This window comes from Mycetohabitans rhizoxinica HKI 454, assembly GCF_000198775.1.
Classification (GTDB): Bacteria; Pseudomonadota; Gammaproteobacteria; order Burkholderiales; family Burkholderiaceae; genus Mycetohabitans; species Mycetohabitans rhizoxinica.
Map to the genome: position 1 here is coordinate 288023 of NC_014718.1, position 115343 is coordinate 403365.

The window sequence follows — 115343 nt, forward strand, 5'->3', positions numbered from 1 at the left end:
GCGCATGACTGATGTTAACGACAACCACCATGAGGTGCAGTTCGATGCGATGGGCCGCGTGGTGGCCAGCACATTCTATGGTACGGAGCAGGCGCGCGACGTGGGATTTGATCCCATCACGGTTTCCCCGGTACCCACCGGGCTGACCGTTGCACAGGCGATCGACCAAGCCGGGGTCTCGGCGCAGCGAGTGGCGAGCGTTCATGCGACGGATCTGTTTGCGTGGATGGGGCAGGTGTCCCGGGCAGACCTGCCGACAGAAGACGCGGACGAATGCTGGCAGCAACTGATCGCCGAGCGGCTTATTACGCCCCAGGGCCACATTCGTGCGAGCGCGCGTGACGGGCTGTGTAGCGGCGTGCTGAAGCGCCTTTCCGAACCTGTGCGCCAAGCGCTTGCTCGCGCTGCACGCAACCCGGTGAACGTCGTGACGCTGACCGCTGACCGCTATCCGAATGACACAGAGCAGCAAGTTCGGGTGGACATCGCGTATACGGATGGCTTTGGCCGCACGCTGCAAGGCTGCGCCAAGGTGCCCGGCGGCTTGGCGTGGCAGTGCACTGCTGACGGTGAGATCGTCGTCGGTGCCGATGGCAAGCCCGAGGAAGTGGATACTGGTTCAGCACCACGCTGGGCGGTGTCGGGGCGGATCGAATACGACAACAAGGGTCAGCCGGTGCGTCGCTACCAGCCCTACTTCATGAATGACTGGGCGTATGTTGCGGATCGCGCCATGCGCAGTTGCGGTTACGCGGATACCACCTACTACGATCCAATCGGACGGGCGATGCGCGTCGTAACCGCGAAAGGGTATGAGCGCAGGACGAGTATTTATCCGTGGTTTGTCGTCAATGAAGATGAAAATGACACGGCCGGCTAATCCTGTCAATGCACGGTGGTCAAACACGAAAGGTACGCGATGAACGAAACCGAGTGGGAAAACGTCTGTCGGGGCACGCCGGTCATACAAGTGATGGATAACCGCGGGTTAGGCGTCCGCACGCTTCACTACAATCGCGATAGCAGCACGTCACCGTTGGACGAGCGCGTGAGTGTGGCGCAGCACACGGAATGGGGGCATCTGCGCTCAACGACCGATGCACGCCTGTTTGATGCGCAGCAGCAGGATCCCAGGGTGGCACCGAATGTGCGTTGCGTCAGCTCATTGAGCGGTCGCGCGCTGCGTCGTGACAGTGTGGATGCGGGGTTGAGCGTGGCGCTGTTCGACGTGGAGGGCCGTATGGCCTGGAGCCAGGATGGTCGCGGCACCCAATGGCGGCAGGTCTGCGACACGCTGGGGCGTACTGTGGCCACCTACGTTCAGGCTTCAGATGAAGTTGAGCGGTGTCACGAGCGCATCGTTTATGGCGAACAAGTGCCCCAGGCGTCGGCGCATAATCTAAGAGGACAGGTGGCGCGCTATTACGATTCGGCGGGTCAGGTCCGCACGGCGGGATATACCCTAAGCGGGAAGTCGTTGCAGGATACCCGGCAGTTGCTAGCCAATCGAGATACGCCGGCCAATTGGGCGGGTGATGACGAAACGGCGTGGACGGCTCAACTGTCGGCCGACGCGTGGACCACCGCGCGGCAATACGATGCGCTGGGCGACACGGTCTCCCAAACGGATGCGAAAGGTAACCGGCAGCGCTTTCGTGTCGACGTGTCGGGTCGGCTACAGACGAGTTGGTTAAAACTGGCCGACGCCCGTGACGAGCAGATCATTGTGGGCGATATGCAGTACACTGCCGCCGGTCAGCGGCTCAGCCAGACGGCTGGCAATGGCGTGGTCACAACCTACGACTACGAAGCTCAAACCCAACGGCTGCTACGCACCGACACGCGCCGCGAGGATGGCACGTCGCTGCAAGCCCAGGAGTACACGTATGATCCGGTTGGCAACATCCTAGCCGTTGGCGACGCTACGCAGCCCACCCGCCATTTTCGCAATCAGCGCGTAGCGCCGCTGCACACGTACCGCTACGATGCGCTATACCAATTGCTGGAGGCCAGCGGACGAGAGAACGCCTCGGCTGGCCGCCAGGGGCCGGCTCTGCCGACACCGCAGCGCGATCCGATCAATTTGACCAACTACACCCGCAGCTATACATACGATCGGGGGGGCAACCTCACCGCGATCCGGCATCAAGGCCAGGGGGCCAACGCTTATCGCAACGACATCGTGATTGCGACCCAAAGCAACCACGGTGTCGCGCAGACCGAACAGGGCAATCTGCGCCCGGAAGACATCGACGGTGGCGGTTTTTTTGATCGTAATGGCAACGGCTTGCAGTTGCAGCCCGGCCAGCCTCTTGAGTGGAGCGAGCGCAACCAGTTGAGGCAGGTCACGATCGTCGATCGTGGCAATGACGATGACAATGACCGAGAAACATACGGCTACGATGGCAGCGGGATGCGGGTGTGGAAACAGCGTCGCACAAAGACCGGCAGCACATGGCGCACTGAAGAGGTAGTCTATCTGCCGGGCCTGGAGCTTCGCACGACGCGCGTGGACGACAATGTCGAAGAAGCGTTGGAAGTGGTCACCGCCGCAGACGGCGTGGCACGCGTGTTGCACTGGCGCGTGGGGCAGCCCACGCAGATACCCAACGACCAGTACCGCTGGAGCGTGAGTAATCTGATCGGCTCGGTGAACCTGGAGCTGGACAGTGACGCCCGCATTCTGACGCGCGAGGAATACTACCCGTACGGCGGCACCGCGGTGTGGGGCGGCAACGATTGTGAAGTGAAATATAAGTTTGTCCGGTATTCAGGTAAGGAGCGCGATGCGACGGGCTTGTATTACTACGGCCATCGCTATTACCAGCCGTGGTTGGGGCGATGGGCGAGTGCCGATCCAGCGGGGCCCGTCGATGGTCTCAATCTCTACATGATGGTCAAAAACAATCCCATCAACCATGAAGATCCGAATGGCTTAAAGGCATCGAACTGGCAGCTATTTAAAACCATGGCAAAAAAGCACGGCCCGAAGTTGGTGCCTTGGGTGACGCCGATCCTAGCGGCGGGTGCTGTGGCGTTAGGTGTGCCAGGGGTGGTCATCGGCGCGGTAGCGGCGACTGCGGGGCTCATTTACTCAGGCTACCAAGGTTATAAAGCTTTCCAGCGATTCAGACGCGGCGACGGTTCAGGTGACGCGACCCGGCGCAGCCAGGAAGCTGTTATTGCGACAGCGTCACCCAAACAATTAAGTTTCTTGGGCAAAGTTGGCAGGGCATTGCGCTGGGGCGGGGCTGCCGCCGCAGTGGCGGGAGGCATTGCGGCGGCAGTCGGCGCGGCGCCGCTTGTCGTCGCGGGCGTAGGTATTGCCGCGGCCCTTGGCGGTGCGGCATTTGCGGTAGGGGCGGCCTCGCGGCTTGCACGAAGACATGCAGCGCATCAGGCTCGTCAAATCCAACGAGAGGGGGGCGGTATCGTCAGTTACGGCGCCCGTTCTGCGGCCACTACGTTTGTGTCAGCCGAGATGCATGGCGCCTCGCATACTGGAGCTGCGGTGGCGATGGCCGGTACTGCGCCGATTTCAATGCTAGGGTGGGCGGAACAAAATGCTGAAGCGAGCGTAGCCGGTGCACACGCAGGCGGCGTGGCTGTGGGGGAATATGAAAGTATCTCACGGGCGGTCGGCGTTGAAACGGCGACGGATATACCGGCGCTCGTTGGCACGGCGCTGGGCGGTGGTGCAATGGGCTATTTACATGGCCAGCTTGAGGGAGCCACAGAAGTGGGTCAGGCGGCGGGAGCGATGGCCCGCCAAACGCGGGCTCGGCTTTGGCTGGGATTCGATGCTGTCAATGCGTACACTCGAAGCTTGGGAGAATCCATGTTCGACACCGGCGTGTCGTTGGTGCGAGATGTCGCCCATTACATGGGATTCACTGGAGGACGCTCATGGGCAGGACGGGCTGTTCAATTCGGGTCGCGCATGGCAGGCTGGTTGCTGGGGAACCGGATCAGGGCGGCTGCAGGATACACGATTGGCAGCGCCGTCTTGGGTGCGGTTGGCGTAGGGGCACTGCCAGCGAGCACCGGTGCGATAACATTCGCCGCTGCAGCGGGTGGGGCCGCTTACGGGGGGTACCACGCCCTTCCTGAGGGCGGGTTTATCTCGGGTATGCGGCGCATAGCCACTGGAGTAATCAATCGGGCGACGACCCATTGGTTGGCGTTTCCTAACCTTGGAACCAGTTCAACAGCCTAAAGTCGGCTTTTTGTTAGGGAAGCGGTGATTTATTGGGCTCGGTGTTCATCGAAGAGGTAGCCGAGGACGTTGGAGGAAGCTCATGGAACGGCTTCCAACGATGAGTGTATGGTCTCCTCGGCGATCCGCCGGTTTGGTCCGACAGGAACTGCGGGATCGCGGTGCAAATGGTAGCGCTGAAGTGCGTCTCGATCATTGCGTGGGACTTCGGCGCGTCATTCTGTAGCGCCTGCGCGTGGCCATAGTACTCCCGGCACTATCGATTGAATGCAGCGCTGCAGTAGATCGAGTTCACGGTACAACTCGTCGACGACGCAAATGCTGCCGTCGGTGAGCACGCAGGCCAGCGTCAGGAGTCGGGCGGACATCGATAGTCTGCTGATCACGGAACAGTGTGCTTGAGCCGGTCGAATCCTGGTTATCGGGCACCGGCTAGCGGTGCCGAGGCTGGTCACGCAGAGGCAGGTGCAGCTGCCCGCGCTATTGATCTCGTTGCACCGGCTGCACCTCGCGTCTTCGATTGGCGAGCCGCGCGGCCTCAAAGTAGCTGGGGTTCGACGGCCGTTTTAGATACCGTCCGGCACCGCGACATGCACGCAGCTCGCCATCGGCCCACACCAGTTCGCCGCGTGCAATCGTATGCGTTGCGACGCCGCGTACCGTGATGCCTTCGAACACGTTAAAGTCCACGTTCTGGTGATGCGTGCTGGATGAGATTGTCCGCGTCGCCAGCGGGTCCCAGACCACGAGATCCGCATCGGCGCCCACCGCGATCGCCCCCTTGCGCGGGTACAGGTTAAAGATCTGCGCAGCGTTGGTTGACGTCACGCGCACGAATTCATTCGGTGTCAGCCGTCCGGTGTTCACGCCCCGATCCCATAAAATCGCCATCCGGTCTTCAATGCCGCCGCAGCCGTTCGGGACCTTCGTGAAATCGTTGCGGCCTATCGCCTTTTGCGATGCACAGAATACACAGTGATCGGTCGCGGTCGTATGCAGGTATCCGCCCTGCAGTCCGCGCCATAAGGCTTCGCGGTGCTCGGCCGAGCGAAATGGCGGGCTCATCACGTGCGCAGCGGCGCGCGTAAAGTTTGGGTCACGGTAGACCGACTCGTCGATCACCAGGTGACCGGCGAGTACTTCGCCGAACACGCGCTGACCTTCGCTGCGTGCACGTGCGATTGAGTCCAGCGCATCCTTGGTCGACACGTGCACGATGTAGACGGGCACGCCAAGCACCTGCGCGATACGTATCGCACGGTTGGCCGCCTCGCCCTCGACCTCCGGCGGCCGTGACAGCGGATGGGCTTCGGGGCCGGTGAGGCCGCGCACCAGCAATTGGCGCTGCAACTGGAACACCAGCTCGCCGTTTTCCGCATGCACGGTCGGCAATGCGCCGAGTTCCAGTGACCGCGCGAAGCTGTTCACGAGGGTCTCGTCATCGGCCATGATTGCGTTCTTGTATGCCATGAAATGCTTGAAACTGGATACGCCGTGCTCGTGCACGAGTACACCCATGTCGCGATGCACGGATTCGTCCCACCACGTGACCGCAACGTGGAAACCATAGGTCGGCAGCCGCTTTTTCAGCCCAGCTGCGCCATTGGTGGAACGCGTCCATCAGCGATTGACGCGGACCGGGAATCACAAAGTCGATGATCGACGTCGTTCCGCCCGCGAACCCGGCCGCCGTCCCCGTGTAGAAGTCATCACTTGCCACGGTGCCCATGAACGGCAGTTCCATGTGCGTGTGTGGATCGATGCCGCCAGGCATCACGTATTGGCTGACCGCGTCGATGACTGTCGCGCCGGCAGGCGCGTGCAACTCGGCTCCAATCTGCACGATCGTGCCACCCTCGTTGCTGCCCGTGCACAGCACGTCAGCCCGCCAGGCCTGGTTCGCATCGATCAGCGTGCCGCCTCGAATCAGAATCGCCATCGCTTGTCTCCTTCAGTAAAAATGCCGCCGCGGCTAAGCACTTGCCACGCTGGCGCGCATACTTTTTCCGAACTGCATCATCGCGACATAGCATCCGCGGCGAAGAAGGTTGCGATAGCAGCGCTGTTCATGCGACTGGCGACTTGACCACGCGCGCCGGATTGTTTGGATGCGTGGTCCAGTTCGCATAACGGCCGGCATCGACGCGCTCCATTGTGATGCATTGATCGACTGGACACACATGCATGCACAAATTGCACCCCACGCAGTTGGCATCGATCACCTCGAAATGGCGCCGGCCGTCGCGGTACCCCGTGATCGCCTGATGTGCCGTGTCTTCGCACGCGATATGGCATAGCCCGCATTGGATGCACTTAGATTGGTCGATGCGTGCCTTGATGTCGTATTGCAGGTTCAGGTACTTCCAGTCGGTCACATTTGGCACGGCGCGCCCGCGCACCTCGTCCAGTGTCGCGAAACCTTTTTCATCCATCCAGTTCGACAAACCGTCGATCATGTCGGTGACGATACGGAATCCGTAGTGCATCGCTGCTGTGCAGACCTGCACGCTGCCGGCACCCAGCACGATGAACTCGGCCGCATCGCGCCAGTTCGAGATGCCACCCATGCCTGAAATTGGCAGCCCCGGCGTATTAGGATCGCGCGCGATCTCGGCCACCATGTTCAATGCAATTGGCTTGACCGCTGGTCCGCAGTAGCCGCCGTGCGTGCCCTTGCCGTCGACGGTGGGCATCGGCGCCATCTGCTCTAGGTCGACCGCGACGATCGAATTGATCGTGTTGATCAGCGATACGCCGTCGGCACCACCCGCGTAGGCAGCCCGGGAACCCAGCCGGATGTCGGTGATGTTCGGCGTGAGCTTGACCAGGCAGGGGAGCCGGCTCGCCTGCTTGACCCAGCGGGTGACCATCTCGACGTACTCGGGTACCTGGCCGACCGCGGCGCCCATGCCGCGCTCGCTCATCCCATGCGGACAGCCAAAGTTCAACTCGACGGCGTCGGCACCCGTATCCTCGACCTGCGGCAGAATCGATTTCCACGCCTGCTCATTGCACGGCACCATCATCGATACGATTAGCGCTCGGTCCGGCCAGTCGTGCTTGATTTGGGCGATCTCGCGCAGGTTCACGTCTAGAGGGCGGTCGGTGATCAACTCGATATTGTTTAGCCCGGCGATGCGCTGACCGTTGTATGTCGTGGCCCCGTAACGTGAGCTGACATTGATCACGTGCGGGTCCAGGCCCAGTGTTTTCCAGACCGCGCCGCCCCAGCCGGCCTCGAATGCACGGTTGACATTGTAGGCCTTGTCGGTGGGCGGCGCGGATGCCAGCCAGAATGGGTTCGGCGATGCGATGCCGGCTATCGTGCAGCGAAGGTCAGCCATGATCGGCGCTCCGGTTTCTGATATCGATGTGGGGTTGTCATGTCATACGCTCGGCAGGCCGTGCTGTGGGGTCATGCCGCCTTGACCGCGGTGCGTGTGAAGTGACGGTGGATCGCATGCGCAGCCAGCTTACCATCTTGGACCGCCTGTACAGTCAGGTCCAGTCCCGGGTGGTTGGTGCAGTCACCGCCGGCCCAGACACCGGGCATCGACGTTGCACCGTCGGCGTCAACGACGATCCGGCCGCCATCGACAGTCAGTAAGCGGGCCTCCAATCCGTCCGGTATGAGCGTCTGGCCGATCGCTTTCAGTACGACATCCGCATCGATGTTGAAAGTCTCGCCGGTGCCGACGAGCTTGCCGTCGGCGTCCAAGGTCGTGGCCTCGAATCGCACCGCGCTGACCTGTGGGCGGAGCCCTGGTTGTGGATGCGGTGCGCCGACGATGCACAGCGGCCTCGCCCATTCGCGCAGCACCACGCCTTGTTTGCGCGCGAATTCGCGCTCGGCCCAGGTTGCGCTCATCTGCTCGACGCTGCGCCGGTAGACCATCGTGACTTGCTGCGCGCCGAGCTTGAGGCTCTGCACGGCGGCGTCGATCGCTGTGTTGCCGCCGCCGATCACTACCACGCGCCGGCCGACGGGTACGGCGTCGAGCGTGACGCTTTGGCGCAGCCGAGCGATGAAGTCCACCGCGTCGAGTACGCCGTCGATCGTCTCACCGTCAACGTGTAGCGCATTGACGCCACTCAACCCGATGCCAATGAATACCGCATCGAATTGCGCGCACAACCGCGCGACGGTAATGTCGCGGCCGAGCCGCTGCCCGGCGCGCAGTTCGATACCCCCAATTGACAGCAGCCATCGCACTTCACGCTGCGCAAAGTCGTCAACTGTTTTGTATGCGGCAATGCCGTATTCGTTCAAGCCGCCCGGCTTGTCATGCGCGTCGAAGATCGTCACCCGGTGTCCGGCCTGGGCCAGCGTATGCGCGCAGGCTAACCCGGCCGGGCCCGAGCCGACCACCGCGACATGCCTTCCGGTGTCGGCGGCCCGCGTGAACAGCGGTTTGCCTGATGTTGCCTCGCGCGCCATCTGATGGTCGGTTGCATGCCGTTGCAGCGCGCCAATTGCAACCGGCTTGCCATCCTGCTTGTTGCGCACACAAGCGCCTTCACAAAGGATTTCGGTCGGGCAGACGCGCGCGCACATGCCGCCGAGCGGGTTGACCAACAGGATGTCACGCGCTGCGCCCTTCAGGTTGCCGTTGCCGATTTTGCGAATGAACCCCGGGATGTCGATGCCCGTCGGGCAAGCGCTCACGCATGGCGCGTCGTAGCAATAATGACAGCGGTTCGCCTCGACGACAGCCGCGTGGGCGCCCAGCGGTGGAGCGACATCGGCGAAGTTTGCCGCAAGCTGGTCCGCAGACAATCGGCCTGCTGTGATATCACCGGTTTGGGACGAAGACATCAAAGATTCCTTTGAGCAGAAAACACAATCCTGCCGGCCGCGATGTACGGCTAGCAGGAACCGAACCGATCACCCCATGACGGCAAACGGCTATTCCGGCTCGCACGCGCGTTCGAGCATCGCGTGCAGCAACACGTTGGCACCGGCCTCGATCCATTCAGGCTTCGCGTCCTCGACCTCGTTGTGACTGATGCCGTCGATACACGGGACAAAGATCATCGACGTGGGCGTGACCTGGGCGAGATAGCACGCGTCGTGGCCAGCGCCCGATACGATGTCGCGATGCGAGTAGCCAAAGCGCTCGGCCGCCGCGCGCACTGAACGAACGCATGTGGCGTCGAATGGCACCGGCGCGTAGTAGAAAATTTGCTCGACCTGTGCGTCCAGGCGGCCTGCGTCGGCGAGTTGTGCGATACCCTCGCGCAACTCGGCATCCATCCGGGCCAGTACGTCGTCGCTCGGGTGCCGGAAGTCGACCGTAAAGAGCACACGTCCCGGGATCACGTTGCGCGAATTTGGATGAACCTGCATCATGCCGACCGTCGCGCACGCGAGTGGCGCGTGCCGCAGCCCAATCTCGTTGACCAGTTGCACCACGCGCGAGGCGCCAAGCAACGCATCGCGGCGACGCGGCATTGGGGTTGGGCCGGCATGCGCTTCCTGCCCGGCCAGCACGATTTCGTACCAGCGCTGGCCTTGTGCGTCGGTGACCACGCCGATCGTCTTGTTCTCGCTCTCCAGGATCGGTCCCTGCTCGATGTGCAGTTCAAATGCCGCGTGAATTGGCCGCCCGCCGCATGGCTGCTCGCCCGCATAGCCGATGCGCGAGAGTTCATCGCCGATCGTTTTACCATCGACATCTTTGCGCGACAGTCCGTACTCGAGTGAAAACACACCGGCGAACACGCCGGAGGCTACCATCGCCGGCGCGAAGCGCGAGCCTTCCTCGTTGGTCCAGATTACCGTCTCGATGGGTCGTTCAGTGACGATCCCATGATCGTTCAGTGCGCGGATTACCTCGAGGCCGCCGAGGACACCGTAGATGCCATCAAAGCGCCCGCCAGTCGGCTGCGAATCGGCGTGCGAGCCGGTCACCACGGGCGGCAAAGTGTCGTCCCGGCCAGCACGGCGCATGAAGACGTTGCCCATCCGGTCGACGCTGACCGTGCAACCGGCCGCCTTCGCCCAGTCCACGATCAAATCGCGCGCTTGCTTGTCTAGGTCGGTGAGGGCAAGCCTACAGACGCCACCACGCGGCGTCGCGCCGATCCTGGCCATCTCGATCAAGCTGTCCCACAAGCGCTTGCCATTCACCTTGAGCGCGGTGCTGAGCACACCGTCCGTTATGGTGTTCATCCCCGTCCTCTATGCATGTGGCGCATCGCGAACGCGATGCGCGTGACTACGTTTAGAACGTGCATTTGTGTCGTGATTGCAGCCATGACGCCTGATCACAGTGCATCGTTTATGCGGCCGGACTGGCCTCGATACCGCTGAAACGCAATCCTGTTCAATTGGAAGGTTGTAGGCGATAAACGACGCAAATTCAATGTCGGATCGGAGTGAAAAGTATGCTATCGATGTTGCACCGCATGAACGAAAGCAGCAACGATCGCATGCGGCGGGCCGCGCCTTGGATGCTGCACGGCTACATTGACGCGATAGGGTAAGCGTGCGGGCAGGCGCCCGGGTTGCCTCGCAGACCGCGGTCGAGCTGGTCGAGCCGGCGCTAAGGCAGTGGGTCACCGACATCCGGCAGGACGAAGCACGCTGGTGCGCTATGCTCACTCACGCAATCATTTCGCTGGATGCCACGCCGACATCGCGCACTGGCGCGTTCTACGGCAAGGCCATGGCGATCAGGAACATCGGCGAACGGCTCGCGTTCTTGAATCGCGGCCAGCGCTGGGTCATGCGGCGGCTCTGCGCGCTGCTGCCAACGGTCCGCGACGCACGACTGCGCAGCGATCTGCAGGCGATGCTAGCTGCCCACCAGCGTAACGTCCTGCGCGTCGATGCGCGCGCCGGCACGGCCGCGGATGAGCCGGGCATGCCTGCACCGCAGCGGCCTGCCGCGCCGCAGTAGTGCTCCGGGCTGCCGGGCCTGCGCCACGAAGATGACGGTTGTCTGCATCCAACACGATGCAGGCATTCGAGCACTAGCGAGCCAAAGCCGGTATGGATATTGCGTCTGCCCCCCGTGCTTGACGCGTCGCGTCGAACCGTGGCGCCCGGATTGGCGTCTTAAAGCAAAAGGGTGGCGGGCACCGTGTGGATTGCGGGGGGCCGAGTTACCACCCGTGCTATTTCATTTCCCGGACGATGTAGTTTTTCCGCAGTCCGGGACCACTAAGGTAGGGAGATGAACAACGGTTTGAATTCACGAGATACCGGCGTCGAGCATGCCCGCACGTCGGTTGCCACCACGCTGCGCGAAGCGACCTGGCAGGGTAGTCGTCACGCGCGCGCGGCTCAGCCCGCCACGGTGCGGCTCACAGTACACGCATCGACAGGCGAGTTGCGGATCATTGCCGTGTGGGCGGCATTAGGCGCCTATGCGGGTCACGTCACGCAGAGCCGAATTCGCTGCAACCGCAAACTTGCCGTGGACGTCCTGGAACTGGACTTTCGCGACATACCGGATGCTGCCCTCATGGACATCGCAGCTCATCTATCCGCAGCACCGTGGGTACGAGACGCGCGCGTCCAAGGATGACACCAGCATACGAGAACCGGCTGGCCACCACGACACTCGCGGACCCGTTAATGGCAGGCCGGCCGCGGTGGCCCGATATACGCGATCCCAACCGCGGCAACCGTGAACTATTGGCCTATTGGCTCGCCCCGGACGCTGGCGCGACCGTGCTGCTCGAGCCGCTGGGCGCGACCCCGGAATTGTCGGCGCGCCTACATCCCTCGATGCCGGCGGCCAGCATGACCATTAACGTGGTGAATAGTAGGTGGACAACGTGTCGTTTCATCACGGGTTCTCCTTTGACGAATGTCGTAATGAACCTTGCAACGTGCGTACCCGGGCGCTCACTTATTGGCCCCCTTTTAAATCCGCCGTAACCATGCGCTGGCCGTCGGATGGCAAGGGGCCAGGCTTGCGATGTAGCCCGGGGCCCTCTATCGCCGCTTTCGTGACCGCGTTCCGTGCCGCGATGGCCATTGCCGCGGCGCCCGCGTTCGCGTGCCGGACATAGGCTTTATCGGTGGATATCTAGGAGTGGTTTCAGAATTTGGGGAAAAATCCTGCGCTACGCCGGCTCAGCCCTTGGCGCGTCACCTACGTGGTTGTCTATCGCGTCATAGCTTCCGCGATTGAAGTCGTAACGGTAGTGCACGCGCGGGTACCAAGAACATTCGTCACGAGGGCACTCCGCTATGAGTATGACGGCCAAAGATTACATCGCCAAGGCGGGACGCGTACTCGAAAAGACGCGTGTACTGTGCTGAATGCGGGCGGATTGGGAAAGGCATACAATCGAGTCTACTATGGGATATGTAATACGGCACATGCGGCGTTACTCGTGGCAGCGAGTATGTCAGAATGAAGTCGATTAAAGTCCGATGCTTTCAAGGAGGCAACCATGGCAGGCGTTGGTAGTGAAAAAGTTTTTGAGAATAGCAAAGTTATTGTCTGGAACTTTACTCTTGAGCCCGGTGCTTTCTCCCCGCTCCACACGCATGAACACGACTACATGTGGTACACGATCGAGGGCGCGGTTCTACAGATTTTTGATGAAGATGGAAAGGATCTTGGAACGCTCGACGTACCGACGGGCGCAGTCTACTCTTTAAAGCTTAATAACGGCTATCTTGAGGTGCTTTCAGAGATCGGAAACGGCATTCAAGTACCCGCAACCCATAAAACGCGCAACACTGGCACAACTCCGTACCGGGAGATTCTTGTGGAATATAAATAATAAAAAAATGCTCGGCGACGATCGGTTCGAGGCCCTGATCTACGCGACACACTGGTCGGCATGTTGGCACGATGACGCATCGCTGGCACGCGACGATGGCGCTGGGCCCGCCTCAGGTGTATGCTCCGCTGGTCTGATTTGATGTGCGTTGAAGCAGTATGAAGCTCGTGCAGCCCCATCTCCGATATGCATCTCTGGACACGTTGCTGCGCGACGTGCGCGCATGCCGTGTCTGCGATACGCAGTTGCCGGCCGGCGCGCGGCCGGTGGTCAGGGCCAGCCGCGATGCGCGTCTGTTGATCGTCGGCCAGGCGCCGGGAGCAAAAGTTCATGCGTCCGGGGTGCCATGGAGTGACGCCAGCGGCAAGCGGTTGCGGGACTGGCTCGACATGACCGAGGCCGAATTTTACGATACGTCTCGCGTCGCGATCATTCCGATGGGCTTCTGCTACCCGGGTCGGGGTGCAAGCGGGGACAATCCCCCGCGACCGGAATGCGCGCAATTGTGGCTTGAACAGCTGCTGTCCCATTTGCCACGGGTCGAGTTGACCCTGTTAGTTGGGCAATATGCGCAGCGCCATTTCCTCGGCGCACGGCGCAAGTCGTCGCTGACAGAGACGGTCCGCGCGTGGGCCGAGTACACCCCAACGTATGTGCCACTGCCGCACCCGTCGCCGCGCAACCAATTATGGTTCAAGCGCCACCCGTGGTTCGGCGACCAGGTGCTGCCAATGCTCAAGCAGCGCATCGCGGCGTTGTTCGGCACGCCGCCACGCTAACGGACGAGTCCCCGATATACGACAACCAGCGCGCATGCGGCTGTGCGGCACTTATCTTGCGCTCCATCGTGTTGCTGGCATGGCTCGCTCGAGCAGTACCGATGCGAGCCGCCGGCCGTGGCGACGAACCGACGGTGTTCCAAGATGCCGCACTGCGGCGTGCCACGGTGATAATCCACAAGCGATGAAATGCAGAAAAGCGCATTATAGGCGTTACATGGTAAGCGGCATCGTGCTCACCGCGGTGCAATGGGCACCGTGCGAGGCCGATGCGGATCAGTCCAGCAGACAATTGCGCCAGTGGACGCAAGCTTTTGCAGTCCGGTGTGCAAGGTCACTCATGCAGGCCGCGCCGGCTAGAGCCGCGACCTGGTACGGACCGCGCATCCACGCTGGCGATGTGCGCTGAGTAGAAAACCGGATCGGACGCAGACTTGAAGGAGCACCGTTATGCCACGTCCTTTCTACTTGCGCCGCGCGCCGCGTGGCTTCGGCGCCGAGGGCGACGGCCATGTCCGCCGCGGCGGCGCAACCTCGGCGCGTCCGCCCGGCGTATCGTACGCCCCCGTGCCCACGCCCGAAGCGTTCATGTTGCCACCGAAAGACTGGATACCGAACAACGATCGCTTGCCGGTGCTGCTCTACCGTGCAGGACTCAGTCCGTATGAGTACGATCTGGCGGCGTGTTTCGAGGCAACCTTTGCCCGCTATGGCTGGCCACCGCGATGGCGGGGCTGCATCTACGATTTCCCGCACTTTCACTCGACCGCACACGAGGCGCTGGGCATCGCGCAGGGCGTGGCCAGCGTCGAGTTGGGCGGCCCCGGCGCACGCAAGGTGCAACTGGAGCGTGGCGACGTGCTCGTGCTGCCAGCGGGCACAGGCCACCGCTGCTTGTCGGCCAGCGAAGACCTGGTGGTAGTGGGTGCTTATCCGACTGGGCAGCAGTGGGGCATCTGCCGAGAGCCATTGCCGGAGGACGCGGTGCAAGCCATGCGCTCGCTGGCGGTGCCGGATAGTGATCCATTGGGCGGTGCCCACGGCCCATTGACGCGTTTGTGGCGCGCGGGATGACACACCAACACAATAGGAGTGAGCGATGAGCATACGAATCGTGCAACTCGGCTCGCCGCGCGCCGATGACGAGGGCTTGCGCATTGGCACGGTGCGCAGGCCGCCACGCGGCGTGCCCAAGGCTGAATTCGCCCGACGCGACTACTATGACGTGTGGTTGCCGATTTTGTCGCCGGACGCAGACGGTGTGGCGCAGGCGAAATCGGCGCACGGTCAAGCCGAATGGAACGCGTTCGCCCGTAGCTTTCGTGCCGCCATGAACAGCGGTGACGCCAGCAAGGTACTGGACGTGCTCGCCGCGCTTTCCAAGTCGACAAATTTCTCGATCGGCTGCTATTGCGAAGACGAAAGCCGTTGTCACCGCAGCATTCTGCGCGAGCTGCTGAAGGCACGCGGCGCGCAGATCCGGTCGTGAAGCGACGGCCGGTCAGCGAATCCGCTCGCGGTCAAGCCCCCGGCACGTCGGACGAGGGCTACGTCGCAAGCGGGACACCTCACGTGCGAGATACGTCGCAAGGTCCATGGCCAAGCCTTCGCCAGCAGCCACGCCAAGCCCGCGGCAAGTGGATGCGTATCCGCACCGGGGATACCGTCGCCATCGGTCCCGGTAGGATCGCATTGCTCGAAGCCGTGCCCATGCACGGTTCGATCTCGGCCGCCGCGCGCAGCCTAGGCATGTCCTAGCGGTGCGCATGGCGGTTGCTCGACGAGTTGAATCAGTCACTGAAGTCCCCGGCGATCGTCTCGAAGCAGGGCGGGATAACGGGGTGGAGGCTGCACACTCACGGCGGTCAGCGAGCAGATCTCACGGTGGTCGGCGAGCAGATCGTGTGGTTTTATCGGGACCTGCAATTGTTTCGAAAAAACTAATTCAGTGCCGCAAAAATAGGGATTTACCCTAGAAAACTTAATCTCTAGACTGCAATTGTCGTCCCAAGCAATTTGGCGGGACACCTCAATAATAGTGCGGAGGTTCATAATGAAGTCCATGTTCTATGCGGCCGTGGCTGCTTCGGTTTTCGCTGTGCCGATTGCTTCCTTCGCTCAGGCGAACGCGCCGTTGACCCGTGCTCAAGTGCAGGCTGAGTTGGCCCAGCTCGAAAAGGCTGGCTATCAGCCAGGTCTTGCAAGTCCGTATTACCCGGCCGATATCCAGGCGGCAGAAGCGCGCCTGTCCGCACAGCAAACGTCGTCAGTCGGGGGCGTCGCGACCGGGGCCTCGCGTAGCGGCGCAGGCAATGCCGCCGTGTCACCGCGTGAACCGGCAAACGAGGTCAACTCGGTCTACTTCGGCCAGTAAGCGGCCGGGCGCAACCGGCCGACGGTTCGCGCGCGCTTAATAACACTGATTGCATTACCTCCACCGCCCGGCGACGGACGGCATGCCCAGGCGCCCCGCCTGGGCTTTTTTCCACCTGGCTTATCCCCGCGAAACGCAATCGGCTTTTCTGTGCGCCGTCAAGGCTGTTTCGGGTCACGACTGGTAGGCGCGGAACATCGTTGAGCAGTCTGCCAATGGCCGAGTGGGCGCCATAGCGCACGGCACATCACTTGGTTCGCGCCCAAGGTCCTGCCCAGCCCCGATTGCACGACGGTGCGCAGATGTCGTACCGTGAGGCCCGTGCCGCTTGGTTGACCGTCATGCCCGTACCGCCCTGTATTCCATTTCACTGTACATTGCGTGCGGCAACGCTGGAAGACTTCGACTTCGCCGAGGCACTCACGTGCACGAACATGGGTGTCTACTATCGCCGCCGCCATGGTCTGACATGGCACGCCGACCTGTTTCTGACCAGTTGGTGGCTGTTGGAAAACTACATTGTCGAACGGGACCGCTAACGCATCGGCGTGCTGCACATCAGCAACGAAGAGGATGCACTGCATATCCGCGACCTGCAACTGGCGTCTGAAGTCGGCGGTGCGGGCGGTGGCACGTTCCTGCTAGAAACCGTGCATGCGTGGGCTCGCCGGCGTTGCCTAAGGATATTGCGTCTGCATATGTTCGCCGACAACCCCGTCACAAGACTGGATGCGCGGCGCGGCTATCAGGACGTCGGGGGACAGCTTGCCGACTTCGGAATGATCAAGCAGATGGAGCGCGTTGCCTGACTGCGGCAGTCCAGCATCACCGCCGGATTGATTCCGCGCACCGCCGATCGATTAGGCATCCTTTAAAATCGTCGGCTACGGTGCCGGCGGCCAGGTTGAGCCGATCGGCCCGGCTACCTCGTCAGGTTCGAAGACTTGGGATTCGCACGCACCGGGCGCGCCGTCCTGCCGCGTGAAGAATGCACGGGGGCTCTCGCCAAACGCGCGACGAAACATCGCCGAGAAAGCACTCTGGCTCTGGTAGCCGAACTGACGAGCCACGCGCGCGAGGGGATACCCTTGGCTGAGCAGCGGGATCGCGCGAGCCAGTACCGCCTGCTGTCGCCATTGCGAAAAACTCACGCCCAGTTCCTGCCGGAACAACCGTGCAATGGTACGCACGCTGGCGCCCGCCCGCGCGGCTACCATCTCGAGCGTTTGCGCATGCGCGGGATCGACCAGCACGGCCTCGCACAGCCCCCGCGGGCGCTTCTCGGTCGGCAGCGGCACGCCAAGCGGCAGCGGCCGGGAGCGCATCATTTCGTCCAACAGCAACTCGCACAGCAGCGCTTCGCGCCGCCTGGGCAGCTCGCGTGCATCGAGCGCCGCAATCACCTCGCGCATCAAAGGCGAAACTTTGACAACCCGGCATCCGCTGAGCCCCACCGGACACGCGGATCCGTCAATATAGATCGTGCGCAGGAACGCGTCCTCAATGACGGCGACCTGGTGTGGCATGTGCGGCGGCACATACACGGCGCGCGACGGCGGCACAATCCAGGTGGTGTTCATACTGGTCATGCGCAACACGCCGCGCGACGAGTAGGTCAGTTGCGCCCACGGATGCGTATGGCCCGCAAAACCATGACTGGCTGGCATGGGCCGGGACCGAACCCGGATTGGATGACCGCGGGTCGGCGCGTGATGCGACGCAATGTCGGTCCTCAGGACCGGAATGTCGGCAGAGAGCATGGCGCTAACAACGGCACAAACAAAAATGAAATAATGGCGCAGTTTCGCAGCAATTTGGCCCGCTGATAAGCAATGTCATGATGGTCTCCGGGTGCCGCGTATGGCATACGCGGACACGCGCCGACACTAGCCGGCCGATTCATGCGTTGAGTGGCCGTTTTTTAGCTTCATCCGCCTGAATGAATTCACTGTCTTGGCACGCGCACTATGCTACGGGGCGAGCGGCCCGGCCGTGCGCCCGTGCTGGTGAAAATCCATGGCGTGCAAACGGCATCGGGCCGCTCTTATTCCAGGAGATACGATGACAACGTTCGCCGCCCCGGATCTGTGCGACGCCCATGAAGGCAGCTTGGCCACCGGTACGCTGCGGGTGCTGGCGCCAGTCTTCCGCGCCTTCGGGCGGGCGAGCACATTCGCTGGGCCTGTGTCGACGCATCCTCGCCTATGGCGCGGTGCGGGACACACGCGAGTTGAACGCATGCGAAATCGGCATTTGCGCGTTCGCGGTGCACCCACAGCGCAGCCCAAAACGGGCGTAGGCGAACGGGACGTTGCCGTCGTGCTCCCTGGCGTCACGACCCGGTCGGGCGAGTGGATCTATGGGGATGCGAATGGCATCCTCGTCTTCACCACGAAGCTAACTTGAGCGAGAGAGACCATTATGCTGAACGTCTTTGTCTACGGAACACTGCGCGCGAATGAGGCCAACGATATTGGCCGCGCCGCCCAACGAAGCGGCCTCCCGCAGCCGCGCTGGTTAGGCCGAGGCAGCGTGAAAGGCACGCTGTACGACCTCGGCGCGTACCCGGGCTTGGTGCCCGATACAGCGGCCGGTGAAGTCTACGGCGACGTGTTCGAAATCGACGAGACGCTGTTACCAGTGTTGGATAAGATCGAGGCGGTATTTCCGCACCATCCGCTCGAATTTCAGCGCAACATGATTCAGATTCAACTCAACGGCAGGCTGTTGCCGTGCCAGTTCTATCCTGTTGATGCAGCTTCGACGGTAGGGCGCACGCCCATCAAATGTGGCGATTGGGTCGCTCACCGCCAGATGCGTGATCACGGTGCTCAGCCGGGCGAGCCGGACATTGCGCTATCTAAGGTGGTCGAGAGCGCGGCGTAGCCGCAAGCTGTACTTGCCGGGCGGTATTGACCGCCCGGCCCATCATCTATTCGTTTTGAGCGACAAATGCGCCAGGTGGCGCACGCATGGACTGTGCACTGGGGGCACCAGGCTTCAGGGTCACGCCATCGAGGAATCCTCGTCCCGATTGAACCGGACCCGGGCCACTGCTCTCACTGGCTCATATACATGTCCAGCCCAAGTTGCTATACTTGTACAACTTATCGTACATCGGAAGTAACCCAATGCGTACAATTCATTTTTCGGATGCACGCAGTAACCTCAAAACCGTGATCGACCAGGTTGTCGACGATGCCGACGTGACGCTCGTCACGCGTCGCGATGCGCCCAATGCTGTCATCATGTCGCAGGATTATTACGACAGCCTGATGGAGACAGTACACCTGCTGCGCTCGCCGGCCAATGTCGGCCACCTCGAGCGCTCGATCGCGCAGCTGCGCAAGGGCAAAGCAACGGAGCGCAAGCTGGCCGAGGATGCTGAGTGAGCGATCGCCGCGTGCTTTTTACGCCCGACGCATGGGAGGACTACGTCTACTGGCAAGGACAGGACCGCAAGACTCTCAAACGCATCAACCAGCTCATTCGCGAAGCACAGCGTGCGCCGTTCGAGGGGATCGGTAAGCCGGAGCCACTGAAGGCAAACCTCTCCGGCTTCTGGTCCCGCCGCATCGACGACACGAACCGCCTCGTGTATGAGGCAGACGATTTCCAGATCAGCGTCATCTCCTGCCGCTACCACTACCAGGCGTGACGGCGCGTCGCCGGCGCAGCTTGTTCCTGTCGCACCGTTGTCCCCCTTCGTCCGCTATCTAATGACGCGCAGAATGGCTTACGAGCCTGTGTCCAAGCCTTCTTAAAAGGTCCAGCCCTCGGCTAAATACAAATGTCCGGTTTTTGGTTTGGTTGGACGGGGCAATCCGCAAGACCTTGCAGATCGGCTCGGCCCCGAAGGTGCCGCGATGCTGATCAATAAAGGCCTTCAGGACTTGAAACGGCGCTCGAGCTGCGCCTGGGCGAAAAACGCGCTCGCCAGCTTGAGAATCTCGTTGGTTCGACGCAGTTCTTTGACCTCGCGCTCCAGGGCCTTGATGCGTTCACGTTCGGCCGTGCTCACGCCATCGCGTTTCCCACGGGCGCGCTCGTCGCGTTTGACACAATCCAGCAGCGTCTGCGGCGTGCAGCCGATCATCGGTGCAATCGATTCGACTGCCGCCCACATCGACGGGTGTTTGCTACGTTGCTCGCGTACCAGGCGCACGGCGCGCTCTCGCACTTCCGGGGAAACTTGTTTGGCTTCTTGTTCATGGCTCAATTTTCTCAAGAGTTGGCGCCTCCACAAAACCCGGGGCGGTTCAGGATACCGACGCTACTTGTCCATTAGCGGTAGTACGGTCATGATGGGCGATATCAAAGTTTTAATTTTGCTAGCTCAGCTTTGCTGTGCTGATCACGACCGGTGACCTGGGGCACGACCTTAAGCCGTACTTCATCCATCTCGTGAGTGATCGTGTAGCTTCTGGTTGCAATTTTTGGCCTTATCGTTTCTTTTGTTCAAAACCTATCGTTTTAAGCAAATATAATAGGCGAGAGTGCATCATGGCGAGTGCTTTACAGTCTTTTAACCCGGTGCTAAGCGTTGCGTTTACCTGAAACTTTGTAGCGGCTCATGACAGTCGGGCACAGTGCTTGCGAAACGTGAAGCAGTTACCGTCGAGTTAATAGGTCAGTAAACGGGTGCGTTGCCGTAGCTGTATGGCTAAATAAAAGTGATGTTTGGCGGGAAAATGAAGCAGTACCCAATACTGAACCCAATGACGCCACGCTAGAAATTGTACGCGACGTGTTATGAAAGTCGTAGTGGTTACTAAGCAGTAACGAGAGATTATGAATGTGATGTTAATATTAATTTGTACATCTATTAAAAATAAGGCTGCTTAGTCGCCTGAACCGGAGCTGTGTTATGGATGCTAGCGTCATGCCCACTACGTATGCATTATCCGCTGCCCAAACGGAGATTTGGCTCGCGCAGCAGCTGCATCCAGACAGCCCCGTGTACAACATTGCACAGTACACGGTGATCGAAGGGGCGATTGATGCGACCGTCTTTGAAGCGGCATTGCGTCAAGTGATCGATGAAGCTGACACCCTGCGCTTGCAATTTATCGATAGCGATGATGGGCTGCGGCAGAGAATCGGTACACCCGCATGGTCGATGCCGGTGCTGGACCTCACGGCGCAAGCCGATCCTCAGGCAGCGGCCCAGGCGTGGATGCGGGCCGATTATCAGCAGCCGGTGAATCTGATGCAGGGACCGCTTTTTTGCTATGCGTTGTTGAAAGTGGCGCCCGCGCAATGGATGTGGTACCAGCGCTATCACCATATCATTATGGATGGGTTAGGCCAGTATCTAATCGCGCAACGTGTCGCGCACGTATACAGCGCAATGTGTGCGGGCGGGGAGCCAAAGCCGTGCGCGTTGGGTTCGGTTCTGAAGCTGTTGAACAGCGATGCACAGTACCAGACCTCTGCTCAACGAGAGCGAGACGAAGCGTATTGGCTTAAGCACTGTGCCAATTGGCCCGAGCCCACGACGCTGGCGAGCCGTGCCGCATCGGCCTTACAGCACCGACTACGCCAGACAGCGTATGTGGCGACACAAGCGCTAGGCGACGCTGCGTCGGATGTGAGCCAACTGGCGCAGCTTCTCACCGCTGCGTTGGCCGCGTATTTGCACCGGCTGACCGGTGCGCAGGACGTGGTGCTGGGCTTTCCCGTGACGGCCCGCCTGGGCACGGATCGGCATATTCCCGGTACACTGGCGCACGATATTCCGCTGCGCTTCACGGTGCAGCCGGAAATGAACCTGTCGTCATTACTACAGCAAGCTGCGCAGATCCAGCGCGGCTTCCGGTATCAGCGCTACCCGAGTGAAGCGCTGCGGCGTCGATTGGGACTGCCGCCAGGGCAAGCGCTATTCGGTGCCGCAGTCAACGTAATGCCGTTCGACTACGATTTATCGTTCGATGGGTATCCGTCTACGAACCATAACCTGCTCAATGGTCCGGTTGACGATCTGATGCTCGGCGTTTATTGGACACCCAATAACTCTCAATGTCGGATTGACTTTAATGCGAATCCCGCATGCTACACAGCAGAAGAGCTCGAGGCACATCAGCGCCGGTTTGTTCGGTTCGTGCAAGCGTTGGCTGCGGATGCAACGCGGCCGATTTGCGGGTTCGATTTGCTGGATGCGGAGGAACGGCATCGGCTGTTGGTCGAATGGAACGCGACGCAGCAGGACTATCCGGCCCACCAATGTATCCACCAACTGTTCGAAGCGCAAGTGGAGCGCACATCCGAGGCGACAGCGCTAGTCTATGAAGACCAAGCCCTCAGCTATGCGGAGTTGAATGCACAGGCGAACCGCTTGGCGCATGAACTGATCGGACTGGGCGTGAAGCCGGATGCGCGGGTGGCAATCTGTGTGGAGCGTTCCCCAGCGATGGTAGTGGGACTGCTGGCGATCCTGAAAGCCGGAGGGGGTTATGTGCCGCTGGACCCAGCGTATCCTGGTGAGCGGCTCGCGCATATTTTAGAGGATGCGGCGCCAGAGATTGTATTGGCCGATGCGTCAGGCCGGGCAGCCCTGGGTGAGGTGGCCTTGGCTGATCGTACGGTGCTCGATCCTAACACACTGCCGGAGCAAGCTGAGACGAATCCCTCGGTGCCCGCGCTCACGTCCCGGCATCTCGCGTATGTGATCTATACATCGGGCTCCACCGGTATGCCAAAGGGGGTAATGGTGCATCACCAAGGCGTGGTCCGGCTGGTCAGAAATACCGATTACGTACAGGTCGAGCCGGAAGCGTGCTTTGCATTTGCGTCGAACATGGCGTTCGATGCGACGACTTTCGAAATTTGGGCGCCTTTGTTGAATGGAGCACGCATCGAGGTTATCGACCGAGATATTCTGCTTTCTCCTTCCGCACTAGCCTGTAAACTCAAGCAGAGTAGGGTGACAATACTATTTCTGACAACGGCGCTTTTTAATCAGGTCGCTAGAGAACAGGTTGACGCTTTTAGTGATCTGCATTATCTGTTGTTTGGAGGAGAAGCAGCAGATTCACAATGTGTATTTCGCGTTCTACAGAAAGCAAAGCTGCAGCACTTACTGCATGTCTATGGACCAACGGAGACAGTCACCTATGCGAGTTGGTATGAGGTGCGCAGCGTCAACCTAGACAAAAGCATCCCAATTGGCCGGCCGCTTGCGAACACGCGGATCTATCTGCTTGATGCGCACGGTCAGCCAGTGCCATTAGGCGCGGTTGGTGAGTTGTACATTGGTGGAGCAGGCGTGGCACGGGGTTATCTGAACCGTCCTGAGCTCACGGCCGAGTGTTTCGTGTGTGATCCGTTCGTTAACGAACCGGAAGCACGGATGTACAAGACGGGAGACTTGGCACGGTATCTTCCGGACGGGAACATAGAGTTCCTGGGGCGCAACGACCATCAGGTTAAGATCCGGGGCTTTCGGATCGAGTTGGGCGAGATCGAAGTGTGCCTGGCACAGCATGCGCAGGTGCGTGAGGCGGTAGTGTTGGCGCTGGGCGAAGGCCAAGACAAGCGGCTGATGGCGTATGTGGTGGCCGAGGCGGATGACGCCTTAGCCAGTACGTTGCGTACCCATGTCGCGGCAGCGTTGCCCGAGTACATGGTGCCCAGTGCGTTCGTGCGGCTGGATGCGTTGCCGCTGACGCCGAACGGCAAGCTGGACCGGCGGGCCTTGCCAGCACCGGATGCCGAGGCCTTTGTGCATCGGGCGTACGAAGCGCCGCAGGGTGAGCTCGAGACGACGCTGGCCGAGATTTGGTTCGAGCTGCTGGACGTAGAGAAGATCAGTCGTCACGATAGTTTCTTCGCCTTGGGTGGACACTCGCTGCTTGCAGTGCGGACGATCGAGCGTCTGCGCCGTCGCGGTCTGGAGATCTCCGTGCGGGCGTTGTTTGACACACCAGTGCTCAGCACGCTGGCCCAGTCGCTGGGTCAGCATCGTGAAGTGGTGGTGCCGCCAAATCGCATTACACCCGAGATGACCACGCTGACACCAGATTTACTGCCGCTGATTGAGCTGACACAAAGCGATATCAATCGTATCGTTGAACAAGTGCCGGGTGAGGTGGCGAACATCCAAGACATTTATGCGCTGTCGCCGTTGCAGGACGGCATCTTGTTCCACCATCTGCTAGCCAGCGAAGGTGACCCGTATTTGCTGATCGTGCAGTTGGCTTTCGACACGCGCGAGCGGCTTGACCGATATCTCAATGCGATCCAGCAGGTGATCAACCGCCACGATATTCTGCGTACTGCATTTGTCTGGGAAGGGCTGTCCACGCCTGCACAGGTGGTCTGGCGACAGGCGCTGCTGTCGGTGACGGAACTCATGTTGGATGCGAAGGATGGGCCGATTGCTGAGCAATTGGCGCAGCATTTCGATCCGCGCCACACACGGCTGGATTTGACGCAGGCGCCGTTGCTGCGTTTTGCGATTGCACAAGACACTGACGGCCGCTGGCTGCTGGTCCAGTTGTTGCACCATCTGGTGATCGATCACTCGACGCTGGAGGGAATGCACGAAGAGGTGCGGGCGTTTATCGAAGGCAAGGGCGGGACGTTGCCAGCGGCGCAGCCGTTCCGTAACCTGGTGGCGCAAGCGCGGCTGGGCGTGAGTCAAGCTGAGCACGAGCGTTTCTTCACCGAGCAGCTCGCTGACATCGAGGAGCCGACGTTGCCGTTTGGTTTGTCGGAGGTACATCGCGATGGCAAACAGGTCAGTGAAGCGTATAGGAGGTTGCCCCAAGCGTTGAATGACCGGCTGCGTACGCACGCCAAGCGGCTGGACGTGAGTCTGGCGAGCTTGTGTCACTTGGCGTGGGCTCAGGTGCTGGCGCGCACGAGTGGTCAGCAAAAGGTGGTGTTTGGCACAGTGCTGTTTGGCCGGATGCAGGCTAGTGAGGGTGTCGATAGTGCGATGGGGTTGTTTATCAATACATTACCGTTGCGGGTGGACTTGGAGGCCAGCGTGGAGTCAGCCGTGCGCGCTACGCATGCGCGGCTGGCTGCGCTGCTTGAACACGAGCATGCGCCGCTGGCGCTGGTGCAGCGCTGCAGTGGAGTGCCGGAGGGCACACCGCTATTCAGTGCGCTGCTCAATTATCGGCATAATGAAATATCGCGGCGCGAGCATTACCTGCTACCAGGTATTGAGCTGCTGAGTTCTAATAGGCGCACCAATTACCCGTTGATGCTGGCAATTGATGACTACGGGCAGGCGCTGGAGCTGAATGTACAGGTTGTGGAATCACTGGATCCCCACCGAGTATGCGGGTATATGCAGCAGGCACTGGAGAGCTTGGCTGAGGCGCTCGAGATGGAGCCTAAGAGGCCTATGCAACAGCTGGAGGTGTTACCCAATGAAGAACGGACTTTGCTGCTCGAGACGTGGAACGCGACGCAACAAAACTATCCAGCACACCAATGTATCCATCAACTGTTTGAAGCGCAGGCTGAGCGCACTCCCGAAGCCGTGGCGGTCGTATTTGGCGCGCAGCAAATCACGTACGCTGACTTGAACCGCCGGTCCAATCAGCTTGCGCGGCATCTTCGCACGCTGGAGGTGGGTCCTGAAACCGTGGTGGGCTTGTGCGTTGAGCGCTCCATTGAGATGGTGGTGGGCTTGCTGGGTATTCTTAAGGCCGGGGGGGTGTATGTGCCGTTGGACCCCAGCTACCCCGCAGAGCGCACTGCCTATATCTTGGAGGAAGCACGCGTTCCGGTCTTAGTCGTGCAGTCGCACCTTGAAGCCGCATTGCCGCCGATTTGTGCTCGGCGCGTGCGTCTGGATACCGATTGGGCTCAGATTGCCTCTGAACCGGATACACCGGTGGCAAGCAACGTGACGCCTGACAATCTTGCCTATATCACCTATACGTCGGGCTCCACAGGGCAGCCTAAAGGGGTGATGACGCGACATAGTGGTGCGGTCAATTATTTGAGCTTCCTGATTCGGCACTACAGTCTCACCGAGGCAGATGTCGTCTTGAATGTGGCAAGCCTGGTCTTTGACGCGTCGGTGCGTGATTTGTTTGGTCCACTGGCTTCAGGTGCGCGCGTGGTGCTGATCCCCACGGCACACGCTAAAGAGCCGGGCCAGTATGTATCGGTTATGAACGAGCAGTGCGTCACGAAATTGCTTAGTATCACGCCGAGCTTTCTACGCAGTGTCTGCCTGGCTGCTGAGAATCAGCGCATGAGTCATACGCTGAGCCTGATTCTGACGAGCGGAGAAGTGCTGGAGGCCGGTTTATGTGCTCAAGTGCATCAAATGCTGGGCGCTCAGGTCAGGGTGGTGAATCAGTATGGTCCGACCGAGTGCACGATGACATCGACGTGGTTCGAGGTTGTGTTGCAGCAAACGGGTACGGTCCCGATAGGCCGGCCAATTGCAAACACGCGGATTTACCTACTCGACACACACGGTCAGCCAGTACCGCAGGGAGCCATAGGCGAGCTGTACATTGGTGGAGCAGGCATCGCACGAGGTTACCTAAACCGTCCCGAACTGACGGCTGAGCGCTTCGTGCACGATCCGTTCGTGGGTGAGCCGGAAGCGCGGATGTACAAGACAGGGGACTTGGCCCGCTACTTGCCGAATGGAAACCTGATGTTCCTGGGCCGCACCGACCATCAGGTCAAGATTCGCGGTTTTCGGATTGAGATGGGCGAGATCGAGGCGTGCTTGGCGAAACACGCTCAGGTACGCGAAGCAGTGGTGTTAGCGCTGGACGAAGGCCAGGACAAACGTCTGGTGGCATATGTGGTGGCCAAGCCCGATGACGCGTTAGCCAGCACCTTGCGTACGCATGTGGCAGCAGCGTTGCCCGAATATATGGTGCCGGCTGCGTTCGTGCGGCTCGATGCATTGCCATTGACGCCGAATGGCAAGTTGGACCGACGTGCACTGCCGGCGCTAAACGCGGGAGCGTTTGCGCACCAAGCGTACGAGGCACCACAGGGCGAGCTGGAGACAACGCTGGCTCAGATTTGGTCCGAGCTGCTCGGTGCCGAGCAAGTAGGCCGACACGACGACTTCTTCGCGTTGGGTGGGCATTCGCTGCTGGCGCTGCGTTTGATGAACCGGGTGGTTGCGTTGGGCGTCGAATTGCCGCTGGCGACGTTGTTTGCTGCCCCGACGCTGGCCGGCTTGGCCGCCGCACTCGATGCGCAGCGCGCGGACGGTGCCGTGCTGCCGGCGATCACGCCGGTCTCGCGTGATGACGCGTTGCCGCTGTCGTTTGCGCAGCAACGGCTGTGGTTCCTCGCGCAACTCGATGGCGTGAGCGACTCGTATCATATCCCGCTGGCGTTGCGCCTGCGCGGCGCCTTGAACCGGGTAGCCTGGCAGCAAGCACTGGATGCGCTGTGGGGGCGTCACGAAGCGCTGCGCTCGGTGTTCGTGAGCGTCAAGGGCCAGCCGCAGGTGCAGCTGTTGCCCGCCGAGGCAGGGATGCCGATGACCTGGTATGACCTGCGCGGCGTGGTTGACGCGGCTACCCAGCTCGCCCAACTCAGCGCCGAGGCGGCCCAAGCGCCGTTTGACCTGGCGCATGGACCATTGATGCGCGCCTGCGGCATTCAATTGGCCGATGATGAGCACGTGATGTTGCTTGTGCAGCACCATATTGTCTCGGATGGTTGGTCGATCGGGGTGCTGGCGCGCGAACTGAATGCGTTGTACCGCGCGGCCTGTGACGGAAAGGCGAATCCGTTGCCGGCGCTGACGATCCAATATCCGGATTATGCGGCGTGGCAGCGGCAGTGGCTCTCGAGCGAGCGACTCAAGGCGCAAAGCGAGTACTGGCGCATGGAACTGGCCGATGCACCGGTGCTGCTGGAGCTGCCGACCGACCGGCCGCGTCCGGCGCAGCAATCGTTCGAGGGAGCCTACGTGCCGATTCGGATCGATGCGCCCACCACGCAAGCGCTGAGGCGTTTGAGCCAAGCGCAAGGCGCCACGCTGTTTATGACGGTGCTCGCGGCGTGGAGCGCGGTGCTCTCGCGGCTGTCGGGGCAAGAGGATCTGGTCATTGGCACGCCGAGCGCGAATCGTCATCACCCCCAAATTGAGCCGTTGATCGGCTTCTTTGTGAACACGCTGGCGTTGCGGGTGGATGTGTCGGGCGAGCCGAGCGCTGCGCAGTTGCTTGAGCGGGTGCGGCGCACGGCCCTGGAAGCACAAGCGCATCAGGATGTGCCGTTTGAGCAAGTGGTGGAGACCGTGCAGCCGCCGCGTCGGCTAGAGCATACGCCGCTGTTCCAGGTGATGTTCGCATGGCAGAGCAACGAAGCTGGAGATTGCCAGCTACCAGGTTTAGAAATCACGCCAGCGGACTTGGCTTACGACCGTGGTCAAGTTTGATCTGGACCTGCACTTGCATGAAGCAGGCGGGCAGATCGTCGGCGCTCTGTGCTATGCGACGGCGCTGTTTGATCGTGGGACGATCGAGCGACACGTCGGGTATTTGCAGACGATGTTGCAGGCGATGGCGGCTGACGCATCGCAATCTGTGACGCGCGTCGAATTGCTAGCGCCGGCCGAGCGGACTTTGTTGCTGCAGACATGGAACGCGACGCAGCAGGATTATCCGGCGCATCAATGCATTCACCAGCTGTTCGAAGCACAGGCGGAGCGCACGCCGGAGGCGACGGCGCTGGTGTATGAGGACCAGACGCTGAGCTATGCGGAGTTAAACGCACAGGCGAATCGCTTAGCGCATCAGCTGCTCGGACTGGGCGTGAAGCCGGATGCCCGGGTAGGGATCTGCGTGCAGCGTAGTCCTGCGATGGTGGCGGGGTTGCTGGCGATTCTGAAGGCGGGCGGGGCGTATGTGCCGCTCGATCCAGCGTATCCGGGCGAGCGGCTCGCGCATATTGTGCAGGATGCGGCACCGCAGATGGTGTTGGCCGATGCAGCGGGCCGGGCGGCACTGGGTGACGCAGCTTTGGCCGATCGCCCGGTGCTCGATCCGAACAGGCTGCCTGAGCAGCCGGAGACGAATCCGTCGGTACCGGCGCTGACGCCCCGTCATCTGGCGTATGTGATCTATACGTCCGGTTCGACCGGTATGCCCAAGGGGGTAATGGTCGAGCACGACCAGGTGGTGCGGTTGTTCGATGCGACACAATCTTGGTATCACTTCGACGAGAACGATACTTGGTGTCTGTTTCACTCCTTTGCCTTTGACTTTTCCGTGTGGGAGCTCTGGGGAGCATTGCGCCATGGTGGCAAGCTCATCATGGTTCCCCATCATGTTGTCCGTTCACCGCAAGATTTCCACCGATTAGTCTGCGAGCAGGGCGTCACTGTCTTGAATCAAACCCCAAGTGCGTTCAAGATGTTTATTGCCAGTCAAGCGCAAAGCGTATTAAGAGATCAGCTGCGCTATGTGATTTTTGGTGGCGAAGCGCTGGAGCCATCCATCTTACAAGCTTGGTATGCCACACGCGCAGGACAGGGTCCGCAATTGGTAAACATGTACGGGATTACCGAAACAACTGTGCATGTGACTTACCGACCGCTTCAGCTTTAGGACAGTACTCAAGTGGGCAGTCCGATTGGTGTGCGGATTCCTGATCTGAAGATCTATTTGCTAGACGCATATAAGCAGCCGGTGCCGTTGGGCGCGACGGGTGAGCTGTATATCGGTGGCGCGGGCGTGGCGCGCGGCTACCTGAACCGCCCGGAGCTGACCGCTGAGCGTTTTGTGCGCGATCCGTTCGCCTCTGAGCGCGATGCCCGGATGTACAAGACCGGGGACCTGGCGCGGTATTTACCGGACGGTAATTTAGAATTTCTGGGGCGCAATGACCATCAGGTCAAGATCCGGGGCTTTCGGATCGAGCTGGGGGAGATCGAAGCGTGCTTGGCGCGGCATGCTCAGGTACGCGAGGCAGTGGCGCTGGCCGTGGGTGAAGGCCAAGATAAACGACTGGTGGCGTATGTGGTGGCTGAGCCTGACGAGGCATTAGCGGGGACGTTGCGCACGCATGTGGCGGCAGCGTTGCCCGAGTATATGGTGCCCAGCGCGTTTGTGCGGCTCGACGCATTTCCCTTGACGCCGAACGGCAAACTGGACCGGCGTGCGCTGCCGGTGCCGGATGCGCAGGCATTCGCGCAGCAAGCGTACGAGGCGCCGCAAGGCGAGCTCGAGAGCATGCTCGCGGCGGTTTGGTCCGAGCTGCTGGGCATCGAGCAGGTCGGTCGGCACGATAACTTCTTCGCGCTTGGCGGGCACTCGCTGCTGGCGGTGCGCTTAATGGACCGGGTGGCCGCGCTGGGCATCGCATTGCCGCTGACGACGTTGTTTGCCGCCCCGACGCTGGCAGACCTAGCGCAGCGTGTATCGGCACAAGACAGTGTGCAAGATGATTCCTTTGCGGTACTACTGCCAATTCAGTCTCATGGTGCCCGACCTGCGCTTTTCTGTGTTCACCCCGTGACCGGGCTAAGTTGGCACTATCGAGGTCTCGCCAACCATTTGGAAGCCGATCAACCGGTCTATGGCTTACAAGCCCGTGGACTCGATGATGTCACTTCGCCCGCACTCACGATCGAGGCGATGGCGATGGACTATGTCCAGCAAATCCGCTGCATTCAGCCTGAGGGGCCTTACTATCTGCTGGGTTGGTCATTTGGCGGAAAAGTGGTGCACAGCATGGCCACGCAGCTCGAACAACAAGGCGAGCGAGTTGCGTTGTTAGCGGTGCTCGAAGACTGGCCAGCCGTATGTGCTGCGGGACCAGCAAAGTAACGTGATTACCGTTCAGGATGGCAAGCGCATCGTTCTCGCGCAATTCACCGTGCCGCTCGAAGTCCGCCAATCACGTCGGAACCAGCCCATGCCACAATCAGCGTAGAGCATCGTTTCTGGCCGTGAATAAGCGTTGACGGTCGGTACGAGATCACTTAGGCTTGGGCATCGTCCACGCGCTGATCGACGCCGGCTATCGTGTGCTGCTCATGCGCACAAGCGAGATCGTGCAGAAGCTACAGGCCGCGCGGCAAAGCCTGCAATTGCCCTCAGCTCTGGCCCAGCTCGCGCGCTTCGATTTGATCATCCTGGACGATCTGTCGTATGCCCGAAAGGACCAAGCCGAGACAAGCGTGCTGTTCGAACTGATCGCCGAACGGTATGAGCGCCGCAGCCTTCTGATCACCGCCAACCAACCGTTCTCGGGCTGAAACGGCATGACCGTGGCCGCGATCGACCGGCTCGTGCATCACTCAACGATCTTCGAAATGAACGTCGAGAGCTACCGCCGCCGCACAGCCAGCGACAAACAAACCGGTCAACGCCGACAATTCTCCAGCGACAATCACAAAGAAGGAGCGACAATCATGGCTGAATAACCACCGACAATCATCCCGGTCGACCGGCCAAGATAATTGTCGGTAAACCGGCCATTCTGCTTGACGCTATCCACCCAAGCGTTGGAACAAGCGGCGATCCTGAGCGAGGTGCAACCGCAGATCGCTGTTGTGGACCGCGGCTACAAGGGCGTAGCGATCGACGGCGTGAAAGTCTATCACCCGGGTTTGCGTCGTGGCATCAGACGCGGCTTGCGGGCAATGATCCGGCGGCGCAGTGCAATCGAGCCGGTCATTGGCCATATGAAAGCAAACGGCAAGCTTGATCGCAACTGGCTTAAAGGGGCACTAGGCGATGCCATCCATGCAGTGCTGTGCGGCGCCGGCCACAACCTGCGGATGATTCTCAGGAAGCTGCGGCTTTTTTACGCTCTGATCCGGGTTGTTCTGCTCAATCGCCAGGCTTACATGGTGTCGGCGGCATGAACTTACCGCAGAGCAACGTTAATTGTTCAGGACGGACTCGATAGCTTGACGCCGCTTCAAACGACGCTGTTGTGCCGGGTACAGCCTGTTGAGTTTTCCGCGATGCATCCCCTGTACGGGCGCAACCTGAGCATCCACACCACGAAAGTCTTCAATTGCTCGAACAGGCGGGCAACACGGACGTACGACACAGAGAATCCTTGTCGGCAGGCCTGTTGCCCGAACGCACAAGCGATCCACGTTTTCCCAGCGCCGGTTGGCCCCGTCAGGATGAGGTTCTGCGCATTGCGGATCCAGTCGCAGCTGGCGAGTGCAGCAACGACGCTCTTGTCGATACCGCGGTTCTGCCGGTACTCGATGTCCTCGATGCAGGCTTGGGGATTCTTGAGTTTGGCAGACTTCAGCAGCCGTTCGAGCCGCCGTGTATCGCGCCAGGCGAGTTCGCGTTCGACGACCATGCCGAAGCGCTCTTCGAACGACAGGCTGGCGCTGGCGGTCAACGCCGCCTGTTCCTCGAACGCGCGAGCCATGCCGTCGAGCTTCAGGGATTTGAGCTGGGTTAAGGTTTGCTGCATCAACATCGCGACCTCCTTCGGTCAGTGGTAATAGTCGGGCCCGCGTACGTTCTCGTGATCGGGCGAATGCCATTCAGTGAGAGGAATCGGGAGCATCGGCTGTCGGTCCAGACCGGATTCGAGGATCGACAGCACGGATCGACGGGTCGGTGAACCGATCACGAGTGCCCGCTGGCAGGCGGCTTCCAGCCGGTCCTTGCCGTACTTGCGCGAGAGCGACAGCAGTCCGAGGCACGCGCGGTACCCCATCTCGGGTGCGGCCGGTTGGTCAGCAAGTGTTTGGCGATCGCCTCGGCACCGGGACCGATGCAGGCGCCCCAGTTCAGCAATCTCTTGGGCGTCCATTCCATGTGGGCGCGGTGCGCCGCCGGCATGTGCTCGGGCAACGTCGTATGCTTGTTCCGGAGTCTACTGCGGACGTGAGCGGCAACGCGTTTGCCGCGGTGCAAGATCTCGACACCGTGGCGGGTGACGCGGGCGTAGACCTCTTGACGCACGAGGCTGTGCGCAACGCTGTAATAGTGGTGATCGACTTCGACGCGGTAGTCGATGCTGACGCGGCACTTCACGAAGGTCGCGATCTCGTATCGATGGGTCGGCAACGGGCGCAGCGCCAGTCTGTCGAGCCGCTCGAACCATTCGCGGCGGTTGCCGTCGAGCTTCTTCAACGGCCGTTGGTTCAGATCGGCGATCAGCTGGCCGATCGCCTTGTTCAGTTCGGCCAGGCTGTAGAACCGGTGATTGCGAAGCCGTGCGAGGATCCAGCGCTCTACGATCTGTACGCCGACCTTGACTTTCGCCTTGTCCTGCGGCTTGCACGGCCGCGCCGGCAACATGGCGGTCGCGTAGTGGTTCACGAAGTCCTGCGTGGTGTTGCCCAGCACCGGTTCGTAGCGATCGGCTTTGGCGATCAGCGCCTTGGGGTTGTCGGGCACCAGCAGTTCGGGAACGCCGCCGTAGAATTCCATCGCGTCGATCAGGCTGCCGATCCAGTCGGACATCGTCTCGGAACGCGTCGCACATGCGTACGTGTAGTTCGACGCGCCGAGCACGGCCACGAAGACGTGCGCTTTGAACGCGACGCCGCCATCGCGACTGAGGACCAACACGGTTTGCCCAGCGAAGTCGGCGAACAGCTTCTCGCCGGCACGGTGCTGTTGGCGCATCGAGCGCTTCAGCACTGCGGCCCAGTCCTTGTATCGCTGGCAGAACTGCGTATAGCGGTAGGTGCGCTGGCCGGGGTGGGCCTCAACATATTCTTCCCAGAGCAGTTGCAACGTCACGCCCTTACGGCGCAGGTCACGGTGCATCGCCGCGTAGTCCGGTTCAACCCTTCGGCTCGAGAGCGCCGTCTGCGCAGGCAGCTCCAACCTGATCTCGAGCTCGTCGTCGGCGAGTGCTTCGACGGCAGCCCAGTCGAGGCCCGCCGCGCTGGCGCGTGCGGCGTATGCCGAGATGGCGCCGACGCTGATGCCGATCGCCCGGCTGATCTGGCGGTGCGACAGGCCGCACGCCCACTTCAGCCGCAGTACTTCCTTCAGTTTGCGCATACTCATCCGATGTGCCGGCATCAACCTGTCCCCTAAAAAGAGACAAGGCTAACGCCCGTCGTTGATCACATGCGCAACACCACCGCCGAGCCGGAGCGGCCATCTCGTTTCGTTCGCGTGATCAGCTGTTTCGGTTCGCTCCGGGAACGTGATCACCCGTTTCGGCAAGATGATCGCTCGTTTCGGGAACCGGTGATCAGCGATCACCATCGATCGGAACCACTGATCACGTTCGCCTAAATACGCAATCTGTTCGCAGGCTCGGACCCAGGAGGCCACAGCGCGGCGGTGATCTATAGCTTGATCGGAACGGCGCGCCTGAACGGTGTCGAGCCATTTGCCTACCTGCGCGCGGTGTTCGAGCGCGTCGCCGATCATCCCATCAACCGCATCGACGAGTTACTTCCATGGCGCGTGGTGCCCACGGAGCACGTCGAGCAGCAAGCCGCATGAGAGCGACTCCAATGGCCCCAGCCCGCAAAAGCGCCTTGCGTTCCATCACCTCGCCAGCCCCCGACTATGTGCTGCGTGTCGAGCTGCAGCACATCAAACCGGCGATCTGGCGGCAAATCGTGGTGCCCGGTTCAATTAGGCTATGAAAGCTTCACGTCATATTGCTACTAGCGATGGGATGGGAAGGCGGCCATGCGCATGAATTCGTGTTCCGCAATACCAACTACGGCGAACCGGACCCCGACTACCCGAGCGATCCGCCGATGCTGGATGAAGCCAGGGTCACGCTGGTCAAAGCGTTGGGCGCGCTGAAGTCATTCACCTACATTTACGACTACGGCGACAACTGGCAGCATCGCATCAAGGTCGAAAAGGTGTTGCCCGCCAATGCGCAACTTCGCTCGCCTTTGTGCCTAGACGGACGCAACGCATGCCCGCCGAAGGACGTCGGCGGAGCCCCCGGATACATCGACTTTCTCGATGCAATCATCGATCCTTCGCACGAGGAACATGACCACTTCCTCAAGTGGTGCGGCGGCAGCTTCGATCCCGATGCGTTTGATCTCGACTTCGCAAATCAACGGCTCTTCGAAGTCAAATTCTGAACGTCTATGCGGCCTTGGGACGACACTTACATTGGATCTGCGGCAAACGACTGAAAGCCCTCATTCCAACGCTGACCGATGCGATGGCACGGCATGGTCACCTGACGCTATCAAAGCAGGTTTGCCAACGGCTGAGTCAGATCAGCGCCGCCACCATTGACCGTAAGCGCGCAATAAACCACGTGGCTTGCGCGACGCGACCGGTTGTGCGTCAGTCTGTTTGGTGGCCGTGCCGCACGCCCGCTGAGGACCGCGGCGCTGGCTTTTCCGAGGAAAGCCGACAATTCCGGGCTCGCGGGACGGCTTTTGCACTCGTGGAGGCAAACATCCTTGTAACAGTAGCCCAAGGCGCGCTCGTTACGAGGCATGACCACGCACGATCCGCTCAAGGCATGGAGTGCAGTCGCCGCCCATGTACATACGCGTATTTACATAGAGCGGCAAATAGTCTATAGTACATCCACAGTACACACATCAGGAACTGCTATGCATACCACCCGCGTTTTCAAGAATGGCAACTCGCAAGCCGTTCGCATTCCCGCCGACCTTGCTTACGACCGGAGCGATGTCGAAATCGAAATTGAGCGCGTAGGCGATGAGATCCGTATCCGTCCGATGCGTCGTCCGCTGACTGGCGTGCTCAAGAAGTTCGCGAAATTCGGGCCGGATTTCATGGCTGAAGGCCGCGGCGAGCAGGAGCAGGCGGAGCGCGAGGGATTGTGATGCCGCGCTTTATGCTCGACACAAACATGTGCATCTACCTGATGAAGAATCAGCCTGAAGAAGTCGCGAAGCGATTTGCGCAGTGCTACGTCGGGGATGTGGTTATGTCCGCAGTCACTTACGCTGAACTTGAATACGGCGTCGTAGTGTCTGCGAACCGAACTCGCGAGCGCCGCAATCTCGCCGCCCTAATCGAAGATATTCCTGTGGCCCCGTTCGACACTGCCGCAGCAACGGCCTACGGGCCTGTGCGCAAAGCGACGAGCGAGCGCAAGAAGGATGCTCTTGACAAGCTGATCGCCGCGCACGCGATTGCCCTGGACGTTATTCTCGTGACCAACAACGAGCGCGATTTTGCCAGCTATCCCGGTATCAGGCTCGAAAACTGGCTCAACAAGTAGAAAACTCTAACATGTTTATTAATCTCGAAGTTTGGAACGAAGAGCCTCGCCACGACCAGGGGAGTGAACAAGGTACGCGTAAATTCCTGTCATAAGCCTTGAAGTTATGAAATTCGCTCAACCTAAATGCCAGAGCACCGTCGCAATGCCAGTGCTGCCTCATCAAGGGCCTGGATCAAGGCAGGTGTGGGCGTCCATTGACTGCCTTGTACGGTAAAGCGGGCCGCGGCATCGACAACCTTAGCAGTGCCCTCCCTGTTGTTGCGGCCCAGTTTGGAGGCCAGGAAAACTTCAAACAGCGAGCTAACGCGCTGCTTGATTTGATCGACATTGAGACGGCCCTGCGCATCAAAAGTGACAATCACAAAATCCCGATTGATCAAGTGCATGGGCTTGCGATCCATCAAGGTGCGCGAGGCGCACGCGCTGATCTGCAAACTCCGGCAGGCGATGACTATCCGGAGCACCGAGCATGTTCCAGTAGCGCGTCATTCCTATCTTCAGGATGCCCTCGTCCGGCGTGATCAGAAATGTTCGAATCGTGTATCCCATTGCAATAACTTTGTTGTTGCTTCGGCACAATCGTGATCTCGTTCGTCACCGGGCCGCCTCATTTGCGCCAATTTGCGATCGACGCGTTCATATTTTAGGCCTTTCGCGCCTCAAACGCCTGATCGAACCGCCGGACTCGCTGCACTTCATCGCTGTGCAGATAGATCGACGTCGTCGGGATCGACGAATGGCGCAGATTGTCGTGCACCATGATCAGCTCGGCGCCCCGGGCCAGCGCATGTGACGCGTGAGTGTGCCGCATCCAGTGCGGGCTCGCGCGGCGCAGCTTCTCCGCCGTCGCGGGCCGCTGGGCGGGTCGCAGGGGCAGCCAATGATTAACACGAGCTCGCGGCTCATCATAGACGAGTAGCCTGCCTACCCGAAGTGCTTCCCGGTGCCCCTTGTCCCGGATGGTCGGACCATACGCCTAAAACTGCGCGGCGGGAACACGCGGGACACCGGTTCATATCATGCCAGTTACCAACACCATCGAGAGCATGCACATGTAACTGCGCAAGATTGTGAAGAACCGCGGCCACTTCCCGAGCGACGAAGCCGCCAGCAAACTGTTGTATCTGGCCTTGCGCAACATCGAAAAGGAAAGATGCCGCCTATCACTTGGCGGCAGGCGCTTAATCAGTTCGCCATTCTGTTCGGCGACCGGTTCACGAACACCATAAGCTGAGATCTTTTAACCGACCTCGGCACACAAGATTCCTGATACATCTGCCGAAACGAAAGAACATCATCGCACACATTCCGCGGTACAGCTCACGCGTGTTCGAGCAGGCGGCTTCGAGTGCGCGATCCAAGAACTGCTGAGCTAAAGCGCTGACGGTTACGCGTGCGCGTGATCCACGGTTCCACCGACAGGCGCATGCCGACCGCCTTCAGCACGGCCAGCAAGGTTTTCAAGGTGGGATTGTCTTTTAGCGAAAGCGCGCGATAAAGCGCCTCGCGCGTGATTCCTGCCTCGGCCGCAACCCATGCTAATCCGCCATAGGCGTGTGCAACCGTGCGCAGCGCTAGTAGAGCGCCGGCACGGTCTTTCGGATTATCGAGTGATTCCATCGCCGCTTTCAAGTATTCAATGGCCAGATCACGATCGGCGCGCAGCTCCGCGATTTCCTGCTCGTAATGTGACACGGTTGCCTTTGCCTTCGTCACGCTTGCCTCCGCTTCCAGTCAATCCAGTATTCCTTCGCACGCCGGATATCTGCCGTTTGCGAACGCTTATCGCCGCCGCACAGCAGGATCACGAGCGCATTGCCATGCCGCCCACAATAGACCCGGTAACCGGGACCGACGTGTACACGCAATTCCAGCACTCCTTCTCCAACCGGCTCACAGTCTCCGAAGTTGCTGCTTGAACTTGGCGCAGTCGAAGCCGCACGCGCGCCTGTGCAACGCGGTCGCGTAGCCCGTTAAGCCATTCTGTCAGGGGCTCGCGTCCGTTTTCTTGTCGGTATCGCAGCAGTTCAGTCATTCTTTATTGAAAATTAAAAGTTATTGGTAGTCACAGTTTAAGTGTGCGCCTGTCATCGGAACCGTGTTTTATTCTCACGGTGATGTCAGTCGCCGTCATTGTGCGGGTACCGGTTCGGGGGAGCTTGGCGTAGGAGATCACGTTATCGCGTCACTCGGTTGGCTGGGCAATGGGCTGTAGGGCAGGCGCGCTAGACTGCTGTCCATTTAAAGAGTGGGGGCGGTCGTGACCTCATTGAGGCATGGCTGCACGCTGGGTTCGCACGGCAAGCAGAGCGGGCCGGCCATTAGCGCTGTGGCTCCCGAGTGAGAGGTTCGACCGGCTCCTGGTCGCCCCAGTTCATCCGATGGCCGTGCACCGTCTGGCGGTGCCGCGTGTCCTCTTCCTCGTGCAAGTACAGGCTCGTGGTAGTCAGCGACATGTGCCCGAGGTTGTCGCGCACTGTGCGCAGATCGAGGCCGGCGTCAGCCTGATGCGAGCCGGCTGTATGCCGCAGCCAATGCGCCGAGGCGCGCACCAGTTCGTCGGCGCGATCGGCAAATTCTGGCCCGCGTGCGCGTAGCCACGACGCGGCGTCTCGGAAGATACGCTTGATCGCGTCATGCAGGGCGGAGCGCGACAGGCCGCGGCGCCCGCCTCGGAAGGGCACGACCAGCGGCGTGTCCTCGACCCGGCGGGGCAGCGGGGACAAGCCACACGCCTGCCGGTAGCGGGTCAGCTCGACGATCAGTTCCGGCGACGCGGGCACGCGCCGCGCGCGTTGCCCCTTACCCACGGTGTCAAGCCACCACTGGTCGTGTCCGTCCGAGCCCAGGCGCCGCGAGAAGTCGCCCATGGTGCCGTGGGCGACCTCGGAGAGGCGCAGGCCTTGCAGATAGAAGAGTGTGGTCAGCCAGCGGCAACGGGCATAGTACGCGCGCTGCGCCGTTGTTTCCTGGGGCAGCTGCTCGACAAAGTGTTTGACCTCATCCCATAGTGAGATCGACAGATAGCGCGTGACGCGGAGCGCCGAGCGCTTGGCGCGCTAGCGCAGTAGCGCCATCGGGTTGCTGCGCAGATAGCCAGCATCCACCAACCACGTGAACAGGCCGTTCAGGATGACCCGCGCTTGCCGCTGGCTGGCCGCGGACAGCGGCCCATTAAAGGGCCGCCAGCGCGCATCGCCGCGGGGATATTTGCCCCCGGTGGCCGACACCCAGCGGCTCGCGGGCTGCGGGTCGGCCAGGAACGCGTTGAACTGCTGTAGATCCTCGTGCGTGAGCAACGACAGCGGCTTGCCCCGTTGCACGACGGCCCACAGCAAGAGCCGCTCAGCCTCCTTGCGGTGGGTGTCGAACGTGGTTTTTGTGTCGGCGTAATTGGACAGCCAGGCGCGCACGGCGTCCAGGTCGTTACGCGCGGCGAGTTGCGCGGTCTCTCGCGCGCCGCGATTGGTGCCGTCGCGCCCGTCTAAATGCTCGGGCAACACGAGCGCCTCGACTGGTTGCACGGCGGTGAACGGGGTGAGGGACACGGTGGGGGGCGCTCCAAGGGCGGGGTCAACGAAACACGACGCTTCTAAAGCGTTACACGACATTACAGCCGTAATGTCGTGTAACGTGTCTTTAGTGTTAGAAATACAACGTATTACGTAGCATTATTGAAGGAAATGTTCCCCGGAAACTGCGATGAGTGATGTCCTGTCCCCCGATGCGGCGCTGACCACCGAGATCGCGCGCTTAAAAGCCACGCATTCAAACACGCGCGAGTTGTATCGCGAAGTGTGCGCGCTGTTGTTCTTTCGCTTTGGCATCACGCCCACCGCGAACCGCCTGTACCAGTTGGTGCGCAAGGGCAGCATGGGCACGCCCACGGCGGTGCTCAGCGAGTTCTGGCATGAGCTGCGTGAGAAAAGTCGTGTCAAGCTTGACCATCCGGATTTGCCCTCCGAGCTGCGCGACGCCGCCGGCACGCTCGTCGCGACGCTGTGGGAGCGAGCCGCGGCCACTGCGCACGCGGCGCTGGAAGACGTGCGTGCCGAAATGCGCCTCGAGCGCGACGCGGCCGCCGCCGAAGTAGCCGCCGCCCGCGAGGCTGCGGCGCACGCCGAACGCACTCTCGAAGAACCCCGCGCTGAGCGGCAAGCGCTGCAGGCGCAACTGGGGGACTCACGCCAGCACATTGGCACGCTGGAAGGCAGCTTGGCCGCGCTGCAGCGCGCGAGTGCTGAAGCTGAAAAAGCGCGGCGCGCGCGGCAGCGCATACCCACCCAGTCCGCATTGGGCCGCACCTCTGGCCCAATTAGGCGGCCACGCCCGCCGACGCGTGCGCTCAAAAAGAGTAGGTGACCCAGTCACCTACATGCGGCAACGCCTGAGCGAGGGATGGATCCTATAGTGTAGGAGCCAATGACTAAATTAACAACGCGTCACCAGACCTCAATGCGTAGCGCTATTTTAGGGGAAATGGTGGCGTGCTCATCGAGCACATCACTTACAAGGCCACCTCAGCGGCAAGTGCTTCCCACGGCGCCGTCAAGCGGCCGTCTTCCCGCACGACCAGACCGGCAACTTCTAGCGCTGCCACATCAGCATGCACGCGCTTGTAGTCACGCGATAAAGCGCATGCCAAAGCCTTGACGCTATCGGCGCCTTCTCGGTGCAAATAGCGTAGTAACTCCAGCCGTTTTGGCGTCAGCGCCGCCACCATTTCCTGCCACGAGAGAAAGGTGACGTGACTTTCCTTGAAATGCTCGCCTTTGGCCGCGCGCTCAAAGGCATTCACGAACCGCTGCCCCATATCACGTGCGCCACTCACATGGACTGTCAGTTTGCTCATTTTCCGCTCCTTTCGCGTTCAACATCCCCCAAAAAGTCCCTCACCATCTGTTCCGCCGTCGAAAAAACGTAGGGCACTTCATGGTCACGATAGTGGCGATGGTCGCCCTTGCCGCGTTCATTATCGTAGCCAATGATTCTTGCGCTGCCCTGACCATAGAACAGGCTGTATTTCAAACCATGGGGTCTTTCCGCATCGCATTCGGGCAATCGCCAGATCCGCATTTCAAGAATGGCTCCGTCCGGATAAACCATTCGATCCTCAAATAACAGCGTCGCCTTCTTTTTCATATGGCGTATTTTGCCATACGCCAGCTTATGGCGTCAACTGCCATAGTTAGAGGCACAAAGTGCTTGCCAATCGTGTTGCGTGTTTCTCGCGTCGGTCGGCAGTTCGCTAAACGCCGACGTGCGTCCGGATGGCGTAATGCTGGCCCCGGCCCGCCGCAAATATTCGCTGGACGACCTTATTGCCCAATGCGACATGAAGACTTTTTTTCCGGAGGACATGGCGGCATGGAGTGAGGTCAAACCGGTGGGGCGTGAGGCTTGGTGAGGCGGGTCAAGTTCGCGCGGGGCGATATCGTGCGCGTGAGCCTAAACTCGACTGCCGGGCGAGAGCAGCAAGGTGATTTTCGCCCAGCGCTCGTTCTATCTGCGGCGGCGTTCAACGCCTTGGGCGTGGCGCTCGTTGCCCCGATCACCCAGGGCGACGCCTCTGCTCGCTTTGCTAGGTTCGCCGTACCGCTTTCCGGTTCTGGAACCGAGACGCAAGGTGTAGCGCTCGTCAACATGGCGCGTATGCTCGACCTGGAGGCGCGCGGCGCGCGTAAGCTCGAACGTGCGCCGGTTGAAGTGGTTGAGGACGCGCTGGCTCGGTTTCAGACGATTATTGAATGAGGACAACGCAATGAGCAACAAGTTCTGGAACTTGATGTACGCGCTGAACAACACGAAGCGGTGGGTCGGCGACGCGAACAATCCGCAAGCGCGCTAGTTTGCGATGCAAGGCGCTTTCGTCAACATGAGTGGATGCTCGCGCAGCGCAAACTTTGCCCCCCGAGCTGCGCGACGCCGCCGGCACGCTCCTCGCGACGCTGTGGGAGCGGGCCGCGGCCACTGCGCACACGGCACTGGAAGAGGTGCGTGCCGAAATGCGCCTCGAGCGCGACGCGGCCGCCGCCGAAGTAGCCGCCGCCCGCGAGGCTGCGGCGCACGCCGAACGCACTCTCGAAGAACCCCGCGCTGAGCGGCAAGCGCTGCAGGCGCAACTGGGGACTCACGCCAGCACATTGGCACGCTGGAAGGCAGCTTGGCCGCGCTGCAGCGCGCGAGTGCTGAAGCTGAAAAAGCGCGGCGCGCGCGGCAGCGCATACCCACCCAGTCCACATTAGGCCGGACCTCTGGCCCAATTAGGCGGCCACGCCCGCCGACGCGTGCGCTTAAAAAGACTTCGTGACGCAGTTATCGACATTCGCTTTTTATACAAAGGCTCATGTGGCCGCAGGCCGGTTAGCAAGCATAGGCACTGCGCGCACCAAAAGTGAGGCCGCTTGGCGTATGATTTTTCCGCATTAAGAAGCTACCCCAATCAAAAATATAGTGTGTCTTGCTGGCCATCGCTTGATGAGATACAATGTATCTCAAATGATAGGAGGTCGCAATGGCTACAACGACAATGGTTCACATTCGTATTGACGAGACCGTCAAAGCGCAGGCTGCGCAAACGTTAGCCTCGATGGGGCTGACTGTCTCCGATGCCATTCGAGTCTTCCTGACGCGCATCGTGGCAGACAAAGCGCTGCCCTTTGCGATCCAAGCGCCCAATGCGGCCAGCCGTGCCGCCATGGCTGAAGCCCGCGAAATCATCGAGAGCCGCCACGTTCGCTTCGCAACTTCCGACGCCTTGATGAATGACCTTGAAAAGAACACCCGCAAGTAAGCGGGCCACTCTGCCGCGCGCGTCAGATTACACCAAAGCATTTCTCAAGGACTGGCAACGCCTGTCTTACTCGGGCCGGTACGATATGAACCGGTTGAAAGAGGCCATGACGTTGCTTATTGCCAATGATGGCCCGCTTGCTGCTGAGTGGTTGGATCACTCGCTTGCGGGCGAGTGGGACAGTCACCGGGAGTGTCACATTGGGGGCGATTTTCTGCTTATTTATAAGCTCGCTGATATCGGCAAGCATAGCTTAGTGATCTTCGTCCGAGCGGGCACGCATTCCGAACTTTTTTCTTAACAGGACAAAAGGGCCTTCACTGCGTGCTCGACGTCCCACATCAGGCCAGCCCTTGTCTCACGCAAAGTCATACTGACTTACCTTGGATGAAACCGGTTGTTTGCAAAAACGCGGCGGGGAGCAGCGCCGTCTTACAACCTGCCCAACGTTCGTTTGTCGGCCGTCGAGTTAATAGAGCATGTAATCGCTCTGGCAAGTGTCTCGAACTCGAGATGACTGATCGTGCACCGTGAATCAGTAAGGTACGTAAATAGACGTCACCGCGTTTGCTGATGCCGCCCAGCCGGACTTTGCCACCCGAGCTGTTCTGTCGCGGCACGAGGCCAAGGTAGGCCGCAAATTCCCGACCGGAGCGGAAAGTTTTCGCTTGACCGATAACCGACACCGCTGCAGTTGCCGTCAACGGGCCAACGCCCGGAATTTCCGAGATACGACGGCATGCTGGGTCACCGCGTCGCCATTCGAGGATGCGCTGCTCGATGCGTTGAATTTGATCGTCGAGCAGATGAAGCCGAGACAATTGATCCCGAAGACTATCGATCAGCATTGCCGGAAACTGATCGGCCAGCGTCGCGATCGCCGCTTGAGCGGCCTGGATCGATGGGCGTCGCCCTTGTGGCAAAACGACGCCGAATTCATAGAGTAATCCTCGCAATTGATTGACTTGCATGACGCGGATCCGGACCAGTTGCTGGCGCATTCGATGTAGCGCCAACATCGCCTGTTGGTGCGCCGATTTGACGGCAACAAAGCGCATGCCTGGGCGCTGGGAAGCCTCCCAGATGGCGGCCGCGTCTGCCGCGTCGTTCTTATTCGACTTGACGAACGGGCGCACGAACTGGGCAGCAATGAGCCTGACTTCGTGCCCAAGCCTGCTCAGTTGCCGAGCCCAGTGGTGGGCGCTACCGCACGCCTCCATGACGATCCGGGCCGCTGGCCGGTTGGCGAAGAACGGTAACATCTGGGCACGCTTGAGCGCCTTGCTGTGAATCGTGCCGTCCGTATCGACAAAGTGGATCTGAAAAACGCGCTTAGCCAGGTCGATGGCGATCGTCGTGGGCTCCATTGAATCTCTCCTTCACGAAAGAACGGAAAAGACACTGTCGCATATTTGCACCGAAACCAAGCACCCAGCTCAGTCGCTGGAACAGCTGCTGAGGCGGGAGGCGACCATTCCATCTACTTGGTTTCTACACGCTATTAATGCGATAATATAGATTATGTAAATTAATCTATTCGTCAAAAATTACACGCGCAACGTATAGAGCGCTCGCCCGCAACCTGCCGCGTCGGCTCCGCTGCCACCACAGCTGCCCCGCTCCGCGTGGGCAAACCCGCTGGTTAAGCAGCCCACCACCTACCGGGTCTGCCAACCGAGTTGATCGCGCGCATTGGTGACTATGTTCCCGTTCAAGACATGATGTCGTTTTCCACCGTCGATCGACGCACCTATCATGCAATGCAAACTAGGCGCCTGGTCCATCGCTATTGGCGGCGGGCAAACAGGCCACGAGTCGTGAATCAGTCAACCAGCTGCTCAATGAAATGGGCGGCACGCTCGCCAATCCAGCGCAGCATGCCGAACCCTTGGAAGTTCTCGGCGCCAGCTCAGGCACGAATCCAGAGCTCAAAAGTATGTCCGATTAACTGCGGAATCAGCGCGGGATGAATTGCTAGCAGCATCGGCAGCAACAACGCGACGACCAACGCCACGCGCTCAAAGGCACGCGCGCACAGCCCAAGCAATCAGCAAGCCAGCCAAGAGAAAACGCCAGTATCGCCAGCAGATATGTGCTCGCTTTACACGTTGGTGTCGAGACTGATGTCCCCCGTACTTTCCTCGCTAAGGCCGTCAACGGCGCCTGCCACGCGCACACAGGAGGCCGCTTGCAAAGCCCAGTACCGCCACGGTCGCCAACGCCTTGAAAGGTTTGTTCATGACAGTGGCACGCAGACCTTTTACCATGCCTTCGTAAGCCATTTGTATCGACGCCGTGGCTTGATGAAACTGGTCAGACAACTGATCGGCTTGGTTTGCAGCCTGATCGACAGCCTCGTGCGCCTTATCCGTGACCTTTTTCAATTCGCCTTCGCCCGACGCGTGACCAACGGTTTCTTGAGCCTTATCTGTGACTTTTTTGATACCGCTTTGGACCAAATTGTTCAACATGTTATCTCTCCATCAGTACTGGCTTTATGTAATAGCCCGGAGCGATTGGTTTGCTCTGGCAACCGGCCATACGCATAACATATATATGCGCAATGGACCGTGGCGCCGGTGCTGCCGCAATTTGTGTGCCTACCTACCTTAGCAACGGGCATCTACAAAAACCTCTTCATAAAAAACCTAGGAAAGAAGCACGCATTTTTCAAGATGGTTTGGTGCCGCATAGCGTCGAAAATTACGGATTAAACACACAAGGATGAAATACATGTTGCTACGTCAAGTAATTCTTTCCCTGGTTGGCAGCGCCCTTAGCAGTGGACCTTATGCAGCTTGACCTTGCTGGGCTGCAAACCAGTTTGCTTCATATTCTATGAGACTGACGTAGTTCAGCGTCGGACACAAACGGTGTGCATTGTAAAAGCACAGCCAGTCCATGACTTCATCCATTGCTGCACGCTGCGTGGTCAACTGCCCTGCATGCAGGCGTGCAACTTTCAGCGAGCCCATAGGTTTTCGGTAGGCGCATTACCCCAACAATTGCCGCGTCGGTTCATTGACGAGCGTGTGTTATAGACCCTAAGCGTGTTTTGAAACAGGCTGCTACCGTACTGGCTGCCGCAGTCGCTGTGCACGATCATACCTTGGGATAGCGCCGAAACCATGCCATGCACAGCACATCCGTGACTACCTCCGTCTTCATGTGTGGCTGCATAGACCACCTCACTACCTGCCGCTACTTGCCCACGCACCCCGCGTGCAAGCAGTTCTTTGCACATGTGCGGCCAGCCATATTTGCTCTTGATTTGTGCATGGATGGCTCTGACGTATGCCAACGAGGCATCGCTGCTCATGCGGGTTTTATTCGGCCTGTCGCCGCTGTTCCGCTGCCGGCGCTAGTGATAATTCTGACGTGTACTGTGCTCGCTTCATCGCTGTACTCAGCTTCCCGCTTTTAGCTAACCTACTGTGCGGCTTCGCTTCATATTGCGCCGTTTTCTTATAAACTGCCGAGCTTACCGATGGACTTTGGTCTGAATGCCGCTTTGAACGACTACCAAGCCTACATGTGTGCATTGGAGTCGTGTCCGCAGCCTGCTGCGTCGGCTCCCCCGCCGACATTGAAACCAGCAAGCGGTGCGCTGGCGAACCCGTTGGCTAGCCGGCCCACGACATATCATGACCTGCCGCCCGAACTGATTCAGCAGATCGGTGACTACGTGCCTGTTCAAGACGTGGGAAATTTTTCAGCAGTCGATCGTCGTACGTATCATGCGATGCACAGTCGGCGCGTAGTCTACCGCTACTGGCAACGAGCCAACCAAGCCGTCAGTCTCGCGTCAGTCAACCAGCTGCTTAAGGAGATGGACGGCACGCTCGCCGATCCGGCGCAGCACGTCGAGCCGATTGAGGCGTTGCGCCGGCGTTTGGAAGCGTTGCCGTATCGCGAGCGCGGCGAAGCCTTCAAGCGCATGTACGCGGCGGCGCAGCGCAATTCGACTTCGCTTACGCGATGGCGCAGCGGCGTGCGCCCGAGGAGGGGAATGTCTGGACGGAACTCGCTGACAGTTTGGAGTTATTGTTGTTTGGCTCAGCTGAGTTTGTCGAGCGTTATCAGGCGCTCGTGGCTCGGCTTGGGTCCTTAAGGGTGTCCGAGCAAGCGGAGCTGATCCCGGTATTGTGTAGGCAAATGATTCGCTTTCGTGGAAGCGACAGCCGCCGCCCTGGGCTGTATGCGGTGTTACGCGAACACGCGTTGCAGCTGCCGCCCTCTCATCAAGGCACATCGGTTGGCATGTTAGCCAGTGCTATATGGGTTTTGCCGCACGCGGAGCGGCTTGCACAGTACACGCAGCTGCGTGATGTGGCGCTGTCGCTGCCTGACAAACAGTTGGGCGTTGCGCTAAGCTATCTTCCAGAAGGGTTGACAGAGTTACCGCGCGAGCACCACGCACACGAACTCCAGTTACTGGTACCGGCATTACTGCGCGTACTGCCAGCGCAGCGTGCGCAGGTCGCACTCGGCCTACTCATGTATACTCACAGACTAGACGATGCACTGGTACAGTGGGTCTGGCAGCAGGGGTTGAGTCTACTGAATGGCGCGGGCGAAGTCGCTTTATGCGATGTGCTTAGCAGGCTTCGAGCGCAGGGTGCGATAAGTAACTTAGACGATCGTCAATGGAATATAGCGAGGGTTGAGATCACCCGCTTTATGGAAGCCAACCAGTTTTCCGAGCCAGCCCGGGCGCGAATCCAGGACAGTGTGCCTTGGCTCAGAAGCCGGTCACATTAACCTGCGGCTGAACCCGCATGCTTCGTTTATCCGGGGAATCCTCCGCGAGTCGGACAGGGCGATGTCAGTTGACCATCTACCTTCAAGTGGTGAACCGCCACCTCAAATAGGATTCACTATCGACCGCCGGATACCCTTCTCTTCCATTAATGCAGGCGCCAGCACCTCATCCGTAATCCCCCGGCGAAGGCATCTCTGGAGGTAAATCGCCGTCAATCAAGCCGGGGCAGGCGCTAAGCAATGTGGTAGAAGGGTTGCGATGTCGTCGGCTCGGTGGATGGGCAATCGTTTGAGCACGTTTTTCAGATCGCGCCAGTCACCGAGGAACTGGCGAGCATGTTCGCCCGCGCGGCTATCGGCGAACTCATAGACCACGGCGCGCACGTGGGCGAACTGCGTTGTGGAATATGCCTATACGTATGCGCGCTGCCATTCAGCATGCGGATCTGATCTTGGTCGTGCAGGATGGGAAGATCGTAGAGACTGGCACGCATCGTAGTTTGCTGGCGCAACAGGGGGTTTATGCCGATCTTTGGTATAAACAAGCCCATTTGTCGGCACCCCCATCTGACTCTGTCAATTTGGCAGAAACCGCCGATCCGTAGAGATGATACTTAGCTAAACGTAGACGACTACGGCGAGGTACTGGGCTGGCGTGCGTTCCTGTAGACGCTTACGATCAAACTGACTGTCTCGCGGCCCACTTCTGCCAGGCCTTTTTGAGGCGCTCGGCAGTGATCAGCTCCACGCCGAGCACCTCGCTGACCGCCAGTGTGGTCTGCCCGGCTTCAAACAGCGCCGCGATGTAACTATTGCGCAGCGTCTGAGGACTGGTGCGCGCTTGCCGCCTATCGGCCACGCCGCAGGCGCGCACGATGGCCTCGGTTGCGCGCAGCGCGGTGACCGCGTGCATCGGGCGCCCGTCCCGCCCGCCAGGAAAGACCCATGCACTATCAACACCGCTGGTGTGCCGTTCGACTAACCAGCGCGCCAACGCCGACAGGGCAAAGGGTTCGGGCCGGGGCTGATGCGAGAAACGCGAGCCTGGCGAGGTGATGTGCATAAGCCGGTCCGACCCAATATTAATGCATTTAACGGTCAATCTAAGCGTTTGCGATACCTTCAACCCCGCCCCCAGGAACGTCGCCACCAACGCACGGTCCCGTAAGCTGCACCAGCGCTCATAATGCGTGGCCGTCACCGGAGACAACAGCATGTCGATGATGTTTTGCCTTTCCTGTGACAATAAGAAATCGGTGTCCTGGTTGCCCTTGACGCGCTTCCAGGTGGCTCGGCTGTCTCGTAACGCGCCCACAGCGGGATTGACGCTCCCGCTTTGTTGCGTACACGCATCGATATCGATGAACACGCGCTCAATCAGTTTGCGATAGCGCGCACGTTGGTCTCGATTCTCGCGGCTCAAGCTGGCCAGAAAGGCACTGATCGTGTCGGGCGTTGCTGCACTTAAGGACAGGCGACGCGCCTGAAGGTAGCGTACGAACGCACGCCATTGGGCCAGATAGACTTGAGCGGATGAGGACCGCAAGGTGCGAGAGGCGCCACGCCCGGCTTGGCGAGCCAGCCAGGCTTCAAATGATTGAATGGGCGCGCGATCCCAATCGGTGCGCTGCTGGGCGGCAAATAGATCAGCCTTGGTCATGATAGACAGGGAGAGTGGGTGTCGATAGGTGGATGACTGTTAAATGCATAATCAGTATGCCGCGACCCGACATCCCGAGCAACGGGTACCCATCCATGGCCGCCGAGGCGATCCATCTTAGTCTGCGTTTAAAGTAGCGTCATCTTGGCACAGAAGGCCGTCGGCGTGACGATGCCCAATCGTGATGCAACATCGGTGGCGAACTGGCTAACAGGGAACCGCGCACTCCGAATCGTGTCGCGCGATCGCGCTGGTGTTTACGCCGAAGGCATCACACTTAACGCGCCGCAAGCAATACAAGTGGCCGACCAATGGCCTCTATTGACGAGTCTTGGCAATGCCATTGAGCGTGCGCTGAGCCGCTGCCAGCGGCATATCCGCGAAGTTACATGCTCACACGCTATGGGGCGGTCATGCGCCATCATCAAAGTGGGATGGCAATACGCACGATTGCGCGCCTTACAGCATTGGAGCGGCATTAAATCAACGCCGGTGGATTCCCCGAGCGGGCGCAACGGCCACCAGCAGCCAGCAAGTTGGATCCCTATTGAGCGTATCTTGTCCAGTGCTGTCGTGAAGGCTGCCAAAGCATCCGTGTTGTAAGGTAAGCCGTGCAGCTTGCCTTGAGTGGTCGTCAGTGTCGTTCGATTATCACACTTGCGTCGAGTCGAGGCTTCGTTGCCCGATTGCTTGCGGGCTTCGCTGATGGGCCTTCAGCCGCAGGTTAATGTGACCGGCTTCTGAACCAAGGCACACTGTCCTGGAATCGCGCCCGGGCTGGCTCGGAGAACTGGTTGGCTTCCATAAAGCGGGTGATCTCAACCCTCGCTATATTCCATTGACGATCGTCTAAGTTGCTTATCGCACCCTGCGCTCGAAGCCTGCTAAGCACATCGCATAAGGCGGCCTCGCTCGCGCCATTCAGTAGACTCAACCCCTGCTGCCAGACCCACTGTACCAGTGCATCGTCTAGTCTGTGAGTATACATGAGTAGGCCGAGTGCGACCTGCGCACGCTGCGCTGGCAGTACGCGCAGTAATGCCGGTACCAGTAACTGGAGTTCGTGTGCGTGGTGCTCGCGCGGTAACTCTGTCAACCCTTCTGGAAGATAGCTTAGCGCAACGCCCAACTGTTTGTCAGGCAGCGACAGCGCCACATCACGCAGCTGCGTGTACTGTGCAAGCCGCTCCGCGTGCGGCAAAACCCATATAGCACTGGCTAACATGCCAACCGATGTGCCTTGATGAGAGGGCGGCAGCTGCAACGCGTGTTCGCGTAACACCGCATACAGCCCAGGGCGGCGGCTGTCGCTTCCACGAAAGCGAATCATTTGCCTACACAATACCGGGATCAGCTCCGCTTGCTCGGACACCCTTAAGGACCCAAGCCGAGCCACGAGCGCCTGATAACGCTCGACAAACTCAGCTGAGCCAAACAACAATAACTCCAAACTGTCAGCGAGTTCCGTCCAGACATTCCCCTCCTCGGGCGCACGCCGCTGCGCCATCGCGTAAGCGAAGTCGAATTGCGCTGCGCCGCCGCGTACATGCGCTTGAAGGCTTCGCCGCGCTCGCGATACGGCAACGCTTCCAAACGCCGGCGCAACGCCTCAATCGGCTCGACGTGCTGCGCCGGATCGGCGAGCGTGCCGTCCATCTCCTTAAGCAGCTGGTTGACTGACGCGAGACTGACGGCTTGGTTGGCTCGTTGCCAGTAGCGGTAGACTACGCGCCGACTGTGCATCGCATGATACGTACGACGATCGACTGCTGAAAAATTTCCCACGTCTTGAACAGGCACGTAGTCACCGATCTGCTGAATCAGTTCGGGCGGCAGGTCATGATATGTCGTGGGCCGGCTAGCCAACGGGTTCGCCAGCGCACCGCTTGCTGGTTTCAATGTCGGCGGGGGTGCCGACGCAGCAGCTTGCGGGCACGACTCCAATGCACACATGTAGGCTTGGTAGTCGTTCAAAGCGGCATGCAAATCAAAGTCCATCGGTAAGCTCGGCAGTCGATAAAAAAACGGCGCAATACGAAGTGAGGCCGCACAGCAGGCTAGCTGAAAACATGAAGCTAAGCACAGCGATGGACTATGAACGCCATGTTCTTGGCGATAGTGCCATGCCAATATGCGAAAGTTGTTACATCTTCTGTTGGCAGCTCACACTTTTGAAAAAAAATGAAGACCCTGACGGGCTGGCGCGAAGCGCTGGAAGTGCTGACTCGGCGGGAGCAATTGCAACGCAAGGCGTGTTGCTATCTGGGGCTGAGTCGTCGGGTGGCAACCTATACGCTTAAGCAACCGCGGAAGGATCGGAGCGCGGCAAGCGACTGATTGCGGCCGCTCAGGAAATGCCGCGTTTGGGCTACCGGCGGATGTCGGCCTGGCTGGCTCTGGGCGAGTCGCGCGTGCGGCGAATGTGGCAAGCGTTGCAGCTCAACATTGCGCAGAGGTGTCCTCGCCGTCGTCGTTGTGGCAACGACATCGGCCTGCCCGGTGCGACACAACCCAATTCGGACCAGATCAGCGCCGCTACCATTGACCGGCTGCTGCGTGACGTACGCGAACAGGCTTTATGATACCGCCTTCATGAACGAGACCGTATTCGACTTCTGCAAAACAGCGGGTATCGAGCTGACATGCCCACGTGCGCTTCGCTTACCACGCCAACAAAGACGTTGCTCCAACGTAGCACGAATCCACTTCCAAATAACTTATACGAAGCTAGACTTCAGCGAATGGGGTGACGCATTCCCTGACAACCGCATCCCCGATGCCGCCACCCTCGACCGCCTACTCCACGGCGCCTATCGCATCGTCATTCTTGAAAACCTTCGAAATCGCGTAACGAGGCCATTCCGAGTGGCCTCGTTACGCCGATCCGTGACACCATAAAATGTTCGGTGCCTCGAACAACGTCCGGATGGTGATTGCAACGCCGAAGCTAGCATGAATACGGCTAATGAGTCGGATAACCAGCAGTGAATGCCCTCCTACATCAAAGAAGTTGTCACAAATCTGCACCGTTATAAGGGCCACGATAGCGAGGCGATTGTCGAGCAGGCGCGCGCCCACAGCATGCAAGCCCAGATTCCGCCGCGCAAGTGCCGCAAGATGCCGCGGAACTACGATAAGCATTTGTACCGCCACAGGCATCTGGTTGAAAATGCCTTTCTTCATCTCAAGCCATGGCGTGGCATTGCCACCCGCTACGCCAAGCGCCTGGACTCATTTGTCGCTGCCGCACAGATTCGGTGCCCTACCCTATAGCTAAAAAATCTCGTAACGACACTATCTAGATTAAATTTTAGTTCAATCGTTTTTCTTGCAAGAACGTGCCATTTTAGCGTTTTTTGTTTAATTTTTGTCGTTTTAATTAAAGAGAAACTGCTTGGACTGCTCGTAATTCATGTCTATAGTTACCCCATTAACAAACTGTGCACGTGAGAGCGGGGCTTCATCCTCGTGCGCGGCGCAGGCCAGCGAAAAATGGGGTAATTCTTCGGCAGCAGCGACTGCCGTTCCATAAAGGCGATGTTTGGAGTGAACACCGTGACAAAGTACCCTAATGTAGCTCGAACCACCTTGCCTCCTCATGCGAGGCGTCCGCTTTTTTTCTATCCTTCTTGCCTTCGTTTTTTTGGACTGTAACGCAAGGTTGCCTTAAGCGCGTCGCGCACCCAGGCAATGATTTCCATGAGCGTGGACATTGGTAAATTGTCCGCACCTGAGTCGACTATTATATTATCGGACCTTGCTAAGTTAAGGCGGCTTAACAAGGGAGCGAAAAATCTTTACGGTTTCAAATGGATCGGCAAATAACAAAACAGCAGATTTTAAAAGACCGTAATGAAGAAAGCTGCAGCTTCATTCCAAAAGGCCTTGCTCAGATTTACAAGTCGTTGCCATCTAAAATTCAACAATTACTGGACAAAAGGCGCGAAATAAAACCGATATTCTGATGCAAGAATATATTTTTTACCACATCATTAATTGTTAGTGAAATTGTATGCGATCAACAGGAATCCAAGCCCTAGCTGTTCATTTGCCAGATGGAGTACGCACAAATGCCTGGTGGGACGGAGAAACCTCGTCACCGCAAAAGGCCAAATCATCAACAATGGCATTGACGTCAAGTGGTTCGTCCAAGCGTCGAAGAATCAACCCATACGATGCGGCCATGGAACATTATTTAGAGGATCCCTTTTTCGGCAGCGTCGAGCGCCGAGTCGTGACGAATGGTGAGGGAAGCGTAGAGCTCGGAGTTAAAGCGGCACAGCAAGTATTGGATGCGGCAGATGTGTCCTCTGATAAGGTGGATTGCTTGATCGCAGTGTCGATGTTCCCAGATCGGGTCGGGTCCGGCGACGCAGGGTATCTGGCGCAGGCACTGAACACGGGTGGCGGAGCGTTCAACGTAGAAGCGACCTGTGGCGGATCCATGTCAGCATTGTTGACAGCATGCGCCTGGGTGCAGGCGGGGCTGAAAGAACGCATCCTAGTCGTCACGACGTCCAGGTTATCGCGTGCGATTGAAGCTGACGATGTCACACTGAAGTTGTGCGGGGATGCCTCAGCGGCGTTCTTGGTCGGTCCAGTCAAAAGCGGGTTTGGTTTATTAGGGGCAGAATCTTTGCACACCGGCAAGACCTGTGGAACTTGGCTGCTTGATGCGATCGAGGATTCCTCACCCACCACATCCAGTGGGCAAAGGATTCGTTTGCGCGTGGACCCTTCGATTTCTCACGTATTACGTACCACGGCTGAGCCGTATCTCTTGGATACAACTGAAGGCGCGCTGGCAAAGGCCGGGCTGGGGATAAAGGATATTGATGTAGTCGTGCTGAACACGCCGACAGCTTGGCATGCAGAGTTTTCCGCCAATGCGTTGGGCATCGAACTCGACCGGGTCGTCAACACTTTCCCGCAGGTCGCCAATATCGGGCCGGTGCTAATGCCGTTCAATGCCTATACTGCGACAGCTTGTGGCCGCATCAAAGCCGGGGACAGGGTACTGCTGTATGGGTTCGGCGGCCAAGCCGAGGCTTCAGCAGCCGTATTCCGCTGGCCACACGTCGTGCTAGCCGCCCCTCCAAAAGACGCCTCGGTTGTCAATCCGGCAAGCCCACAGTGAACGTTCATCATCCATTAAAGGAGAAACCCATGTCGGATGCCTTGACCAAAATTCGTGCTTTTGTGATCGACACTATCCTGAAAGGAAACGACTCAGATATTTCCGACGATCTAAATCTAAAAGAGTCGGGGCTCCTTTCATCCTTGGCCACCATGCGCCTGGTTTCGTTTGTGGAGGACGAATTCGACATCCTCGTCGGGGTCAGCGACCCGAGGACGCGTTTCACCACGATTCGTGAGATTGCGTGCTATGTGGATGAAAAATCATCGGAAATCGAAAAATGACGACCGACATTGTGCCGCGGGAACGACAGTCCGAGCCATCGGCAGACTTGGCGAAATACTTAGACGACACGACAGCGCGACAGCGCGACAGCCGAGTGCTCGTGCGCTCGTCGATTCCGACGGATCCGCGTTGAGCTATGCAGAACTTTCCGCAGCAGCCGATAGGATCGCCGTTTTCCTTTATCACAAGGGGGTCGTTGCAGGGGATCGTGTCGGGCTTTTCATGCACAAAAGCGCGCAGACGCTCGCGGCCATCTTCGGCATACTCCGGCTAGGCGCGGCCTATGTGCCCACAGATGTAAGCAGTTCAGGCACGCGTGCCGCCACCCTATTTGACGATTGCGATGTTCGGGTCATCTTCACCGACCCCGAGTCAGCACGACATTTAACACAACACGCACCCCAGCTTAAACCACGCGTAGTGGTGATGCAGCCACATCACGAGGAAAAGAACGACCCACGTGAGGACTGGCAGACGCTGGACATGCTGCACGGCGAGAAGCACGACTACCCACGCAGCCCGCCGGATGCGAACCGGCTCGCCTACATCCTTTACACCTCTGGTTCCTCCGAGGCACCGAAAGGGGTCGCAATCAGCCAGCGCAACGCGGTGAGCTTCGTCGAATGGGCTTCTGCTGCCTTCAATGTGACAGCATAAGACCAGGTATCCAGCCACGCCCCCTTGCACTTCGACCTGTCGATCTTCGACATCTATGTCTCCATTAAGAACGGCGCATGCATTCACCTGATCGACGCCGACCTTGCTGCAAGCCCCACGTCATCTCGCCACATTTCTATCCGCCCGGGCGATCACGGTTTGGTATTCGGCACCGGCCATTCTAGGTATGCTGGCCGAGCAGCACAAGGCGCGCAGCCCTGCCCCGAACCGGCTACGGCTCGTGCTCTTCGCCGGCGAAGTCTTCCCCATCGCGAAGTTGCGCAGGTTGCTGCAGCTGTGGCCCCAACCAGCCTACTACAATCTGTACGGCCCCACCGAGACCAACGTGTGCACCGCTTACCGTGTACCCACACCCATACCGGCAGAGCGCGTCGAACCGTTGCCGATCGGTCATCCCTGCGACCACTGCGACACGATCGTCGTGGATGAGCATCAGCAACCGGTACCTGACGGTGAACCCGGCCTGTTATGCGTCGCAGGACCGTCTGTCGCGACCGGCTATTGGAATGCTCCCGAGAAAACGGCTCAGCGATTTTTCCAACGCAACGGTCAACGCTGGTACAATACCGGGGACATCGTTCGCGCCTCGCCCAAAGGCTACCTCTTCCTGGGGCGGCTTGATCGTATGATTAAGCGTCATGGATACCGAATTGAGTTGGATGAAATTGAATCATGCTTGGCAGCCCACCCTGAACTGACCGCCTGTGCGGTGGTCAGCTCCGGTTCCGACGGGAACACCACCATCACGGCATTTGTCGTGGCCCGCGATGCCCCACTCTGCCCAACAGATTTGAGTCGATTCTGCTACAACCGACTCGCACGGTACATGGTGCCCGACCAATTCCGCTACCTTCCTGATCTGCCCCGCACTTCGACGGGCAAGACCCACTATCAACTTTTGGAGCGTCAGTGCGATGCCAAACAAGCTTGATGAACGACGAATCGCGCTGCGCGAGCAGGCTGCACGTTTTGCCCGCGACCAGCTCAGCACAGACATCGCAGCCTCCGACCGTCTCAGCGTTTTCCATCGGGACGGCTGGCACCGATGCGCAGAATTTGGCCTGTTCAGTATGGCCATACCCGAGGATCGTGGGGGCGCGGGCGCGACCCTGTCTGAGCTGCTCGCGGTCATGGAAGGCCTGGGGTACGGCAGCGAAGACTTAGGACTGCTGTTCTCGCTCAACGCTCACCTGTGGACCGTTGCCCTGCCACTGGCCATCCACGGCACACCGACCCAGCGTTCGCGCTTTCTGCCAGGCTTGATGGATGGCTCGTTGATCGGTGCCAATGCCTCGACGGAAGACGAAGCAGGCTCGGACGTGTTCTCCATGCGCACCCAAGCTATACGAGACGGCGACGGCTATGTCCTTAACGGTTCGAAAACCTACATCACCAACGCCCCCATCGCGGATCTGTGCGTCGTCTACGCCACCATTGACCCCACGCTCGGTCCACTTGGCGTCACCGCGTTCCTGGTCGAGACGACAAACCCGGGCCTGGACCTGAGCCCGCCTTTGGAAAAGATGGGACTGCGCACCGCCCAGATGGGCCGAATCACGCTCAAGGACTGCCGTGTCCCGGCCGATGCGATACTGGGAAGGGAAGGACGAGGCGTCAAGGTCTTTGAAAGTGCCATGGAATACGAACGGGGATGCATTCTTGCCACCACGTTGGGCGCCATGCGCCGCCACCTTGAAGCCTGCATTACCCATGCGCGTACCCGCCGCCAGTTCGGCCAACCCATTGGAAAGCATCAGGCCGTCTCCCATCGCCTCGCCGACATGAAAGTCAACCTCGATGCCGCGTGCGAACTCGTCTACCGGGTAGGGCGGCTCAAGGACGCGGGCAAGGATGCCACACTGGAAGCGGCCTGTGCGAAGCTGTTCGTCTCCGAAGCGTACACGAAGTTTTCGATAGATGCACTGCGAATTTACGGCGCACAAGGCTACTTAGCTCAAACCCCTACTGAAAGAGGACTGCGCGACGCCATCGCATCCCTCCTCTATTCGGGAACCTCTGATATTCAGCGCAACATCATCGCCACCGAACTGGGATTATGAGCTGACCTAGCGATGCGCCAGCGCAGTGGCGCGATCGAATCAAGCACGTGTCGCTGTGTATGCTAAGCGGCCGCGCGGCACGTAGTGCGCGGGTAAGGCAGGCGAACGGCGGATGCCGGCGTTTTTTTACTGTCGAATGAGGCGTGGTGCAACAAGCAATCCATAGGCAGCGATGCACAGCAGCGTGCGGGCATCGAGAGCAGACGATGGTAAAATAAGCGGCTCCCCTCATTCACGTTCGGCATGAAACGCTCCTCGACGATGACGCCGCACGATGCGCTCTTCAAGCAGTTCCTCACACATCCGGAAACCGCACGGGACTTTTTGAGCCTACATTTGCCCACGCAGTGGTTGGCGCAGTGCGACCTGGACACGTTGCGTCTGGAATCGGGCAGCTTTGTGGAAGAGGATCTACGCGCCTACTATTCGGACGTGCTGTGGTCGCTGCAGACCCGGCAGGGCGATGGCTATGTCTATGCGCTGATCGAGCATCAAAGTCGGCCGGAGCGTCATATGGCGTCGGCTAATGCGTTACGCGATAGCCGCCATGCAGCGCCATTTAGAGGCCGGACATGACCAGTTACCGCTGGTCATTCCGATGCTGTTTTATCACGGACAGGTCAGTCCGTATCCGTACTCGATGCGGTGGCTGGATAGCTTCGAGGTGCCTGAGTTGGCGTCGCAGCTGTATGCGGGAGGCTTTCCATTGGTGGATGTCACGGTGATTCCGGATGATGAAATCATCACGCATCGACGCATGGCGATGCTGGAATTGCTGCAAAAGCATATCCGGCAACGCGATTTGGCGACCCTGGTAGAGCAACTGGCAAGCCTGTTGCTCGCAGGGTACACTACGCATGAGCAATTGGTGTCGCTGATGCATTATATGCTGCAGTGGGGCGACACGACGGATCCGGAGCGATTTATCCGAGAATTGGCGATCCGTTCCCCGCAACACGAGGAGGTTTTGATGACGATTGCACAAAAGCTCGAGCAAAAAGGCGAGCAAAAAGGTCTGGAGCGCGGCCGGATGCTGGGACGTGAAGAAGGCCACAAGGAAGCCGCACTGAAGATCGCACGCACGTTGCTAGAAAACGGTTTGGAGCACGAGACGGTAAAACGTATGACGGGCTTGCCCGAAGCCGACATGAAGCAAATCTGCCACTAATCATCAGGGCAATTTAGGGCTGGGACCCCTACTTCACGTGCAGACCACGCCAAGCGCGTGCTGCGCCCGGCATGCCGTGGCATGCACCATTGCAGCGCTTGCCCAGAGGCAGCGCGTGAAGGCGACCGCACACGGGTGAACGACTAAACTGAGCATAGCCCCCACGCGGAAATGAGAACGACGCGCGCGGCTGCCATAATTTGCAGCGTCTCCAAGCGTTTTTGTCGCGTGCTATTTAGCTACGCGTACCTCGCTCAGGCCGTCTCGTGTCACGTTCACTGTTCCAACACTCAAATTATGTCCCTCGCCCCGTTTACCTCCGTGCAACCGGTCAAGGCGTTTGCGTTGCTCCAGCATCTGGACGGGCGCAACGGCACCCATCGCGGCACGCGCGAGAGCGCAAGCGACTCATGCTCTGGGCCGTCGTGCAACTGGGTAAACCGCTGTCGTCGCTCACGCCCGAGGATCTACAGCGGTTCAACGCGCTCCTGGCCGACCCGCAGCCCGCGAGCCGCTGGGTGCCGGCCACCGGGAGCAAGTACTCTAGCGGCGATGCCCGCACTCTTTAACGGGCCGTTGTCCGCGGCCAGCCAGCGGCAAGCACGGGTCATTCTGAACGGCCTGTTCACCTGGCTGGTGGACGCCGGCTACCTGCGCGGCAACCCGATGGCGCTGCTGTGTCAACGCGGCCGACGGCCAGCGGCTCGCATCACGCGCGACCTATCACTCTCGCTGTGGGACAAAGTCAAACGCTTCGTCGAGCAACTGCCCCAGCAGAAAGCGGCGCAGCAAGCATACTATGCGCACTGCCGCTAGCTGACAACGCTTCTCTACTTGCAAGGCCTGGCATCTCCGAGGTCGCCAGCACAACAATGGACGACTTCTCGCGACGTCTGAGCGCGCAGGGGCACAATCAATGGTGGCTCGAGATCGTCGGCAAGGGAAAACGCGCGCGGATCGTGCCGGCATCGCCAGAGTTGATCGCTGAGCTGGCTCGCTATCGTCAAACGTGAGGTCTGCCCCCGCTGCCCGGCCGGACCGGAACAACGCTGCCCCGCCCTCTGTCGCCGCGCCCTGTCCTCCTTGACAACGCACGGGTCCACTGGAACAGCGGCCACGCGATTCAAGCGTTGAGCGGTTTGCAGCGGCTTGATGCTTGAAAAGGGCAGCGCGGCGCTCACAGCAAAACTGTCAACTATGACTGAAGACCAGTAAGTCTACCTATAGTCGACATACCATCGAGGTGAGCTTTTACGGGAGGCACTCGCATAGTTCCGTAGCTGGAACGTGCGTAAAATTCAATTTTACCATGGCTCATTTTTGTGCACGTACCACATATGTTGCCGATAAGCACATTGAGTCGCATCCTGAAAAGCGCAGCGCATACGCGCGGCCGTGGCGCATCCGATATGGTGCCTCGTAGCACCCTCAGCGTGTCAACTCTCGGCTTTCCGACCACGCCTGCGAGCGGCCGCAAGGGTGGCGGTCACCATCACAATAGCCTCGTCCAGCAGATGTTCCAGTGCCTTCTGCTGCGTGAGCGATAACCTTGCCAACTTCCTGTGCATGCGCATAGCGCGGTCCAGCGCACCGGTGCCTCCTTCTGCCACCAAATCCACGAGTCGCCAGTCGAGCAACTGCGCGAGCTGCGCCACAGCCGGTCAAGGCCGGGTGAGGCTACCCCAAAAAACTGGGCCATTCAAAAGTAGAAAAAATCCGGCATGATGCAACCTTAACAAGCAGAAGGTCATGTCGTGAAGAAGAGCAGATACACTGAAGAACAGATTACATTTGCGTTGAAACAGGCAGAGCTGGGCACGCCGGCAGCTGAGGTGTGCCGCAAGATGGGCATCAGCGATGCGACGTTCTATAACTGGCGCCAGAAGTATGGGGGCCTGGGCCCGTCGGAGCTGCGTCGCCTGAAGCAGCTCGAAGAGGAGAACACGAAGCTCAAGCGGCTGGTGGCGGAGCTGTCGCTGGACAAATCCATGTTGCAGGATGTGCTATCAAAAAAGCTTTGAAGCCTTCCCGGCTGCGTGAACTCACGACGGATTTGATGCAACGCTTTGGCGTGAGCCAGCGCCAGGCCTGCAGGGTACTGAAGTTGTCGCGTTCGGTGTACAGCTATCAGTCAATCGCACGAGATTCGAACGCGATCGCCCTGCGCATCAAGCAGATCACGCAAACACGCGTGCACTACGGCTATCGCCGGGTGCATGTGATGCTGCGTCGGGAAGGCTGGCGCGACAATCATAAAAGAGTTTACCGGCTCTATCGTGAGCAGGGGCTGTCATTGCGGCATAAGAGGCCGCGGCGAAACAAGGCGGCGCGGCTGCGGCAGCCCAAGCAGCTCGTGACCGCGATCAACGAGATTTGGAGTATGGACTTTGTTGCTGACGCACTGTTTGATGGTCGGCGTTTGCGCACGCTGACAATTGTGGACAATTATACGCGCGAATGCTTGGCCATCGAGGTAGGCGCCACGCTACGTGGTGAGGACGTTGTGGCGGCGCTAGATCGCATTGCTGTGAGCCGGCCGTTACCGCGCTTCATCAAGGCAGACAATGGCAGCGAATTCATCTCCAAGGTGCTCGACAAGTGGGCGTATGAGAGGGGCGTTGAGATTGACTTCTCTCGTCCTGGCAAGCCAACCGATAACGCCAAGAACGAGTCGTTTAACGGGCGCTTGCGTGAGGAATGCCTAAACGAGCATTGGTTCTTGTCGCTCGAGGATGCCAAGCGCAAAATCGAGGCCTGGCGCCAGTACTATAATGAGGCGCGTCCCCACTCTGCACTGCAGTGGATGACGCCTGCCGAGTTCGCCTGCCAGTGCAGGCCCCGGGCCGATTCGGCCCACCCCGAAGAGCCGGAAATTTCCACTTTAGAACGGCACTGATTTGGGGGTAGCCTCAGAGCCGGAAATTTCCACTTTAGAACGGCACTGATTTGGGGGTAGCCTCAAAAACGAACTTTACTAAACTCCGGCCGGCACTGTTTGCCGGGGGCAGGTCAGGGCTGGCCATTTCATTATGTCCGCTTTTGGCTAAGTTCAAATGTCCGCTTTTCGGTTCATCGTAAGCTAACCGGCGGCTGGAAACCCAGTGCCGGAGGCTTTGATGGCAACGACAGAGCGGATAACCATGACGATGCGTGAGCTAGACTAATTTAGGGTTATTCAGGATGTGGTGGACGGCAAACTCAAGCCGTGGCGCGCGGCGCAACGACTCGAGTTAGCGAGCCGACAAATCCGTCGTCTGGTCGAACGACTACGCGAACACGGACCGCAAGGTACAGGTCGTACATTCTAGTACTCGCATCACCAGCCGATTTCGACTACATTGGCCAATAACATAAAACTGTCGGCTAGATCGCGAATTTGCACCGGTGTCATGCCTACTCTAGGCAACCGCGGTAGAACCCGGACCATCTCATCTAAGATGTCGTACGCCAGTGCCACCTCCAACCCGCCTTCGCCAAGCCGCAACGACGCGCCCAGGCACGCTGCTCGGGTAAGCCAAGCCCGCCGCCGGACCCCGCTTACTTCCCCTTCTGGCAGGACCTGCGCGAGCGCACGCGAATAAGAATCGACCATCCGGACTTGCCCGAGGCGCTGACGACCGAACGCGAGGCCCATGCGGCGACTGGCGCCCGCACGCAGGAAACCTGCCGGCATCTGGAGGAAGGGGGCCATCACCTCGCGCAGGTCAAGGCCGAACTGCCAGTTGGTAACGCCAGCCCCAGAATTATAGTAACTTTAAAGCCAACCCGGCAAGACTGGGTAAATGTCATGATGAGGAATCAGGATCGGATTGTGCCGCTGCCAGTCTTGCATATTGACGCCCTAACCGGACTCCATTAAGCAGCCAAAATATGGATAATGGTACCATCGCAAAAGAAATTGCGCTGATAGATAAGCCCAGCATCCCCATGCCGGCATAGGTCCAAGCGCCCAATTGGTCGCCTGAGCGATAAGCTACTGTATCGATAAAACTCTTGATTTTATATCTTATTTTTTCGTCTATGGCTGCAAATAGCGTTTCCTGAACGGGTTTGGTAATTGAAAAATTGACAATTCGAGAAATTACTCTAAATGCAATGAGGATTTCGACTGTCTGCTTCCATGCAAGCATGCTAAAACCTATGGCGCTTGTTACTGGGGCCATCGCAAGAGCAATTGGAACCCCAAGAGAACGAATTACGCGACTAGTTAAAAATAATTGGATTACGATTGTGACAGCGTTGACAGCGAGATCGATTAATGAAAATAGTCTAATGCGTTCTTTATTATCAATATCTAGGCCTTGTATCAGTATAGCTTGATGAAAATACAATGCTGTTGACGTTAGCGACAAGAGAACAACATAGACGCACAGGCTCGCGACGTGGGAAGCTCGTAGAGCTGGAGTAATATGAAATAATTTTGCAAGGCCGTTTAAATTTATATTACCTTTTTGTTGGACTCCGCTCGTCATGCTGCCGGCGTGCGTCCTTTTACCCTGATAAGCTATCCTCCTATGCTTCTTATCTAGTTCCGTTGACGTTGATGTAAGCTGCAACGTACTGCGAGCCGCTAATTCGAGCAAAATTGCTGCAATTGCCAGTGTCCACCCTAGACCAAGCAGACCTGACAGGGCAGTACTCATACCTGAACCTGCCAGCGCACCCAAATTCGCGCCGGCTGACACTATCCCAAAAAGTCGCTCGCCTTGCTCTTTGCTGAACTTGTCGATGGTCATCATCCAATACATGGTCATCGAAAAAACGCTATAGGCAGAAACCCAAACAAAAAACACATCTCCTATCCAAAACGCTTGTTCTGGCGCATTGGATCGCATTAATATCGCAAACATTATAAGGATCGCGATGCAAACTCGATAACTGATCGAAACTGCACGTCGCAAAGAAATTCGGTTTAATAATTTTGAAAATAAAAATGAAATAAGCAACATACACAACAATGTTGCACTGAATAACCACGTCAGTTTTTGCACGCCGCTCACGGCACCCATCGTGTCACGGATAGGCCGGATTAGATAATATGCTAACGATAACCAGAAAAGACCTAGCGCACTCCAAAGCAACGGTCGGCCTTCACCGGGACGCAGCTTGAACTGCATGCCCCATTGCTTACGGCTGGCGTTTATCATGCTCATTAATTTAAAATAATTACGTCGCACTGCTGTCCTTGTCAACTCTGCGCTAACTTAACGCCTTGTAGCTGCGGCACAGCATTCATCATGGCGGCTAGTTCGCCATTTGCATCGCGTAGCAGCCGTTTCTATAAACAATTTGGCGTGCGGCGATATGGGCAGTTTGAACAGCATAGCTGACACTATTCGTGCGTAATCAAAACCTTTATTATTTCTGCGCGATGGCGGCGTCTCGGCGGCCAGTGCCGTCGCTTCGCCCTGCGGCGACAAGCCATGCGCTTTATTGCCGTCAAATCGGCGGACTAACAGGCGATGTTGGCGCTACATCAAATGCGTCAGCAACTGGTCCGGATGCGCGTCATGCAAGTCAATCAATTGAGAGGATTGCTCTATGAATTTGGCGTCGTTTTGCCACAAGGGCGACGCCTATCAATCCAGGCCGCTCAAGCGGCGATCGCAATGCTGGCCGATCAGTTTCCGGCAATGCTAATCGATAGCCTTCGGGAATTTCGAGGCGACACGGACGTATATCGAGCGCTACGGTAAGCCGAGTGCGTTCTACAGCGACAAAGCAAGCGTCTTCCGCAACGTTACGCTGGGTAAAACAGGCAGTCGTGACGCCGTTTGGCCGCGCGATGTACGAGCCTAACATCGATACGTTCTGCGCGAACAGCAGTTCGGCCAAGAGGCGTGTCGAGCGCGCGCATTTGACCTTGAAGGACCGGTTGGCCAGAAAAGCGCTGATCGTGTCGGATGTCGCTACGTTCAAAGGGAGGCGACGTGCAGCATGCTCGAGCACGCGCTGGAACTATATTTTAGGCGTATTCTGCGCCACGTGCTTGAAGCCCAGCATTTCCACGGCCTTTCTGGAAATTCGATAAATCAAGATGTAGGTAGACTCATTTCCCGAATGGGTTGAACACCGGTACGTCAAAGCGTTCAAAGTCGCGAACGTTTCTCGTGGCGACGATAAGCTTGTGCATCAGCGCGCTAGCCGCGATCATGGCGTCTTCATAGACTGTGTTCGACTGACGATGCATCAGCTTCGACCAGAGCCGGAAGGTCGCAGCATCCATGGGCAAGACATTGTAGGTCGCGCTGACTTGATCAGCCCACGCTTCTATCGTCGATGCCTTGTCGGCGTCTTGCTCGCGCGTGATTTCGATGCCTGCTTGGATTTCACCGAGTGTCACGGCGGACAGATAAAGCTCGTGGTCGGGAACGCTTTCGAGCCATGACACGACTGCCCCATGCGGGCGAAGCTTGCGAAGCTCAGAAACAATATTCGTATCTAAAAGAAACACGGTGGTTTTATAGAGCAAGAGCGGTGCGACGCTGCGCCCGTCCACGTTGTGGCAAATCAAGGTCACCACGACTGAAATTGGACAGCAGCAAGGCTTTCAGCGAGGGGCGTGCGGCGGCGTTGAGCCGTTTCCACTCCGTGATAGGCACCAGCACGGCTGTTTCTGCGCCGCGACGGGTCACCAGCTGTGGCCCCTCACTGACACAGGCGTCAAGTAGCTCGCTGAAACGGGCTTTCGCGTCTTGTACAGGCCAAGCATGCATGGCGGATCCATAATGACTAGACATATAACTAGTTTATATGTGTCATCACCGCAATGCAAGGGTTCATCAATTGACGCTGATTCACAACCGCACTTCTTCCCGGTCGATGTTGTACACGCTGATCGTGTCGGGCGCCGCCGCGCTCAAGGGCAGGCGACACGCCTAAAGGTAGTCCATTCTGAACAATTAACTTTGCTCTGCGGTAAGTTCATGCTGCCGACACCATGTAAGCCTGGCGATTGAGCAGAACAACCCGGATCAGAGTGTAAAAAAGCCGCAGCTTCCTGAGAATCATCCGCAGGTTGTGGCCGGCGCCGCACAGCACTGCATGGATGGCATCGCCTAGTGCCCCTTTAAGCCAGTTGCGATCGAGCTTGCCGTCTGCTTTCATATGGCCAATGACCGGCTCGATTGCACTGCGCCGCCGGATCATTGCCCGCAAGCCGCGTGTGATGCCACGACGCAAGCCCGGGTGATAGACTTTCACGCCGTCGATCGCTACGCCCTTGTAGCCGCGGTCCACAATAGCAATCTGCGGTTGCACCTCGCTCAGGATCGCCGCTTGTTCCAACGCTTGGGCCAGCGTGTGCCCATCGTAGGGATTGCCTGGCATCGAACGAGCGCCGACTACCCAACCCTCCTTGTGCGTGGTCGTGATCGACACCTTCACGTCAAATTCGTACGGCTTGCGTGGTTTGCCGTCGGGTAAGCACGCGCCGTTGCCGGCGCGCGCTCCCCTAAGAACCGTGCATGCGAGTTTCCCAGCACACGGCTCAAGCCGTCCTGCAGCCCGTGATCGGACCGGGCGATTCACAACGTTGTCAGCAGCCATTTGCGCGGCGTTGGAAGTAAGGCATCCATGCTGGGTCGAACGGGTTGGCATCGCTGCGAACCTTTGTGTGGCGTGTAATGGTGACTCCGGTCAACCGAAATAGCGTTGGCCGGAAGGCCAGATCCAGTGGCTGCACATGACATGCAAAGATCCAGTCCCTTAGGCCGCGACGTTCGAAGTAACGCCTTTTGATCCAAAGAGCGTTCTTGCGTGGATGTCGGCGTTTGGCCCACCTCCACAGCTTCGTCCACACGAGATGATCGATCCGGGCAAAGGTCGCCGCCGCCACGACATGCCTGTGATACATCGCCCAACCCCGAAGAATCGGGTTCAGTTGCATGATCACCTGCGACTGGGTGGCAGCCTTATTCTTTCCCAGCACTTCGCTAACCTTGTTCAACAGCGCTTGCACGCTTTTGCGTGCAGGCTTGATCAGCAGCTTGTCCCCGTATTTGCGCACGTTTTGCCCGAGCAAGTCGAACCCTCGTGCAATATGCGTGACCAGCGTTTTCTCAGAAGCGAGTTGCAAGCCCCGAGCCGAGAGAAATGCTTCGATGGCAGGCTTGACCTGCTTTTCGAGCAACTCCCGGCTCGCGCCGGTCGCGATGAAGTCGTCCGCATAGCGCACGACGTGTGCCTTGGCTGGTTGACGAGCGGTCTTGCTCGGCCCAAGGACTGAGCGCACCGCCTCTTCCAACCCGTCCAGTGCCATGTTAGCCAGCACCGGCGACGCGATTGCGCCTTGCGGCGTTCCTGCATCAGTGGGGAACAGCACACCTTTGTCCACGAATCCTGCTTGCAGCCACTTGCGCAGAACAGCCTTATTCATCGGGATATTCGCCAGCAGCCAGTCGTGACTGAAGTTGTCGAAACATCCACGGATGTCGCCCTCCAGCACCCACTGGGCAGAGTTGCGCTTGGCGAGTGCTTTAAAACATTGCTCCACGGCGTCAGCCGTCGAGCGTTTCGGCCGGAAGCCGTAGGAGTTTGGATCAGCTGTCGTTTCTGCGATGGGCAGCAATGCCGTGAGCCACAGTGCCTGCATCGCCCGATCGCGCATGGTCGGAATGCCGAGTGCGCGTTCCTTTCCATTACTCTTCGGGATATACACGCGCCGTAGCGGTAACGCTTGGTAGCCCCTGTGCGTCAGTGACTGTGCCGCTTTCAACTTGGACATCGGCGTCGCCCAGATCCTGCCGTCGACACCTGCCGTTCTCTTGCCTGCGTTCTGCGTCACTCGTTTCACGGCGAGAAGCTTGCCGTGAAACGAGTGGGTCAGCAGATGTTGCAAGGCCTGAACCTTGTTCCATCTACCGTCCCGTGTTGCCTTGGCAATACGCACTTGCAGCCGCGTGACCTTGGCGGTTACGTTGTCCCAGTTAATCTGGTTCCACGCTTGCCCATAGGCTGGAGGCGCACCAGTGCCCGCCACGGCTTTCACCGTCTGCGCTGGCTCCGTCATCTGCCTTCCTCCTTATCGCGGATTCTCAAGTTCTCTTGCCATGGACGACCTTGCGGAAGTGGGCTCGCTTTCACGCCGGGTGATATTGCAACCCGTATCCACTCGGTTACCGAGCGGCCTTCGCTTTTTCCGCGTTCCTCTACCCGCTGTGCCATCAGCCTTCCTTGCGGTTGGCCTGCCTTCGCCGGCGGCACGTCGGGCTTACCGTGTTCCACAAACATCACAACGAGTGGAGTAGGTCCTGCCTGTACACCGGTGGTCTTCCTGTCCGTGTGCTCCGTAGCAAAAGGAGGAGCAGCCGACCACTTACCGTTTTGGTTCAAGCCTGTCAGCATCTTTGGCTTGTCGTGCCTAACGATGCCTGCGGCAGTTCACATCTGTTGACCATGCCACTCAGCCTGGGATCCCATCCGCATTGATGCTCGCAGATGACGTCTCTTCCTCGCGGAAGGCGACGCGGCCAGAAGGCCCGACACGTTGTCCCCGTGGCTTCACACGTCGCTGTTGCCGGCAACGCATGCACAGGTAGGCTACGGCCGACGGAACGGCCGGTCTCGTCACCAACCTTGTGGGCGGGCGAGACAATGATGTTTGCGACTTCACGTCGCACTTTGGCCAAACACTCGACTTGCGGCGCATGCAGCGCATACAGCTTGTTTTTGTCCTTCTGCTTCTGCGTGAGAATCCGCTTCGTGCAGCTGATCAGCTCGTCCAACGCTGAGCGACTTTGCTGAGCAACACCATTGAGTTGCCGCTCCAGATCGCGCATCACGCGCCCCACTCGAGAACGCAAACTGCGCAGCGCTTTGTTCATCCGCTTGTACTGCTTCGCATGCGCATAGCGGCCTACCTGACTTGCCAGGCGCGGGGCCTCGCGATTGGTGTTCTGCCGCAGCTTCAGCCCGTGCCGGGCCGCAGCTTTCACCAGATGTTCTCGGCAACGCTCGAGCAGGCGCGAATCGGTGGGATGGGCAATCGCCTTTTCCATCAATGTCGTATCGACAATGACCCGCTTCAGGCTCGAGGTCTTGATGACGTTGGCTCGCTTAGCCGCTTCGATTGTCTCGGCCAACAGTTCTTCAACGCCGGCTTCGCCTAGCCGCTTGCGCCAGCGCGTCAGGCTCGACGCATCGATCGGCGGCTTGGTCTGCAAGTACGTCTCACCCGTAAAAACTTGATTGCGGTAGGAATACCCGTTACCCGATACCCCCCGCTTAGATCCGAACGTGCCCAATTCTGGCATTCGGCTCCCACCTCGGGTGATTGACGGCAAATCGGCGATCTGGCCAGGCATGAAGAATCTGCGGTTGAGGTAACCACGCGTCTGCCAGACGCTCAATACGCTGCCACGTCATCGTGTCCTTCTGACTGCGCCGCCGGAGCGTGCGCCGCCAGATGTTCATCATGCCGTGCCTGAACGCACGCAACGCCCGGATATTGGTCGGAACGGCATGGTATGCAAAGTAGCCCCGAACGATCTGCGCCAGCCAGCGCCCTTGTGAGGCGATCGGCTCATGCATTCGCAGGCGCATTTGCTCCTTGACCTGCTTAAGCTTGGCGCGCAGCCGGTCCTTACGGCTCTTGCGCTTGAGCTGGAAGCTGCCGTTGCGTGACGTCCCACTGATATGAGTGAAACCCAGATAAGCAAACGTCTGCGGCTTGCCCATGCCCTTACGCCTTCGCCGCTCGGCGGCATACCGACCAAATTCCAGCACACGGGTCTTCTCCGGATGCAGCGTGAGGTCGAACTCCTCCATGCGTTGCCGCAGCTCCTTCATCAGCCGCAGCGCATCTGCTTCGTGCTGGCAGCCCACCACCGTATCGTCCGCATATCGCGACACCACCACCGTGCCACGGGCTCGCTGACGCCGCCACCGTTCTATCCACAAATCAAAGACATAGTGCAGATAGATATTGGCAAGTAATGGGCAGATCACCGAACCCTGGGGCGTACCGGCCTGTACCGACATCAACCGGCCATTGTCCAGCACCCCAGCATCGAGCCATTTGCCGATCAGGCGAATGACTCTCGGGTCCGCCACCCGGTGCTTCACGAAACGGATCAACCATTGCCTGTTGACGGTGTCGAAAAAGCTTCGAATGTCGGCATCCAGAATCCAGTTCACCGGTCGCCACTGAATCGCTGCAGCCAATGCATCGAGTGCATCATGCTGGTTACGACCCGGACGAAATCCATACGAGAAGCCGAGGAAGTCTTCCTCGTAAATGGCGTTTAGAACCTCAACCATTACGCTCTGCACAAGCTTGTCTTCCAGCGCGGCGACACCCAAGGGCCTGAGACCAGCGTCTGCCTTGGGTATATAACGTCGCAGCACTGGCAGGGCACGGTAGCTCCCTGTATGAACCCGCCTGTGCAGGTCCCGGAGATTGCTCCCCAGTCCCACTTCATAGCTTTGCCACGTCACACCATCGACTCCCGGTGTCGCCTTACGTTTGAGCGCATACAATGCAGCGCTCAGCCGCTCGACGGTGACGTGGTGCAGCAACGTCGTGAAACGCATCTTCTTATGCTGTCTCGCCAACTGCCGTACGCGATCCAGTCCCTGTGACACGCTTGCCCGGTTCTGTGCCCGGCACGTGTGATTCTGGTTCGCGTTCCCCTCGGTCCCCGCCCTTGGCTCCACCCACTGCGCAGCCGGTTTCCCGACCTTGTTCGCAGGTTTCTTCGCTACTACGGCGGAGTCTGACTTCTCACGTCCGTGCATCATCGGCTTCGGCTCCTCGCCTTCCCGACGCGGGCCTGGCCAATACCGCTACAAAGCCAGGTCAGACGTGAGATCTCCCGCCTCCCGTGCAAGGCGCTTGCGTGTATGCCAGTTCTACGACCACGCCGGATCGGCAGGCACTCGCGATGTCGCGCCCGCTCATATTGCCTTCCACGTACTGGAGCGCGTCGGCATCCGGGATATCAGCCATTTCGTGGCTCCATGGCTGGCCTGCACGCTCCCCTGCCGACGCTTCGCTGACCTCCTCACGGATGCCCGCGCACGGCTCGGGGGCGATGTGGCTCGCTATGCCTTCATCGTAGTGGACTCTCACCACCTACACCTTGCCGGTCTCCCGGCGCACCCAATACGGGTTCTCGAGCCATTGCCAGCGCACATCCTCGTCCGACAGGTCGAAGGCGTGCTGCAAATACAGCAACCCCGCGATCAAACGCGGCGACGTTGCCGGCCGGCCGCGCTGCGACACGAAGCTCGCGCTCATCGCTGTGTTCAATCGGTCCCAGTCAATTAGATCAGCCAGACGAACCAACGGATGCTTCAAGTTGATCTGCTCGCGCAGCGGTTGGCGAAACAAATCTCCCTCTGGCACCGGCGTCTTCGGACCCATCCGAACCTCGTCGAAATTTGCAAGAATCTCGCATTAATATGTCTGCCTCTTGCAAATCCCACAACACCATTCTGGCCTCAGAGCCTTACTGCACCAGCGTCTGCGGTTTATTCAGGGCCGACTTCTATGAGTAGAAAGTTGTCAAGAATTTGTGCAAAGAAACAATCCATAAGCAGATACCTCAAATTTCAGCCAAGCAATATCAACGCTCGTTCGGGTGGGGTCGAGCCGATTATGCGCACGTGAGACATTCACCTCTCACCCACTTCTATCCGCCGGATTTGGCCGGCCTCATCCTGTATGCGCGCTAAGTCGGACATCCTGGTCCGATGGATATGCCCCATCTAATGATCGGTTACGTTCAGCAACCCGTCGGTCCTACGGGCATATCTCAGTTCAGCCCCTCCAATAGACGTTGACCCTACAGCTATGAGCCATGCCTACTCATGCCCCTTTCAACTGAGCGCTTTGTGGAATCACGCCGTCTTTTAGGTAGCGCCATAATGCAATCACTAGCCGCCTGGCAAACGCGACAATCGCAATGCGCCGCGCACGGCGATTGGCTTCGGTGCCCTGCGTGCGCTTGTTGAACCACTGCGCCAGCGCACTGCTAGGCTGATATCGCAACCAGCACCAGGCCATCTCGATGAGTTGGGTTCGCGCTCGCCTATTTCCCTGCTTGCTGATCCCCTGATCAATCCGGCTCTGTCCGCTATCGTAGGGCTGCGGGACCAGGCCTACGCAGGCGCCCAGTTGCCGCCGGTTATCAAACTCGCGCCAGAACAACTCAAGCACCAGGCGCGATGCCCCGATATGGCCTACACCTTTGAGGTGCCTAAGATAAGCGATGCGTTTGCGTACAGGTGCCGGTAGGCGTTCTTGCAGTGTGCGCTCAAGTGCCGCGAGTTGTTCTTCGGCAAGCGCCAGGCGGGCCGTCTCGCGTAACAGTCGTTCATGCAGCTCGCTGGGCAGCGGCGTGCCATCATGACAAACCAGTTTGCCGCTAGCTAGCCGCTTGGCAAACGTCCTATGATCGAAACCGTCCCAGCAACCCATCGTGATCAACAACTTACGCATACGCTCGCGGTGCTGCAGCACCTCTTTGTGCAACTGGCCTCGATCACGAATCAACTGGCGCGACGCTTCATCTTGCAGCGAGGGCACTCGCACTACGCGCATGCGGTCGCGTTCGCCATGCAGCCATGCTCGCAAATTCGTGACCAGCTTGATCGCATCAAGCCGATCCGTCTTGGCGCGACGCCTGTGCCGCTCCACCGGAATACTGGCCGCATCGATCACGTAACACTCCATGCCACGCAAGCGCAGTGCTCTATAGATCCAAAATCCATCCTGTCCAGCCTCATAACTGACCACCACACGCACCTCTTGGGGCAGCGACCATTTCTGCTTGTATCGCTCAATCACCTCCAATAGGGCTTGCACTCGCATGGCCGCTTGCGCTCCCCTTACCGTGTGCACCGCTTGACTCTGTCTGCGTCCGTCGTGCAGCGCAATTTTCCATTGGGCCCCCGCCAGTTCGAGTGACGTCGCCAGTATTATGTTCTCGGTATCGACTCCGGCTAAGTGATCTGTACGCGTGATAACCTCCGTTGCGTTCGCCTTGTTTCACTTAATCTTACAACTTAAGCTTTGCCTGTTCTCACGCTACATAGGATCTACTTGGCCATGCTGTCTTCTCCTCTACAACACGGCGACCTATCTTCTTGCCAACACAACCTTATATGCCTCGCTCCATTAAGATTGAGGCATTGACCGGTTGATACGCCTCTTTTTCAGCGCGCTTGCGTCACCTCCTACGATGTCGCGCAGCCTGTCCACCGGCTTATGCTACCCGCCAAAAAGCTCACGCTTACGACATATCGTTGCGCGTCTTTACCTACTTTTCGCTAGCCTGCTGTACAGCTTCGCTACGCGTGGTACCTTTTTTATTTATCGCTGAGCTTACCGATGGACTTTGATTKGAATGCCGCTTTAAACTATCCTGCCAGCTACGTCTGTGCAGGGCAGACTGGTCAACGACCTGCCGCGTCAACGCCGCCACGGCCGCGCTGCGACGACGCATTGACTTGCTCCTCGTCCACTCGACCGACAACGTATGATGACTTGCCGCCCGAGCTGATTGCCCGGATCGGTGACTATGTCCCCATTCAAGACGTGACATCGTTCGCCACAGTCGATCGCCGCACGTATCATGCGATGCAGGCCCGGCGCCTCGTCCACCGCTATTGGCAGCGGGCAAACCAGGCCGTCAGCTTGGCGTCAGTCAACCAGCTGCTGGACGAAATGGGCGGTGCGTTGAGCAATCCAGCGCAGCATATCGAACCCATTGATGCGCTGAGTCAGCGTCTGCGAGCGTTGCCGGAAGCCGAGCGAGTCGAGGCATTCAAGTGCGTGTTTGCAGCTGCAGAGCGTATCCCGCAGGACGGCGTGCGAATACAAAAAGCGCTGTTACGCACCTTTCTTGATTTTCCTCTGAGCCGGCGCGTTGAGTTATTCGACTTCGCTTACGCGATGGCGCAGCGGCGCGCGCCCGGACAAGACAACATCTGGGCGGAACTGGCTGACAGTTTGCAGTGCTTGTCACTGCGCTCATCTTTTGCCGAGCAGCGTTATCAGGCGCTCCTGGCCCGGCTTGCGTCGTTGAGGGTATCCGAACAAGCGGAGCTCATCCCGGCATTGTCCAGTTTGCTCCTTTACTTTAATAAGACAGACCCACGCGTGCCTGAGCGGTATGCGCTCTTACGCGGACACGCGTTACAACTGCCGCCCTCTCATCAAGGTGCATCGGTCGGCATGTTAGCGAGGGTCGTAGAGATTTTGCCGAAAGCGGAGCAGTTCGCACAGTACACGCAGATGCGTGATTGGGCGCTGTCGCTGCCTGACGAGCAGTGGGGGATTGCTTTGCGGTATTTGCCTGAAGGGCTTGAAGCGCTGTCGCGCGAACAACGCGCGCAGGAGCTGACGTTGCTTGAGGGTCATTTAGCGCGCGTGCCTATGTCACAGCGTGTTCCGGCGGCGTTTGGGCTGCTCAAATGCCTCCCTTTTTTAAACGATGTACAAGCAAAGCGAACCTGGCGGCAAAGTCTGAACCTACTGAATGGTGCGAGCGAAACCGCTTTATGGGATTTGCTGAGCCAACTTCGGGCCGATTGGGTGTTATCTGAGTTAAGCAACTTCGGATGGGAAATGGCAGTGGGTGAGATCACTCGCTTTATGGCGGCCACCCAGTTCTCCGAGCCGGCGCAGGCGCGATTCCAGGCCAATGTCAACTGGCTTAGAAGTGAGCCAGATAATATTTAGTGTGACTGAACCCAGTATGCTTCGTTAATCCCAACGCCGAAACAGATACCGTCGTGCCATCGGAGAGGTCGGGTAACGCAGCGGGGTTCGTCATTGACGTCATGCAGCCTGACACACCGCGAGGTGCTTGCCCACAAGGGGGGACGCGGTAATACACTGCAATGTCTTGCCAGAGATGTTCACAGACAGCATGCCGTACTCTTGTTTCAACTGGTGAAGCGTCGTCATCTTGAGGGCTTCAGCGGCGCGTTGCCCCAGTCAGTGAAGCACGAGATCCAGACCAGGATCATGCTGCACACCAGCATCTAGGCCGTCTACCATAAAGCCCAGCAGGATCTACCAGCGGACAGGCAAGCCCACTGGCAGGTGAGGCAGGTGAGTCGGGTGTACGCTCTCAAACAGGCCGGCCGCTTAATCATCGCCACCGCCGAAGACGGTCGGCATGCAGGGCATGCCGACCTTTCACGCCTTGACCAGCGCCCTTGCCTACACCCTCTCGAACACATCCGTACCACTCTGCCCTTCCCCAGAAAACACGCCATCGGCGGCATGTAACGACCTCGTAAAGTTGATCGATAAATCAAGGGGCATTTAATCAAGCGTGGGCTGAGCGGAAATGATATTGGCGACAGGTCGAGTTTCGCCGGGTTGTCCACTGCCGGCAAGTTTTTTTACAACACCATTCTCATCTTGAACACCGAGAAAAGTGGAACCACCGCCATCCAAATTAAACGAGGAAACACCAATCCCTTTATCGGCGTCTTTATATCTTCCCGTTGGATCAGCACCCATCTCCGTGATCTCTTGCCATCCTCCCTCTTCTGGCTGCCTCCCCTTTATTGGCACACCCAAATCCCGTTTGCCGTCTGTTGTTGTCAGCGTATGCATTACCAAGTCACCTGGCTTGTCGGACAATCGGTGCGTTCCGTCGGTTGGGTCAACGGACAATTCGGGGCGCACGCTCACCGCGGCCCGCTCGTTACGTTCATTGGCATGCGTTAGCGCGCCGGCAAATTTGTTTAATGGATTATCCTCCCCTTCTGCGTTGCGATATTGAAGCCGGCCATCGTTGTTTTCCAACCTCGCCCTCTGTCCATTCAATGCGAGCACTGGACCACTCGTGATGCCGACTTTACCGTCCTGCAGCAATTGACCATAGTCATTCTGCCAAGGTGGAGCGACGTCGACATGGTCGGATCGAGTTGCGGTCGGGCCCACCGGCCTGCCATAGTCACTCTTGGTTGCTTTTCCTTCACTACCACCTTGCATAATCTTGAGGCCGGACTTGTGCACAAAATACCCGCCATTGATGATGGCGGACCGCTTCGGCGCTTGCGCTGCAAGCGCCTGGGGCGGCTGCGGCGGTTCCCCTTCCTTCGTCCCGATCACCTTGCCAGACTTCGTCCCACCTTTCACGATAAGCATATTGTAGGTCGCAATACCATCGCCTACGCTATCGCTCTGTTTTTCTGATTGCGTTTTTGGAGGCGGAGTAAGCATATCTCGGATCTTCGCAAGCGGTGTCCCTGGCGGTCGCACGCCGCCAGGGCCGCCTTTGATCGTAACCTGAACGATTCCCGCACCGTGGCTTTGCACCTTGACGCTCTTCTCCCGCACCAAATATCCTTGGGCACGAGCGGCGAAACGGGAAAGTGCTTTGGCGGCGTTGGGATTGTTTTCAAGCTTATTTCGTATCGCATCGAATTCGTCTGTCTTGGATAAAGAGCGGGTCGGCTTAGGAGACGCGCGCTCAGACGATGACGGTGCACGGGTCGGCGAGGTCTGCGTATTCGTGTTCTGCGCTTCAAATTCGGTCTGGTTAGACGTGATAGTCAGTCTCAATTTAAAATCTCCTGCCTGGTTTCGTGGCAAATTTGTCTGAAATCTGCTACTCAAGATAAAACCGTTTGCGATGAGCAACAGAAAGCCCGCACGTCATCTCGTTGCTATGTTGTCTCTTCCGAAGGAAAATGACGTGCTTCGGTTACGTTATAGGCGTGCTGTTGTGTCTGTAATAGCGCCAAACGAAGTCCAGACGTCAAAAGCGAAGCGCCTCTTAGCGGGTGAGCATTGGCTGAATAGAGGGACATATGACGGCTGACACCATGTCATGACGCGTCCAGCATCCCGGCGATGCGCGGGCCGTTGGCACCATCCGGCAACGCCGTGCCCTAACGCATGTAGAGCGGAATTGATGCTTGCGGGTCTCGACCTAGCTAGGTGGCACAGGTGGCACTTCCCATTGTGCAGGATCGGTCAAATGGGCGGTGTGTGTTGGTATGACCAGCGTCCCGTTAGGCCCGATGCAGTCCATCAGCGCTTAGATGACGGCCACGACTGCGCCTGCGACCCACCCAAGCGCGCTGAGGGACGAGTGCACGAGGATTGTGCTACCTGACGTCACGCGACCTTCCGCGAGTTGCCGGGCGAGACTCGATCGGATTCGCGGTGCAGAGTTTTTTTAGGATGAAATTATGTTCACCAAGCCTGTCAGCAGGGCTTCTGCATGCACTCTCTGCTCATGCCAAAGTCCAATGAGCAAATGCCAATTGCACATGGCAGTGGCTGTTACGCGAAGCTGCTCGCACAGTGGGCAAAGATCGAGATCCTTGTATTTCTTCACTCAATAATCGCCTGAAGCCGTGCCAAAGCGTCCTCTACCACTTCGACTGGTACGCTTTCAACCTTGCGCGCGCCGCGCGCCTATCACGCACCAGGGGCACGGGCACGGGGTCTGCTACGCAATGGCGCGTCGTCCAACTGCGGACGTCGTTGCCGCGATGGAGGAACCCGCATGTTAGGCTTGTCCGCGCTGGACTTGGCGCGTTTTCAGTTCGCTTTTACGATTGCTTTCCATATTCTTTTTCCCGCTATCACGATTGGCTTGGCGAGCTATCTGGCCGTGCTCGAGGGATGCTGGCTACGCACACGCAACGTCGTCTACCGCGACCTGTATCAATTTTGGATCAAGATTTTTGCCGTCAACTTCGGCATGGGTGTGGTATCGGGCATCGTCATGGCCTATCAGTTCGGCACCAACTGGGCGGGGTTTTCGCGCTTTGCCGGCGGCGTGACCGGCCCGCTGCTTGCCTACGAGGTACTGACTGCGTTCTTCCTCGAGGCGGGATTCCTTGGTGTCATGCTGTTCGGATGGAACAAGGTTGGACCGGGACTGCATTTCCTGTCAACCATCATGGTCGCCGTCGGGACGCTGATTTCAACGACATGGATTTTGGCCTCGAACAGCTGGATGCATACTCCGCAAGGCTATCAGATCATCGATGGGCGCGTCGTGCCAGTCCATTGGTTGCAGGTCATCTTCAATCCGTCGTTCCCGTACCGCCTCGTGCACATGAGTCTGGCCGCATTTTTGGCCACCGCGTTGTTCGTGGCCGCATCGGCCGCCTGGCACTTGCTGCGCGGGCACGACAATGCGGCGATCCGCAAGATGCTATCGATGGCAATGGGCATGATACTTGTCGTCGCGCCAATCCAGGCTGTGGTGGGCGACGCACACGGGCTCAACACGCTGGAACATCAGCCAGCCAAGCTGGCTGCCATCGAGGGCCACTGGGAGAACCGTGAAAACGAAGCCGTGCCGCTAATCGTCTTTGGCTGGCCCGACATGCAACGCGAGCAAACCCGTTATGCGCTCGAGATTCCGTACTTGGGCAGCCTGATCCTGACGCATAGCTGGAACAAGCAATTCCAGGGCTTGAAGGCGTTCCCCCCAGACGAGCGGCCGAATTCGACCGTGGTGTTCTGGACCTTTCGCGCAATGGTCGGTCTCGGACTATTGATGATTGCGCTGGGCGCATGGAGCCTGTTCTTGCGCCGCCGCGCACGCCTATACCACTGCCGGGCATTCCTGCACTGCACGTTGGTGATGGGGCCGGCCGGACTGGCCGCCGTACTCGCAGGCTGGCTGACCACGGAAATCGGCCGGCAGCCTTGGGTCGTGTATGGCCTACTACGAACCACCGACGCGGTGACGCCGCATTCGGCGCCGGAAATACTGCTGTCTGTGGTGCTGTTCGTTGTGTCATATTTTTTCGTCTTCGGGGCAGGGTTGGCCTATATCCTGCGGCTGATCCGTCAGGGGCCCCGGCCGCAACCCGATGCCACGCCGCCCATGGGTGGCCCAGGACAACCGCACACCCCGGCGCGACCACTGTCCGCCGCGCATGAGGATGAGCATCGAACGGCCAAGACGGACGACGCCGGGAGATAACGACGATGGGTTTTGACATTTCACTGGTCTGGGCCGTGATCATCTTTGCCGGCGTGATGATGTATGTCGTGACTGACGGCTTCGACCTAGGTATCGGCCTGCTCTTTCCCTTCGTCTCGAACCGTACGGAGCGTGACTTGATGATGAACAGCGTCGCGCCAGTCTGGGATGGCAATGAAACCTGGTTAGTACTCGGCGGCGCCGGGCTGCTGGCCGCGTTTCCACGAGCCTATGCGATTTTGCTGAGCGCATTGTATCTGCCGCTGATCTTCATGCTGCTCGGCCTGATCTTTCGCGGCGTGGCGTTCGAATTCCGTTTCAAGGCCAACGATCGCGAGCGCCCCATCTGGGACATCGCATTCATGGCCGGCTCGTTGCTCGCGTCGTTCTTCCAGGGCGTAGCGCTGGGCGCGTATATCGACGGCGTGAAGGTCAATGGCGATGCATTCGCTGGCGGCGCCCTCGATTGGGTTAAGCCATTTGCGCTCTTTTGCGGGCTCGGCGTGGTCGTGATCTATGCGTTGCTGGGCGCGACATGGCTGATTATGAAAACCGAACATACGTTGCAACACACGATGATCGGCGTGGCGCGGCGGCTCACATGGCTCGTGCTCGCCGCGATCGCGATCGTCAGCATCTGGACGCCGATTGCCCATCCGCACATCGCACAGCGCTGGTTTACGCTGCCCAACCTGCTTTGGTTCTGCCCTGTCCCGTTGCTGGTGCTGCTTTGCGTTTATGCTCTCCAACGCTCGCTGAGCCACGCGCCGCACGCCGGTCCGTTCCTGTGCGCGCTGGCGCTGATGTTCCTGGGCTACACCGGGCTGGCAATCAGCATCTGGCCGAATATCGTGCCACCATCGCTGTCGATCTGGGACGCAGCCGGCCCGTTGCAGAGTCAGGGCTTTACCCTGCTCGGCACGCTGTTCATCATCCCGTTCATCCTCGGCTACACAATGTGGTCATACTATGTGTTCCGGGGCAAGGTACGCCCTGGCGAGCACTACCATTAATGCAAAAACCCCCTCGAAACCGCGTGCCGACCTGGGCCACGCGACTAGCTTGGCTGATCGCGCTGTGGACGGCTAGCGTCGCCGCGCTGGCCGTTGTCGCTGGTGTGTTGCGCCTCGCGATGCACGCAGCCGGGTTGTCCGCCTGAATTGGCCAGCAGCCGCGCCGCTCGCAGCGCAGATCGCGGCGCTCGCTGAACGCAGCCATGCGCTCGACGCCATCATGAGCACGCTGCTATTTGAACGGCCTGCTTTTCGACATCCTACTCATTGAGTGCCTGCTTCTCGGCATCCTGCCAGCCCGCGCGGGTCGCGGATAGCACCGTCCACTATGCAAAGTTCACGGGCCGTGTTCGATGCCGCGATGCTGCGCTAGCCGCCGCGCTGGTTGGCGTGGTCCATTGGCGCGGCGGCCAGCGACGTGCGCAGGCCGCGTGAAGCGGCCGGCGCGTTAGGCGCGCTCCGCGAGCAAATCGGCCATATCGTCAGCGTGCTCTTCTTCGACCGCCAGGATTTCCTCGAAGATGCGGCGCGTGGTCGGGTCCTTGTCGCCAATGTACTTGACGATCTCTCGGTAGGTATCGATCGCGATGCGCTCCGCAACCAGGTTCTCTCGAATCATCTCGGTCAGCGTCTCGCCTTCCACATACTCGGAGTGCGAGCGGCTGGCCAGCCCGGCCGGCGCAAAATCGGGCGCCCCGCCCAACTGCACGATGCGCTGCGCCAGCTGATCCGCATGCTGCTGCTCCTCGGCCGCATGCTGCGCGAACTCGTCGGCCACCGCTTCCGAGTTGATCCCCTTTGCCATGAAATAGTGCCGCTTGTAGCGCAGCGTGCAGACTAACTCCGTGGCCAGCGCGTCATTGAGCAGCTTTAGAATCGTGTCGCGATCCGCGCTGTAGGTCGACGTCACGGGGCCCTCGTCCATATGCTGGCGAGCGCGCTCGCGGATTGTTTCTAAGTCGAGTCTAAAGGTGTCTGTCATTGCAACCTCCATGAGTGACCGTCATGTCCTCGTCACGTCGATCAGCCAACTGACGACAAACATGACAGCGAAAACGTAAAATAAAATTTCGCGCAGTTTGCGCGCCGCGCGTGGCCAAGCCAGTTAATTTCGATGCACGGACCATCACGGTCGCGACAAGAAGAAAGAACACCCTGCATCGTGCAGCAACGCGGCCTCTTTATCCACGCGCACGACACGCCCGGCATTTGCGTGGGACGGCTAGGTAACCTTCTTTGCGACAAAAATGCCGAACAGCAGGAACACCACGCACAGCACGAGGAAGACGAAGAACAGGAACTTCGCAATCGCTGCCGCGCCCGTGGCAATGCCGCTGAATCCAAGCAATCCCGCGATAATGGCGACAATCGCAAAGAATAACGCCCACCTCAACATGATTGCGACCTCCATAGCAAGTGCCAAAATTCGGCAACGAGTGCAATTATAGCAATAGGCATGCCAGAATTGGCGCCCGCTGCCCCGGCAACGCTCCGTCCGACAACACGTCGCCCCCTAAAACCAAGGGTTTAGCGCCGTTTACCGAAAGGGGGCACGACGTACCGGTATAGGGTGCGCAGACAAGCGAGGCCGCCACTTTCTTTCATACAATGAGTAAGCCTTACCCCAATTTACTAAAACCGCTGGAGTTGGGTGAGTTACCTGCTCAATTCATTTCTGTGTCCACGCACTAACCGCCGCACCGATCGCTGGGGTGGATCCATCAAGAATCGCATTCGCCTGGCTGTCGAAGTCGTGCGCCGGATGCGCGAGACGCTTGACACACGTTTCAGACAGCGGTGTCAACGTCACGGACGGCGGTTGCCAACGCCCCTGAACCGGTGTATCTTGACCCTGCTACGCGGGGGTCCTGCTTGCGCACCGTCGTCAAGCGGGTGAGAAACACCCTTTGAACCTGATCTGGGTAATGCCAGCGCAGGGAAGCGTCCGGGGTCGATCAATGATGTCGCCGCATCCGCCCCGCTCCGCCGCTTCTCCGGTCTCCCGTGTTCCGTTGCCCTTGCCCACAGGAGACATTCAATGGTTGCCAATCCAAAGTTTCTGTCCGAGTCCGCGCGCGTGGACGATGCCGCGATCGCGCCGCTGCCGAATTCCCGCAAGATCTATGTGACCGGCTCCCGGTCTGACCTACGGGTTCCGATGCGCGAAATCAGCCAGGCCGACACGCCGACCGGCTTCGGTGGTGAGAAAAACCCGCCCATCACGGTCTATGACACATCCGGCCCATATACCGACCCCGACGTCAGGATCGATATTCGCGCCGGCCTGCCCGCGCTACGCGAGGCCTGGATCGAGGAACGCGGCGACACCGAGCGGCTGGAAGGGCTCTCGAGCCAGTACGGCCAGGCCCGCGCGGCCGACGCGGACACCGCGCACCTCCGCTTCCCAGGCCTGCATCGCGCGCCGCGGCGAGCCAAGGCGGGCGCCAACGTGACCCAGATGCACTACGCGCGCCGCGGCATCATCACGCCGGAAATGGAGTTCATTGCGATCCGCGAAAACCAGCGTCGCCACGAGTATTTGGAAAGTCTGCGCGCTAGCGGACCACAAGGCGCCAAGCTGGCCGAGCTGATCGGTCGGCAGCACCGTGGCAACGCATTCGGCGCGGCGGCATTCAGTGGCACCCAGGCTCGCGAAATCACCCCCGAATTCGTGCGCGACGAAGTCGCACGCGGTCGCGCGATCATTCCGGCCAACATCAATCATCCCGAATCCGAGCCGATGATCATCGGCCGCAACTTCCTGGTGAAGGTCAATGCAAACATCGGCAACTCCGCTGTCACGTCATCGATCGGCGAGGAAGTCGACAAGATGACGTGGGCGATCCGCTGGGGCGGCGATACCGTGATGGACTTGTCCACCGGCAAGAACATCCACGAGACGCGCGAGTGGATCATCCGCAACAGCCCGGTGCCGATTGGTACCGTGCCGATCTACCAGGCGCTGGAGAAAGTTCACGGCAAGGCGGAGGAACTGACCTGGGAAATCTTCCGCGACACGCTGATCGAGCAGGCTGAACAAGGCGTTGATTACTTCACGATTCATGCCGGCGTGCTGCTGCGCTATGTACCGATGACTGCGAGCCGCATGACGGGGATTGTCTCGCGCGGCGGCTCGATCATGGCCAAGTGGTGTCTTGCCCATCACCGAGAAAGCTTCCTGTACGAGCATTTCGAAGACATCTGCGAGATCATGAAGGCGTACGACGTGAGCTTCTCGCTGGGCGACGGGTTACGGCCAGGCTCGATCTACGATGCAAACGACGAGGCGCAGCTCGCCGAACTCAAGACGCTGGGCGAGTTGACGCAGATTGCATGGAAGCACGATGTGCAGACAATGATTGAAGGTCCGGGACACGTGCCGATGCAGTTGATCAAGGAAAACATGGACTTGCAGCTGGAGTGGTGCAACGAGGCGCCGTTCTATACGCTCGGGCCGCTGACTACCGACATCGCACCGGGATACGACCATATTACCTCGGGCATCGGCGCGGCGATGATCGGCTGGTTTGGTACCGCGATGCTGTGCTACGTGACGCCAAAGGAGCACTTGGGGTTGCCGAACAAAGACGACGTCAAAGAAGGCATCATCACGTACAAGCTTGCCGCGCACGCCGCCGACCTTGCGAAGGGGCATCCCGGCGCGCAGATACGTGACAACGCGTTGTCGAAGGCCCGCTTCGAGTTCCGTTGGGAGGATCAGTTCAACCTCGGACTCGACCCGGACAAGGCGCGCGAATTTCACGACGAGACACTACCGAAGGATTCCGCAAAGGTTGCCCACTTCTGCTCGATGTGCGGCCCGCATTTCTGTTCGATGAAGATCACGCAGGACGTGCGTGAGTTTGCCGAGAAGCAAGGTGTCGGCGAAGTGGAGGCGCTGCGCAAGGGCATGGAAGTCAAGGCGATCGAGTTCAAGCAGTCGGGCGCCGAGATCTACCAAAAGCAGTAAAGTAACATCTGCTTACAAAAGCGACGAATCGCCTACAAAGCCGCAACGTCTTAAAACGTATTGATCGCGTACTATCGAATTAGGTCGGCAATCAACACAACGAGGAGTCACGATCATGAATTCGGTCAAGCGTATCGGCGCTGCGGCGCTCAGCGCCGCGCTGCTGACGAGCCTGGCGGCGTGCGACGGGATGACCACGCGCCAGCGCAACACTGCGATCGGCGCGGGCGTGGGCGGCGTCGCTGGCGCGGCAGTCGGCGGCAACGCGCTGTCGACGCTGGGCGGCGCAGCTGTCGGCGGCATCATCGGCAATCAGGTCGGCAAGTAACGCTTCGTCGCGCGACAGGGCCACGGCTCGCGTGAGCCTCGGCAGAACGGCCCAGCCGGCGGCACTTCTACCAACGCGCCGCCGGCTGTCCCTTGGTCGCTCATCCGGACGCACGCGGACTCCGTCACGCCCGTCACGCTTACGAGGCGGCGTGCCTACCCGACGTCGCGCCGGGGTGCGCAGCACCCCTTGCTATCTGCTGCACGCCCACCATCGGATGGCTTGCTCTGCTCATTGCGGCCCCGTGGACCGAGCATTCGATCGCACCATGACCGCGCGGGCTAGCCGCGCTCTTCTCCACGCTATGGGCTGCGCAGATCCATTGCCTCGCCCCAAGCTAAACCACTCAGCCATAAGCAAAGTGCCGCCATAACGATTTGCCGCCGTAACGATTGGAGCGCTATTCCCAGCGCGGCCGCCAGGGCTTAGAGTGATAGGCCTTCTTGTTAATTCTGCCTATGACAGCCCGCAACCTTCTTTATCTCCTTGTGCTTGCCGCGCTGTGGGGCGCCTCTTTTCTGTTCATTCGGATCGGGGTGGCCGAATTCGGCGTCACACCACTGATGGCACTACGCGTCTCGATCGGCGCGGTGTTCCTAGCCACGTTGCTGGTGGCACAAAAGGGTTTAGCCGGCGCGTGGCATAGCGCGCGCCGCCAATGGTGGCCATTGTTCGTCGTTGGCGTATTGAATTCAGCCGTGCCATTTTGCCTGTTTGCCTACGCCGAACTCACGCTGTCGGCCGGATTAACTTCGGTGATTAACGCAACAACGCCATTGTGGGGTGCCCTGGTCGCATTCGTTTGGCTCGGTGACCGGCTCAGCAGCATGCGCACCGCCGGGCTCGCGCTCGGCTTTGCGGGCGTGGTATTGCTGGTTTGGGATCAGATTACGGCACCGGTAGGCGCGAGCGGCACGCCGGTACCGGCGACAACCACGGCGCTCGCCGCAGGCGCGGCGCTCGGTGCCACGGCACTCTACGGCGTGGCGGCGAACTACACCAAACAGTACCTGTCCGGCGTGGATCCATTAACCGTGGCGTGCGGCAGCATGGTCGGCGCGTCCATCGCCCTGCTGCCGCTGGCCGCGTGGTGCTGGCCCACCGCCCAGGTCTCGACGCATGCGTGGCTCGCAGTGCTGGCGCTCGGCGTCGCGTGCACGGGTATCGCGTACAGGCTCTACTTCCATTTGCTGGCCACGGCCGGCCCGGCTCGCGCGATGACGGTAACGTTCGTGGTACCGGTGTTCGGTATTCTATGGGGTGCGCTGTTCCTCGCGGAATCCGTGTCGATGCGGATGATCGAGGGATGCGGGGTCGTGCTGATTGGCACCGCGCTCGCCGCCGGCTTCATCAAGCGGTTACGCGCGCAGGCATCGTAGCGCCTGGCGCAAGCTCGCCAATCCGCGGCAAGACCCTATTGCGGCTGCGCGCGGCCCGCTGCTGAACGGGGGCACCGTTTTGAAGGGCACGTTTCGGGGCGCGCCGTTTGAGACTTGCATGCGTTATCCGGCAATCACGCCACTAGCCTCGAGCCTGCGGATTCGCTCGGATACAGCCGGCTAGCTCAGATGAACGCACCGTCCGACCTCGGCATGCAAAATGGGGGCCTCCTACTGCAGCAGTTCGAGAATCCAGAAAATCCTACTGATCGAACTAGGCATTCATAATGCTGCGACCCAAAGAAATGCTGACCGTCCATCAAGCAACCAGCATTACGCGCAAGCGAAGCGAAACCTGCGTCCATGATGCGATACCGGCTGGGGCTGGTACGGACAGACACTAAACTATGCACAAACTCGCCATTCCTGACCAAGAAATCACCATGACGGCAGTGCGAGCGCAAGGCGCAGGTGGGCAAAACGTCAATAAGGTATCCAGTGCAATCCACCTACGGTTCTCGATTCGGTCTTCATCGCTGCCCGAGGTGGTCAAGATGCGCTTGCTCGCGCTGAACGACAACCGCATTACGCGCGACGGGGTCATCGTGATCAAGGCGCAGTCCTATCGGACACAGGAGTTGAACCGTGCCGAGGCACTCGCACGCCTGCACGAGCTAATCGAACGCGCCAATACTCCCCGCCGGCCCCGCCGGGCGACCCAGCCGACGCTGGCGTCTCGGAGGCGCAGGCTCGACACGAAAACGCGCCGTGGCGAAGTCAAGGCCGGCAGACGGCCGGTGACCGACTAAGCGCGACGGCGCGACAAGCCCGCGACTTTATCGTGATGAGGCTGTTTCGCGCCGTGCACGCGCCTCAGCGTATCGTAACCGTGCCGACAGTCCGGTATCGCGGCGGGTCGGCGTGCCGATGGCCTGTGCCAACACCGCACGCGTGCCGATAATCGTGATTTGAGCCCGCGCGCGGGTCACAGCCGTGTAAATCAACTCTCGCGACAACGCCCGGCTAAACGTAGGCGGCAACACCAGCGCAGCCCGTTCGAATTCCGAACCCTGTGATTTGTGGACCGTGAGCGCGAATGCCGTCTCGTGCGACGGCAGCATCGCGGGCGACACGCTCCGGCGCTGCCCGGCACCCTGTTCGAAGACCACCCGCAGCGTGCCGTCGCCGGCCGGCAGCGCGATGCCGATGTCGCCATTGAACAGGCCGAGTGCATAGTCGTTGCGCGTGACGATGACCGGACGGCCAGCGAACCACCGGGCGGCCGGTGCAAGCGGCAAGCGGGCAACCCGACGCAGTTCAGCGCTGATCCACTCGTTCAACGCATCGACGCCATGCGGGCCAGCGCGAACCGCGCACAGCACACGGAATGCGTTGAGCGCATCGAACAGCGCAGCGGCCTGTGACTCACACCGCTGCAGCATCCCGGCCAGCAGATTTGCATAGCGTGCGAAACCCCGCGCGATATAGTCGCGTGCCGCGTGTCCGATTGCCGGCCCGCCGTCATCGATGAAGTGTGCGGGCGCGCGATCGTCTGCTGCATCGAGCACGCCGAGCGCGTCCGCAGGCGAGCCGTCGCGAATTGCACTGGACAGCTGCCCGATCGGGGAATCGAGGCCGAACCGATAGTTGGTCTGCAACCACACGACGCAATTGGCGAGCGCAGCAGGCTGTGCACCGTCTGCCGCACGTGCCGTGTCGTTCGGCGCTGGCTCGACGATATCTGCCCCAACCGCCGGATTGTCGTCGGCGAACAGATCGCGCTGTGCAGACGCTGAGGGCGGGGCCGGCGCGGCAGGCGGTGCGGATGCGGTAAGCCGCGTCGGAGTAGCAGCCTGCCCCAAGGTAGCAGGCTGCAATTGGGGCAGGCCACCGCGAACATGCGCGGCGAGCGCGTTGCGCAATGTATCGACCGTGCAGCCAAGCGCCTGCGCGATACGCTCGGCGCGCTGCCCGACATAGCATGGATGTGCACTCAGTTCGGCGAACACTGCCCCCGCGTCGACCGCGGCCAATTGGTCCTTGTCACCCAGCAGGATCAACCGGGCACGCGGTGCAACGGCGTCCACCAACCGGCTTGCCAGCGCGACGTCGATCATCGAAGCCTCGTCAACGACGATGACATCGTACGGCAAAGAATTGCGCCGATGATGGCGAAAACCCCTGTCCGATGTGCTGCCCAGCAATCGATGCAGCGTATACGACGCGGTCGGCAGCTTGGCGGCGATATCGTGAGCCAATCGGTCGGCGCGGGACGCCAATGCCTCCAGCATGCGCTGTGCTGCCTTGCCAGTGGGCGCCGCCAGCGCGATGCGCAGATCCGGCTTGGCATCGAGCAAACAGGCTAGCACGCCGACGACCGTGGTCGTCTTACCCGTGCCCGGCCCACCGCTAACAATCGTCAGTTGCCCGGACAAGGCGACAGCCGCCGCGACACGCTGCCAGTCGAGGTCGCTGCCGCTCGCCTCGCCAAAATAGCGGGTCAGTACGTTACGCCACCGCTGCGCGTCATCAAACGACGCATCGTCAAATTCCGCCCGCGCGCGCGCACTCAGTGCATTAGCAAGCCCACGCTCGAATTCGTAATAGCGTGCGAGATACAGTCGGTCATCGAGGTCGATTACCAGCGGCAAACGGGGCGCCGGCTCGTCGTCATCGATGCGCGTGGCAACACCGCTTGCAAGCAGCGACGCGCGGACTGTGTCGGACGGCTGCCCGAGTTGCCGCGCAAGCGCTGCCAGCTCGATGCAGACATGTCCATTTGCAGTCGCCGCGCTGACCATCGCGGCAGCAGCAGCAGCGACGCGTGCATCGCCGGCGGCTGCCCCCAAGCTTTGCGCGAGCGCGCCGATCCGGCGCGAGAACCCCTGGGCCAGCATGATGTCAGTCATCACTGCCTTCTACCGAAGTCGGGCATGGTCCGCGCCCAGTGAAATCAAGCATGGCCACCCCCCGTTGAAAACAGGGCGTCGAACGCATCGACGGCGGCACGCGTCGGCCTGAATCGTTCGATGCCGGCGCCAGGCCAATCCGGCCGTACACCTCGCAAGAATAGGTACAGGCTTGCACCAAAATGGGTGTCATAGTCGTAATCCGGCAGGCGCGCCCGCAGATATCGGTGCAACGCAATCGTATAGATCAGTGCCTGCAACCGATATGCATGGGCATCCATCGCGGCCGATAGCTCGGCCGCGCGATACGCGTGCGGCGAGTTGCCGAGATAGTTCGATTTCCAGTCGATAATCCAGAATCGGCCGCGGAACTCGATCACGGCATCGATGAACCCCTTCAGATAACCATGCAATACGCCATCGTCGAGGGCCATGCCGGCGATGCCGTGCTCCTCCAGCATTGTCGCAAACCGGCGCATATCGAGCGACGCAACCGGGAAGACAAATTCGAGCTCGGTCAACCGACGCGATGGATCCAACTCGCCGAGCATGAAGTCCGCTTCGAGCGGAGTATGCGCAAGATCCCGCAACAGGCGCGTCATCATCGCACTGAGCTGCTCCGTGCTCAGCTCGCGCGAACTCACCGGCTGCTCGGTCAGAGCCCGCACGATGGCAGTCGGCCAGCTCGAAGGATCGCGCAGATCAGCAAGCTCCATCAGCCGATGCAAACAGTCGCCCGCGGCCGGCCCCCGGGGGAAACGCAGAATGTCGTCGTCACGCAGCCCGGGCGACGCATTAGTTGGCATCGGTTCTAGGTCTGCTTTAATCGCCTGCGTATCGGCCTGAGCGACATCGTCGTCGTGATCAGGTCGCGCGTGCAACACATCGTCGATATCCGGTAACGGCCGTTGTCGCGTCGAGGCGAGCGAGCTGAAACTCGCGATCCGCCAGGCATCGAAGAGACGGCGCGCCGGCACGCGTGCATGCACGTCCACGTGCGATGCATCGGGTGGAGGCAACGGATCACGTCGGGCCACGGTCGGCAGTGGCACGACGACGACGCCCTCGTCGTCGCCCGGCAACGCGCGCCAGCACGCCGCCAACGCGGCAGTCTCAGGTGGTCCATCCAACCATGCGTCGAAATGTGTCGATCCGCCGGCAACGAGCCAGTTCAGCACACTTTGACGCGCCTCCTTCGTCGATGCATGGGCGCCGCTCGTGTAGATCCCCGCCACAAGATAGCACCGATACACTGCACGCGTGAGCGCGACATAGATCAGGCGCGCACGCTCGGCCGCCTGTTCGCGCCTCACGCCTCGATCGATGCGCTGCGCCTCGTCACCATCGCAGCCGAAGTGCAGCACGGCAAGTCCATCCTCACGATGGTACTCGCGCGCCACCGGCAATGCAGCGCACGAGGGCCCGGCACGCAATGCACCGTTGGTCAGGAACGGGCAGAACACCACGGGGTACTCGAGTCCCTTGGACTTGTGGATCGTCACAATTTGGACCAGATCTCGGTCTGATTCGAGCCGTAATTGTGTCTCGTCGCCGACGTCGGGATCCGCACGCTGCGCGCTCAGCCAGCATAGCGTTGGCGCGATACCGGGATGTTCGCTGTCGCGAGCCTGGATCAGTTCGGCCAGGTGATTCACGTCGGTCAGCCGGCGTTCACCGTCGTCTGCACTCGCCAGGCGCTGCGCAATGCGCAGTTCGCGCATCACGATGCGCCACATCGGCGCAAAGCCGCGCTCGTGCCAAAGCAACCGATAGCCCGCAAACCGCTCCACCCACGATGCTGAGTCCAGCTCCGATGGCACCGGCTCGCATCGGCCAGCGGCGGCAGCGGCTGGCTCACCTTGCTCGATGGCCCATAATGCCGCCGCGTCCAAACCGATCCAGTCTGTGGCCAATGCCGCTCGCAAGCGTCGCAGGTCACCCGGCGTGTCGATCGCCAACAAGAGACGCTCGAATTGTTCCGCGTCGATTGATGCGAACACCGAGGCTTGGGCAAGTTCCACGCTGCCAATGCCCCATCCGCGCAATACCCGTTTCATCAACATACCCTGCCGATGCGCCTGCACGAGCACGGCGATATTCGCCGGAGCGAGCGGCTCGGTGCCGATCGTCGCATCGCCCGCCCGCGCGTCGCGCATGAGCCGTGCGATCTCTGCCGCACACGCCTCAGCGGCTGCGCGCTCGGCATCCCGCTTGCTCAGCGGCGCGTGGTCCGGCAGCCACCATACTCTCAAGGCCGCCCCACTGCCATCGCTTGCGCCGAGCGGATCGTGCCGGTCGACAAATGCCGGTCGCGACCTCATGGCGGCGCGCACCGGGTGGTAGTCGAGCCCGTCGAGCACAAAAGCGCGCGGGTTGGCACCGAACAACCGATTGCACGCAGCGATCAGCGCGGGATCGGACCGTTGATTGACGGCCAACGTGTAGCGGGCGCTGGCATGGGCACGCGCGTCCAAGTATGTATGCAAATCGGCGGCACGAAAACTGTAGATCGCCTGCTTCGGGTCGCCAACGAGGAACAAGGGACCCTTCGGTGCAAAAATTTGGTTAAAGATTGCGAACTGCAGCGGGTCCGTGTCCTGGAACTCATCGATCAGCGCTGCGGGATAGCGTTCACGCAACGCATCGGCGAGCCAAGGGTGCACATGCAGCGCATGATGCAAATTGGCCAGCAGGTCATCAAACGACATGATTCGCGCGGTACGCTTGCGTTCGGCAACGCTCGACGGCCCGACACGCAGCCACTCGCGCACCAACGCAAACCAACGACGCAAATGCATCGCTTGCTCTTCACGGAGCGCGGCAACCAACGCGTCCGCGCAGTCGAAGAACGGGTGCGTCGGCGGCTGGCATTGGACCTTGGTGGCAGCAGTCAGCGACGACGAAGTCAACTTCAACGCGTCCTTCGGAACCGGCGCATAGCGATCGCCGCGCACAAAAAATCGCTCCCACGCCGCCAGCGCGGCTTGCACTTGAGATGGCTTGTGCGTGCGCTGGTGCAACTGGGTGGCACAGTCGGCGAGCCGCTGCGCAATCTGCTCTCGCTCGTCGCGCCATAGGTTTTTGGCGCGACCAAAATGATCGATCGCCGTGTCGACCGTCTCATCACACGCTGGGTCGGTCCATACAAGTTCGGCCAATGGCTTTTTCAGACGTTGCGCGAGCAACGCCTGTAGCACAGTGGGCCCGGCGCCGTGCGCAACGAGCCAGTGCGCGAATCCCGGCGTGCGTGCCGCTTCCGGTTCGACGCGCTCGCGCCAGAACTGCGCGGCGACATCGAAGCGCAGCGTGGTGTCGTCGGCTTCGGTCTCGAGCGCGAACGGCATCGCAGCCGCAAACGGCGCTTCTTGCAACGCACGTTGGCAGAACGCATGAATCGTATGAATCGCGGCCTGATCGAAACCATGCAACGCGCGCCGGATTCGCTTCAGCGCGCGCTGCGTGGCCGTTTCCGGCGCGTCGCCATCGACGAGCCGCCCGATTAACCCAGTCACGAACGGGTCGTCCAGCGCGACGCCATGCGCGAGCGCCTGCTCGAGTTGCATCAGGCGCGCCCGGATTCGCTCGTGCAGCTCCGCAGTAGCCGCTTTCGTAAAGGTCACGACTAGGATCTGGTCCGCTTGCAAGTCCTTTTCGAGCAACAGGCGTAGATAGAGCGCACAGATATTCCAAGTCTTGCCGGTGCCGGCAGAGGCCTCGATCTGCGTCACGCCATCGAGCGCGCACGCGAAGACGTCAAGTTCAAGCACGTCGGAGGTCATCAAGCGTCCTCCGCCGGCTGCAGGTGCGCGAGCAGCGGTTCGAACACCGTCCTAGCAATGGCGACAAAGGTATCGTCCAATGTCATCGGCGTGCCGCGCAACGCGAGCTGGATCGCTGGATCGTCGAGCTCGCCGCCCGTACGTTCGTTCGACCACGCGTTGCGGGCTGCGGACTCGCTTTGCGACACGAGTGACCAGGCGCTTTTCGGAAAGAAACGCAACGGCGCGCGTAACCCGGCACGATACAGCGCGAGCAACTCGCCCAGGTACGCGTGCGGGTCCCGTGGCGTCGTGAGCACGAAGCGCTCGTCGTCGCCGATCCACAGCGTCTGGCGAGAGGCTTGCGGACTTGCGGCACACCAGCACAGATGGCGCAGCCACGCATCGAGGTAATCACGAGCGGTCGGCCTGGCATAGCGATAGAGTACCAATTCGTTACGGGTCACCCCGTCTAGCACGCCGGTCAACACCGTCGGCAACAGCACCGTCCCGCGCCACGCCGGCACCCGGTCCAGTAACGTCGATACGGACTCCAGCCGCTCAGGCCAGCGCGGGGCAACGTGGATCGAAAATTCGACCGGTTCGAGTCCGGTGCCAACCTGCCCCCGGATGTACTCAGCCAGCTTGCTCAACGCCACCACCTCACGCTCGTGTATCGCGCGTCCGGTTGCACCTCCAGGCAATTCGGGAATCGCACGCGCGATTTCATGGGCCCGCTCGGCGTACGCCGATGACTCCACCAGCAACGGCAGCAGGCGCCCGGCGAGCGCATCGCGCCCCGCATAGTCGAACTCATACGGCTCGGTGTCGGGCAATGGAGCCTGCGCGCGATGCAGCACGATGCCCAGTCGTTCGCGCAGCAGCGCGCGTTGCGGGTGGCGCCAAAATCGCGCCAGTTCATCCAACCCGATCGTCTCACGCATATCGGCAGGCAGCGCAACGCCAAAAAACGGCGGCATGGCGTCCGCCTCCATCCGCCGTGTTGGATCGGCAAGCGCCGCAGCCACTTGCGCGCGATCTGCATCGTAGGTCAACAACGGGCCCTGCATCGAAAAATACGACAGCGCGAACGGCTGCAACGGATGTTCCGTAACAAAGCTGCGCCGCGCCAGTGCAATTTCGTCGAGGCTCGCCCCTTCGCCCGCCTTCAACGACGCGAGGTGATCAAGCAGCTCGGCCACCAGCGCCGATGGCGGCAACTCGGCGTTGTCGCGGATATTGCGGCCGGTATAGCTGAGTAGCAAGGTATCGCGTGCTGCCAACATGAGGTCCAGAAACAAGTTGCGCTCGTCATCGCGACGTTGCCGGTCGCCGGGTTGTGCAAACGCGGCCATCAAGTCGAACTCATCCGCGCGCGCGCGCGTCGGCAACACGCCATCGTCGATACCAGCCATGCAGACGACACGGAACGGCACGCCTCGCAGGCTGGACAGCGGCGATACGGTCACCGCGCCAGACGGGACCCCACCGCGCGCCGGATCGTCGAGCACGGACAATAACGCCGTACGCAACACCGCCGCGGGCAACGGTGTATGCGGCGCACCTGCTTCGATTTGTACAAAGAGCGCATCGAGTGCGTCGCGCAACTCGCTCAATGAATCAGCATTTGGACCGCGGGCATCGAAGAACTGCTCGAGCGCGGCGAGCAGCACATTACGCCACTGTGCAACCGTATGCGGTGTCGCGCACGCGAGCGCAAATGCATCGAGCTCGTCGACGAATTGCGCGAGCCGCCCAAGCAGCATGGCGTCGGCGCCGGTGGATGCCGCCACCGGCAACCAGTCGCCGATAGGCAGTGCGTCGTCCGGCATCGCGTAGCCAAGAAACAACCGCGTCAAAGCGTCAGCAAACGTATGGCGAGCGCGAGGCGCGTCAAGATCCCGCTGCTCACGCGGCGCAAACGAACGGCGCGCGCCGGCGTTTGCCAACCACCCTTGCACGGTGTCCAGCGCTACCGGATCGATGTCATAGCGCGCCGCAACCGCATCCACGCGCAGCCATTCGACCAGCGCGGAAGCGTTGACGTCGCGCTCCGCCAGGGCCAACCAGTCCAGCAGCGTGCGCGCGAGCGGATTGGCTTGGGACGGCGGCAAGCCGGTGACGCGATACGGGATGCGGCGCGGGTCGCTCGGCGGCACCGCGCCGAACACCGCGTCTACGATCGGCGCGGCGGCAATTAGGTCGGGTACCGCGATCAGTACGTCGGCCGGCGTCAAACTCGGATCCGCATCGAATTCGGCCAGCAGCCGATCATGGAGCACCTCGAACTGCCGCGCCAGGCTGTGGCAGACGTAAACCTCGATGCCGTTGCGCGCAGGCGGTGGCGACGGCGACACCGGATGCTCGAGCGACAGAATCGCATTTTGCACGACAGCGAGCCAGCTGCACGCCGGGGCCTCGACGAATTCGCTGCTCTCGCCCGCCACCGCACCCTCGGTATGCTCATGCAGCAACGCGAGTTGCGCTTGTGTCTGCCGCCCCCACTCGGCCAGCAGTGGGTGTCCGACCGTCTGGTAGTCGAGTTGTCCCGCCGCATCCAGCGCGTCAGCATGTCGTTGCGTGACGATGTCAAACCAGTACTCGCGGCATGGATTGAGTGCATAGATCCGCACGTCGATCCAGCGCGACAGCTCGCGCAGCAACTGCACATGTAGTGGTGGCATCGTCGGCAACGCGAATACGCTGACCTGCGCCGGCCAGTCCGCGCGCGCGATGTCGTCCAGATCCAATTGCGATGCGATTGACAGAAACCGGTACGCGGGCGGCGACATTCGTTCGAGCGCATCGGCACCCGCATCGTGTCCGCCGGCCAGTTCGCCGAGCACGTCGCGCCACAATTGTGCTTGCCAGGCCTCATCGGCGCGCTGTATCGGCGTCGCGTCGGCAAGCCGTGGCGCGCCGCCCGGCTGGCGGCGCGGCGCGAAAATCGACTCGCCTGCCAGCCACTGGGCAAGCCAATGCGGACGATACGTCAGATAATGATCGAAAACGCAGGCGATGCGACGCGCCAGATCGAACGTCATCGCAGGATCCGCCGCCGACAAGTACGCGTCCAGTCGTGTCGAGGACACCTGGTCGTCGCCATCGCGCACAGTGTCACGCTGCGCGAGCCGCCGGTAAAGCCGCCATGCGAGACGCTCCGGCGCGAACGGCGATTCGCGCGGCACATCGATTACGTCGACGCGCGCGATCTGTGCCCATAACCACTGCGCGAGATAGCAAAATTCGACATTCGCGCACAGGCCAAACCGATCGGCATAGTCTAGTTCGAGCCGTCGGCGCACCGCAGTATTCGGCACGATGATCGGCTGCGGCCGCCACAGGTCACCGCCGATGCGCGCGAGGTCGCCCAACAGCGCCGAGGCAAGCGTCTCATAGCGGTTCGAGTAAAACAGTTCAAGCATGAAGCGGCGGATGAAGATCGCGACGCGTGACGGCCACAGGGGCGCCCCGTCGTTAGTGAAAGACCCAAGCATAACAAAGCGCCTGCCGCACGCGAACCCGGCCGTTCGGCCTATTGTGCGCGACAGGCCCGTGGCGTTACGCTGTCCCGGTACGTTATTGGGCTGTGGGTCGAAGACCCGCTCTTCGCCGGCGCTCGGCAGTACGCGGCTGGTGCCCGACGACATGCCACCCGATGTGATGGTATACACGAGCATAACTTCCGGTGGGTGCAAAAAACATCGGTGAAGTGCGCTAGACTCGCAGCATTGTGTGCCCACCCAAGCGTCGATGCGATATTCGATCGAAATCAAGAAATTTCTATACAGTCAGTATTTCTACGGTGGGCTTCGGATCGCGACCGGCATCTCGCTGCCGGCAGTGGTGTTGCTCGTCGTCTTTCATAATCGGGAGCTTGGCTTCACGATTTCGACCGGTGCACTGGGCGCATGCGTGGTCGACATGCCCGGCCCCCTGAAATACAAGCACAACGAGATGCTCGCGTGCAGCGTGATCGGGTTCTTCTCGGCGCTGGCCACCGGCATCGCGACTGCTCACCCGCTATCGCTGTGGCTGACGGTCGTACCGTTGACTTTCGTGCTGTCCTTGATCGTCGTCTACGGGAACAAGTGGCCGCAGATCAGCTTCGCGACGCTGTTCATGATGGTGGTGACGCTGGAGGAGCGCTTCACGCCGCTCCAGGCACTGGCCAATGCCGGTTGGATCCTGGCCGGCGGAATCTGGTACACGTACTGGTCGACGTTCGTGTCACGCTGGCAGATCCACCGGATCGAGCAACAGGCGATCGCCGAAAGTGTGTTCGCGTGCGCCGACTACTTGCGTGCGCGCGCCCGTTTCTACGATCCGACGCATGATCTGGATGAGTGCAACAGGCAACTGGTCGACAAGCAGGTGTTGGCCGTGGATCGGCAAGAGGCAGCACGCGACATCGTACTGCGCAACCTGCCGAAGCTGCGCAGCGGGCAGCTCGACGCGCACCGCACGATGTTGTTCAATTTGTTCATCAATACGGTCGACCTGCACGAACTGTTTGTCGGTGCGCACGTCGATCACCCGATGATCCGCGCGACCTTCGGTGGCTCGGACTTGATGGTATTTTTTCGCGACCTGATCGAGAAGGCCGCGACCGACCTGGAGGACGTCGGACTGGCCGTGTTACAGGATCGCCCGTCGGCACAGCGGATCAACGCGAAAGCGGAGCTGCGCGCGATCGAGTACGAGATCGAGTTGATGCGCAAGAAGGCCTTGCCAACCACCAATCCGGAGGCGTACTCGGCGATCGTGTCGGCATTCCGGCGCGTCTGGAGCGCACAGCGGCTGATCGAGCGCATGCACCGCAACACGCGCGTGGATATCAGCGCGCAAGAAACGGAGATGCGGATCGACCAGGCGCTGTCGCGCTTCCTGTCGAGCCGACGCGTGCCGTGGATGCAAATCTTTTCGAATCTGACCATGTCTTCGCCGAGCTTCCGGCACGCATTGCGCGTCACCGCTGCGGTGGCGATCGGCTTGTGGCTCGGCCGCCTGCTGCCGCTCACGAACGCGTACTGGATTGTGATGACGACCATTATCATCCTGAAGCCTGGCTACTCGCTCACCAAGCAACGCAATACGCAGCGGATCATCGGTACTACGATCGGCTGCGCGGCGAGCATCGCGCTGATCCTGTCCGTGAAGGAGCCGCCACTGCTGTTGGCCGTCATGTTCGCCAGCATGGTGATGAGCTACAGCCTACTGCTGTTCAACTATACGGCCAGCGTCGTATTCACGTCGTCATATGTTCTGTTGATGTTCCACATGCTGGCACCCGGCAGCCTGCGCATCATCGGCGAACGCGCGATTGATACGGTGCTAGGCTGCGCGATTGCAATCGCCGCGAGCCACCTGTTTCCCTACTGGGAATACCGGCTGATGGGCAAACTGGTCAACGGCTTGCTCAGTGCCACCCGGCAATACCTGGAAATCTGCTGGTATGCGGGCAAATCGCGGACCGCGGCCGGCGGCGCAACGGAACAGGTCAAGCCGCCGCCTTCGGATCCGGCCGCGCCGGCGGACAAGAAGGGCAAAGAGGCCAGCGCACTGGTTTCCAGCGCAACCGCGCAACCGACGCCGGCGGCCAGCGCAGCCGCGTCGGCGATCGACAGCGACATCCGTTACCGGCTTGCGCGTAAGAATGTGCATATTGCATTCGCCAACGTCGGGCAGGCGTTGCAGCGCATGTTGCTCGAACCGAAGTCGGCGCAACGCTACGTCGCTGAGTTGAACGACCTGCTGGTGCGCGTGCACGCGTTGACGGCACAGATCACCGCGTCCGCGCCGCTCATGATGACGCTGTCACAGTCGCCGGCCCGCACGGCCGGAATCGTGGGCGCCGCCGGATGGGGCACCCAGCCCGTACCGGTCGTCGATGCGCAAGCACTTGCGCCACTGCGCAAGGCGCTGGGCATCGTCCATGATAATCTGGTACAGGCCGAAGCGGGCGTCGCACCGCCTCCCGAGCAAACAAGCATCGTCAAGCAGTTGAATCGTGAACTGGACCAGATGGTCGTCGACGCGGAACGCACGCGCAGCGAATCGTCCGACGTGGCGCACGAGCTTAAGGGGTTGGCATACCAATGTAAGCAGATGGTGGGCGCATCGTTCATAATCCGCAAGGATGCGAGCATTATCAAGTTGCCGACATAGGAGTCGGCGCCGTTAATGGCTCCAAGGCGTTGGCATGACTGCTGCAATGCCTGGCCGTGCTTGGCACCCGCATCGAGCCCTGATACGCAGGTAGCGTCGGCTACGCGCGCACCGCCGGTGGCGCGCGGCCGACCAGCGATGCGATCGCCAACAGCAGATCGGCCGGATCGACAGGCTTGGCCAAGTGCGTTTGGAAGCCGGCCATCAGTGCGCGCCGGCGATCATCGCCGCGGACCCGGCCGGACAATGCCGCGGCCGGCGTCATCCCGCCTCGTGCCGCCTCACGCTCGCGCAACTGTGCAATAAATGCGAAGCCGTCTTCCTCCGGCATGCCCAGATCGCTGATGACGACATCGGGCGTGCCGTCGTCCAAAACCTGCAACGCATCGCGCACAGACGCCACCGCGCTCACCTGCGCGCCGCGCTCCTCGAGCACGCGGTGCACGAGCTCGCGCGCATCGGCTTCATCTTCGACCACCAGCACATGAACACCATCCAGGCGCGGTAGCGCCGTATCCGGCTGCGCGCTGATCGGTGCCACTGCGCCGCGACGCGTGTCGGCGCCGGTCGTCACCGTGGGCAGCGTCACCGTAAATGTCGCGCCGCGCTGCTCACCGTCGCTGGCCGCGGTGATATGGCCCCCATGCATCTCGACCAGCTCCTTAACGATCGACAACCCCAGCCCCAAGCCGCCAAACTGGCGTGTGGTACTCGCGTCCTCCTGTCGGAAACGCTCAAATACGTGCGGCAGGAACGCCTCGCGGATACCGCAGCCGGTATCACTGACGACCAGTCGCGCCTCGCCGTCGCCGCTGGTCAGCGTGACCGCCACACGTCCACGCCGGGGCGTGAACTTGATCGCATTGGTCAGCAGATTCCAAATGATCTGCTGCAGCCGAGCGGGGTCACCATTGACCACGGCCGGCGCGCCCAGCACCGGCATGACACGAAGCTCCTTCGCGTCGGCTGCTAGCTGCACGGTCGCGATCACGTCGGTGATCACATCGACCAGTTCGACGCGCTGCACGTTGAGCCGCACCTTGCCCGCCATGATGCGTGACATGTCTAGCAAATCGTCGATCATCTGCGATTGCAGCCGTGCATTGCGGTGGATCACCTGCAGGCCCTTCTCGACGCGAGCCGGATCGGACGCGTCACGCAGCAGCAACTGGGCCCATCCGACGATGGCATTCAGCGGCGTGCGCAGTTCGTGCGACAGCGTGGCGACGAACTCGTCCTTGAGCCTGGATGCCCGTTCCGCTTCCGAGCGAGCCTGCCGCTCGTTTGCGAGTAAATGCTCACGCTCCTGCGCAGCCAGCTTCTGATCGTCGATGTCAGTCGACGTGCCAAACCACTTGCTCACCCGGCCGGCACCGTCCAGCAGCGGTGCGGCCCGGGTCTTGAACCAGCGCCACGCGCCGTCGGCGGCCCGCAGCCGATGTTCGACATCGTAATCGCTGCTGTCGCGCAAAGCGTCGGACCAACGCTGTACGGTACGCTCGAGATCCTCAGGATGAACCAGCGCGTCCGGCCACACGTGACCAAGCAGCGAAGGCGCATCCATACCCGTGTAGGATAGCAACTGCTTGGACGCAAAATCGATCCGTCCGTCGGGCAACGCGGTCCAGACCAGTTGCGGGATCGCCTCCGCCAGCGTCCGGTAGTGCAACTCCCTTGCGCGGACCAACTCCGCCTCGGCAATCTCCCGTTGCGCGCGCTTCTGCGCCAACACACGCTCGATTGCCTGTGGTAGATAGTCAAGATAATCGGAGGTTTTTGGCACCACATCCGCGACGCCCGAGCGCAGCGCCTCGATCACCCGCGTCTCATCGGCAAAGCCGGTGCACAAGATCGCGGGCAGCATCGTGCCCTGCATGCGTAACGAGCGCAGGAAGTCGAGCCCCGTCTCGGCGGTACCGAGCACATAGTCCACGACCAGCACGTCAGGCCACCGCTCCTGGCCCCGGCCGTCTAGCCACGCGCGCGCGGCCTGCGTGCTCGTCAACGTCACCACATCAAATCCGGCGCGGGCAAGCGCACGGCGGGCCAGGCTGAGCAAACCCTCGTCGTCATCGATAATCAGTGCACAGGCAGCCAGCGGGCCATCCGCGCCCAATGCTCCGGGTGACGAATCGATTCGATGAGAAGCAAGCGTCATACAGGGAACGTCGAGTAAGTAGGCGACGGGCGGTCCTGAGCTGAAGCGTCGGCGCCGGGCTCCAACCCGCTGCCTGGGCGCAGACGGCCGGATCGCGCGGCCCTGGGCCCCGCGTTGACGCGGGCTAGCGCGCTCAAAGTTGCCGCACGCAACGCTTCATGCGCACTGCAGGATTCGGGCAACGACAAGTAGAACGTCGAGCCGATGCCTTCACTGGACTCGGCCCATACATTGCCACCGTGTCGCTCGACAACACGACGCACGAGCGCCAGCCCAATACCCTCGCCCTTGACTGCGCCACCGTGCAGGCGCTGGAACGCGGTAAACAATTTGGGCAGTGCCGATGCGGGAATGCCATATCCGTTGTCGCGCACGTAGTAAATGCGTAACGAGTGCACGCCCACTGGGTTCGGACGCGTACCGATCTCGATCTCGCCAGGACGGCTCGGATCAAGATAATTGACCGCATTGGAGACCAAGTTCGCGAAGACTTGCTCGACTGCGGTCGGATCGCCCCATGCCGACGGCAACGGATGTATCTTCACGGTCACGCCCCGGCTCTTGATCGAGTCGCGCATAGCATCCACCACGCGGGACATCACCGCCTGCACATCAACTTGTTGCGGTCGGTACTCGACCCGCCCCGCACGCGAGAGCCGCAGCAACGCGTCAATGATACTGGCCGAGCGCATCACCGCTGTTTGCAGGAAGCGCAACGCCTCGGCAATATCATCATCGACGATCCGCGATAGCCGGCGCCGTTGTGTGTCGGTCAGCGTGCTGCGCGCCAGTATCTCGCGCACCGAATCGCACGCCAAGCTCAGCTCCTGAGAAAACCCCTGCAGGTTGACCAGTGGTGCGCGCAAGTCATGCGACACGCTGTAGATAAACATTTCGTTTTCTTGCGTACGCTCGCGCAAATGCTCGTTCATCGTGCCGAGTTCCTCGGCCTGATGCGCAAGGTCGGATCGATAGCGCGACTCGATGCGCTCCGCTTCAAGCAGGCGTCGGCTCGTTTGGTGCAGCGCGAGGTCTAATTCGGCGATTTCATCGTCGCCCTCGAGCATCGGTGCGAGCGGCGCATTGTTTGCGAGTTGCTTGGTGTTGTCCGCAAGCCTGCGCAGCCGCCGTCGCACGCTCGACGTGAACACATAAACCGCGATGGCGCCGGTGATGATCGACGCGATCACGGCCGACACGAGCAGCACCTGCTGCATGCGGCGCGCCTCAGCGATACGTTCGGTGCGAACGCTGTCTAACCGCATCTCTTCTTGTTGCAACGCGGCGACCTGCGCACGGAAGTAATCGACGATATCGTGGCCTTTGAACTCGCGAAAGCGGGCCACGACCCCCGCTTGCTGACCGTGCCGCAGCAACTCCTGCGAACGCTCACTCCACTGCCGGTACGCCTGTGCGCTTTGCCGAATCTGCACCGCACGCTCGACTTGCAATGGATTGTCGGCAACCAGTTCGATCAACCGGTTGATGCGACGGTCGATCTCACCCCATTGGCTAGGCGGCGTCCATACCTGTCCGTATCCGTCGATCACGGCGCCGCGCATGCGCACGGCATCGACTAGCACTGGGTCAAGCACGGCAGTGGCCTGACTCAACACTTCCTTGCTCCGCACTGCCCACTGCTCCGCTTCCAGGGCCTCGGCCTGGGTACGCATCACGCCGACCAGTAAGCCAAGCTCGACGAGGCTCGGAATCGCGATCAGCAGCAGCCCTTTGGTGATCAATCTCATACAGCGTTCTGGCGTTGGCGAAACAATGCGCACGGCAATGTCCGATCCGACACACGCGCGAAACGCTGCATGACAGGCACGCGGCGGCGCGGCGTGTCGCCGGATCGGCCACGGAGCCATTATCGCGTCGTTCAGCCTAAATGACAAAAGCCCATGCTGTGGCAAATGACCTTCATCAATTCAGATATAAGGGCCACAACATTAAGCATGATTATTTCAATATCGCGCTCAACAATCAGCTTTAAGACTCGAATATTTCTCCTCCAAGCGCATGTACGCCTTCATGTAGCACACCATACGCGGCAGCGACTGCCTCCGGGTCGCCCTTAACGCCCAAATCGATATGCCGCCGTGCATAGATTCCGCCACGCTTAGCATCGCCGACGCTGGGTAAGCTGAAGACACGTACGCCGGCAAAATCGCGTTCGATACGCTCCATCAGCGGCGTAAGCGCCGACTCAGGCAACTCGAACACCAGAAATGAGCGCTCGTCACGCGGTGTGCCGTGATGCAAATGTGCATAATGGGTGTCGAGCACCCATTCCATCATGGGCCATGCCATGACAGGAAACCCTGGCATGAAATAATGATGACGCACCGAAAAGCCGGGAATCTTGTTATAGCTGTTCGGAATGATGCTGGCACCCTGCGGAAACACACCCATATTGAAGCGATGCAGGTTATCCGGCGCGTCCAGGTCCGCCCGGCCGGGCGGCGCGGTTTCGCTAATCCGCTCGGCGATTAGTTGCCGGGCCTGTGGGTGCAGTTCCAGCGGCACGCCGAGCGCGGCCGCCGCACACTGCCGCGTATGATCGTCTGGCGTCGCGCCAATGCCTCCGGTCACGAAGACAATGTCATCTGAGGCGAAGGTGCGCTTGAGGGTGGCAGTGATTCGTCTACGCTCGTCGCCGACGTACTCGGCCCACGCGAGCGCCAGCCCCCGTGCGCGAAGCAACTCGATGGCTTTGGGCAAATGCTTGTCAACACGCCGTCCGGACAGGATTTCGTCGCCAATGATGATGATGCCGAACCCCATGGGTTCCCCTTGATCGTTTCAGACGACACGCAGCTTACGCCGATCCCGGCGGGCGCGCTTGCGGTGCTTGCCGGTCGGCCCCATGGTGTCGCGCGCGCAATTGCCTCAGCGCGCGCAGGCAATAATGGGCGAACCATAGCGCGGAGAACACGAAGATGTACACGTACAGCCAGATCGACACGATCGCGACGAACGGGAACAACACGATCATCAACACGGAGGACGCCCACAGCAGCGTCGGGACCGCGCCGAGCATCCCGCACATCACGCCGATCGCGAGCAGTGGCATGCGGTGCATGCGAAAGATCATGCGCCGCTCATCCAAGCTCGCATGCCATGCCAGCGCATCGTAGGTCATCACGCGATAGGTGAGCCAGCCCCACAGCAGCGGCGGGATCACGGCGAACAGCGGCGGCACGAGCCACAACGGGACCGTGACGACCAGCAGCACCACGCAGATGCACGTGGCTACGATCGAGTGGAGCAAACTGCCGAGCAGCGTGCCGCCGCGCCGGGGCTCCAGATCGGCGAATTGACGTGCACCGAGATGGCGGATCACCGCCGGCATCGATATCGCGGCAATCATTAACAAAACGGTCAACACGATCAATGGCACGGCGATCGCGACCACGACGAGCGGCGCGAGCACCATTTGCACGTGGCCGAAGCCGATCCCCGCGAACAGCGAATTGAGCGACGCGGTCCAGCCCCAGTGTGACAGCCAACCATGCGCCGCACTGACCCATCCTTCCCAGCCGAACCACAGCACCGCCCCCCAGCCCAGCGCGGTCAGCAGAAACGGCAACGCGGTCAACCACAGCATCCGCGGATGAAGCATGCCCAGCAGCGCGCGACCCAACGAACTGAACAACTCGTTCATGGACACACGAGCGCGGCAGCAAGCGAGCCGGCCACGCAGCGGGCTCGCGCAAAACGGCGAGCTGGCGCAAAACGATTGGAATCGAGCATGGGCAACCAGACGGGAAAACTGCGTCTATTGTACGGTTTTTGCCGAGGGCTCGGAACGAATCACGCATTGGGGCCAACGCGCCGGCATGTCGCGCGTCATCGCTGCATCGATTCCCATACCTTGCGCAGCCGCTTGGCAGACACCGGCATCGGCGTACGCAATTCCTGCGCGAACAGCGAGATGCGCAACTCCTCGAGGAGCCAGCGGAACTCTACGAGCCGTGCGTCGACTGCGCCGCCACGCTGCGACAACGCGCGCTGGTATGGCTGCATGAGCGGCACGAATTCGGCCATGAGCCGCTGGTCGCGCGCCGGGTCCACCTTGAGCTTATCGATGCGCAACAACATGCCCTTCAAGTAACGCGGGAAATGCGCAAGCTGGGCGTAAGGCGTATCCATTACGAAGCGGCGGGTCATCAGCGCGGCCAGCTGCTGCTGCATATCCGCGTGGGCCGCGCCAAAGCCTTTGGCCTGCACGAGCTTCTTCACGAGCGCTGCGTACTCGGCGAGGATTTGGCCGGTCAGCCGGGCAAGTTCCTGAGCGAGCAACGACAGCCTAGCCCGGCCCTCGTCGCGCCGGGCGGCGAAGCTGGCATCGTCATGCGGCAACGGCGGCTGCAGGCAGGCACGATCCAGCGCGGCTTCGATCAATTGGTCGCGCAGTTCCTCCTGCGTGCCGAGCGCCATGTACTGCATTGACATTTCGCGCAGTCCTGGCAAGTTTTTCTCCAGATAGCGGATCGGCTCGCGCAATTGCAGGGCGAACAGCCGGCGCAGACCGGCGCGATGGATGTGCTCAGCCTGCACAGGCGAATCAAAGACTTCGACGTCGCAGTGCCCACCGCGATCGACCAGGGCCGGATAGCCGAACAGCGTCTGGCCGCCACGCTGGATCTCGAGCAACTCGGGCAGCGTGCCAAAATTCCACGTCGTCAGGTTCTCATACAGCGCGGTACCGGCCGGCCGCGCCGTATCCGGTGCTTCGGCGTGACCCGGCCCGCCAGCGTTCGCCAGTCCGTTTCGCGCCGCGCCGCTCAACGGCTGATCGGCAACGCGCGCCGCACGCGACGCCGGCGCCTCGCCCGGCGTCCGGCTCGGCAAGCCAGCGCTTATCGCGGCCGCCCGCGCATGCCCGGACGGTGGCCGCCCATTAGTTCCTGCCGCGCCGGCCGCGGCCCAGACGATGCGCTGGAATTGTTGCTGCGCCTGTGCACCAAGCTCGCCGCGCAGTTGCGCAAGATTGCGCGCCATTGCAAGTTGCCGCCCGTGCTCATCAACCACCTTGAAATTCATGAACAGGTGCGCCGGCAGCGTCTCGATCTTGAAGTCAGTCGACTTGACCATCGCTTGCTTGTGCTCGCGCAGGTCGGCGATCAGCGCGTCAATCAACGACTGCCCGGCGAAATGCGCGCGCTCGACGAAACCGGCCGCATACTCGGGCAGCGGCACGCAATGTCGGCGCAGCTTTTGCGGCAGTGATTTGAGCAGCGACTGCACCTTGTCCTTCAACATGCCAGGCACCAGCCATTCGGTGCGACGCGCATCGACTTGGTTCAGCGCGTACAGCGGCACGGTCAGCGTGACGCCATCACGCGCCGCGCCCGGCTCGAAATGGTAGCTCAGCGCCATGTCGACGCCGGCCATCGCCAGCCGCTTCGGAAACAGATCCGTCGTCACGCCGGCCGCTTCGTGCCGCATCAGGTCTTCGCGCGACAGAAATAGCAGCTTGTCGCCGTCGTCACCCCGCCGCCGCGCCTCGTCGCGATACCAGCGCTCGAACGCCGCGCCGGTATGGATCTGTGCGGGCACCGCCGCATCGTAGTACGCGTAGATCAACTCATCGTCGACCAGCACGTCCTGACGACGCGACTTGTGCTCAAGTTGCTCAATTTGCGCGACCAGCCGCCGATTGTGCGCAAAGAACGGCAGACGGGTGTCGAATTCGCCATCGACCAGCGCGCTACGAATGAACAATTCCCGCGCACGCGCCGGATTCTGCGCGCCAAACGCGATGCGTCGGCGCTGATAGACGGGCAGCCCATACAACGTGCCACGCTCGAACGCCACCACCTGCGCGGCCTTCTTCTCCCAATGCGGCTCGGCGACCGAGCGCTTGATCAGGTGGCCGCCGACACGCTCGATCCATTCCGGCTCGATGCGGGCGACGGTGCGCGCGTAAAGCCGGGTGGTCTCGACCAACTCCGCAGCCATCACCCAACGGCCGGCCTTTTTCGCGAGCGTCGATCCCGGCCATATGAAGAAACGAATGCCCCGTGCGCCCAGGTAATGCGGATCGTCATCGGCCTTCAGACCAATGTTTCCGAGCAACCCCGCCAACAGCGCCTGATGGATCTGCTCGAACGTCGCCTCGGACTCGTTCAGCCGCCAGCCGTGCTCGCGCACCACGGTCAACAACTGCGAATGCACGTCACGCCACTCGCGCAGCCGCAGATGCGAGAGGAACTGCGCGCGGCACGCTTCGGCCAGTTGCCGGTTCGATTTCTTGTGCGCAACGGCTTGCTCGAACCACGCCCAAATCTTCAGCCACGTGATGAACTCCGAGCGCTCGTCGGCAAAGCGGCGATGCGCCTGGTCGGCCTGCTCTTGCGCGTCCAGCGGACGCTCGCGCGGATCCTGCACGGATAACGCGCTGGCAATGATCAGCATTTCGCGCAACGCGTGTTGCTCGCGCGCCGCGACAATCATCCGGGCCACGCGCGGATCCAGCGGCAGGCGCGCCAGCTCGCGACCGACCGGCGTCAACGCATTGTCGTCGTCAACCGCACCCAGCTCGGCGAGCAATTGATAGCCATCGGCAATGGCCCGGCCCGGCGGTGGCTCGACGAACGGAAACGCGTCGATTTCGCCCAAGTGCAACGACTTCATCCGCAGGATCACCGACGCCAGCGACGCGCGCAGGATCTCCGGATCCGTGAAGCGCGGGCGCGCCTGGAAGTCACGCTCGTCATAGAGCCGAATGCAGACGCCGTCGGCCACCCGGCCGCACCGGCCAGCCCGCTGATTGGCGGCGGCTTGCGACGCCGGCTCAATCTGCAATTGTTCGACCTTGTTCCGGTACGAATAGCGCTTGACCCGGGCCAGGCCGGTGTCGACGACATAGCGGATACCGGGCACCGTCAGCGATGTCTCCGCAACGTTGGTGGCGAGCACGATGCGGCGTGCATTACCGGGCCGGAACACCCGCTCCTGCTCGGCGGCCGACAGCCGGGCAAACAGCGGCAGGATCTCGGTATGCGGCGGATGGTGCTTGCGCAGCGCCTCGGCGGCGTCGCGAATCTCCCGCTCGCCCGGCAGGAAAACCAGGACGTCGCCCGGGCCTTCACGACACAGTTCATCCACCGCGTCGACGATCGCGTCATGCAAGTCGCGCTCGGCCTGACGCGCGGCGGTGACACTGCCCACGGCGCCCGGCGGAGAGCCCAGCGAGCCAATTGGACCGGCCCCGGGCGCTGCGCCGCGCCGTGCGAGCGTAGCGCGGCCGTCGTCGCCAACGACCGGCCGATAGCGGATCTCGACCGGATACAACCGTCCGCTGACTTCAATGACGGGCGCGGGCTGCTCGTCGCTGCCGAAGTGGCGCGCAAAGCGCTGCGCATCGATCGTGGCCGACGTAACGATCAACTTCAGATCAGCACGCCGCGGCAGGATCTGCTTCAGATAGCCGAGCAAAAAATCGATGTTCAGGCTGCGCTCGTGCGCCTCGTCGATGATGATCGTATCGTAGGCGCGCAGCAGTGGATCGGTCTGCGTTTCCGCAAGCAGGATGCCGTCGGTCATCAACTTGACCGAGGCGCCCGGCGACAGGTTGTCGGTGAAACGAACCTTGTAGCCCACCACGTCGCCGAACGGCGTACCCAGTTCCTCGGCAATGCGTCGCGCCGTCGCCGATGCCGCGATGCGGCGCGGTTGCGTATGGCCGATCAGGCCGGTGCCGCCCGCGCCCAGCCCGCGTCCGAGCGCCAGGCAGATCTTGGGCAGCTGCGTGGTCTTGCCTGATCCGGTTTCGCCGCTGACGATCACCACTTGATGGTGCGCGATCGCAGCAGCGATCTCATCGCGCCGGCCGCTGACGGGCAACGCCGGCGGAAACGTAACAGAAGGCACCGGATTGGGCGCCGAGGACGCGCGCCGCGCTTCGGCGCGACGCGCGGCAGGCGGGGTGCGGTGGCGCGCGGGGTCGGCGCGATCGGCCGGCGAAGCATCAGCCGCGCGGTTTTTGGCTACATTGGACATGGGGGCGCATTATAATCCGGCCATGACTGCACAAAACGATCTTGCCCGCCGCGACACGAGGGCCAGCGACCTCGCCATGGCCGGCAGCCAGACGAGCGCCGCCATCGGATACACCGCGAATCACGCTCAATTCGTCGAATGGCTGCGATCGGTCGCACCGTACATCCATGCGTTCCGCAACCGGATGTTCGTCGTCGCGTTCGGCGGCGAGTTGGTGCAGGCGGGCGCGCTCAATGCGCTGGTGCAGGATGTCGCGTTGTTGCATGCGATGGGTATTCAGATCGTACTGGTGCACGGTTCCCGCCCGCAGGTCGAAGAACAATTGAACCTGCACCAGGTCGAGTCGTTGTTCGCCGGCGGCATGCGGATCACCGATGCACGCGCGCTGGAGGCGGCCAAAGAAGCGTCCGGCGAAGTGCGGCTGGACATCGAGGCGGCGATCAGCCAGGGTTTGCCCAATACGCCGATGGCACACGCGCATATCAGCGTCGTATCCGGCAATTTTGTCACCGCAAGGCCGGTCGGAATACTCGAGGGCGTCGATTTCCAACATACCGGCGTGGTGCGCAAGATCGATGCCGAATCGATTCGGCATTCGCTGGAGAGCAACAAGATCGTGCTGCTGTCGCCGCTCGGATTTTCGCCGACCGGCGAGGCGTTCAATCTGTCGATGGAGGATGTCGCGTCGTCCGCGGCCATCGCACTACGTGCCGACAAGCTGATCTTCATCACCGAGACACCCGGCGTGATCGACGGCGATGGCGAGCTAACCCGTGAGCTGTCGCTGGACGACGCACAGAGAATCTACGAAGCCCATACGGGCGAGTTGGACCGTGCGGATGCGGACTTTTACCTGAAGCATGCAATCCGCGCGTGCCGCGGCGGCGTGCCGCGCTCACACATCATCCCGTACGCGCTGGACGGCAGTATCCTGCTGGAGCTGTTCCTGCACGACGGGGTCGGCACCATGATCTCGTACGAGAATCTGGAAAGTCTGCGCGAGGCAGTGCCGGATGATGTCGGCAGCATTTTGCAACTTATTGAGCCGCTCGAGACGGACGGCACGCTGGTGCGGCGCGGCCGCCACCAGATCGAGCGCGACATCGACCAATTTTCAGTGATCGAGCACGATGGCGTGCTGTTCGGTTGCGCGGCGCTGTACCCGTACCCGCAGGAGCGGATCGGCGAGATGGCGTGCCTGACCGTGGCGCCGGAGGCACAAGGCACCGGCGACGGCGAGCGCCTACTCAAGCGCATCGAGCAACGCGCCCGGGCGCGCGGCCTGACGCGGATTTTCGTGCTAACGACCCGCACTGAGCATTGGTTCCTAAAACGCGGTTTCGTCAAGGCGACGGTCAACGACCTGCCCGAGGACCGGCGACGCCTGTACAACTGGCAACGCAAGTCGCTCGTGCTGATCAAGCAGCTCTGAGCACGCGCGGGGAATCCGCACGTCGGCGCCCCGTCCCACCCCGATATCAAAGGAGAAGTCTAATGGCTCGAATGGTTCACTGCGCAAAACTTGGCAAAGAGGCGGAAGGATTGGACTTTCCACCATTGCCGGGCGAGCTTGGCAAGCGCATCTTCGAAAGCATCTCGAAGGAAGCATGGCAGGCGTGGCTCAAGCAGCAGACGATGTTGATCAACGAAAACCGTCTGAACATGGCTGATCCGCGCGCGCGCCAATATCTGTTAAAACAAACTGAAAAATTTTTCTTTGGCGAAGGCGCGGACGTCGCGTCGGGGTACGTGCCGCCCGCCAACGGCTAAGCGGCGTGGCCGTGCCAGACATTGGCCGGCGGTGCACGCCGGCCACCATTGCCGCACGCCCTGCTGGATCTTGCGGATGAGCATCTCGCGGCGGTCTCAGGTTGCATGACGACTTTAATGACGAACCCCGCTGCGTTATCCGCCCCCTCTGATGGCACGACGGTATCTGTTCCGGCGTTGGTTCAACGAAGCATACTGGGTTCAGTTTCACTAAATATTATTGGCTCACTTCTGAGCCAATCTACATTGGCCTGGAATCGCGCCCGCGCCGGCTCGGAGAACTGGCTGGCCTCCATAAAGCGAGTAATCTCCTCCACTGCCATTTCCCATCTGAAATTGCTGAACTCAGATAACACCCAATCGGCCCGAAGTTGGCTCAGCAAATCCCATAAAGCGGCTTCGCCCGCACCATTCAGTAGGTTCAAACCTTGCCGCCAGACCCGCTTTATTTGTACATCGTCTAAAAACAATTGGCATTTGAGCAGTCCAAACGCTGCCGAAACACGCTGTGACATAGGCACGCGCGCTAAATGCCCCTCAAGCAACGTCAGCTCCTGCGCACGTTGTTCATCCGACAGCTCTTTAAGCCCTTCAAGCAAATACTGCAAAGCAATCCCCCACTGCTCGTCAGGCAGCGACAGCGCCCAATCACGCATCTGCGTGTATTGGGCAAACTGCTCTGCTTTTGACAAAATTTGTACGCAACTCGCTAATATGCCGACCGATGCGCCTTGATGAGAGGGCGGCAGTTGTAACGCGTGTCCGCGTAAGAGCGCATAGCGTTCAGGCACGCGTGGGTCTGTCTTATTAAAGTAAAGGAGCAAATTGGACAATACCGGGATGAGCTTCGCTTGTTCGGATATCCTTAACGACGCAAGCCGATCTAAAAGCGCCTGATAACGCTGCTCGACAAAAGGCGAATCAAACGAAAAAAAACGTAAACTGTCAGCTAGTTCCGCCCAGATATTGTCTTGTCCGGGCGCGCGTCGTTCCGCCATCGCATACGCGAAGTCGAATAGCTCATCACGCCGGCTCGGAGGAAAAATAAAAAAAGCGCGTAATAGCGCTTTTTGTATTCGCACACCGTCCTGCGGGATACGCTCCGCAGCCGCAAACACGCGCTTGAATGCCTCGACTCGCTCGGCTTTTGGCAACGCTCGCAGACGCTGACTTAGCGCATCAATAGGCTCGGCATGCTGCGCTGGATTGCTCAACGCACCGCCTATTTCGTCCAGCAGCTGGTTAACTGACGCCAAGCTGACGGCCTGGTTCGCCTGCTGCCAATAGCGGTGAACGAGTCGCCGGGTCTGCATCGCATGATATGTGCGGCGATCGACTGTGGCGAACAGCATCACGTCTTGAATGGGTACATAGTCACCGATCCGGGCAATCAGTTCGGACGGCAGGTCGTCATACGTTGTCGGTTGGGTGGGCAAGGGACGAGTCAACGGGTTGTCGGAAGGCGGTCGTGGCGGCGCTGATGCGGCAGGCAGTTGGCCAGTCTGCCCTGCACAGACGTAGCTGGCAGGATAGTTTAAAGCGGCATTCAAATCGAAGTCCATCGGCAAACTCAACAATCGATAAAAGGTCAACTCTGCGGCCAACGCGCACGCGCTTAAACGCAGACCTCAGATGCACATTCATTGCCGCACCCATCGCGCGTTCGATAAGCGCCTTGTCGAACGCCCGCATCAGATCTCGCACCTGGAGTGCGGATAGGCGGTGCGTTCAAAATTAGCCATTGCACCCGCCTACTGCTGCAGCGTCCGGACGCGGTCAATCGCCTGCTCGATGCGCTCGACGGCGATCACCTGCAAGCCGTCGATTGGCTGCTTCGGCGCATTGGCCTTCGGAATCAATGCACTCGAGAAGCCGAGCTTGGCGGCCTCCTTCAAGCGCTCCTGGCCACGCGGGCATGGCCGGATCTCACCGGCCAACCCGACTTCGCCGAATACAATCAGCCCCTTAGGCAACGGCTTGTTGCGCATCGACGAATGAATCGCGAGCAGCACGGCCAAGTCCGCGGCCGGCTCGGCGATCTTCACACCGCCCACCGCGTTCAGGAACACGTCCTGATCGAAGCACGCGACGCCGGCGTGCCGGTGCAGCACCGCGAGCAGCATTGCTAAGCGGTTCTGCTCGAGGCCGACCGCGAGTCGGCGCGGATTAGGCACCTGCGCGGTATCGACGAGCGCCTGCACTTCGACGAGCAACGGCCGCGACCCCTCCTGCGTCACCAGCACGCACGAGCCGGGCACCGTGTGCTCATGCTGCGACAAAAACAGTGCCGATGGATTAGCCACGCCGCGCAACCCGCGCTCGGTCATCGCGAAAACGCCGAGTTCGTTGACTGCGCCGAAGCGGTTCTTGAACGCCCGCACGAGCCGAAACGACGAATGCGTGTCGCCTTCGAAGTACAGCACCGTGTCGACGATGTGCTCGAGCACCCGAGGCCCAGCGAGCGCGCCCTCCTTCGTCACGTGGCCGACCATGATGATCGTCACGCCAGATTGCTTGGCAATCCGCGTCAGTTGCGCCGCGCACTCACGCACTTGCGCAACGGAGCCGGGCGCTGAACTGAGCGCATCCGAGTAGATGGTCTGAATCGAATCGATGACGGCAATGTTCGGCTTGACGGCGTCAATCGTGGCTTGTAGCTTCTCGAGTTGGATCTCTGCCAATAGTTGTAACTCGCCGGCCCGGCTGGCGTGCGCGTCGAGCAAGCCGAGCCGCTGTGCGCGCAACGCGATCTGCGCGCCAGACTCCTCGCCGCTGATATACAGCGCACGCCGCTCGCGTGCGATCTCGGCGAGCGCTTGCAGCAGCAACGTCGACTTGCCGATGCCGGGGTCGCCGCCGATCAGCACAACGCCACCCGCGACCAGGCCACCGCCAAGCACACGATCGAACTCACCGATGCCCGTCGAGTAGCGCGGCACGTCCGACGCCTCAATCTCGGCGAGCTTGCGCACTGGCTGGCTCTTAGCAAGTGCCTGGTAACGACGGTTCGGCGCAGCGGTCGACTCGACCGACTCGACCAGGGTGTTCCAGTGATGGCACGATGGGCACTGGCCTTGCCACTTCGGCGACTGCGCGCCGCAGTCATTGCAGACGTAAACGGTCTTTGTTTTTGTCACGCAACCTGCTCCCCGTTATTCTGCGCGCACTGACACGCGCTGCGCGACTGCGCACATCAATTCATAGCCAACCGTGCCGCACGCTGCCGCGACATCGTCAATCGGCACGTCGGCCCCCCACAGTTGCACCGGGCTGCCGATAACCGCGTTCGGGCACGAAGATAGATCCACGGTCAACATGTCCATCGACACTCGACCGACGACCCGTGTGCGCACACCACCCACCTGGACTGGCGTGCCCTCGGGCGCGCAACGAGGGTAGCCATCCGCGTAACCGCACGCCACGACGCCAATACGCATGCGCTCGCGCGCCTTGAAAGCCGAGCCGTAGCCAACGCTGTCCCCCGGCTCGACCGTCTGCACCGCGATCAGTTCCGAGCTGAGCGTCATCGCCGGTTGCAGGCCGAGGCCCTCGATCGCGGCCGAGACGCCTGACGGCGACGCGCCATACAATATGATGCCAGGACGCACCCAGTCGAAATGCGCATATGGATGCCATAGCGTCGCAGCCGAGTTTGCTAGGCTGCGCGAGCCAGCAATGCCCTCAGCGCCATGCTCGAACACTTCTAATTGGTGTCGGATGCCCATTTCGCCATCAGCATCCGAAAAATGGGTCATCAGCGTAATCTGGCCGACGCTGGGGCACGCGCGCGCGCGTTCCCATGCGGCGCGATACTTGCCGGCCACATAGCCAAGCCGGTTCATGCCGCTGTTCATCTTCAACTGGATATTGACCGGCTTGGATAGACGCGCCATTTCCAGCATCCGCAACTGTTCGTCGCAATGCACGGTAGTCGTTAGGCTGTAGCGGTCGATCACGTCAATGTCGGTCGGACGAAAAAAACCCTCCAGCAGCAAAATGGGCCCTGCCCAGCCCAATTCACGCAACTTGACCGCTTCTTCAAGGTCAAGCAATCCGAAGCCGTCGGTCGAACGCAGGCCGGGGAACACGCGCGCCAAGCCATGCCCGTAGGCATTGGCCTTGACAACGGCCCAAAGTTTGGACTTCGAGGCATGGCGGCGGGCAACGGCGAGATTGTTGGCAAGCGCTGCGGTATGAATCGTGGCAAGGAGCGGGCGAGGCATAGATTGGGTGATTTAATGTCGCTGCGAATCAACGATTTAAGTGCACGATCGCCGACGCGATCCGCATCGCTGAGGCGAACGCTAGTCTGAACCTGCGTATTTTCGTGTTATAAAGCCGTGCACACAACCCATTTCGAGCGGCTCATGCTACGGGTTAGCCCGACAGCGGCTGCCGACAGAGGAATCAAGCTCAGCATCAGATGAAGAAAGGTTTTTACACCATCATGGCGGCGCAGTTCTTTTCTTCGCTCGCCGACAGTGCGCTTCTGATCGCTGCCATAGCCCTCCTGAAAGACCTTCACGCGCCGAATTGGATGACGCCGCTGCTGAAGCTGTTCTTCGTGCTGTCTTACGTTGTACTTGCCGCCTTTGTTGGCGCATTTGCAGACTCGCAGCCGAAAGGCCGCGTCATGTTCGTCACCAATACGATCAAGATGGTAGGCTGCGTGACGATGTTGACTGACGCGCATCCGCTGCTGGCCTATGGCATCGTCGGTTTCGGCGCGGCCGCGTACTCGCCGGCTAAGTACGGTATCTTGACCGAGTTACTGCCGCCAGAGCGCTTGGTCGTCGCCAACGGCTGGATCGAGGGGACGACCGTCGCGTCGATCATCCTGGGCACCGTGATGGGTGGCGCGCTAATTAGTCCGCACATCGCGCAGCCGTTACTGCGGCACTTGTCGTTCGCCCACACCGCAGCAGAATCGGCGATTGTGGTCATCATGTCCGTGTACGCACTTGCTGCGGTGTTTAATTTGTGGATACCGGACACCGGCGCACGCTATCCAAAACAGCAACACCGGCCAATCCGGCTAATCCGTGACTTTGCCGAGTGCTTCGGTGCGCTGTGGCGCGACAAGCTGGGCCAGATCTCGCTGGCGGTCACCACGTTATTCTGGGGCGCCGGCGCTACGTTGCAGTTCATCGTGCTCAAATGGGCCGAGGTATCGCTCGGCAT

General features: G+C 60.1%; 86 protein-coding genes, 30 pseudogenes, 1 riboswitch and 1 other annotated feature (2 of these 118 running past the window's edge). Of the genes and pseudogenes, 63 read left to right on the forward strand and 53 right to left on the reverse strand.

Annotation, left to right across the window (positions count from 1 at the left end; translation table 11 throughout):
- Both RBRH_RS13155 and RBRH_RS16440 read left to right on the forward strand, forming a co-directional pair.
- Nucleotides 1–880: the final stretch of a SpvB/TcaC N-terminal domain-containing protein gene (locus RBRH_RS13155; RefSeq protein WP_041754713.1), read on the forward strand. It extends 3584 nt beyond the left edge of the window; the window shows 880 of its 4464 coding nt (coding positions 3585–4464); its start codon lies off the left edge, out of view; it ends in the stop codon at nucleotides 878–880.
- Nucleotides 881–919: 39 nt separating this feature from the next.
- Nucleotides 920–4216 (forward strand): RHS repeat-associated core domain-containing protein, encoded by a 3297-nt coding sequence (locus RBRH_RS16440; protein WP_049786529.1) that lies wholly within the window; start codon nucleotides 920–922, stop codon nucleotides 4214–4216.
- 215 nt (nucleotides 4217–4431) lie between these two features.
- On the opposite strand, the gene RBRH_RS19245 is transcribed toward RBRH_RS16440, so the two are convergent.
- From RBRH_RS19245 to RBRH_RS13180, 5 genes and pseudogenes are all read right to left on the reverse strand, one after another.
- Nucleotides 4432–4584 (reverse strand): hypothetical protein, encoded by a 153-nt coding sequence (locus tag RBRH_RS19245; RefSeq protein WP_157864527.1) that lies wholly within the window; start codon nucleotides 4582–4584, stop codon nucleotides 4432–4434.
- Between the two features lie 112 nt (nucleotides 4585–4696).
- Nucleotides 4697–6155 (reverse strand): annotated as a pseudogene (gene hydA, locus RBRH_RS13165) (dihydropyrimidinase).
- Nucleotides 6156–6282: 127 nt separating this feature from the next.
- Complete coding sequence (gene preA / locus RBRH_RS13170; protein ID WP_013428541.1) at nucleotides 6283–7560, reverse strand: NAD-dependent dihydropyrimidine dehydrogenase subunit PreA; 1278 nt, start codon at nucleotides 7558–7560, stop codon at nucleotides 6283–6285.
- Nucleotides 7561–7631: 71 nt separating this feature from the next.
- On the reverse strand, nucleotides 7632–9032 hold the full coding sequence (locus RBRH_RS13175) for an NAD(P)-dependent oxidoreductase (RefSeq protein WP_041754714.1): 1401 nt from the start codon (nucleotides 9030–9032) through the stop codon (nucleotides 7632–7634).
- Nucleotides 9033–9122: 90 nt separating this feature from the next.
- The gene (locus tag RBRH_RS13180) at nucleotides 9123–10388 is read right to left on the reverse strand and encodes a Zn-dependent hydrolase (RefSeq protein ID WP_013428543.1); all 1266 of its coding nucleotides are present in this window, start codon (nucleotides 10386–10388) and stop codon (nucleotides 9123–9125) included.
- Between the two features lie 316 nt (nucleotides 10389–10704).
- Between RBRH_RS13180 and RBRH_RS13185 the strand changes: the two genes are divergently transcribed.
- Together RBRH_RS13185 and RBRH_RS13190 are read left to right on the forward strand one after the other, a co-directional pair.
- Nucleotides 10705–11118, forward strand: a complete 414-nt coding sequence (locus tag RBRH_RS13185) for a DUF6306 domain-containing protein (RefSeq protein ID WP_013428545.1) — start codon at nucleotides 10705–10707, stop codon at nucleotides 11116–11118.
- A gap of 276 nt (nucleotides 11119–11394) precedes the next feature.
- Nucleotides 11395–11748 (forward strand): hypothetical protein, encoded by a 354-nt coding sequence (locus tag RBRH_RS13190; protein ID WP_013428547.1) that lies wholly within the window; start codon nucleotides 11395–11397, stop codon nucleotides 11746–11748.
- A 115-nt stretch (nucleotides 11749–11863) separates the two neighbouring features.
- Here the strand turns inward: RBRH_RS13190 and RBRH_RS19250 are convergent, their stop codons facing one another.
- On the reverse strand, nucleotides 11864–12013 hold the full coding sequence (locus tag RBRH_RS19250; RefSeq protein ID WP_157864528.1) for a hypothetical protein: 150 nt from the start codon (nucleotides 12011–12013) through the stop codon (nucleotides 11864–11866).
- A gap of 612 nt (nucleotides 12014–12625) precedes the next feature.
- On the opposite strand from RBRH_RS19250, the gene RBRH_RS13195 reads away from it, so the two are divergent.
- The 8 genes and pseudogenes from RBRH_RS13195 to RBRH_RS21430 all read left to right on the forward strand — a co-directional run bounded on the left by RBRH_RS13195 (nucleotide 12626) and on the right by RBRH_RS21430 (nucleotide 16923).
- Nucleotides 12626–12961 carry a cupin domain-containing protein gene (locus RBRH_RS13195; RefSeq protein WP_013428548.1) on the forward strand — a complete coding sequence of 112 codons (336 nt, stop codon included), beginning with the start codon at nucleotides 12626–12628 and terminating at the stop codon, nucleotides 12959–12961.
- Between the two features lie 158 nt (nucleotides 12962–13119).
- Nucleotides 13120–13740, forward strand: coding sequence for a uracil-DNA glycosylase family protein (locus tag RBRH_RS13200; RefSeq protein WP_013428549.1), 621 nt, complete (start codon nucleotides 13120–13122; stop codon nucleotides 13738–13740).
- A gap of 450 nt (nucleotides 13741–14190) precedes the next feature.
- Nucleotides 14191–14814, forward strand: coding sequence for a cupin domain-containing protein (locus RBRH_RS13210; RefSeq protein ID WP_013428551.1), 624 nt, complete (start codon nucleotides 14191–14193; stop codon nucleotides 14812–14814).
- A 25-nt stretch (nucleotides 14815–14839) separates the two neighbouring features.
- Entirely contained in the window at nucleotides 14840–15229 is a 390-nt protein-coding gene (locus tag RBRH_RS13215; RefSeq protein WP_013428552.1) for a DUF488 domain-containing protein, read from the forward strand.
- A 152-nt stretch (nucleotides 15230–15381) separates the two neighbouring features.
- Nucleotides 15382–15684 (forward strand): annotated as a pseudogene (locus tag RBRH_RS20495) (winged helix-turn-helix domain-containing protein).
- 109 nt (nucleotides 15685–15793) lie between these two features.
- A complete protein-coding gene (locus tag RBRH_RS13225) occupies nucleotides 15794–16114 on the forward strand; it encodes a DUF4148 domain-containing protein (protein WP_041754716.1) in 321 nt (106 codons plus the stop codon).
- Between the two features lie 302 nt (nucleotides 16115–16416).
- Nucleotides 16417–16653 carry an acetyltransferase gene (locus RBRH_RS21425; protein WP_370645103.1) on the forward strand — a complete coding sequence of 79 codons (237 nt, stop codon included), beginning with the start codon at nucleotides 16417–16419 and terminating at the stop codon, nucleotides 16651–16653.
- A gap of 9 nt (nucleotides 16654–16662) precedes the next feature.
- Nucleotides 16663–16923, forward strand: coding sequence for a hypothetical protein (locus RBRH_RS21430; RefSeq protein ID WP_013428557.1), 261 nt, complete (start codon nucleotides 16663–16665; stop codon nucleotides 16921–16923).
- 75 nt (nucleotides 16924–16998) lie between these two features.
- Here the strand turns inward: RBRH_RS21430 and RBRH_RS13235 are convergent, their stop codons facing one another.
- Nucleotides 16999–17874 carry an AraC family transcriptional regulator gene (locus RBRH_RS13235; RefSeq protein WP_013428558.1) on the reverse strand — a complete coding sequence of 292 codons (876 nt, stop codon included), beginning with the start codon at nucleotides 17872–17874 and terminating at the stop codon, nucleotides 16999–17001.
- 301 nt (nucleotides 17875–18175) lie between these two features.
- Between RBRH_RS13235 and RBRH_RS13240 the strand changes: the two genes are divergently transcribed.
- From RBRH_RS13240 to RBRH_RS13255, 4 genes are all read left to right on the forward strand, one after another.
- Nucleotides 18176–18520, forward strand: a complete 345-nt coding sequence (locus RBRH_RS13240; protein WP_049786530.1) for an RraA family protein — start codon at nucleotides 18176–18178, stop codon at nucleotides 18518–18520.
- Nucleotides 18521–18535: 15 nt separating this feature from the next.
- Entirely contained in the window at nucleotides 18536–19000 is a 465-nt protein-coding gene (locus RBRH_RS13245; protein ID WP_013428560.1) for a gamma-glutamylcyclotransferase family protein, read from the forward strand.
- A 245-nt stretch (nucleotides 19001–19245) separates the two neighbouring features.
- Nucleotides 19246–19506: a type II toxin-antitoxin system Phd/YefM family antitoxin gene (locus RBRH_RS13250; RefSeq protein ID WP_041754717.1), complete on the forward strand. Its 261-nt coding sequence runs from the start codon at nucleotides 19246–19248 to the stop codon at nucleotides 19504–19506.
- The gene (locus RBRH_RS13255) at nucleotides 19503–19772 is read left to right on the forward strand and encodes a Txe/YoeB family addiction module toxin (RefSeq protein ID WP_013428562.1); all 270 of its coding nucleotides are present in this window, start codon (nucleotides 19503–19505) and stop codon (nucleotides 19770–19772) included. The genes RBRH_RS13250 and RBRH_RS13255 overlap by 4 nt, the downstream gene beginning before the upstream one ends.
- A gap of 154 nt (nucleotides 19773–19926) precedes the next feature.
- Here the strand turns inward: RBRH_RS13255 and RBRH_RS19260 are convergent.
- Nucleotides 19927–20342, reverse strand: a pseudogene (locus tag RBRH_RS19260) (IS3 family transposase); the annotation flags it as partial.
- Nucleotides 19930–20046, reverse strand: a sequence feature (AL1L pseudoknot). (Overlaps the previous pseudogene by 117 nt.)
- A 639-nt stretch (nucleotides 20343–20981) precedes the next feature.
- On the opposite strand from RBRH_RS19260, the gene RBRH_RS20980 reads away from it, so the two are divergent.
- The 4 genes and pseudogenes from RBRH_RS20980 to RBRH_RS13285 form a co-directional block, all read left to right on the forward strand.
- On the forward strand, nucleotides 20982–28499 hold the full coding sequence (locus RBRH_RS20980; RefSeq protein ID WP_013428565.1) for an amino acid adenylation domain-containing protein: 7518 nt from the start codon (nucleotides 20982–20984) through the stop codon (nucleotides 28497–28499).
- Nucleotides 28486–30891 (forward strand): annotated as a pseudogene (locus tag RBRH_RS21435) (non-ribosomal peptide synthetase). The gene RBRH_RS20980 and the pseudogene RBRH_RS21435 overlap by 14 nt, the downstream one beginning before the upstream one ends.
- A gap of 146 nt (nucleotides 30892–31037) precedes the next feature.
- Nucleotides 31038–31490: pseudogene (locus RBRH_RS16790) on the forward strand (ATP-binding protein); the annotation flags it as partial.
- 75 nt (nucleotides 31491–31565) lie between these two features.
- A pseudogene (locus RBRH_RS13285) lies at nucleotides 31566–31934 on the forward strand (IS5/IS1182 family transposase); the annotation flags it as partial.
- Nucleotides 31935–32083: 149 nt separating this feature from the next.
- On the opposite strand, the pseudogene istB reads toward RBRH_RS13285, so the two are convergent.
- Nucleotides 32084–32515 (reverse strand): annotated as a pseudogene (istB, locus tag RBRH_RS13290) (IS21-like element ISBmu3 family helper ATPase IstB); the annotation flags it as partial.
- Between the two features lie 15 nt (nucleotides 32516–32530).
- Nucleotides 32531–34080: pseudogene (gene istA / locus RBRH_RS13295) on the reverse strand (IS21 family transposase).
- A gap of 228 nt (nucleotides 34081–34308) precedes the next feature.
- On the opposite strand from istA, the pseudogene RBRH_RS17780 reads away from it, so the two are divergent.
- The 5 genes and pseudogenes from RBRH_RS17780 to RBRH_RS13315 all read left to right on the forward strand — a co-directional run.
- A pseudogene (locus RBRH_RS17780) lies at nucleotides 34309–34512 on the forward strand (transposase domain-containing protein); the annotation flags it as partial.
- 11 nt (nucleotides 34513–34523) lie between these two features.
- Nucleotides 34524–35117: pseudogene (locus RBRH_RS13305) on the forward strand (plasmid pRiA4b ORF-3 family protein).
- 35 nt (nucleotides 35118–35152) lie between these two features.
- Nucleotides 35153–35281 (forward strand): annotated as a pseudogene (locus RBRH_RS21440) (ISNCY family transposase); the annotation flags it as partial.
- Between the two features lie 322 nt (nucleotides 35282–35603).
- Nucleotides 35604–35840, forward strand: a complete 237-nt coding sequence (locus RBRH_RS13310) for an antitoxin (RefSeq protein WP_041754719.1) — start codon at nucleotides 35604–35606, stop codon at nucleotides 35838–35840.
- Nucleotides 35840–36241 (forward strand): type II toxin-antitoxin system VapC family toxin, encoded by a 402-nt coding sequence (locus RBRH_RS13315; protein WP_041754720.1) that lies wholly within the window; start codon nucleotides 35840–35842, stop codon nucleotides 36239–36241. The genes RBRH_RS13310 and RBRH_RS13315 overlap by 1 nt, the downstream gene beginning before the upstream one ends.
- A gap of 122 nt (nucleotides 36242–36363) precedes the next feature.
- Here RBRH_RS13315 and RBRH_RS13320 read toward each other — a convergent pair whose 3' ends face one another.
- The 3 genes and pseudogenes from RBRH_RS13320 to RBRH_RS13325 form a co-directional block, all read right to left on the reverse strand.
- Nucleotides 36364–36630 (reverse strand): hypothetical protein, encoded by a 267-nt coding sequence (locus RBRH_RS13320; RefSeq protein ID WP_157864530.1) that lies wholly within the window; start codon nucleotides 36628–36630, stop codon nucleotides 36364–36366.
- The gene (locus RBRH_RS19695) at nucleotides 36590–36793 is read right to left on the reverse strand and encodes a hypothetical protein (protein ID WP_013428580.1); all 204 of its coding nucleotides are present in this window, start codon (nucleotides 36791–36793) and stop codon (nucleotides 36590–36592) included. The genes RBRH_RS13320 and RBRH_RS19695 overlap by 41 nt, the downstream gene beginning before the upstream one ends.
- A gap of 94 nt (nucleotides 36794–36887) precedes the next feature.
- Nucleotides 36888–37106 (reverse strand): annotated as a pseudogene (locus RBRH_RS13325) (tyrosine-type recombinase/integrase); the annotation flags it as partial.
- A 154-nt stretch (nucleotides 37107–37260) separates the two neighbouring features.
- Between RBRH_RS13325 and RBRH_RS20505 the strand changes: the two are divergent.
- A pseudogene (locus RBRH_RS20505) lies at nucleotides 37261–37478 on the forward strand (transposase); the annotation flags it as partial.
- Between the two features lie 86 nt (nucleotides 37479–37564).
- Here the strand turns inward: RBRH_RS20505 and RBRH_RS13330 are convergent.
- The 3 genes and pseudogenes from RBRH_RS13330 to RBRH_RS13340 form a co-directional block, all read right to left on the reverse strand.
- Nucleotides 37565–37960, reverse strand: a complete 396-nt coding sequence (locus RBRH_RS13330; RefSeq protein WP_013428582.1) for a helix-turn-helix domain-containing transcriptional regulator — start codon at nucleotides 37958–37960, stop codon at nucleotides 37565–37567.
- Nucleotides 37957–38279: pseudogene (locus tag RBRH_RS13335) on the reverse strand (type II toxin-antitoxin system RelE/ParE family toxin). Before RBRH_RS13335 ends, RBRH_RS13330 begins: the two are co-directional and overlap by 4 nt.
- A 286-nt stretch (nucleotides 38280–38565) precedes the next feature.
- A pseudogene (locus RBRH_RS13340) lies at nucleotides 38566–39792 on the reverse strand (tyrosine-type recombinase/integrase).
- Between the two features lie 154 nt (nucleotides 39793–39946).
- On the opposite strand from RBRH_RS13340, the gene RBRH_RS21445 reads away from it, so the two are divergent.
- Nucleotides 39947–40606: a DNA-binding protein gene (locus RBRH_RS21445; RefSeq protein WP_013428586.1), complete on the forward strand. Its 660-nt coding sequence runs from the start codon at nucleotides 39947–39949 to the stop codon at nucleotides 40604–40606.
- 145 nt (nucleotides 40607–40751) lie between these two features.
- Here the strand turns inward: RBRH_RS21445 and RBRH_RS13350 are convergent, their stop codons facing one another.
- Together RBRH_RS13350 and RBRH_RS13355 are read right to left on the reverse strand one after the other, a co-directional pair.
- Nucleotides 40752–41096: an HVO_A0114 family putative DNA-binding protein gene (locus RBRH_RS13350; protein ID WP_013428587.1), complete on the reverse strand. Its 345-nt coding sequence runs from the start codon at nucleotides 41094–41096 to the stop codon at nucleotides 40752–40754.
- Entirely contained in the window at nucleotides 41093–41386 is a 294-nt protein-coding gene (locus RBRH_RS13355; RefSeq protein WP_013428588.1) for a toxin-antitoxin system TumE family protein, read from the reverse strand. The genes RBRH_RS13350 and RBRH_RS13355 overlap by 4 nt, the downstream gene beginning before the upstream one ends.
- A gap of 88 nt (nucleotides 41387–41474) precedes the next feature.
- Between RBRH_RS13355 and RBRH_RS20985 the strand changes: the two are divergent.
- From RBRH_RS20985 to RBRH_RS13380, 5 genes and pseudogenes are all read left to right on the forward strand, one after another.
- Nucleotides 41475–41651: pseudogene (locus RBRH_RS20985) on the forward strand (AbrB/MazE/SpoVT family DNA-binding domain-containing protein); the annotation flags it as partial.
- On the forward strand, nucleotides 41645–41995 hold the full coding sequence (locus tag RBRH_RS13365) for a type II toxin-antitoxin system ChpB family toxin (RefSeq protein ID WP_013428590.1): 351 nt from the start codon (nucleotides 41645–41647) through the stop codon (nucleotides 41993–41995). The pseudogene RBRH_RS20985 and the gene RBRH_RS13365, both read left to right, overlap by 7 nt.
- 128 nt (nucleotides 41996–42123) lie before the next feature.
- Nucleotides 42124–42489, forward strand: coding sequence for a DNA-binding protein (locus tag RBRH_RS13370; RefSeq protein ID WP_013428591.1), 366 nt, complete (start codon nucleotides 42124–42126; stop codon nucleotides 42487–42489).
- A gap of 269 nt (nucleotides 42490–42758) precedes the next feature.
- The gene (locus RBRH_RS13375; RefSeq protein WP_013428592.1) at nucleotides 42759–43037 is read left to right on the forward strand and encodes a type II toxin-antitoxin system RelB/DinJ family antitoxin; all 279 of its coding nucleotides are present in this window, start codon (nucleotides 42759–42761) and stop codon (nucleotides 43035–43037) included.
- Nucleotides 43009–43338: a type II toxin-antitoxin system YafQ family toxin gene (locus RBRH_RS13380; protein WP_013428593.1), complete on the forward strand. Its 330-nt coding sequence runs from the start codon at nucleotides 43009–43011 to the stop codon at nucleotides 43336–43338. The genes RBRH_RS13375 and RBRH_RS13380 overlap by 29 nt, the downstream gene beginning before the upstream one ends.
- A gap of 151 nt (nucleotides 43339–43489) precedes the next feature.
- On the opposite strand, the pseudogene RBRH_RS13385 reads toward RBRH_RS13380, so the two are convergent.
- Nucleotides 43490–44404 (reverse strand): annotated as a pseudogene (locus RBRH_RS13385) (IS110 family RNA-guided transposase); the annotation flags it as partial.
- Between the two features lie 208 nt (nucleotides 44405–44612).
- On the opposite strand from RBRH_RS13385, the pseudogene RBRH_RS20510 reads away from it, so the two are divergent.
- A pseudogene (locus RBRH_RS20510) lies at nucleotides 44613–44937 on the forward strand (hypothetical protein); the annotation flags it as partial.
- Nucleotides 44938–45190: 253 nt separating this feature from the next.
- Here RBRH_RS20510 and RBRH_RS13390 read toward each other — a convergent pair.
- On the reverse strand, nucleotides 45191–45508 hold the full coding sequence (locus tag RBRH_RS13390; RefSeq protein ID WP_013428596.1) for a hypothetical protein: 318 nt from the start codon (nucleotides 45506–45508) through the stop codon (nucleotides 45191–45193).
- Nucleotides 45509–45826: 318 nt separating this feature from the next.
- Nucleotides 45827–46398 (reverse strand): annotated as a pseudogene (locus tag RBRH_RS20515) (DDE-type integrase/transposase/recombinase); the annotation flags it as partial.
- Between the two features lie 126 nt (nucleotides 46399–46524).
- Between RBRH_RS20515 and RBRH_RS21140 the strand changes: the two are divergent.
- Together RBRH_RS21140 and RBRH_RS21145 are read left to right on the forward strand one after the other, a co-directional pair.
- Nucleotides 46525–47148, forward strand: a complete 624-nt coding sequence (locus RBRH_RS21140; protein WP_013428599.1) for a hypothetical protein — start codon at nucleotides 46525–46527, stop codon at nucleotides 47146–47148.
- A complete protein-coding gene (locus tag RBRH_RS21145; protein WP_332415697.1) occupies nucleotides 47085–47798 on the forward strand; it encodes a hypothetical protein in 714 nt (237 codons plus the stop codon). Before RBRH_RS21140 ends, RBRH_RS21145 begins: the two co-directional genes overlap by 64 nt.
- A gap of 679 nt (nucleotides 47799–48477) precedes the next feature.
- On the opposite strand, the gene RBRH_RS13410 is transcribed toward RBRH_RS21145, so the two are convergent.
- Nucleotides 48478–49458, reverse strand: a complete 981-nt coding sequence (locus RBRH_RS13410; RefSeq protein ID WP_013428604.1) for a tyrosine-type recombinase/integrase — start codon at nucleotides 49456–49458, stop codon at nucleotides 48478–48480.
- 171 nt (nucleotides 49459–49629) lie between these two features.
- Between RBRH_RS13410 and RBRH_RS17810 the strand changes: the two genes are divergently transcribed.
- Entirely contained in the window at nucleotides 49630–50061 is a 432-nt protein-coding gene (locus tag RBRH_RS17810) for a hypothetical protein (RefSeq protein WP_157864531.1), read from the forward strand.
- A gap of 121 nt (nucleotides 50062–50182) precedes the next feature.
- Here RBRH_RS17810 and RBRH_RS21150 read toward each other — a convergent pair whose 3' ends face one another.
- Both RBRH_RS21150 and RBRH_RS21155 read right to left on the reverse strand, forming a co-directional pair.
- Nucleotides 50183–50896 carry a hypothetical protein gene (locus RBRH_RS21150; protein ID WP_332415698.1) on the reverse strand — a complete coding sequence of 238 codons (714 nt, stop codon included), beginning with the start codon at nucleotides 50894–50896 and terminating at the stop codon, nucleotides 50183–50185.
- Nucleotides 50833–51456 (reverse strand): hypothetical protein, encoded by a 624-nt coding sequence (locus RBRH_RS21155; protein WP_041754728.1) that lies wholly within the window; start codon nucleotides 51454–51456, stop codon nucleotides 50833–50835. Before RBRH_RS21155 ends, RBRH_RS21150 begins: the two co-directional genes overlap by 64 nt.
- A gap of 177 nt (nucleotides 51457–51633) precedes the next feature.
- Here RBRH_RS21155 and RBRH_RS19285 point away from each other — a divergent pair.
- Nucleotides 51634–51977: pseudogene (locus RBRH_RS19285) on the forward strand (IS3-like element ISBcen23 family transposase); the annotation flags it as partial.
- Between the two features lie 355 nt (nucleotides 51978–52332).
- Here the strand turns inward: RBRH_RS19285 and RBRH_RS20990 are convergent.
- Nucleotides 52333–52599: a phosphopantetheine-binding protein gene (locus tag RBRH_RS20990; RefSeq protein ID WP_237577757.1), complete on the reverse strand. Its 267-nt coding sequence runs from the start codon at nucleotides 52597–52599 to the stop codon at nucleotides 52333–52335.
- Here RBRH_RS20990 and RBRH_RS17830 point away from each other — a divergent pair.
- From RBRH_RS17830 to RBRH_RS13455, 7 genes and pseudogenes are all read left to right on the forward strand, one after another.
- Nucleotides 52492–52731, forward strand: a pseudogene (locus RBRH_RS17830) (IS5/IS1182 family transposase); the annotation flags it as partial. The gene RBRH_RS20990 and the pseudogene RBRH_RS17830 sit on opposite strands and share 108 nt — an antisense overlap.
- Nucleotides 52732–53641: 910 nt before the next feature.
- Entirely contained in the window at nucleotides 53642–54595 is a 954-nt protein-coding gene (locus RBRH_RS13440; RefSeq protein ID WP_232509400.1) for a 3-oxoacyl-ACP synthase III family protein, read from the forward strand.
- Nucleotides 54596–54624: 29 nt separating this feature from the next.
- Entirely contained in the window at nucleotides 54625–54879 is a 255-nt protein-coding gene (locus RBRH_RS13445; RefSeq protein ID WP_041754731.1) for an acyl carrier protein, read from the forward strand.
- Complete coding sequence (locus RBRH_RS20540; protein ID WP_232509401.1) at nucleotides 54876–55013, forward strand: hypothetical protein; 138 nt, start codon at nucleotides 54876–54878, stop codon at nucleotides 55011–55013. The genes RBRH_RS13445 and RBRH_RS20540 overlap by 4 nt, the downstream gene beginning before the upstream one ends.
- Nucleotides 55010–55537 carry an AMP-binding protein gene (locus RBRH_RS20995; RefSeq protein ID WP_049786531.1) on the forward strand — a complete coding sequence of 176 codons (528 nt, stop codon included), beginning with the start codon at nucleotides 55010–55012 and terminating at the stop codon, nucleotides 55535–55537. The genes RBRH_RS20540 and RBRH_RS20995 overlap by 4 nt, the downstream gene beginning before the upstream one ends.
- 103 nt (nucleotides 55538–55640) lie before the next feature.
- Nucleotides 55641–56489, forward strand: a complete 849-nt coding sequence (locus RBRH_RS21000) for an AMP-binding protein (protein WP_013428616.1) — start codon at nucleotides 55641–55643, stop codon at nucleotides 56487–56489.
- Nucleotides 56473–57618, forward strand: coding sequence for an acyl-CoA dehydrogenase family protein (locus tag RBRH_RS13455; RefSeq protein WP_013428617.1), 1146 nt, complete (start codon nucleotides 56473–56475; stop codon nucleotides 57616–57618). The genes RBRH_RS21000 and RBRH_RS13455 overlap by 17 nt, the downstream gene beginning before the upstream one ends.
- A 39-nt stretch (nucleotides 57619–57657) precedes the next feature.
- Here RBRH_RS13455 and RBRH_RS20555 read toward each other — a convergent pair.
- Nucleotides 57658–57798 (reverse strand): annotated as a pseudogene (locus RBRH_RS20555) (IS701 family transposase); the annotation flags it as partial.
- Between the two features lie 63 nt (nucleotides 57799–57861).
- Between RBRH_RS20555 and RBRH_RS13460 the strand changes: the two are divergent.
- From RBRH_RS13460 to RBRH_RS13480, 4 genes and pseudogenes are all read left to right on the forward strand, one after another.
- A pseudogene (locus tag RBRH_RS13460) lies at nucleotides 57862–58786 on the forward strand (Rpn family recombination-promoting nuclease/putative transposase).
- 552 nt (nucleotides 58787–59338) lie between these two features.
- Nucleotides 59339–59602, forward strand: a complete 264-nt coding sequence (locus RBRH_RS19865) for a hypothetical protein (protein WP_191287749.1) — start codon at nucleotides 59339–59341, stop codon at nucleotides 59600–59602.
- 56 nt (nucleotides 59603–59658) lie between these two features.
- Complete coding sequence (locus tag RBRH_RS19295) at nucleotides 59659–59799, forward strand: hypothetical protein (RefSeq protein WP_157864533.1); 141 nt, start codon at nucleotides 59659–59661, stop codon at nucleotides 59797–59799.
- A gap of 741 nt (nucleotides 59800–60540) precedes the next feature.
- A protein-coding gene (locus RBRH_RS13480) for an IS3 family transposase (protein ID WP_157864307.1) occupies nucleotides 60541–61682 on the forward strand; the annotation gives its coding sequence in 2 pieces (ribosomal slippage) (nucleotides 60541–60793 and nucleotides 60793–61682; 1143 coding nt in all).
- A gap of 420 nt (nucleotides 61683–62102) precedes the next feature.
- On the opposite strand, the gene RBRH_RS20560 is transcribed toward RBRH_RS13480, so the two are convergent.
- Together RBRH_RS20560 and RBRH_RS17855 are read right to left on the reverse strand one after the other, a co-directional pair.
- On the reverse strand, nucleotides 62103–62477 hold the full coding sequence (locus RBRH_RS20560) for a hypothetical protein (RefSeq protein WP_013428626.1): 375 nt from the start codon (nucleotides 62475–62477) through the stop codon (nucleotides 62103–62105).
- A 94-nt stretch (nucleotides 62478–62571) separates the two neighbouring features.
- Nucleotides 62572–63963 carry an NTP/NDP exchange transporter gene (locus RBRH_RS17855; RefSeq protein ID WP_157864534.1) on the reverse strand — a complete coding sequence of 464 codons (1392 nt, stop codon included), beginning with the start codon at nucleotides 63961–63963 and terminating at the stop codon, nucleotides 62572–62574.
- 279 nt (nucleotides 63964–64242) lie between these two features.
- Between RBRH_RS17855 and RBRH_RS21450 the strand changes: the two are divergent.
- Nucleotides 64243–64345, forward strand: a pseudogene (locus tag RBRH_RS21450) (IS110 family transposase); the annotation flags it as partial.
- Nucleotides 64346–64435: 90 nt separating this feature from the next.
- Nucleotides 64436–64673, forward strand: a pseudogene (locus tag RBRH_RS20570) (ISNCY family transposase); the annotation flags it as partial.
- Between the two features lie 162 nt (nucleotides 64674–64835).
- Here RBRH_RS20570 and RBRH_RS13505 read toward each other — a convergent pair.
- The 9 genes and pseudogenes from RBRH_RS13505 to RBRH_RS13535 all read right to left on the reverse strand — a co-directional run bounded on the left by RBRH_RS13505 (nucleotide 64836) and on the right by RBRH_RS13535 (nucleotide 72752).
- The gene (locus RBRH_RS13505; RefSeq protein ID WP_041755002.1) at nucleotides 64836–65240 is read right to left on the reverse strand and encodes a type II toxin-antitoxin system VapC family toxin; all 405 of its coding nucleotides are present in this window, start codon (nucleotides 65238–65240) and stop codon (nucleotides 64836–64838) included.
- Nucleotides 65241–65247: 7 nt separating this feature from the next.
- Nucleotides 65248–65502, reverse strand: coding sequence for a type II toxin-antitoxin system Phd/YefM family antitoxin (locus tag RBRH_RS17870; protein ID WP_083813541.1), 255 nt, complete (start codon nucleotides 65500–65502; stop codon nucleotides 65248–65250).
- A 208-nt stretch (nucleotides 65503–65710) separates the two neighbouring features.
- A pseudogene (locus RBRH_RS13510) lies at nucleotides 65711–66214 on the reverse strand (IS5/IS1182 family transposase); the annotation flags it as partial.
- A 109-nt stretch (nucleotides 66215–66323) separates the two neighbouring features.
- Complete coding sequence (ltrA, locus tag RBRH_RS13515; protein WP_013428635.1) at nucleotides 66324–67796, reverse strand: group II intron reverse transcriptase/maturase; 1473 nt, start codon at nucleotides 67794–67796, stop codon at nucleotides 66324–66326.
- 609 nt (nucleotides 67797–68405) lie between these two features.
- Nucleotides 68406–68973, reverse strand: a pseudogene (locus tag RBRH_RS13520) (transposase family protein); the annotation flags it as partial.
- Between the two features lie 37 nt (nucleotides 68974–69010).
- Nucleotides 69011–70525 (reverse strand): group II intron reverse transcriptase/maturase, encoded by a 1515-nt coding sequence (gene ltrA / locus RBRH_RS13525; protein WP_013428637.1) that lies wholly within the window; start codon nucleotides 70523–70525, stop codon nucleotides 69011–69013.
- A 58-nt stretch (nucleotides 70526–70583) separates the two neighbouring features.
- Nucleotides 70584–70856: a hypothetical protein gene (locus tag RBRH_RS16475; RefSeq protein WP_232509402.1), complete on the reverse strand. Its 273-nt coding sequence runs from the start codon at nucleotides 70854–70856 to the stop codon at nucleotides 70584–70586.
- Nucleotides 70857–70886: 30 nt separating this feature from the next.
- Nucleotides 70887–71150, reverse strand: a pseudogene (locus RBRH_RS17875) (transposase); the annotation flags it as partial.
- 444 nt (nucleotides 71151–71594) lie between these two features.
- Nucleotides 71595–72752 carry an IS110 family RNA-guided transposase gene (locus tag RBRH_RS13535; protein WP_041754742.1) on the reverse strand — a complete coding sequence of 386 codons (1158 nt, stop codon included), beginning with the start codon at nucleotides 72750–72752 and terminating at the stop codon, nucleotides 71595–71597.
- Nucleotides 72753–73274: 522 nt separating this feature from the next.
- Between RBRH_RS13535 and RBRH_RS13540 the strand changes: the two genes are divergently transcribed.
- Nucleotides 73275–74471 (forward strand): hypothetical protein, encoded by a 1197-nt coding sequence (locus RBRH_RS13540; protein WP_332415704.1) that lies wholly within the window; start codon nucleotides 73275–73277, stop codon nucleotides 74469–74471.
- Between the two features lie 591 nt (nucleotides 74472–75062).
- Here RBRH_RS13540 and RBRH_RS17885 read toward each other — a convergent pair.
- From RBRH_RS17885 to RBRH_RS21160, 3 genes and pseudogenes are all read right to left on the reverse strand, one after another.
- The gene (locus RBRH_RS17885; protein ID WP_232509403.1) at nucleotides 75063–76313 is read right to left on the reverse strand and encodes a phosphodiester glycosidase family protein; all 1251 of its coding nucleotides are present in this window, start codon (nucleotides 76311–76313) and stop codon (nucleotides 75063–75065) included.
- A gap of 370 nt (nucleotides 76314–76683) precedes the next feature.
- A complete protein-coding gene (locus tag RBRH_RS20575) occupies nucleotides 76684–76785 on the reverse strand; it encodes an AAC(3) family N-acetyltransferase (protein WP_232509404.1) in 102 nt (33 codons plus the stop codon).
- 305 nt (nucleotides 76786–77090) lie between these two features.
- Nucleotides 77091–77174: pseudogene (locus tag RBRH_RS21160) on the reverse strand (type II toxin-antitoxin system ChpB family toxin); the annotation flags it as partial.
- A 91-nt stretch (nucleotides 77175–77265) separates the two neighbouring features.
- On the opposite strand from RBRH_RS21160, the gene RBRH_RS13555 reads away from it, so the two are divergent.
- Genes RBRH_RS13555 through RBRH_RS17890 form a run of 3 tightly spaced genes read left to right on the forward strand, consistent with a single transcriptional unit; the run spans nucleotide 77266 to nucleotide 79861 of the window.
- Nucleotides 77266–78702: a cytochrome ubiquinol oxidase subunit I gene (locus tag RBRH_RS13555; RefSeq protein WP_041754748.1), complete on the forward strand. Its 1437-nt coding sequence runs from the start codon at nucleotides 77266–77268 to the stop codon at nucleotides 78700–78702.
- Nucleotides 78703–78707: 5 nt separating this feature from the next.
- On the forward strand, nucleotides 78708–79715 hold the full coding sequence (gene cydB, locus RBRH_RS13560; RefSeq protein ID WP_013428646.1) for a cytochrome d ubiquinol oxidase subunit II: 1008 nt from the start codon (nucleotides 78708–78710) through the stop codon (nucleotides 79713–79715).
- Nucleotides 79715–79861 (forward strand): DUF2474 family protein, encoded by a 147-nt coding sequence (locus tag RBRH_RS17890; RefSeq protein WP_083813542.1) that lies wholly within the window; start codon nucleotides 79715–79717, stop codon nucleotides 79859–79861. The genes cydB and RBRH_RS17890 overlap by 1 nt, the downstream gene beginning before the upstream one ends.
- Before the next feature lie 302 nt (nucleotides 79862–80163).
- Here the strand turns inward: RBRH_RS17890 and RBRH_RS13565 are convergent, their stop codons facing one another.
- Together RBRH_RS13565 and RBRH_RS13570 are read right to left on the reverse strand one after the other, a co-directional pair.
- Nucleotides 80164–80697 carry a ferritin-like domain-containing protein gene (locus tag RBRH_RS13565; protein WP_232509405.1) on the reverse strand — a complete coding sequence of 178 codons (534 nt, stop codon included), beginning with the start codon at nucleotides 80695–80697 and terminating at the stop codon, nucleotides 80164–80166.
- Nucleotides 80698–80937: 240 nt separating this feature from the next.
- Nucleotides 80938–81111 (reverse strand): DUF1328 domain-containing protein, encoded by a 174-nt coding sequence (locus RBRH_RS13570; protein WP_041755006.1) that lies wholly within the window; start codon nucleotides 81109–81111, stop codon nucleotides 80938–80940.
- Nucleotides 81112–81366: 255 nt separating this feature from the next.
- Here RBRH_RS13570 and RBRH_RS21455 point away from each other — a divergent pair.
- From RBRH_RS21455 to arfB, 5 genes and pseudogenes are all read left to right on the forward strand, one after another.
- Nucleotides 81367–81432 (forward strand): annotated as a pseudogene (locus RBRH_RS21455) (hypothetical protein); the annotation flags it as partial.
- A gap of 134 nt (nucleotides 81433–81566) precedes the next feature.
- A riboswitch (TPP riboswitch) is annotated at nucleotides 81567–81673 on the forward strand.
- A gap of 80 nt (nucleotides 81674–81753) precedes the next feature.
- Nucleotides 81754–83685: a phosphomethylpyrimidine synthase ThiC gene (thiC, locus tag RBRH_RS13575; protein WP_013428652.1), complete on the forward strand. Its 1932-nt coding sequence runs from the start codon at nucleotides 81754–81756 to the stop codon at nucleotides 83683–83685.
- A 115-nt stretch (nucleotides 83686–83800) separates the two neighbouring features.
- Nucleotides 83801–84013 carry a glycine zipper 2TM domain-containing protein gene (locus RBRH_RS13580; RefSeq protein WP_013428653.1) on the forward strand — a complete coding sequence of 71 codons (213 nt, stop codon included), beginning with the start codon at nucleotides 83801–83803 and terminating at the stop codon, nucleotides 84011–84013.
- Between the two features lie 458 nt (nucleotides 84014–84471).
- On the forward strand, nucleotides 84472–85392 hold the full coding sequence (locus RBRH_RS13585; protein WP_041754749.1) for a DMT family transporter: 921 nt from the start codon (nucleotides 84472–84474) through the stop codon (nucleotides 85390–85392).
- Between the two features lie 407 nt (nucleotides 85393–85799).
- On the forward strand, nucleotides 85800–86201 hold the full coding sequence (arfB, locus tag RBRH_RS13590) for an alternative ribosome rescue aminoacyl-tRNA hydrolase ArfB (RefSeq protein WP_013428655.1): 402 nt from the start codon (nucleotides 85800–85802) through the stop codon (nucleotides 86199–86201).
- Nucleotides 86202–86228: 27 nt separating this feature from the next.
- Here the strand turns inward: arfB and RBRH_RS13595 are convergent, their stop codons facing one another.
- Genes RBRH_RS13595 through recC form a run of 3 tightly spaced genes read right to left on the reverse strand, consistent with a single transcriptional unit; the run spans nucleotide 86229 to nucleotide 95484 of the window.
- Nucleotides 86229–88301, reverse strand: coding sequence for an AAA family ATPase (locus RBRH_RS13595; RefSeq protein WP_157864536.1), 2073 nt, complete (start codon nucleotides 88299–88301; stop codon nucleotides 86229–86231).
- A 44-nt stretch (nucleotides 88302–88345) separates the two neighbouring features.
- The gene (gene recB, locus RBRH_RS13600) at nucleotides 88346–92080 is read right to left on the reverse strand and encodes an exodeoxyribonuclease V subunit beta (protein ID WP_041754750.1); all 3735 of its coding nucleotides are present in this window, start codon (nucleotides 92078–92080) and stop codon (nucleotides 88346–88348) included.
- Complete coding sequence (recC, locus tag RBRH_RS13605) at nucleotides 92080–95484, reverse strand: exodeoxyribonuclease V subunit gamma (protein ID WP_041755007.1); 3405 nt, start codon at nucleotides 95482–95484, stop codon at nucleotides 92080–92082. The genes recB and recC overlap by 1 nt, the downstream gene beginning before the upstream one ends.
- A 328-nt stretch (nucleotides 95485–95812) precedes the next feature.
- Here recC and RBRH_RS13610 point away from each other — a divergent pair, with 328 nt between their 5' ends.
- Nucleotides 95813–98227, forward strand: coding sequence for an FUSC family protein (locus RBRH_RS13610; RefSeq protein ID WP_041754753.1), 2415 nt, complete (start codon nucleotides 95813–95815; stop codon nucleotides 98225–98227).
- 100 nt (nucleotides 98228–98327) lie between these two features.
- Here RBRH_RS13610 and RBRH_RS13615 read toward each other — a convergent pair whose 3' ends face one another.
- From RBRH_RS13615 to hrpA, 5 genes are all read right to left on the reverse strand, one after another.
- On the reverse strand, nucleotides 98328–100385 hold the full coding sequence (locus RBRH_RS13615; RefSeq protein ID WP_013428660.1) for a hybrid sensor histidine kinase/response regulator: 2058 nt from the start codon (nucleotides 100383–100385) through the stop codon (nucleotides 98328–98330).
- Nucleotides 100382–102133 carry a sensor histidine kinase gene (locus RBRH_RS13620; RefSeq protein ID WP_157864537.1) on the reverse strand — a complete coding sequence of 584 codons (1752 nt, stop codon included), beginning with the start codon at nucleotides 102131–102133 and terminating at the stop codon, nucleotides 100382–100384. The genes RBRH_RS13615 and RBRH_RS13620 overlap by 4 nt, the downstream gene beginning before the upstream one ends.
- Before the next feature lie 241 nt (nucleotides 102134–102374).
- Nucleotides 102375–103169, reverse strand: coding sequence for a competence/damage-inducible protein A (locus RBRH_RS13625; RefSeq protein WP_013428662.1), 795 nt, complete (start codon nucleotides 103167–103169; stop codon nucleotides 102375–102377).
- A 34-nt stretch (nucleotides 103170–103203) separates the two neighbouring features.
- Nucleotides 103204–104049 carry an EI24 domain-containing protein gene (locus tag RBRH_RS13630; protein ID WP_041754757.1) on the reverse strand — a complete coding sequence of 282 codons (846 nt, stop codon included), beginning with the start codon at nucleotides 104047–104049 and terminating at the stop codon, nucleotides 103204–103206.
- Between the two features lie 185 nt (nucleotides 104050–104234).
- Nucleotides 104235–108392 carry an ATP-dependent RNA helicase HrpA gene (gene hrpA / locus RBRH_RS13635; protein WP_013428664.1) on the reverse strand — a complete coding sequence of 1386 codons (4158 nt, stop codon included), beginning with the start codon at nucleotides 108390–108392 and terminating at the stop codon, nucleotides 104235–104237.
- 76 nt (nucleotides 108393–108468) lie between these two features.
- On the opposite strand from hrpA, the gene argA reads away from it, so the two are divergent.
- Both argA and RBRH_RS13645 read left to right on the forward strand, forming a co-directional pair.
- Nucleotides 108469–109824 (forward strand): amino-acid N-acetyltransferase, encoded by a 1356-nt coding sequence (gene argA, locus RBRH_RS13640; protein ID WP_049786578.1) that lies wholly within the window; start codon nucleotides 108469–108471, stop codon nucleotides 109822–109824.
- 62 nt (nucleotides 109825–109886) lie between these two features.
- Nucleotides 109887–110162 carry an oxidative damage protection protein gene (locus tag RBRH_RS13645; protein WP_013428666.1) on the forward strand — a complete coding sequence of 92 codons (276 nt, stop codon included), beginning with the start codon at nucleotides 109887–109889 and terminating at the stop codon, nucleotides 110160–110162.
- A gap of 182 nt (nucleotides 110163–110344) precedes the next feature.
- On the opposite strand, the gene RBRH_RS13650 is transcribed toward RBRH_RS13645, so the two are convergent.
- From RBRH_RS13650 to alr, 3 genes are all read right to left on the reverse strand, one after another.
- Nucleotides 110345–111724 carry a hypothetical protein gene (locus tag RBRH_RS13650; protein ID WP_083813561.1) on the reverse strand — a complete coding sequence of 460 codons (1380 nt, stop codon included), beginning with the start codon at nucleotides 111722–111724 and terminating at the stop codon, nucleotides 110345–110347.
- Nucleotides 111725–111913: 189 nt separating this feature from the next.
- Entirely contained in the window at nucleotides 111914–113299 is a 1386-nt protein-coding gene (gene radA, locus RBRH_RS13655; protein ID WP_013428668.1) for a DNA repair protein RadA, read from the reverse strand.
- 15 nt (nucleotides 113300–113314) lie between these two features.
- Nucleotides 113315–114385 (reverse strand): alanine racemase, encoded by a 1071-nt coding sequence (alr, locus tag RBRH_RS13660; protein ID WP_013428669.1) that lies wholly within the window; start codon nucleotides 114383–114385, stop codon nucleotides 113315–113317.
- A gap of 200 nt (nucleotides 114386–114585) precedes the next feature.
- On the opposite strand from alr, the gene lplT reads away from it, so the two are divergent.
- Nucleotides 114586–115343: the 5' portion of a lysophospholipid transporter LplT gene (lplT, locus tag RBRH_RS13665; protein ID WP_013428671.1), read on the forward strand. It continues 547 nt past the right edge of the window; the window shows 758 of its 1305 coding nt (coding positions 1–758); it begins with the start codon at nucleotides 114586–114588; the stop codon falls past the right edge of the window.

Excerpts from the sequence above, each read along its gene's own strand:
- RBRH_RS13175 (WP_041754714.1), bottom strand. The coding sequence starts at position 9,032 with ATGTCTTCGTCCCAAACCGGTGATATCACAGCAGGCCGATTGTCTGCG.
- RBRH_RS13620 (WP_157864537.1), bottom strand. The coding sequence starts at position 102,133 with ATGAGATTGATCACCAAAGGGCTGCTGCTGATCGCGATTCCGAGCCTC.
- RBRH_RS13380 (WP_013428593.1), top strand. The coding sequence starts at position 43,009 with ATGACCTTGAAAAGAACACCCGCAAGTAAGCGGGCCACTCTGCCGCGC.
- RBRH_RS20575 (WP_232509404.1), bottom strand. The coding sequence starts at position 76,785 with ATGGACTGCATCGGGCCTAACGGGACGCTGGTCATACCAACACACACC.
- RBRH_RS13410 (WP_013428604.1), bottom strand. The coding sequence starts at position 49,458 with ATGACCAAGGCTGATCTATTTGCCGCCCAGCAGCGCACCGATTGGGAT.
- cydB (WP_013428646.1), top strand. The coding sequence starts at position 78,708 with ATGGGTTTTGACATTTCACTGGTCTGGGCCGTGATCATCTTTGCCGGC.
- RBRH_RS20990 (WP_237577757.1), bottom strand. The coding sequence starts at position 52,599 with ATGCTTATCGTAGTTCCGCGGCATCTTGCGGCACTTGCGCGGCGGAAT.
- RBRH_RS13195 (WP_013428548.1), top strand. The coding sequence starts at position 12,626 with ATGGCAGGCGTTGGTAGTGAAAAAGTTTTTGAGAATAGCAAAGTTATT.
- RBRH_RS13580 (WP_013428653.1), top strand. The coding sequence starts at position 83,801 with ATGAATTCGGTCAAGCGTATCGGCGCTGCGGCGCTCAGCGCCGCGCTG.
- RBRH_RS16440 (WP_049786529.1), top strand. The coding sequence starts at position 920 with ATGAACGAAACCGAGTGGGAAAACGTCTGTCGGGGCACGCCGGTCATA.
- RBRH_RS13440 (WP_232509400.1), top strand. The coding sequence starts at position 53,642 with ATGGAACATTATTTAGAGGATCCCTTTTTCGGCAGCGTCGAGCGCCGA.
- RBRH_RS19695 (WP_013428580.1), bottom strand. The coding sequence starts at position 36,793 with ATGGGATACACGATTCGAACATTTCTGATCACGCCGGACGAGGGCATC.
- RBRH_RS21155 (WP_041754728.1), bottom strand. The coding sequence starts at position 51,456 with ATGGACTTTGATTTGCATGCCGCTTTGAACGACTACCAAGCCTACATG.
- RBRH_RS13240 (WP_049786530.1), top strand. The coding sequence starts at position 18,176 with ATGACAACGTTCGCCGCCCCGGATCTGTGCGACGCCCATGAAGGCAGC.
- RBRH_RS13250 (WP_041754717.1), top strand. The coding sequence starts at position 19,246 with ATGCGTACAATTCATTTTTCGGATGCACGCAGTAACCTCAAAACCGTG.
- RBRH_RS13610 (WP_041754753.1), top strand. The coding sequence starts at position 95,813 with ATGCGATATTCGATCGAAATCAAGAAATTTCTATACAGTCAGTATTTC.
- RBRH_RS13455 (WP_013428617.1), top strand. The coding sequence starts at position 56,473 with ATGCCAAACAAGCTTGATGAACGACGAATCGCGCTGCGCGAGCAGGCT.
- RBRH_RS13225 (WP_041754716.1), top strand. The coding sequence starts at position 15,794 with ATGAAGTCCATGTTCTATGCGGCCGTGGCTGCTTCGGTTTTCGCTGTG.
- RBRH_RS13615 (WP_013428660.1), bottom strand. The coding sequence starts at position 100,385 with ATGACGCTTGCTTCTCATCGAATCGATTCGTCACCCGGAGCATTGGGC.
- RBRH_RS17870 (WP_083813541.1), bottom strand. The coding sequence starts at position 65,502 with ATGCATGCTTGGCCTGTACAAGACGCGAAAGCCCGTTTCAGCGAGCTA.
- RBRH_RS20540 (WP_232509401.1), top strand. The coding sequence starts at position 54,876 with ATGACGACCGACATTGTGCCGCGGGAACGACAGTCCGAGCCATCGGCA.
- RBRH_RS17890 (WP_083813542.1), top strand. The coding sequence starts at position 79,715 with ATGCAAAAACCCCCTCGAAACCGCGTGCCGACCTGGGCCACGCGACTA.
- RBRH_RS13310 (WP_041754719.1), top strand. The coding sequence starts at position 35,604 with ATGCATACCACCCGCGTTTTCAAGAATGGCAACTCGCAAGCCGTTCGC.
- RBRH_RS13595 (WP_157864536.1), bottom strand. The coding sequence starts at position 88,301 with ATGACTGACATCATGCTGGCCCAGGGGTTCTCGCGCCGGATCGGCGCG.
- RBRH_RS13650 (WP_083813561.1), bottom strand. The coding sequence starts at position 111,724 with ATGGACTTCGATTTGAATGCCGCTTTAAACTATCCTGCCAGCTACGTC.
- RBRH_RS13375 (WP_013428592.1), top strand. The coding sequence starts at position 42,759 with ATGGCTACAACGACAATGGTTCACATTCGTATTGACGAGACCGTCAAA.
- RBRH_RS13390 (WP_013428596.1), bottom strand. The coding sequence starts at position 45,508 with ATGTTGAACAATTTGGTCCAAAGCGGTATCAAAAAAGTCACAGATAAG.
- RBRH_RS20560 (WP_013428626.1), bottom strand. The coding sequence starts at position 62,477 with ATGGCCCCCTTCCTCCAGATGCCGGCAGGTTTCCTGCGTGCGGGCGCC.
- RBRH_RS19250 (WP_157864528.1), bottom strand. The coding sequence starts at position 12,013 with ATGAAACGACACGTTGTCCACCTACTATTCACCACGTTAATGGTCATG.
- preA (WP_013428541.1), bottom strand. The coding sequence starts at position 7,560 with ATGGCTGACCTTCGCTGCACGATAGCCGGCATCGCATCGCCGAACCCA.
- RBRH_RS13445 (WP_041754731.1), top strand. The coding sequence starts at position 54,625 with ATGTCGGATGCCTTGACCAAAATTCGTGCTTTTGTGATCGACACTATC.
- RBRH_RS13210 (WP_013428551.1), top strand. The coding sequence starts at position 14,191 with ATGCCACGTCCTTTCTACTTGCGCCGCGCGCCGCGTGGCTTCGGCGCC.
- RBRH_RS13630 (WP_041754757.1), bottom strand. The coding sequence starts at position 104,049 with ATGAACGAGTTGTTCAGTTCGTTGGGTCGCGCGCTGCTGGGCATGCTT.
- RBRH_RS19865 (WP_191287749.1), top strand. The coding sequence starts at position 59,339 with ATGCCCGCACTCTTTAACGGGCCGTTGTCCGCGGCCAGCCAGCGGCAA.
- RBRH_RS13355 (WP_013428588.1), bottom strand. The coding sequence starts at position 41,386 with ATGAAAAAGAAGGCGACGCTGTTATTTGAGGATCGAATGGTTTATCCG.
- RBRH_RS13625 (WP_013428662.1), bottom strand. The coding sequence starts at position 103,169 with ATGGGGTTCGGCATCATCATCATTGGCGACGAAATCCTGTCCGGACGG.
- RBRH_RS13245 (WP_013428560.1), top strand. The coding sequence starts at position 18,536 with ATGCTGAACGTCTTTGTCTACGGAACACTGCGCGCGAATGAGGCCAAC.
- RBRH_RS21425 (WP_370645103.1), top strand. The coding sequence starts at position 16,417 with ATGTCGTACCGTGAGGCCCGTGCCGCTTGGTTGACCGTCATGCCCGTA.
- recC (WP_041755007.1), bottom strand. The coding sequence starts at position 95,484 with ATGCTTGAACTGTTTTACTCGAACCGCTATGAGACGCTTGCCTCGGCG.
- hrpA (WP_013428664.1), bottom strand. The coding sequence starts at position 108,392 with ATGTCCAATGTAGCCAAAAACCGCGCGGCTGATGCTTCGCCGGCCGAT.
- RBRH_RS13215 (WP_013428552.1), top strand. The coding sequence starts at position 14,840 with ATGAGCATACGAATCGTGCAACTCGGCTCGCCGCGCGCCGATGACGAG.
- arfB (WP_013428655.1), top strand. The coding sequence starts at position 85,800 with ATGCACAAACTCGCCATTCCTGACCAAGAAATCACCATGACGGCAGTG.
- RBRH_RS13315 (WP_041754720.1), top strand. The coding sequence starts at position 35,840 with ATGCCGCGCTTTATGCTCGACACAAACATGTGCATCTACCTGATGAAG.
- RBRH_RS13350 (WP_013428587.1), bottom strand. The coding sequence starts at position 41,096 with ATGAGCAAACTGACAGTCCATGTGAGTGGCGCACGTGATATGGGGCAG.
- RBRH_RS21140 (WP_013428599.1), top strand. The coding sequence starts at position 46,525 with ATGGACTTTGGTCTGAATGCCGCTTTGAACGACTACCAAGCCTACATG.
- RBRH_RS13570 (WP_041755006.1), bottom strand. The coding sequence starts at position 81,111 with ATGTTGAGGTGGGCGTTATTCTTTGCGATTGTCGCCATTATCGCGGGA.
- RBRH_RS13180 (WP_013428543.1), bottom strand. The coding sequence starts at position 10,388 with ATGAACACCATAACGGACGGTGTGCTCAGCACCGCGCTCAAGGTGAAT.
- RBRH_RS19245 (WP_157864527.1), bottom strand. The coding sequence starts at position 4,584 with ATGTCCGCCCGACTCCTGACGCTGGCCTGCGTGCTCACCGACGGCAGC.
- RBRH_RS13645 (WP_013428666.1), top strand. The coding sequence starts at position 109,887 with ATGGCTCGAATGGTTCACTGCGCAAAACTTGGCAAAGAGGCGGAAGGA.
- argA (WP_049786578.1), top strand. The coding sequence starts at position 108,469 with ATGGCCGGCAGCCAGACGAGCGCCGCCATCGGATACACCGCGAATCAC.
- RBRH_RS17810 (WP_157864531.1), top strand. The coding sequence starts at position 49,630 with ATGCCCAATCGTGATGCAACATCGGTGGCGAACTGGCTAACAGGGAAC.
- RBRH_RS13320 (WP_157864530.1), bottom strand. The coding sequence starts at position 36,630 with ATGCACTTGATCAATCGGGATTTTGTGATTGTCACTTTTGATGCGCAG.
- RBRH_RS13565 (WP_232509405.1), bottom strand. The coding sequence starts at position 80,697 with ATGACAGACACCTTTAGACTCGACTTAGAAACAATCCGCGAGCGCGCT.
- RBRH_RS20980 (WP_013428565.1), top strand. The coding sequence starts at position 20,982 with ATGGATGCTAGCGTCATGCCCACTACGTATGCATTATCCGCTGCCCAA.
- alr (WP_013428669.1), bottom strand. The coding sequence starts at position 114,385 with ATGCCTCGCCCGCTCCTTGCCACGATTCATACCGCAGCGCTTGCCAAC.
- RBRH_RS21445 (WP_013428586.1), top strand. The coding sequence starts at position 39,947 with ATGAGTGATGTCCTGTCCCCCGATGCGGCGCTGACCACCGAGATCGCG.
- RBRH_RS13585 (WP_041754749.1), top strand. The coding sequence starts at position 84,472 with ATGACAGCCCGCAACCTTCTTTATCTCCTTGTGCTTGCCGCGCTGTGG.
- RBRH_RS13235 (WP_013428558.1), bottom strand. The coding sequence starts at position 17,874 with ATGCTCTCTGCCGACATTCCGGTCCTGAGGACCGACATTGCGTCGCAT.
- ltrA (WP_013428637.1), bottom strand. The coding sequence starts at position 70,525 with ATGATGCACGGACGTGAGAAGTCAGACTCCGCCGTAGTAGCGAAGAAA.
- RBRH_RS19295 (WP_157864533.1), top strand. The coding sequence starts at position 59,659 with ATGGACGACTTCTCGCGACGTCTGAGCGCGCAGGGGCACAATCAATGG.
- RBRH_RS13200 (WP_013428549.1), top strand. The coding sequence starts at position 13,120 with ATGAAGCTCGTGCAGCCCCATCTCCGATATGCATCTCTGGACACGTTG.
- RBRH_RS13190 (WP_013428547.1), top strand. The coding sequence starts at position 11,395 with ATGAACAACGGTTTGAATTCACGAGATACCGGCGTCGAGCATGCCCGC.
- ltrA (WP_013428635.1), bottom strand. The coding sequence starts at position 67,796 with ATGACGGAGCCAGCGCAGACGGTGAAAGCCGTGGCGGGCACTGGTGCG.
- thiC (WP_013428652.1), top strand. The coding sequence starts at position 81,754 with ATGGTTGCCAATCCAAAGTTTCTGTCCGAGTCCGCGCGCGTGGACGAT.
- RBRH_RS13555 (WP_041754748.1), top strand. The coding sequence starts at position 77,266 with ATGTTAGGCTTGTCCGCGCTGGACTTGGCGCGTTTTCAGTTCGCTTTT.
- recB (WP_041754750.1), bottom strand. The coding sequence starts at position 92,080 with ATGACCTCCGACGTGCTTGAACTTGACGTCTTCGCGTGCGCGCTCGAT.